This is a genomic window from Sphingobium sp. TKS, assembly GCF_001563265.1.
Classification (GTDB): domain Bacteria; phylum Pseudomonadota; class Alphaproteobacteria; order Sphingomonadales; family Sphingomonadaceae; genus Sphingobium.
Genome location: NZ_CP005085.1, coordinates 288,358 through 403,700, shown reverse-complemented (window position 1 = coordinate 403,700; position 115,343 = coordinate 288,358). Strand labels below are relative to the sequence as shown.

91 protein-coding genes, 5 pseudogenes, 1 riboswitch and 1 other annotated feature (2 of these 98 only partly in view) are annotated in these 115,343 nt (G+C 63.4%); of the genes and pseudogenes, 42 read left to right on the top strand and 54 right to left on the bottom strand.

The window, feature by feature from the left end; genetic code table 11:
- Positions 1-104: pseudogene (locus K426_RS26995) on the top strand (methyltransferase family protein) (its annotated part extends 568 nt beyond the left edge of the window); the annotation flags it as partial.
- 117 nt (positions 105-221) lie between these two features.
- On the opposite strand, the gene K426_RS26990 reads toward K426_RS26995, so the two are convergent.
- Positions 222-791 (bottom strand): hypothetical protein, encoded by a 570-nt coding sequence (locus tag K426_RS26990; RefSeq protein ID WP_013039076.1) that lies wholly within the window; start codon positions 789-791, stop codon positions 222-224.
- A gap of 221 nt (positions 792-1,012) precedes the next feature.
- Here K426_RS26990 and K426_RS26985 point away from each other — a divergent pair, with 221 nt between their 5' ends.
- The 4 genes from K426_RS26985 (at position 1,013) to K426_RS26970 (ending at position 4,336) form a co-directional block, all read left to right on the top strand.
- Positions 1,013-1,594 carry an autoinducer binding domain-containing protein gene (locus tag K426_RS26985; protein ID WP_237230192.1) on the top strand — a complete coding sequence of 194 codons (582 nt, stop codon included), beginning with the start codon at positions 1,013-1,015 and terminating at the stop codon, positions 1,592-1,594.
- 32 nt (positions 1,595-1,626) lie between these two features.
- Positions 1,627-2,391, top strand: coding sequence for an IS6-like element IS6100 family transposase (locus K426_RS26980; protein WP_001389365.1), 765 nt, complete (start codon positions 1,627-1,629; stop codon positions 2,389-2,391).
- A 66-nt stretch (positions 2,392-2,457) separates the two neighbouring features.
- On the top strand, positions 2,458-3,564 hold the full coding sequence (locus tag K426_RS26975; protein WP_007684583.1) for a relaxase/mobilization nuclease domain-containing protein: 1,107 nt from the start codon (positions 2,458-2,460) through the stop codon (positions 3,562-3,564).
- 139 nt (positions 3,565-3,703) lie between these two features.
- Entirely contained in the window at positions 3,704-4,336 is a 633-nt protein-coding gene (locus K426_RS26970) for a DUF6088 family protein (protein ID WP_007684585.1), read from the top strand.
- Here the strand turns inward: K426_RS26970 and K426_RS26965 are convergent.
- Complete coding sequence (locus tag K426_RS26965; protein WP_007684587.1) at positions 4,316-4,993, bottom strand: hypothetical protein; 678 nt, start codon at positions 4,991-4,993, stop codon at positions 4,316-4,318. The genes K426_RS26970 and K426_RS26965 overlap by 21 nt on opposite strands.
- 122 nt (positions 4,994-5,115) lie before the next feature.
- Between K426_RS26965 and K426_RS26960 the strand changes: the two genes are divergently transcribed.
- Positions 5,116-5,385: a hypothetical protein gene (locus K426_RS26960; RefSeq protein WP_233431813.1), complete on the top strand. Its 270-nt coding sequence runs from the start codon at positions 5,116-5,118 to the stop codon at positions 5,383-5,385.
- 120 nt (positions 5,386-5,505) lie between these two features.
- On the opposite strand, the pseudogene K426_RS26955 reads toward K426_RS26960, so the two are convergent.
- The 5 genes and pseudogenes from K426_RS26955 to K426_RS31945 form a co-directional block, all read right to left on the bottom strand.
- A pseudogene (locus tag K426_RS26955) lies at positions 5,506-7,263 on the bottom strand (restriction endonuclease); the annotation flags it as partial.
- A gap of 52 nt (positions 7,264-7,315) precedes the next feature.
- On the bottom strand, positions 7,316-8,080 hold the full coding sequence (locus K426_RS26950; protein ID WP_001389365.1) for an IS6-like element IS6100 family transposase: 765 nt from the start codon (positions 8,078-8,080) through the stop codon (positions 7,316-7,318).
- A gap of 62 nt (positions 8,081-8,142) precedes the next feature.
- A pseudogene (locus K426_RS26945) lies at positions 8,143-8,358 on the bottom strand (tyrosine-type recombinase/integrase); the annotation flags it as partial.
- Complete coding sequence (locus K426_RS26940) at positions 8,355-8,660, bottom strand: hypothetical protein (RefSeq protein ID WP_007681980.1); 306 nt, start codon at positions 8,658-8,660, stop codon at positions 8,355-8,357. The gene K426_RS26940 and the pseudogene K426_RS26945, both read right to left, overlap by 4 nt.
- Before the next feature lie 12 nt (positions 8,661-8,672).
- Complete coding sequence (locus tag K426_RS31945; protein WP_158511798.1) at positions 8,673-8,831, bottom strand: hypothetical protein; 159 nt, start codon at positions 8,829-8,831, stop codon at positions 8,673-8,675.
- Between the two features lie 184 nt (positions 8,832-9,015).
- On the opposite strand from K426_RS31945, the gene K426_RS30755 reads away from it, so the two are divergent.
- Positions 9,016-9,354: a hypothetical protein gene (locus tag K426_RS30755; RefSeq protein ID WP_062121909.1), complete on the top strand. Its 339-nt coding sequence runs from the start codon at positions 9,016-9,018 to the stop codon at positions 9,352-9,354.
- 38 nt (positions 9,355-9,392) lie between these two features.
- Here the strand turns inward: K426_RS30755 and K426_RS26935 are convergent, their stop codons facing one another.
- Positions 9,393-9,632, bottom strand: coding sequence for a hypothetical protein (locus K426_RS26935; protein ID WP_017503330.1), 240 nt, complete (start codon positions 9,630-9,632; stop codon positions 9,393-9,395).
- Between the two features lie 197 nt (positions 9,633-9,829).
- On the opposite strand from K426_RS26935, the gene K426_RS26930 reads away from it, so the two are divergent.
- Positions 9,830-10,078 carry a DUF4160 domain-containing protein gene (locus K426_RS26930; RefSeq protein WP_017503331.1) on the top strand — a complete coding sequence of 83 codons (249 nt, stop codon included), beginning with the start codon at positions 9,830-9,832 and terminating at the stop codon, positions 10,076-10,078.
- Entirely contained in the window at positions 10,065-10,478 is a 414-nt protein-coding gene (locus tag K426_RS26925) for a DUF2442 domain-containing protein (protein ID WP_017503332.1), read from the top strand. Before K426_RS26930 ends, K426_RS26925 begins: the two co-directional genes overlap by 14 nt.
- A 267-nt stretch (positions 10,479-10,745) precedes the next feature.
- Here K426_RS26925 and K426_RS26920 read toward each other — a convergent pair whose 3' ends face one another.
- The 3 genes from K426_RS26920 to K426_RS26905 all read right to left on the bottom strand — a co-directional run bounded on the left by K426_RS26920 (position 10,746) and on the right by K426_RS26905 (position 12,574).
- Positions 10,746-11,129, bottom strand: a complete 384-nt coding sequence (locus K426_RS26920; protein WP_038293089.1) for a response regulator — start codon at positions 11,127-11,129, stop codon at positions 10,746-10,748.
- Entirely contained in the window at positions 11,126-11,431 is a 306-nt protein-coding gene (locus K426_RS26915; RefSeq protein WP_017503334.1) for a hypothetical protein, read from the bottom strand. Before K426_RS26915 ends, K426_RS26920 begins: the two co-directional genes overlap by 4 nt.
- Positions 11,432-11,656: 225 nt before the next feature.
- Positions 11,657-12,574 carry a GGDEF domain-containing protein gene (locus tag K426_RS26905; protein ID WP_017503336.1) on the bottom strand — a complete coding sequence of 306 codons (918 nt, stop codon included), beginning with the start codon at positions 12,572-12,574 and terminating at the stop codon, positions 11,657-11,659.
- A gap of 259 nt (positions 12,575-12,833) precedes the next feature.
- On the opposite strand from K426_RS26905, the gene K426_RS26900 reads away from it, so the two are divergent.
- Positions 12,834-13,082 carry a helix-turn-helix domain-containing protein gene (locus tag K426_RS26900; protein WP_066564288.1) on the top strand — a complete coding sequence of 83 codons (249 nt, stop codon included), beginning with the start codon at positions 12,834-12,836 and terminating at the stop codon, positions 13,080-13,082.
- A gap of 46 nt (positions 13,083-13,128) precedes the next feature.
- Here the strand turns inward: K426_RS26900 and K426_RS26895 are convergent, their stop codons facing one another.
- Complete coding sequence (locus K426_RS26895) at positions 13,129-13,863, bottom strand: DUF6118 family protein (protein ID WP_017503338.1); 735 nt, start codon at positions 13,861-13,863, stop codon at positions 13,129-13,131.
- Positions 13,864-14,023: 160 nt separating this feature from the next.
- Positions 14,024-17,182 (bottom strand): Ti-type conjugative transfer relaxase TraA, encoded by a 3,159-nt coding sequence (gene traA / locus K426_RS26890; protein ID WP_017503339.1) that lies wholly within the window; start codon positions 17,180-17,182, stop codon positions 14,024-14,026.
- A gap of 173 nt (positions 17,183-17,355) precedes the next feature.
- Between traA and K426_RS26885 the strand changes: the two genes are divergently transcribed.
- From K426_RS26885 to K426_RS26865, 6 genes are read left to right on the top strand one after another with little or no spacing between them, the layout of a single operon-like run.
- The gene (locus tag K426_RS26885; protein WP_066564286.1) at positions 17,356-17,661 is read left to right on the top strand and encodes a conjugal transfer protein TraD; all 306 of its coding nucleotides are present in this window, start codon (positions 17,356-17,358) and stop codon (positions 17,659-17,661) included.
- A 37-nt stretch (positions 17,662-17,698) separates the two neighbouring features.
- Positions 17,699-17,926 carry a conjugal transfer protein TraD gene (locus tag K426_RS26880; RefSeq protein ID WP_026109654.1) on the top strand — a complete coding sequence of 76 codons (228 nt, stop codon included), beginning with the start codon at positions 17,699-17,701 and terminating at the stop codon, positions 17,924-17,926.
- Positions 17,923-18,099 carry a hypothetical protein gene (locus tag K426_RS31940; protein WP_017503342.1) on the top strand — a complete coding sequence of 59 codons (177 nt, stop codon included), beginning with the start codon at positions 17,923-17,925 and terminating at the stop codon, positions 18,097-18,099. Before K426_RS26880 ends, K426_RS31940 begins: the two co-directional genes overlap by 4 nt.
- Positions 18,096-18,407: a hypothetical protein gene (locus K426_RS26875; protein ID WP_017503343.1), complete on the top strand. Its 312-nt coding sequence runs from the start codon at positions 18,096-18,098 to the stop codon at positions 18,405-18,407. Before K426_RS31940 ends, K426_RS26875 begins: the two co-directional genes overlap by 4 nt.
- A complete protein-coding gene (locus K426_RS26870) occupies positions 18,404-19,147 on the top strand; it encodes a hypothetical protein (RefSeq protein ID WP_066564284.1) in 744 nt (247 codons plus the stop codon). Before K426_RS26875 ends, K426_RS26870 begins: the two co-directional genes overlap by 4 nt.
- Complete coding sequence (locus tag K426_RS26865; protein ID WP_066564280.1) at positions 19,144-20,706, top strand: type IV secretory system conjugative DNA transfer family protein; 1,563 nt, start codon at positions 19,144-19,146, stop codon at positions 20,704-20,706. Before K426_RS26870 ends, K426_RS26865 begins: the two co-directional genes overlap by 4 nt.
- Before the next feature lie 318 nt (positions 20,707-21,024).
- Here the strand turns inward: K426_RS26865 and K426_RS26860 are convergent.
- Positions 21,025-21,366: pseudogene (locus K426_RS26860) on the bottom strand (recombinase family protein); the annotation flags it as partial.
- A gap of 55 nt (positions 21,367-21,421) precedes the next feature.
- Here K426_RS26860 and K426_RS26855 point away from each other — a divergent pair.
- Entirely contained in the window at positions 21,422-22,186 is a 765-nt protein-coding gene (locus K426_RS26855) for an IS6-like element IS6100 family transposase (protein WP_001389365.1), read from the top strand.
- A 1,813-nt stretch (positions 22,187-23,999) separates the two neighbouring features.
- Here K426_RS26855 and K426_RS26845 read toward each other — a convergent pair.
- The 4 genes from K426_RS26845 to K426_RS26830 form a co-directional block, all read right to left on the bottom strand.
- Positions 24,000-24,398, bottom strand: a complete 399-nt coding sequence (locus K426_RS26845; protein WP_059140382.1) for a Csu type fimbrial protein — start codon at positions 24,396-24,398, stop codon at positions 24,000-24,002.
- Positions 24,399-24,466: 68 nt separating this feature from the next.
- On the bottom strand, positions 24,467-26,737 hold the full coding sequence (locus K426_RS26840) for a fimbria/pilus outer membrane usher protein (protein ID WP_059140381.1): 2,271 nt from the start codon (positions 26,735-26,737) through the stop codon (positions 24,467-24,469).
- Between the two features lie 79 nt (positions 26,738-26,816).
- On the bottom strand, positions 26,817-27,545 hold the full coding sequence (locus K426_RS26835) for a fimbrial biogenesis chaperone (protein ID WP_021244699.1): 729 nt from the start codon (positions 27,543-27,545) through the stop codon (positions 26,817-26,819).
- A gap of 4 nt (positions 27,546-27,549) precedes the next feature.
- A complete protein-coding gene (locus K426_RS26830) occupies positions 27,550-28,023 on the bottom strand; it encodes a Csu type fimbrial protein (protein ID WP_021244700.1) in 474 nt (157 codons plus the stop codon).
- A gap of 533 nt (positions 28,024-28,556) precedes the next feature.
- On the opposite strand from K426_RS26830, the gene K426_RS26825 reads away from it, so the two are divergent.
- Positions 28,557-28,889 (top strand): hypothetical protein, encoded by a 333-nt coding sequence (locus tag K426_RS26825; RefSeq protein WP_145907803.1) that lies wholly within the window; start codon positions 28,557-28,559, stop codon positions 28,887-28,889.
- 185 nt (positions 28,890-29,074) lie between these two features.
- On the opposite strand, the gene K426_RS26820 is transcribed toward K426_RS26825, so the two are convergent.
- Positions 29,075-29,464 (bottom strand): response regulator, encoded by a 390-nt coding sequence (locus tag K426_RS26820; RefSeq protein WP_021244702.1) that lies wholly within the window; start codon positions 29,462-29,464, stop codon positions 29,075-29,077.
- Between the two features lie 133 nt (positions 29,465-29,597).
- The gene (locus K426_RS31575; RefSeq protein ID WP_021244703.1) at positions 29,598-29,801 is read right to left on the bottom strand and encodes a hypothetical protein; all 204 of its coding nucleotides are present in this window, start codon (positions 29,799-29,801) and stop codon (positions 29,598-29,600) included.
- A gap of 251 nt (positions 29,802-30,052) precedes the next feature.
- Here K426_RS31575 and K426_RS26810 point away from each other — a divergent pair, with 251 nt between their 5' ends.
- On the top strand, positions 30,053-30,724 hold the full coding sequence (locus tag K426_RS26810) for a TetR/AcrR family transcriptional regulator (protein ID WP_158511797.1): 672 nt from the start codon (positions 30,053-30,055) through the stop codon (positions 30,722-30,724).
- A gap of 292 nt (positions 30,725-31,016) precedes the next feature.
- Here K426_RS26810 and hmpA read toward each other — a convergent pair whose 3' ends face one another.
- The 3 genes from hmpA to K426_RS26795 are packed head-to-tail and all read right to left on the bottom strand — an operon-like array spanning position 31,017 to position 32,989.
- Positions 31,017-32,228 carry an NO-inducible flavohemoprotein gene (gene hmpA / locus K426_RS26805; RefSeq protein ID WP_066564274.1) on the bottom strand — a complete coding sequence of 404 codons (1,212 nt, stop codon included), beginning with the start codon at positions 32,226-32,228 and terminating at the stop codon, positions 31,017-31,019.
- Between the two features lie 42 nt (positions 32,229-32,270).
- Positions 32,271-32,543, bottom strand: a complete 273-nt coding sequence (locus tag K426_RS26800) for a DUF1971 domain-containing protein (RefSeq protein WP_066564271.1) — start codon at positions 32,541-32,543, stop codon at positions 32,271-32,273.
- Positions 32,543-32,989, bottom strand: coding sequence for a group III truncated hemoglobin (locus K426_RS26795; RefSeq protein WP_066564268.1), 447 nt, complete (start codon positions 32,987-32,989; stop codon positions 32,543-32,545). The genes K426_RS26800 and K426_RS26795 overlap by 1 nt, the downstream gene beginning before the upstream one ends.
- A 108-nt stretch (positions 32,990-33,097) precedes the next feature.
- On the opposite strand from K426_RS26795, the gene K426_RS26790 reads away from it, so the two are divergent.
- Entirely contained in the window at positions 33,098-33,553 is a 456-nt protein-coding gene (locus K426_RS26790; RefSeq protein ID WP_021244708.1) for an Rrf2 family transcriptional regulator, read from the top strand.
- Positions 33,554-33,777: 224 nt separating this feature from the next.
- Here K426_RS26790 and K426_RS31935 read toward each other — a convergent pair whose 3' ends face one another.
- Entirely contained in the window at positions 33,778-33,948 is a 171-nt protein-coding gene (locus K426_RS31935) for a hypothetical protein (protein WP_158511796.1), read from the bottom strand.
- 196 nt (positions 33,949-34,144) lie between these two features.
- Between K426_RS31935 and K426_RS26780 the strand changes: the two genes are divergently transcribed.
- From K426_RS26780 to K426_RS26770, 3 genes are read left to right on the top strand one after another with little or no spacing between them, the layout of a single operon-like run.
- Entirely contained in the window at positions 34,145-34,462 is a 318-nt protein-coding gene (locus K426_RS26780; protein ID WP_031290952.1) for a helix-turn-helix domain-containing protein, read from the top strand.
- Entirely contained in the window at positions 34,452-36,155 is a 1,704-nt protein-coding gene (locus K426_RS26775) for a SulP family inorganic anion transporter (RefSeq protein WP_066564264.1), read from the top strand. Before K426_RS26780 ends, K426_RS26775 begins: the two co-directional genes overlap by 11 nt.
- Positions 36,156-36,178: 23 nt before the next feature.
- The gene (locus K426_RS26770; RefSeq protein WP_066564261.1) at positions 36,179-36,487 is read left to right on the top strand and encodes an alkylphosphonate utilization protein; all 309 of its coding nucleotides are present in this window, start codon (positions 36,179-36,181) and stop codon (positions 36,485-36,487) included.
- 196 nt (positions 36,488-36,683) lie between these two features.
- Here K426_RS26770 and K426_RS26765 read toward each other — a convergent pair whose 3' ends face one another.
- Complete coding sequence (locus tag K426_RS26765; RefSeq protein WP_066564259.1) at positions 36,684-37,463, bottom strand: Crp/Fnr family transcriptional regulator; 780 nt, start codon at positions 37,461-37,463, stop codon at positions 36,684-36,686.
- A 385-nt stretch (positions 37,464-37,848) separates the two neighbouring features.
- Here K426_RS26765 and K426_RS26760 point away from each other — a divergent pair, with 385 nt between their 5' ends.
- On the top strand, positions 37,849-38,430 hold the full coding sequence (locus tag K426_RS26760) for a DUF308 domain-containing protein (protein ID WP_081659700.1): 582 nt from the start codon (positions 37,849-37,851) through the stop codon (positions 38,428-38,430).
- Between the two features lie 36 nt (positions 38,431-38,466).
- Here the strand turns inward: K426_RS26760 and K426_RS26755 are convergent, their stop codons facing one another.
- Both K426_RS26755 and ppsA read right to left on the bottom strand, forming a co-directional pair.
- Positions 38,467-40,998, bottom strand: a complete 2,532-nt coding sequence (locus K426_RS26755) for a cation-translocating P-type ATPase (protein WP_066564257.1) — start codon at positions 40,996-40,998, stop codon at positions 38,467-38,469.
- A 72-nt stretch (positions 40,999-41,070) separates the two neighbouring features.
- A complete protein-coding gene (ppsA, locus tag K426_RS26750) occupies positions 41,071-43,473 on the bottom strand; it encodes a phosphoenolpyruvate synthase (RefSeq protein ID WP_066564345.1) in 2,403 nt (800 codons plus the stop codon).
- A 227-nt stretch (positions 43,474-43,700) separates the two neighbouring features.
- Here ppsA and K426_RS26745 point away from each other — a divergent pair, with 227 nt between their 5' ends.
- The 4 genes from K426_RS26745 (at position 43,701) to K426_RS26730 (ending at position 48,391) form a co-directional block, all read left to right on the top strand.
- A complete protein-coding gene (locus K426_RS26745) occupies positions 43,701-45,227 on the top strand; it encodes an MBL fold metallo-hydrolase (RefSeq protein WP_066564254.1) in 1,527 nt (508 codons plus the stop codon).
- Between the two features lie 20 nt (positions 45,228-45,247).
- The gene (locus K426_RS26740) at positions 45,248-45,919 is read left to right on the top strand and encodes an NAD(P)H-dependent oxidoreductase (protein ID WP_066564252.1); all 672 of its coding nucleotides are present in this window, start codon (positions 45,248-45,250) and stop codon (positions 45,917-45,919) included.
- Between the two features lie 103 nt (positions 45,920-46,022).
- Positions 46,023-47,510: a thymidine phosphorylase family protein gene (locus tag K426_RS26735; protein ID WP_066564250.1), complete on the top strand. Its 1,488-nt coding sequence runs from the start codon at positions 46,023-46,025 to the stop codon at positions 47,508-47,510.
- On the top strand, positions 47,507-48,391 hold the full coding sequence (locus K426_RS26730; protein WP_066564247.1) for a ribose-phosphate diphosphokinase: 885 nt from the start codon (positions 47,507-47,509) through the stop codon (positions 48,389-48,391). The genes K426_RS26735 and K426_RS26730 overlap by 4 nt, the downstream gene beginning before the upstream one ends.
- Here the strand turns inward: K426_RS26730 and K426_RS26725 are convergent.
- The gene (locus K426_RS26725) at positions 48,388-48,807 is read right to left on the bottom strand and encodes a CBS domain-containing protein (RefSeq protein ID WP_158511795.1); all 420 of its coding nucleotides are present in this window, start codon (positions 48,805-48,807) and stop codon (positions 48,388-48,390) included. The genes K426_RS26730 and K426_RS26725 overlap by 4 nt on opposite strands.
- Positions 48,808-48,856: 49 nt before the next feature.
- Complete coding sequence (locus K426_RS26720; RefSeq protein WP_066564243.1) at positions 48,857-49,807, bottom strand: 1-phosphofructokinase family hexose kinase; 951 nt, start codon at positions 49,805-49,807, stop codon at positions 48,857-48,859.
- A gap of 112 nt (positions 49,808-49,919) precedes the next feature.
- On the opposite strand from K426_RS26720, the gene K426_RS26715 reads away from it, so the two are divergent.
- Entirely contained in the window at positions 49,920-50,252 is a 333-nt protein-coding gene (locus K426_RS26715) for a hypothetical protein (RefSeq protein WP_145907800.1), read from the top strand.
- A 38-nt stretch (positions 50,253-50,290) separates the two neighbouring features.
- On the top strand, positions 50,291-50,440 hold the full coding sequence (locus K426_RS31930) for a hypothetical protein (RefSeq protein ID WP_158511794.1): 150 nt from the start codon (positions 50,291-50,293) through the stop codon (positions 50,438-50,440).
- Between the two features lie 31 nt (positions 50,441-50,471).
- Here the strand turns inward: K426_RS31930 and K426_RS26710 are convergent, their stop codons facing one another.
- The 7 genes from K426_RS26710 to K426_RS26685 form a co-directional block, all read right to left on the bottom strand.
- The gene (locus K426_RS26710; RefSeq protein WP_066564238.1) at positions 50,472-51,149 is read right to left on the bottom strand and encodes a phosphoribosyltransferase; all 678 of its coding nucleotides are present in this window, start codon (positions 51,147-51,149) and stop codon (positions 50,472-50,474) included.
- Positions 51,146-51,802: a dienelactone hydrolase family protein gene (locus tag K426_RS26705; RefSeq protein ID WP_066564236.1), complete on the bottom strand. Its 657-nt coding sequence runs from the start codon at positions 51,800-51,802 to the stop codon at positions 51,146-51,148. Before K426_RS26705 ends, K426_RS26710 begins: the two co-directional genes overlap by 4 nt.
- Before the next feature lie 2 nt (positions 51,803-51,804).
- Entirely contained in the window at positions 51,805-53,148 is a 1,344-nt protein-coding gene (locus K426_RS26700; protein ID WP_066564343.1) for an erythromycin esterase family protein, read from the bottom strand.
- A gap of 425 nt (positions 53,149-53,573) precedes the next feature.
- Positions 53,574-53,807 carry a LuxR C-terminal-related transcriptional regulator gene (locus tag K426_RS30745; protein WP_257721830.1) on the bottom strand — a complete coding sequence of 78 codons (234 nt, stop codon included), beginning with the start codon at positions 53,805-53,807 and terminating at the stop codon, positions 53,574-53,576.
- Between the two features lie 67 nt (positions 53,808-53,874).
- Positions 53,875-54,258: a response regulator transcription factor gene (locus tag K426_RS26695; protein ID WP_031290964.1), complete on the bottom strand. Its 384-nt coding sequence runs from the start codon at positions 54,256-54,258 to the stop codon at positions 53,875-53,877.
- Between the two features lie 70 nt (positions 54,259-54,328).
- Complete coding sequence (locus tag K426_RS26690) at positions 54,329-54,967, bottom strand: response regulator transcription factor (protein WP_021244730.1); 639 nt, start codon at positions 54,965-54,967, stop codon at positions 54,329-54,331.
- Positions 54,936-56,831, bottom strand: coding sequence for a PAS domain S-box protein (locus K426_RS26685; RefSeq protein ID WP_021244731.1), 1,896 nt, complete (start codon positions 56,829-56,831; stop codon positions 54,936-54,938). The genes K426_RS26690 and K426_RS26685 overlap by 32 nt, the downstream gene beginning before the upstream one ends.
- Before the next feature lie 621 nt (positions 56,832-57,452).
- On the opposite strand from K426_RS26685, the gene K426_RS26675 reads away from it, so the two are divergent.
- The gene (locus K426_RS26675; RefSeq protein ID WP_021244733.1) at positions 57,453-59,006 is read left to right on the top strand and encodes a bifunctional aminoglycoside phosphotransferase/ATP-binding protein; all 1,554 of its coding nucleotides are present in this window, start codon (positions 57,453-57,455) and stop codon (positions 59,004-59,006) included.
- A gap of 13 nt (positions 59,007-59,019) precedes the next feature.
- On the opposite strand, the gene K426_RS26670 is transcribed toward K426_RS26675, so the two are convergent.
- From K426_RS26670 to K426_RS26660, 4 genes are all read right to left on the bottom strand, one after another.
- Complete coding sequence (locus tag K426_RS26670) at positions 59,020-59,820, bottom strand: universal stress protein (RefSeq protein ID WP_021244734.1); 801 nt, start codon at positions 59,818-59,820, stop codon at positions 59,020-59,022.
- 102 nt (positions 59,821-59,922) lie between these two features.
- A complete protein-coding gene (locus K426_RS31925) occupies positions 59,923-60,060 on the bottom strand; it encodes a hypothetical protein (RefSeq protein ID WP_021244735.1) in 138 nt (45 codons plus the stop codon).
- Positions 60,061-60,131: 71 nt separating this feature from the next.
- A complete protein-coding gene (locus K426_RS26665; RefSeq protein ID WP_021244736.1) occupies positions 60,132-60,785 on the bottom strand; it encodes a BON domain-containing protein in 654 nt (217 codons plus the stop codon).
- Positions 60,757-61,512, bottom strand: coding sequence for an ATP-binding protein (locus K426_RS26660; protein WP_021244737.1), 756 nt, complete (start codon positions 61,510-61,512; stop codon positions 60,757-60,759). The genes K426_RS26665 and K426_RS26660 overlap by 29 nt, the downstream gene beginning before the upstream one ends.
- Before the next feature lie 202 nt (positions 61,513-61,714).
- On the opposite strand from K426_RS26660, the gene K426_RS26655 reads away from it, so the two are divergent.
- Positions 61,715-64,396 (top strand): bifunctional acetate--CoA ligase family protein/GNAT family N-acetyltransferase, encoded by a 2,682-nt coding sequence (locus K426_RS26655; RefSeq protein ID WP_066564233.1) that lies wholly within the window; start codon positions 61,715-61,717, stop codon positions 64,394-64,396.
- 14 nt (positions 64,397-64,410) lie between these two features.
- On the opposite strand, the gene K426_RS26650 is transcribed toward K426_RS26655, so the two are convergent.
- Positions 64,411-65,391 carry a lysylphosphatidylglycerol synthase transmembrane domain-containing protein gene (locus tag K426_RS26650; RefSeq protein ID WP_021244739.1) on the bottom strand — a complete coding sequence of 327 codons (981 nt, stop codon included), beginning with the start codon at positions 65,389-65,391 and terminating at the stop codon, positions 64,411-64,413.
- A gap of 189 nt (positions 65,392-65,580) precedes the next feature.
- Between K426_RS26650 and mgtA the strand changes: the two genes are divergently transcribed.
- Positions 65,581-68,187, top strand: coding sequence for a magnesium-translocating P-type ATPase (gene mgtA, locus K426_RS26645; protein WP_081659693.1), 2,607 nt, complete (start codon positions 65,581-65,583; stop codon positions 68,185-68,187).
- A gap of 12 nt (positions 68,188-68,199) precedes the next feature.
- On the opposite strand, the gene K426_RS26640 is transcribed toward mgtA, so the two are convergent.
- Positions 68,200-69,237 (bottom strand): zinc-dependent alcohol dehydrogenase family protein, encoded by a 1,038-nt coding sequence (locus K426_RS26640; RefSeq protein ID WP_021244741.1) that lies wholly within the window; start codon positions 69,235-69,237, stop codon positions 68,200-68,202.
- A gap of 154 nt (positions 69,238-69,391) precedes the next feature.
- On the opposite strand from K426_RS26640, the gene K426_RS26635 reads away from it, so the two are divergent.
- From K426_RS26635 to K426_RS26625, 3 genes are all read left to right on the top strand, one after another.
- The gene (locus K426_RS26635; protein ID WP_031290972.1) at positions 69,392-70,372 is read left to right on the top strand and encodes a zinc-dependent alcohol dehydrogenase family protein; all 981 of its coding nucleotides are present in this window, start codon (positions 69,392-69,394) and stop codon (positions 70,370-70,372) included.
- 431 nt (positions 70,373-70,803) lie between these two features.
- On the top strand, positions 70,804-71,298 hold the full coding sequence (locus K426_RS26630) for an Hsp20/alpha crystallin family protein (RefSeq protein WP_021244744.1): 495 nt from the start codon (positions 70,804-70,806) through the stop codon (positions 71,296-71,298).
- A 60-nt stretch (positions 71,299-71,358) separates the two neighbouring features.
- Positions 71,359-71,832 (top strand): biotin/lipoyl-binding protein, encoded by a 474-nt coding sequence (locus tag K426_RS26625; protein ID WP_145907798.1) that lies wholly within the window; start codon positions 71,359-71,361, stop codon positions 71,830-71,832.
- Here the strand turns inward: K426_RS26625 and K426_RS26620 are convergent.
- Positions 71,777-73,140, bottom strand: a protein-coding gene (locus tag K426_RS26620) for an IS3 family transposase (RefSeq protein ID WP_145907759.1) whose coding sequence is annotated in 2 segments (ribosomal slippage) — positions 71,777-72,792 and positions 72,792-73,140 — 1,365 coding nt in all. Because the reading frame shifts where the segments join, the coding sequence is not laid out codon by codon here. The genes K426_RS26625 and K426_RS26620 overlap by 56 nt on opposite strands.
- A gap of 100 nt (positions 73,141-73,240) precedes the next feature.
- Here K426_RS26620 and K426_RS33190 point away from each other — a divergent pair.
- Positions 73,241-73,591 carry a CBS domain-containing protein gene (locus K426_RS33190; RefSeq protein WP_082749214.1) on the top strand — a complete coding sequence of 117 codons (351 nt, stop codon included), beginning with the start codon at positions 73,241-73,243 and terminating at the stop codon, positions 73,589-73,591.
- Between the two features lie 100 nt (positions 73,592-73,691).
- Here the strand turns inward: K426_RS33190 and K426_RS26605 are convergent, their stop codons facing one another.
- Positions 73,692-74,489, bottom strand: coding sequence for a universal stress protein (locus K426_RS26605; protein WP_021244766.1), 798 nt, complete (start codon positions 74,487-74,489; stop codon positions 73,692-73,694).
- Positions 74,490-74,728: 239 nt separating this feature from the next.
- Here K426_RS26605 and lgt point away from each other — a divergent pair.
- Together lgt and K426_RS26595 are read left to right on the top strand one after the other, a co-directional pair.
- A pseudogene (lgt, locus tag K426_RS26600) lies at positions 74,729-75,646 on the top strand (prolipoprotein diacylglyceryl transferase).
- Complete coding sequence (locus tag K426_RS26595) at positions 75,594-78,200, top strand: PAS domain-containing protein (protein WP_237230188.1); 2,607 nt, start codon at positions 75,594-75,596, stop codon at positions 78,198-78,200. Before lgt ends, K426_RS26595 begins: the two are co-directional and overlap by 53 nt.
- A gap of 145 nt (positions 78,201-78,345) precedes the next feature.
- Here K426_RS26595 and K426_RS26590 read toward each other — a convergent pair whose 3' ends face one another.
- From K426_RS26590 to K426_RS31920, 6 genes are all read right to left on the bottom strand, one after another.
- Positions 78,346-80,100, bottom strand: a complete 1,755-nt coding sequence (locus K426_RS26590; protein WP_021244769.1) for a chloride channel protein — start codon at positions 80,098-80,100, stop codon at positions 78,346-78,348.
- Between the two features lie 100 nt (positions 80,101-80,200).
- The gene (locus K426_RS26585; RefSeq protein ID WP_237230187.1) at positions 80,201-80,989 is read right to left on the bottom strand and encodes a hypothetical protein; all 789 of its coding nucleotides are present in this window, start codon (positions 80,987-80,989) and stop codon (positions 80,201-80,203) included.
- Positions 80,990-81,293: 304 nt separating this feature from the next.
- Positions 81,294-82,505, bottom strand: a complete 1,212-nt coding sequence (locus K426_RS26580; protein WP_066564227.1) for a hypothetical protein — start codon at positions 82,503-82,505, stop codon at positions 81,294-81,296.
- A 199-nt stretch (positions 82,506-82,704) separates the two neighbouring features.
- A complete protein-coding gene (locus K426_RS26575; protein ID WP_031290985.1) occupies positions 82,705-84,276 on the bottom strand; it encodes a DUF389 domain-containing protein in 1,572 nt (523 codons plus the stop codon).
- A 188-nt stretch (positions 84,277-84,464) separates the two neighbouring features.
- Positions 84,465-85,961: a SulP family inorganic anion transporter gene (locus K426_RS26570; protein WP_031290986.1), complete on the bottom strand. Its 1,497-nt coding sequence runs from the start codon at positions 85,959-85,961 to the stop codon at positions 84,465-84,467.
- 44 nt (positions 85,962-86,005) lie between these two features.
- Positions 86,006-86,182, bottom strand: a complete 177-nt coding sequence (locus K426_RS31920) for a hypothetical protein (protein WP_021244774.1) — start codon at positions 86,180-86,182, stop codon at positions 86,006-86,008.
- Positions 86,026-86,081: a sequence feature (sul1 is cis-regulatory element that is thought to sense ions involved in sulfur or methionine metabolism; They are found in Alphaproteobacteria), on the bottom strand. (Overlaps the previous gene by 56 nt.)
- Before the next feature lie 99 nt (positions 86,183-86,281).
- Here K426_RS31920 and K426_RS26565 point away from each other — a divergent pair.
- Positions 86,282-86,740 carry a hypothetical protein gene (locus tag K426_RS26565; protein ID WP_066564226.1) on the top strand — a complete coding sequence of 153 codons (459 nt, stop codon included), beginning with the start codon at positions 86,282-86,284 and terminating at the stop codon, positions 86,738-86,740.
- 188 nt (positions 86,741-86,928) lie between these two features.
- Here the strand turns inward: K426_RS26565 and K426_RS30735 are convergent, their stop codons facing one another.
- From K426_RS30735 to K426_RS26545, 4 genes are all read right to left on the bottom strand, one after another.
- Positions 86,929-87,636: an acyl-homoserine-lactone synthase gene (locus K426_RS30735; protein ID WP_158511793.1), complete on the bottom strand. Its 708-nt coding sequence runs from the start codon at positions 87,634-87,636 to the stop codon at positions 86,929-86,931.
- Positions 87,637-90,161: 2,525 nt separating this feature from the next.
- Positions 90,162-91,442 carry a replication initiator protein A gene (locus K426_RS26555; protein ID WP_031290988.1) on the bottom strand — a complete coding sequence of 427 codons (1,281 nt, stop codon included), beginning with the start codon at positions 91,440-91,442 and terminating at the stop codon, positions 90,162-90,164.
- A 124-nt stretch (positions 91,443-91,566) separates the two neighbouring features.
- Positions 91,567-92,601, bottom strand: a complete 1,035-nt coding sequence (locus K426_RS26550) for a ParB/RepB/Spo0J family partition protein (protein ID WP_066564220.1) — start codon at positions 92,599-92,601, stop codon at positions 91,567-91,569.
- A complete protein-coding gene (locus K426_RS26545; protein WP_237230186.1) occupies positions 92,598-94,208 on the bottom strand; it encodes an AAA family ATPase in 1,611 nt (536 codons plus the stop codon). The genes K426_RS26550 and K426_RS26545 overlap by 4 nt, the downstream gene beginning before the upstream one ends.
- A gap of 101 nt (positions 94,209-94,309) precedes the next feature.
- On the opposite strand from K426_RS26545, the gene K426_RS26540 reads away from it, so the two are divergent.
- Both K426_RS26540 and K426_RS26535 read left to right on the top strand, forming a co-directional pair.
- The gene (locus tag K426_RS26540; protein WP_066564215.1) at positions 94,310-95,116 is read left to right on the top strand and encodes a SapC family protein; all 807 of its coding nucleotides are present in this window, start codon (positions 94,310-94,312) and stop codon (positions 95,114-95,116) included.
- 400 nt (positions 95,117-95,516) lie between these two features.
- A riboswitch (cyclic di-GMP riboswitch) is annotated at positions 95,517-95,593 on the top strand.
- A gap of 230 nt (positions 95,594-95,823) precedes the next feature.
- A protein-coding gene (locus tag K426_RS26535) for an autotransporter outer membrane beta-barrel domain-containing protein (protein WP_145907795.1) crosses the window boundary here: on the top strand, positions 95,824-115,343 show its 5' portion. Its footprint extends 2,005 nt past the window's final position; the window shows 19,520 of its 21,525 coding nt (coding positions 1-19,520); it begins with the start codon at positions 95,824-95,826; the stop codon falls past the right edge of the window.

Genomic DNA, 115,343 nt, shown 5'->3' with positions numbered 1-115,343 from the left:
ACTTCGGCGAGGTTTACCGCGATTATATGGCTCGCGTGCCCGGCTTCATTCCGAATCTGACAATCCATTCGCGTCGAAGAAGGCCATGGCGATCCTTGACGGGAATGGCTGATGTAATTGCCGGCAAGGTCAATGCTGACGTTCTGACTGGCCTTATTATTCGGACATCGTTACCCGACCTCACAGCACACTACTGCAGCAATCCCGGTTCGACTGCGCAATCATCTTGGGAGGGCAAGTTCGCCTTGCACGGGCAGATTCGGTGTGGAGCTGATGCCCGGCACTAGACGCAGAGCATCGCCGATCAAGGTATAGACGGCGTGGCGCTGGCCGCCACGGTTCCGATGGTCGACGCGATAGCCCTGATAATGTCGGCGGAGCAGGCCTGCATTCACCAGTTCGGAAACGGCGCGACTGAGATTACTCTTGCCGGCTGTGCGAATGCGTGCCCGCATTTCCTCCGCGATCACGCCGCGCCTTTTCTCCGGATCGCCGGGGAGCAGTCCGTTTCTAGCGAGGTCGCTCTCGACCCGCTCGGCCAGCGTAATGCTGCGCGGACCACGCTGGGCCATCGGGGTCAATGCGTCGCATAGCCAATCGCGCAGGGAAACGAGCCCATCGTTCCGCCTGACCCAGGGACCGGCGCTTCCATCTGGCCCCGCCACCTGGGCGATCAGGTTGAGCAGCATGAAGGCATAACGGGGCCGGCTCGATACGGTCGCCAGCGTCTCGAGCACGGCCGCGACATCACAGCCAATGGAGGGTTCAAGAGGCTTGCCTGCATGAAACATAACATGATGGAATCAAGCACAAAGCAGGATCAATGTGAATCCCAAATCGGCGGCCACAGACGGGTTGTCAGCTATGACACTTTGCCGGCGGATAAAGTGTCATAGGCGATCCATTCTAATCGTAGATTGTTGCGAATCGTTCTCAACTCATCCTGATAATCATGGCGCTCGCCGCTTAGGTGTGGACGAGCCGTCTCCTCGCGAACGAGCTTCCGTCGCCTATGGCGAACAGGATAAAAGACTGCGGCCGCCTTGATGATCTCACGCGCTTTGCGACGGACTGTCAGCGTGCTGAAACCCTTGGCGATCTGCATGGCACGATCGATGCCGCCGTGCGCGATCTTGGCTTCCGCTGGTTCACGCTGCTTCACAATATCGACCTTCGGCGCGGCGACGAGCAAAGCCTGTTCCTCACAACCTATCCGTCGGCCTGGCTCGAGGAAGTGCTCGAAGAGCGCCATTATCTCGAAGATCCCATCCATGCGGCCTGCGCACGTACGCCCTCTGGACTGGCCTGGGACCGTGTCGGCGACGTGCTGGAGCTCACGCCGCGCCAGCGAGGCATCCTTGACCGCGCCCGGGATCATGACCTTGCATCGGGCTACAGTTTGCCGATCCGGACCCCGGGCGAGCCCGAGGCGATCTTCACTGCGGCCCGATCACGCGACGAGCCGCTGAGTGCAGAAGAGGTTCTGACCGCCCGTCTGCTCGGCTCGGTCGCTTATGATCGGGCGCGCGAGCTGCTTGGCGAAAGGGCAGGGCCATTGGCCTGCGGGCTCTGTTGCAAAAATCGTGAAGCTTGAGCATGCTTGGCGGAGATTGGACGGACGGAACGATGACGGATTTCAAGTGGCGCCATTTCCAGGGTGATGTGATCCTGTGGGCGGTGCGCTGGTATTGTCGCTATCCGATCAGCTATCGCGACCTTGAGGAAATGCTGGCGGAACGCGGCATTTCGGTCGACCATACGACGATCTATCGCTGGGTCCAGTGCTACGCCCCGGAGATGGAGAAGCGGCTGCGCTGGTTCTGGCGGCGTGGCTTTGATCCGAGCTGGCGCCTGGATGAAACCTACGTCAAGGTGCGGGGCAAGTGGACCTACCTGTACCGGGCAGTCGACAAGCGGGGCGACACGATCGATTTCTACCTGTCGCCGACCCGCAGCGCCAAGGCAGCGAAGCGGTTCCTGGGCAAGGCCCTGCGAGGCCTGAAGCACTGGGAAAAGCCTGCCACGCTCAATACCGACAAAGCGCCGAGCTATGGTGCAGCGATCACCGAATTGAAGCGCGAAGGAAAGCTGGACCGGGAGACGGCCCACCGGCAGGTGAAGTATCTCAATAACGTGATCGAGGCCGATCACGGAAAGCTCAAGATACTGATCAAGCCGGTGCGCGGTTTCAAATCGATCCCCACGGCCTATGCCACGATCAAGGGATTCGAAGTCATGCGAGCCCTGCGCAAAGGACAGGCTCGCCCCTGGTGCCTGCAGCCCGGCATCAGGGGCGAGGTGCGCCTTGTGGAGAGAGCTTTTGGCATTGGGCCCTCGGCGCTGACGGAGGCCATGGGCATGCTCAACCACCATTTCGCAGCAGCCGCCTGATCGGCGCAGAGCGACAGCCTACCTCTGACTGCCGCCAATCTTTGCAACAGAGCCGGGACAGCCTTGATGCTTGAGGAGGAGGGCATCCTGCCGCTGCCCAGCCTCATGGAGGCATGGCGGCCGCCCACCGGTGGGAAACGGATACTGCGGGGGGCTTATGTGCGCGTCGGACGGGGCGGATCGGGCCGGGGAGGGCAGGCGCGCGCCGCGCCGCTGAGCCAGTCCGAGGCTCGGGCCAAGCTCGAGCGGATCGTGCGCAAGGCCCCGGAGGTCATGGTCAAGGTCTCGGGCAAGCAATATGGCGCGCATCATCTATCCGAGCATTTCGACTATGTTGCTCGGCACGGGAAGCTCGCGGTGCGCTCGAGCGAGGGTGAGATCATTGACGATCCCAAGCGCCTGAAGGAGATTGCGCAGGACTGGACCATGCTCGACGAGGCGATGAACGAGCATGGCCGCGATCGGCCGACCTCGCTGTCGCTGGTCCTCTCCATGCCCGGCGGTTCGACCGATCCCGAGACGCTGCAGGACGCCGCCCAGGCGTTCGCCCGGATCCTGTTCGAGGACAATCACGCCTATATGCTGGCGCTCCATACAGATACCGATCATCCGCATGTCCATCTGACGGTGGCCACCGAAGGTGCGGACGGCACGCGGTTCAATCCGCGCAAGGCCGACCTCCATCATATGCGAGAGACATTCGCGCATGAGCTACGGGTGCGCGGCATCGCGGCTGAGGCGACGCCCAGACGCGCACGCGGTCACGTTCAAAAGCGTGTGCGCTCAGCAGCGCTGCATCTCGATGCTCGGATCGGTCAGGAGGGGCGCCGGCTCAATATGGATGAACTCAACGTGCTGCGCGCTCGGGCCTTTGCGCGCGCGCGCGATGAGGAACGGCGGCCGCAAGACGTGATGGCGCTGGTTCGCCAGAAGCAGATACGCGGTGCTTATGCGGAGGCGGCAGTGGCGCTTGCACGCACCGGCGAGGCCGACGACCAGGCGCTTTCCGACGAAATTGCGGGTTTCCTGGCGGCTATGCCGCCGGCGGTCTCCCGACGTCTGGCCCTGGCCCGCGAGATGATGCAGGGGCGGCAAGCGACAGAGCCGGCGCGCGAGCTGGAGGGTGGAGCTGGTCCCGAGCGGCCAGCGCCGGAGCGTGGGCGGGAGCGTTGATTTGCATGGGGCGGTTGATCTTGCGAAGGGATGCTCCCACTACCATGTGCTGGAATGTCTTGGAAAATCGAGAGAACTGGCGCTTTCTGTGGCCATGGCTTGTTAGAAAAAACCATGCTACTATCTAACAGACAGGAGCATGGACATGTCTGCGGTGGCTGACCGGATTATGAAGCGTGTGCGCGGCAAGGGCTGTGGCTGGGTGTTTACGCCCAAGCAGTTCGTCGACTTCGGTACGCGCGGCTCGGTCGACATGGCGCTGTCGCGTCTCGCGCATGCCGGTGACATCCGTCGGATCGGCCGCGGTCTCTACGACTATCCCCGCCAGCATGACAAGCTTGGTGCCCTGAGCCCGGATCCCGGGCAGCTGGCCCAGGCGCTCTCCGCGCAGAGCGGCGATGCGCTCGCGCCGTCGGGAGCGGCGGCGGCCAATAGCCTTGGTATCTCGACGCAGGTGCCCGCCCGGGTGAGCTACGCCACCAGCGGCCGCACCCGCACCGCCAAGGCTGGCGGCCGCAGCGTTACCTTGAAGCACAGCCGCGCGCCGGTGCTCGACGCGCCGGAGTCTGTGAATGCGATCGTCCAGGCGCTCGCGCATCTAGGGAAGGGCAATATCGACGCGGATGTGATCGGGCGCTTCGCCGCGCGCCTCGACGATGCCGGTACGCGCGCGCTGGTCGCGGCCCGCTCGGCCATGCCGGGCTGGATGGGCGACATTGTCCTCAAGATCCAGGCGTCGCGGAGAGATAGGTCATGCAGGGAGAAAGGGTAGCGCCGCTGGCGCCACCAGCAAATCTCCAGATGCAGGGTCGGGCACAAGGATGGGTACGGCCGGATAAAGTGTCGGCCATGTCGAATACTTGGCGATCCATGTCGCGGCGCTTGGAGACAGCCAGCCCGTCAAGGTCGTGATACTCGCATAGCGCTGCGCGAGCGGAAGCGCGATGATGGGTTCATAGTGGGCGACGCGGTTGCGCAATATACGCAGGTCGCGCAAGTCCCGCGCGATCACACCGCGCTGTACGCCTTTGGCCTGAAAGATGGGTCGCAGGCTTTGCCAGAGGTGGTGTGACTTGGGGCCGAAGAGTGACGCCCAGAAGCCGAAGTTCAACTCCGCTACGATCTGCGGACGGGTCGCTGCCTTCCCGTCTTTCTGCAGCGTTTGCCGTGCTTTTGCGATTGCGCCCGTCTGATAGTTCGTCACAAGGATCGCAGGATCGTCGATCCAGGCGGCGCCATGTTGGGCCGCAAGCCGCGCGTCCGCCATGTTACGCAGCACGACCTCGAGCATGTGTAGAGGGCCATAGAGGGCTGCGGAAAGCTGCACATTATAGGTGTACAGGCGCTCTGCGAGCGTCTGATCGGCTCCGGCCCACTTCAGATAAGTGTCGAAGCGGTCAGCGGACAAGGCATGAACGAATGTTGGCACGGGAACCTTTTCACTTGATTTTTAGGCACCCTTGCGCCATATGAGCTGGGTATCCCCCGGCGGTCCCTGCTTTGCAAACCGTCGGGGCACTTTATTTCTAGACATCGTCGATTCGATCTTCAATGCCGTTGCTGGAGCAGCGCAGCGTGAATGAACTCGCGCGCCGCCGGCATGCGAGGAGATTTTGCGTGATCACAGCGAAATACATCCCGTGGGACCCGATTGGCGCGATGCCCGACGACCGAAAAGACGGTCGCCTCATGCTGCTCTGGGAAGGAGATCGTCCCGTAATCGGCCGGTGGGATGACGGGCGTAAGGGATGGGAAGATCCGGAAGGCATGCACCTTTTCGAGGAGATCACCTATTGGGCGGATATCAATTCACCGGAATGACCCTTGCTCGTCGGATGATAAATGATTGATATAAAACGATAAAAGGTTGATAATGTTACTTATGTTAAGCTTCGCGAATTTGGCCTCGAGAAGACGCTGTCGTTCGCGAGGCCAATAAGTTCAGCTATGTTCCATGAGGTCATTTATCCTGGTGGCCTTGACGTAACGGGCCGGATTTTGGTTGATCGCCAGAGCTTTGAAATGTGCCTCTCCGCAAGCGATCTTTGCCGCTTCGTTGTCCCGCAGATCATCCGCGAACAGGCTGCCCTTAGTTTCGACGACGAAATAAAGGCGTTCCTCGCCATCCATCTGCACGAGAACCGCCCAATCGGGATTGTAGGTTCCAAGCGGCGTCGGCACTTTGAACCAGCCGGGGAGCTTGGCGTAAACCTTCACGGCCTCGTTCTTTTCGAGCTGTTCGGCGAAAGTGCGCTCGACGCCGCCCGAGTCATAGACAACATGCTCGAACACGGATTTCTGTGTGTCCTTGAGCATGTTCTTAAGGTAGCCGGTCAGCTCCTCCTGCTCGAACAGCTCCTGCGCATAGAAGGTATCGACGCCGACGCGCTGATATTTGATGCCATCGACGAGAGCCAACCGCTTGGTGCGGTTGATAACCTCGGCGGCCAGCTCGATGAAGGCTTGCGGATTGCGCTTGAAATCCGACAGCCTGCCGCTCTCGGTCAGGATGGTGACGAGACTGCGCCGCGTGAGCTGGGTGCGATCCTGAAGATCAGTCAGCACGTCGGGCAGGACGATATCGCCCTCCTCGATGGTCACGGGGCCGGACGTGGAGGTTTCGGTTGCGAGCACGCCGCCCTGCCCGATGGCCAGGTCGGCCTTGCGGATGGTGACGCGCGCTTTGGCAATCGGCGGCGCACCGGCAATGGCCTTGACGCAATCGTCGATCAGCTTCGCGTTGTCGAAATGCACCCGATAGGTCGTCTTGTGCTTGATGCGCTCCCACAGCGCCTGGAATTCGGCGCTTTGCAGGACGGCCTGACGGGTTTTGACCGTGACGCGCTCGTCGGCATTCTTGATGTCGAGCTTGCCAGCGACCTTGCGCAGGACTTCTTTCACCTGCGGCAAATGCGCGGCGTATTCAGGCGGGAGGGTCAGAGTCCCCTCCTTCAGTGCCTGCCGCAGCTTGTCCTGCACCTTGCCTCTGGCGTCGATCATCTGCTCGGCCTTGAGGAAGTCAAAGATCGACGTCGATTCCTCGAAGCCCAGCATCGTGAGCGTACCGTCGTCCTTCTGGATCGGGATCGCCGCGAACTGGTGCTGCTCGACGATACCGAAGCGAATGCCGGTGTCGGCCTCGATTTCCTTCTGGAGGTTGTCGGCGAAGGTCTCATAGCTCTCGGTCGCGACCACCGTGAGCGTGTTGATCTCGAAGCCACGCAGCCGTTCACCCTGCTGGTTGACGCACAGGCGCAGGCCGCGACCGATGGTCTGGCGGCGTTCCCGCTCCGTGCCGATTTCACGCAGAGCGCAAATCTGGAACACGTTGGGATTGTCCCAGCCCTCTTTCAGGGCGGAGTGGGAAAAGATGAACTTGAGCTTCGTCTCGAAGCCCAAGAGCTTTTCCTTGTCCTTCATGATGAGGTTATAGGCGCGCTCGGCGCTGTCGCGGTTCGCCTGATTGTTGTCGGCGGTGTCCGTCCAGCGCTTGTTCTTGTCGATGGAGAAATAGCCGTCATGCACGTCCTCGGCTTCGGACGTGAGGTCGACTTCCTTGAACAGGCTGGAAAATTCGGGAAGCTTGGCGGCGCGGCGATATTCTTCCTCGAACATCGTCGCATATTTGCCTTTCACGGCATTTCCGTCCTCATCGTATGAGCGGTAGTGATCCACGGCGTCGATGAAGAACAGGCTCGGCTCTGTTGCAAAGATTGGCGGCAGTCAGAGGTAGGCTGTCGCTCTGCGCCGATCAGGCGGCTGCTGCGAAATGGTGGTTGAGCATGCCCATGGCCTCCGTCAGCGCCGAGGGCCCAATGCCAAAAGCTCTCTCCACAAGGCGCACCTCGCCCCTGATGCCGGGCTGCAGGCACCAGGGGCGAGCCTGTCCTTTGCGCAGGGCTCGCATGACTTCGAATCCCTTGATCGTGGCATAGGCCGTGGGGATCGATTTGAAACCGCGCACCGGCTTGATCAGTATCTTGAGCTTTCCGTGATCGGCCTCGATCACGTTATTGAGATACTTCACCTGCCGGTGGGCCGTCTCCCGGTCCAGCTTTCCTTCGCGCTTCAATTCGGTGATCGCTGCACCATAGCTCGGCGCTTTGTCGGTATTGAGCGTGGCAGGCTTTTCCCAGTGCTTCAGGCCTCGCAGGGCCTTGCCCAGGAACCGCTTCGCTGCCTTGGCGCTGCGGGTCGGCGACAGGTAGAAATCGATCGTGTCGCCCCGCTTGTCGACTGCCCGGTACAGGTAGGTCCACTTGCCCCGCACCTTGACGTAGGTTTCATCCAGGCGCCAGCTCGGATCAAAGCCACGCCGCCAGAACCAGCGCAGCCGCTTCTCCATCTCCGGGGCGTAGCACTGGACCCAGCGATAGATCGTCGTATGGTCGACCGAAATGCCGCGTTCCGCCAGCATTTCCTCAAGGTCGCGATAGCTGATCGGATAGCGACAATACCAGCGCACCGCCCACAGGATCACATCACCCTGGAAATGGCGCCACTTGAAATCCGTCATCGTTCCGTCCGTCCAATCTCCGCCAAGCATGCTCAAGCTTCACGATTTTTGCAACAGAGCCCATGAAGCGGCTGCAAGCCGGCGAGCGATGTGATGCCGCGCGCCGCTACCCAAGCCAAAAACTCGCCCGCTGCGCGCGCATAGGCACGGCGCGTATGGGGATTGCGGATGGTGACGGCGAAGAACTCGAGGAAGCGCAGCCGCGCCCGCTCATCGGCCGACGCGATGAGCGCGGGCAGCGCTAAGCTGGGTGACGGGAGAGGGGCGAGCTGGTTCATCGCCGACCGCGAACATGGGCGGCGGTGTCGATGACCGTTACGGCGTCCGGGGAAAGGTCTTCGACGCCATCAACAAAGCCGAATATCTCGGCTCGCCCGCCCTCGTTGCAAATACGCCCGGCGACTGTGCCGTGGATGATGGCGCGCGCTCCTGGCTCAAGGATCAGGTCGCCGGCGATTGTGCCATGCAGGATCAGCTTGATGCCGCTGCGCAGCGTCGCACTGCCGATCACCATGCCGTACAGAGCTAGATCCTCCTCGATCGCGAATGGGCCTTCTATCTTGTCGTGAACCGCCTTCATGTCCGCCCCGCATTAGTATGTGATAAAGGACATTATCACATATAGAGAGCCAAAGGAATCGACTTTGAGGATGAACGGGTAGCTCGTTGGTGCAACGGTCGCTGCGAACGATGGGCTTGCCAGGGCAAGCGTCGCCAATGCGACAAGCATGGCGCGAACCGCCATTTTCATGGATCTCTCCTTTTCAGGTCGTGGGGCCGGTCCTCACGGTTATCCGGCTCCCGTTAGCGGGGTCATTGCCCGCCCCTGAAAAGTAGCCCCAAGGATGGGGACGACGCCAATCAACTTGTCGTGGTCGCTCGGTTGCGGTCGCTGGCGCTCAAGCTCATATTCTGGCGATTGGTGAGGAAAACGTATGGGTATACTGGCAAATTCAGTGAAGATAGGCGTGCTGCTCTCAGCAGCAGGGCCGGTTGCCGCGCAGTCTGCGAGAGAACAGCCGCGTGTCGTCACCATGCCAGATGGCCGAACCGTGTATGTCGTGCCAGCGCAGCGAGGAGATACCCGCACGAAGCAGCCGCCGGTGCGTACCGTGGTCGCGCCGGATGGTCGCACCATTTACGTGGTAGAAGAGCAGCCCAAGGACACGCGCACGCAAAGGCAGCGCTGTCTGGATGAGGAAGTAGCGGCCGAAGGCGGATCGCCTTCACAACTAGCAATGGGCGCGATCGACCTAAAATGCAGCCAGCGTTGAAAAGTAGTAGGTGATGAGCATGGCCATGCTCCTGGACCTCAGGCGTCGTTCGCTAGCTCGTCCTGCCCCTGATAGTCATCCGGGTCGAACCCGAGCTTCTCGCGCATCAACTCTGCAGCCTTCTCGACTGGATCGAAACCAAGGCGATCTATCGCGCGCTGTCGGGCCTCGGGGTCTCTCATGAGATGCAGGAGGTACTTTGCAGCTGCCAAGCGGCGCGCGGTGGCATTGCCTTCAAGGCTTCCATCGTCATCATTGGAAGGCGGCGGGCGGTCCATCCCGTCACGCTATCGCATATCTCATCTGCTGGCAAAGGCCAGAGGCTGCGAGCAAAGAGCCGAAACCTTTAAGCGGCACGCCGTAGACCGCACCGAGATCATTGGTCTTTGCCAACGGGCGACAGGCCCTAGCGCCAGAGCGCAGCAAAGCGGCGGAACTATTCCCTAGCGCTTGGGTTTTTGATATAGGTTCGGCAATGCCGACTGTCCTGCGCATAGATGGCCTGCGGGTCGTGATCTATCCGAACGATCATCGTCCCGCTCATGTCCATGTTAAAGGGGCGGACGGCGAGGCGGTTTTCATCCTGCATTGCACCGATGGTCCGCCGGAGTTGCGGGAGAGCTACGGTTTCAAACTGCCGGCGCTAGGCGGCATCAAGGATGCCCTACAGGCGGCGCTGGCAGCCCTGTGCGCGGAATGGAGTGCTATTCATGGCAGTTACTGAACAGGAGTTCGATCAGGCCGAAAAGCGCATGACTGAACTGCGCGCCGCTGGCCATGCCGTCTCGGCGCGCTACGATCGCCGCCGCGCGCGCGTAGTGGTGGCGCTGAATACGGGTGTCGAGCTGACATTTCCGGCGCGGCTCGCCGAAGGCTTGGCCGACGCTCCCCCCGATGCGCTGACCGACATTGAGGTTAGCGCTGCCGGGTTGGGCCTGCATTGGCCCAAGCTCGACACCGATCTCTACGTACCCGCACTGTTGCAAGGCGTTTTCGGCTCGAAGCAATGGATGGCGCAGCAGCTAGGCGCGCAAGGCGGCCGATCGCGCACTGCGGCCAAGGTCGCGGCTGCGCGGGCGAACGGCCGCAAGGGCGGCCGCCCGAAGAAGTCGGCCAACGGCTGACGGAATCACCCGTGCGGCCGCGCGGACCCTGGGACGCGCCGCCGCTTTCGCCCTTGTCAGACCCTCCAAACAACATCGGCCCCGCCTGTCAGGGCGGGGCCGTCGATTCGGGATCAGAAGACAAAGGCCCGCTGTCGGCCAAGCTGTGACCATTGCAAATGGCCGGAACGGTCATGGCTAAACCATCCGTCCTCGATGCCGATAATCATGCCCTGAGTCTCGTCATCGGCGCACATCCGCTTCAAAACTTGATTGCCGTTGCGAGCTTCAGCGCGCCACCAGCTCGGCAAGCTGACCTATCAACGCGTCGGCTTTGTAGGGTTTGGCGATGAAAGCAGCGCCAGCAGGCAGCGTGCCGGGATCGGGCTGAATCCGTCCGGAGGTTACGAGAATGGCGATCTCCGGCCAACCCTCGGTGATCACGCCCGCGAGCGCCAGGCCGGTCATTCCCGACATCTCGATATCGGTGAATACCGTTCCAATGTCGTCACGGCCTTCAAGAATGGTGAGCGCGTCGGCCGCTTCGCACGCCTCGAACACGCGATAGCCCGCGTCCATGAGAATATCGGCCGCAAAGGCTCGCACAAGCGGTCCGTCCTCGACTATCAGAACGGCCGCCTCATGGCTGACCCTCGTGCCCGGTGATGTCATTGCGCTTGATCTCCCTGCTGATCCCCTCCCTTGTTGGTCGACTCGACACTTATCCCTTCCGCCGCGTCACGCAGCATTCCGGCCCAGCAGCCGAGTATGAGCGCCTCGTCAGGCGCGATTTCGTCAGTCAATACCGCATAAATGCCAAGAAGGTTGGCGGTTTCCTCAAGGGACTCGATCCCCTTTCGCGCCATCAACGTAGCGAACACCGTCAACGCGCCGCCGATTGCCCGCACAAGGGCGGGGTCGGCCGTTATGCGAAGGGGATCGGGATCGCTGCCATGTGTCGCGCTCTGCTCCATTTCAGGCACCCCATGCACTGTCAGGAAGTGGGACAACCATAAGGGCGAGGGGCGGCCTACCGGCCTCGTTGCCCCTCACCCGCCCCGCCAGCGCCATCTTGTCGTATAGCTGGCGGAGACCGGACCGGCCTGACGCTTCGTGAGGGCAAGTGTCGTCAAGCCACATCCGGCTTTGACCCGGAATCCATTTGGTTTCTTCATCCCGGCCGATGAGGGCGAGATCGATCATGCAACCCCCTCCCGGCGCTGCATGGCAATGGGGAGGATTGCGGCCCCCTGAGGCTCGGTGCCATCATCGATTTCGACCGCATTCTTGCCGCCGCGCTTGGCGCGATACATGGCCTGGTCGGCCGCGTGGATCAGCTCGCTTATGGTGCGCGGCACTTCGGGCGGAATCAGCAACGCGCCCATGCTACATGTCACCGGATAGCGCGATTGCGCCAGCACGGCCGACAGGCGGGCGTGAATATCGCGGGCAATGCCCTGGCCCTCCGCGATCGACGGCACGCGCACCAGCAATGCAAATTCATCGCCGCCAATACGGCCGATCAAATCTTCGCGGCGCATGATCGCGGATACCCCCTTGGCGAAAGCACGCAGGATTTCGTCGCCGGCAAGGTGGCCGGCACGGTCGTTCGCCGCCTTGAAATCATCGAGGTCGAGAAGCACGAGCAGGAGCGTTCGGCGTGTATGCCTCGCATCCTCGATCGCCTGCGCGCAGCGGCGGTGAAAAACCTCCTTATTGAGCGTGCCGGTCATGCGGTCGCGGTGCGCGTTGAACAATTCGCGGTCATAGGATCGCCGGAAACTGGTGACAGCGGCGGCGATGAACAGGAAGGCGGCGACGGGGACCGCGACGCGCAGCGCCAGCAGCGCGGGCGGAAGCTCGGGCGGGGCGTGCAGCGCCGGAACGGCTGTCAGGAACGCCGTGACGGTCGCCACGAAATAGCCCTCGCGCGCACCCAGCGCCCAGCAGGCTCCACAAATGACCGGCATGTAAAGCGGGGCAAAACCGATCGCCGGGAAGGAGAAATTCGCGGCAGCAACCCCTGTCGTCGCAGCGACGATCGCGAACCAGGCGCGTTCTCTCGACAGGGATTCAAGATGCTCGGCCAGTCGGCCGACAGGGAGGTGGCTGTTCATGCGCTGCGACCGCGCTTTAGCTTATGCAAGCGACGAATAATGAAGATGTGTGATTTCTGTGGCTTATCGACATAGATGGTATCCCTTCCATGTGGATCAGCCGCATGATGTGCCATTATGGCTGAACCGGTTCCCTCTCACGGCCCCGGACCGCGCTTCATGACACGTCATCATGTCCATGAATGTCGTCCGCTCCGCCGCACGATCCGCGTATTATAGTGCGTAGCGCGTTAATACGCGAATCCTGTCTAAGCTGCGGATGGACATCCGCAATCTTCTTGGTGCGAACCTCCGCCATCATCGTCTCGTAGCTCGGTTAAGCCAGGAAGCGGTGGCTGGCCGCATGGGCGTGGATCGTGCTTACATCAGCGCGGTTGAACGCGGCGTGCAGAACGTCACCCTCCTCATGCTGTGGGAGATCGCCCAGGCGCTTGACGTGCGACCATGCGACCTTCTGAATGAAAGCATCGTGCAACCTCAATCACCTCATGATCGCGGTGAAAAATGATCCAGCAAGCATGTGAAGTCCGGCCATAATATAGCCAAGACCCTCATCATTTGCCGGCCTTCACCTCAATCGTGCAGCGCACCGGCTTTTCTGCCTTTTCCGCCTGCTCGCGGCATTTCTGCACCGTCTCGCGATTGGCATCCGTCAGCGGCGAGGCCGCGACAATCAGCGCCCAGCTCTCCGGATCGGCCGCCTGCATCAACCGCTGCCCCGCCGCCCACGGGCCAGACTCATCGAGCACGCGGACCGCCATGCGCTCGGGCCAGCGCCAGCTATCGGGCGTCCACCGCGCGATCGGGCCGGCGAGCAGGGCGTAGAGGAACAGCCCCAGCGCCACACCACAAACACCGGCGACATACAGCCAGCGGTTTTGCTCGTCGCCGCGCCGCGCCGATGCAAGCCGGTTGCCAATCTCGCGCGCGGCCTGGTCCAGCCCCGCGCGCGCTTCGGCGACAAGACGCGCGTCCTCGCGGCGCGCACCGCTCGCCGCCGTCGCGATCTGGCCCGCCATGGCATCGGGCGTCATCGACAGGAGCGGGCTTTTGGCGATGGGGTCGATCCGCTGGGTGAGCGCGATCAATATCTTTTCGGTGCGTTCCAGCGTCGGCTCATAGTCGGGAATCTCGATATTCTCGCGCGCGGCGGTCAGGCCCTCGATCGCGGCGCGCAGCAACGCCACCTCGCCATGCACCGATGCCAACCGATCCTCGACCCGCGCAAACGCAGCCGCCGGATCGCCGTCTGCCTCCGAATTGTTGAAACCATCATCCTCTTTCTGCATTCGCGCTTCCTCCCGGCGATATTTGACAATTTTTCACAACGTCGCGCGAAATCAAATGCTAAGGAAAAATGCGACCCGAAGGGCTCGACTGCGAATGCGAGTCCATAAGCCAGGCCTGCCGGTCTATTGGACCGGCAGGCCATTTTTAACTACTGCCGCTCTAGCGGCTCATTCCCCGGTCACGGTCTATGCCAAGCTCCTGCGTCAACTGGCGGCCCAGCTCGCCGCCGCCCATATCACGGCCCCGGCTCATGCCGATCTCAAGCCCCAGCTCGCGGGTGCGATTACGCAGGATCGATTCCACCTGGGGATCGCGCTCAAGGCTTTTCGCCATGCCCGCCATCTCCTTGCCAGCCTTCTCGCGGCCCGTCATGTCACCGGCGCGATAAAGCCGGTCGCGGTCCTGAGAGAGCTGTTGCCAGCGTTCCACGAACCGATCAGCGCGCAAATGGGGATCGGCGCGCACGCGGGCCTCCTGCGCCATCGCCTCGATCATCGGCCCGCTGCGGCCCGCCGCCGCCTCGCGGAGCAATGCCGGATCGCGCTGCATCGCCGATGCGAGGTCGCGCGAGGCTCCCGCCCTGAGCTGGTCCAGCGCTTGCCCTGCGCGCTCGAGCGCGACCTTCTGATGTTCCAGCACCGGCCCGCCTGATGCGTGCGCCTGCAACACCGCCTCGGCCGATCGCGAGGCCCGCTCGACCGCGCGGCGAAAATCATGGGTATGGCCCTGCTCGGCACGCGCTGGCGTTTCTTTCGCCGGCGTCGGCGCCGGCGTGCGCGATGGGAGTTTCAGCCCGTCGAACATGCCGCGCTTGGGAGCCGCCTTTTCCTTCGCGCCCTGCACCGGCTCGGCCGTCCGCTCGCCAGTCCGTTCGGGCGGGCGCGGCCGAAAACCGTCGAACATTCCCCGCCGCGGTTGTCGCTCGACCGCGGCCTTCGCCTCGCCAGCGCCGCGGCCGTCGCCAATATCACGCGGGCGCGAATCCTCGCCCATCTGGCGTGAGGTTCCCGCGCGGGGCGCGAGGATTTCCACGCCCTTCCGCTCGGGCGCATCCGCAACGCGGATCTCGCCCGACAATCCCCGCCGATCGGCGAACGACTGTGCCTCGGCGTCCCGGTCCCGATACATCGGATAATCCGACGCCATATCCTTCGCCCGCTCGCGCCCCAGCGTGCGGACAAGCCGGCGATCGTCGGCGAAGTCGTCACGGCCGTAATGGAGCTGCACCCCGTCACGGTGCCGCGACAGCGCCACATAGGCCGAATGACGGTCCATCCCCGGCGTCGCTAGCACATGCCCCTGATCGACCGTCACGCCCTGCGATTTGTGGATGGTCGCGGCATAGCCATGATCGACATGGGCATAATCTTTCAGGTCGAACGCCACCTGTCGGCCATCGTCAAGGCGAACGGCCATGCTGTCGGGCGACACGCGCTCGACTTTCCCCAGCGTGCCGTTCTTCACGCCCATGCCGCGCTCGTTCTTGAGGAACATGATGCGGTCGCCGCTGGCGAAGTCGCGCGCGCCCCGCTCCGCCGATATACGCACGTCCTGCCCCAACTCGCCGGCGTCGCGCAGCCGATCGCGCGCGGCCTGGTTCAAATCGCGCACCTCGGCATTGGTGTGGGTGAGGATGATCCGGGTCTTGTCCGGATCGGCGCGGCGCTGCGCGTCCCATGTGTCGATCAGCTCGGCCCGCGCAGCCTCGCGCGTCTCGGCCGCGTGGACCATGCCGTGCTGCTCATAGGCATGGATCGCCTCGCCGGTGCGGCCCGTCGCCAGCGCCCGCGTGGCGTCGCGCTGCCAGTCCTCATGCTGCCGGCGAACCTCGTTGATCTCGGCCGCGCCGTGACGCTCGGCGAGCGCGCGGAACGCCGCGCCGGCCTCGATCGCCTGCAACTGCTCGGCGTCGCCGACTAGAACGACCTTGGCCCCTGCCCGCTCGGCCTCGCTAAGCACGCGCTCCATCTGGCGCGTGCCGATCATGCCGGCCTCGTCGATCACCAGCACGTCGCGCGGGCCTAGCAGCTCGCGGCCCTGGCCCCATTGATATTCCATGCTGGCGATCGTGCGCGACTGGATGCCGGAGCCACCTTCCAAACCCTCGGCCGCGATCCCCGACAGCGCCGCGCCGCGCACCTGATAGCCGGCGCGCTCCCATTCGTCGCGCGCCACGCCCAACATGGTCGATTTGCCGGTGCCGGCATAGCCGACGACGATTGCCAGGTCGTTCTTGCCGGTGATATGCGCCAGCGCGTCCCGTTGCTGGTCCCCCAACATCAGGCCATCACTCCCGGCAGCGTCCCGCCCCCCATTTTGCAGCGACGTTGCCGGGAGACCATGCCTGCCCCGATCGGCAAGCCGATCGCCGGCGCGCTCCAACCGCTGCTCCGTCTCGATCATCTCGCGCGACGTGAACCGATCCTCGCCGCGCCCGTCCTTCCCCAGCGCCACCAGCTCGGGCGAGGTCCGCACCGCGCTCATCACCTGGTCGAACTGGTCCTTGCCGTCGCTATGCCGGAACGCGAACTGCGCCAGGTCGCGCCGCGTGAACGTCGCCTGTTGCCGGGTGATCGCATCGAGCGCGATTTGCGGATTGGCGATGATCTTCTCGCCATTCTCGCGCGCGATCCGGGCATGGTCCTCGACCCGCTCGGCCTCAAGCCCCTGTTCGGACATCCGCGACGCCGCCGGCCCGATCTTGTGTTGCGGCTCAAGGTCGATCCCCTGCGCCTCCAACGTGCGATGATCTATGCGGGCATCAATATCCAGCTCGGCCAGGCGCTCGTTGACGTGATCGGCCCACGCCTCGCGCCATTCCTGCAAGAGCGCCGTGCTGTTCCACTCGCGCACCTTTTGGCCGAAGCCCTCCGGCCCTACCTCGCGCATCGACAGCATGACATGCGCGTGCGGCTTTGGTTGCCCGTCCTGCCCCATGTCCCAATGCACATTCATGTCCGCGACCATGCCGCGTTCCACGAACTGCTTTTCGACAAACTCGCGGGCGAGCTGGATGCCCTGTTGCTGGTTCAGCTCGCGCGGAATCGAGAACTCCACCTCGCGCGCCAACTGCGCGTCCTTGCGTTTCTCAGCCCCTTCGACCTCGTTCCACAAGGTCGCGCGATCGTTTAAACGCTCTGGCGCACCATCGGGCAGCATGATTTCCGAATGGACGACGCCGGCCTTGTTCGAGAAATCATGGTCGCGCCCGAGTCGGTCATCGTGCAGTCGTTCCGCCGCACGATAGGCCGCGCTCGCAACGGCACTCGATCCGTTGGCGCGGCTGATGACCTTGGCCGAGAAATGGTAGATCGCCATAACAGCCCCTATACTGCCTTTCTGAGCGCACGTCGGCAACGACGTATAAGCGCGCACTTACACTCTCTGCCGTTCGCGTGATTGACTTGGCCGCATTTTTGTTCGGAACCGCTGTCCTGTGCCTGCGATCGTGCTACGCTGCGGCTCCCGATCATGGGCGCGAGGGAGAGAATATGCGCAAGGTCCGCGACTATGACGCCGAGTTGAAGGCGCTGGGCGACAAGGCCCGCGCGCTCAAGGCGAAGAAGGTGCAGCAACTAGGCGAGCTGGTCACGTCCACCGGGGCAGATGCGCTCGATCCCGACATGCTGGCGGGCGTGCTGCTCGCCGCCGTGGGATCGGCTAACGCGGAAGAAAAGGAGGCGTGGCGCTCGCGGGGCGCGGCCTTCTTTCAGGGGCGCGGGCGCAAGGCTTGGCGACGCACTGGCTGCGACGGCGAAGGCGGCAAGCAAACTGGCGCAAGCGAGGAACAGGCTTGAAGACGCCGCGCGTCGCGCTGATACGAGAGGATGGGTCATGGCCCGACGCGAGCGCACGCGCCATCTCATAGAGTTGGGCGGCCTCGTCCAGAAAGCCGGCCTCGTCGAACTGGCCGACGACGATCGCGCCACCCTCTATGGCGCGATGCTCGAACTGGCTGGACGTGTGCGGGAGGATAAAGCCGGCGATCTGCTGGTGCTCTGGAAGCGGCGTGGGCGTCGCGCATTCGACGCGGAAGCGGAGGAGCAGGAGGACTCGCAATGAGGCTGGACGATTACCGCGTCATGAAACGCCCCGACAAGAAACTCGAAAGCGCATGGGGCCTCTGGTCAGAAAAAAGCCAGAGCTGGCTCGATCTTCTCTTTCCGAGCGAACAGTCCGCCCGCGAAGCCCTCGATTATCTGCACCGCCATAGCACCGGGAAGGACCATCAATGAACAGCCTCGATATCGAAACGATCCGCAACCAGGTCCGCACGCTCGATTATGTGCGCGGCACCCCCGCCGAAGTCGCAATGTGGCGCGAAGCCGATGCCGAGGCCCGCGCCAATCTCACGATCGAAGGCATGGACCTCACCATCGGCGAACAGGCCCTGTTCGAAATGCTGCGCGCCGAAGCCGTGCCCCCTCCCCTCGCCACGGCCATCGTCCTCAAGCTGCTCGATCATCCTGACGCCGACCCGGCGCTGCCGATCACGCCGCTCGCTCGCCTGAAGAACCTCGAACGTGGACGGGAGGAACAATGAGCCTGACCCTATCCTTGCGCCGCTCCGGCGCGATCCTGTTGGCTGGTGCCGCCGCTTGTCTGGTCGCTGGTCCCGCCAGCGCCGCCGACACGCCCCCCGCCTGTCCGGTGACGGATGCACCCTCCAACGCTGTCGCCATTACCTCCACGCCCCTGCCCGTCGAGGCACTGGGCGGCCATTACCGCACGGACACCGGATGGCCTGCCCCCGGAGAGGGGCGCATTGGACAATTGCGCTACGGTTGGGGGCTGATGCTCCAATCGGACGATCCGCGCTTTGCCGACTTCGATCAATCCCCCGGCCCGGTGCATTCCCGCTCGTCGGGATGCTGGATCACCTGGGATCGCCAATATGGCAAAAGCGGAATCGTCGCCGTCTCCAATGGGCGTATCGGCAAGAGCGGCTATGTCGAGGGCTATGTCCCGCCCCGCCCCGATCGCACCCCTACGATCGCCGGATTTCGTTTCGTCACCGCGCAAAAGGTTAGCCGCAAGAATTATGACTGGGTTGGCCTGTGGGTCGCGGAAGGCAACGACCAGCGCACCCAGATCATCGGTTTCAACGACACTGCACACACCGTCCTAGCGAACCTCCCTTTCCGGTTCGGGGGCATGGCCTCCCTGCCTGATCTACATGGCGTGGCCAGTCATATGACTCTGATCGGGGAAGGCCGCCCCGGCCAGCCCGTCCCTTGGCTGCGCCTCATCTGGTTCACCCGCCCTCTGGACCCGCAAAAATGAGTGGGCCGGTTGTCGGAGAAGAGGGCAACGCAGGCTGTATCCTTGCTGCCGGCGGAGCCTTTGCCGTCCTGTTCGGCACGGCCTGGCTGCTCGAAAAGGTGATGCCGACCTCGATCGCCAGCACCATCGCCTGGGTGGCGCTCGTTGTCTTCCTCGTGCTGGTCTGGAAATATGGTTTCAAGGGTCGCCGCAACGCGCTGCTCGGCTCGGCCGCCTTCGGTGGAATCGATGACGTGCGCGCCCTTGCGAGCAACAAGGGCGATCTCCTGATTGGTCGATCCTTCAGAACCGGCAAGCTGCTGCGCTATGACGGCCCCGCCCATCTCCTGACCATGGCCCCTACGCGCAGCGGCAAGGGCGTAGGCACCATCATTCCCAATCTGCTGACCATCGACCGCTCGGTGATCTGCATCGACCCTAAGGGCGAGAACGCCCGCGTCACCGCCCGCACCCGCGCCACCAAGGGCAAGGTCTGGTGCCTCGATCCCTTCGGCGTCTCCGGGCAACCCGCCGCCCGCTATAATCCGCTCGACCGGCTAGACCCGGAAAGCCTCGATCTGGCTGAAGACGCCATGACGCTGGCCGATGCTCTGGTCCACGATTCCGCAGGGCAAGGCGGCGAGGCGCATTGGAACGAGGAAGCCAAGGCGCTGATCGCGGGCCTGATCCTCTATGGCGTGGTCCACGAGGATCGCGAGCGCCGCACCCTGGCGACGGTGCGCGACTATCTCACGCTCGCACCCAAGGATTTTGCCGATCTGCTCGCCCGCATGCAGGACAGCCACGGCGCCGGCGGCCTCATAGCCCGCGCCGCCAACCGCCACCTCGGCAAGTCCGATCGCGAAGCCGCAGGGGTGTTGTCCTCGGCCCAGCGCCATACCCATTTTCTCGACAGCCCCCGCATCGTCGCCAGCACATCGGCCTCTGACTTCACCTTTGCAGGGTTGAAAGAGGGGGTTTCCACGGTGTTTCTCTGTCTGCCCCCCGATCGTCTCGATGCCTATTCGCGCTGGCTGCGCCTGCTGATCGCTCAGGCACTGACCGACATGGCCCGCTCGGCAGTCAAACCGGCGCGGCCCGTCCTTTTCCTGCTCGATGAGTTCGCCGCCCTGGGCAGGCTCGAACCCGTCGAGCGCGCCATGGGGCTGATGGCCGGATACGGGCTGCAGCTCTGGCCCATCCTGCAGGATATGCACCAGTTGCGCGCCCTCTATGGCGAGCGCGCGGGCACCTTCCTGTCGAATGCCGGGGTGTTGCAGGCGTTCGGGGTGAACGACCACGCGACCGCCGAGCTGCTGTCCAAGTCGATGGGACAGGAAACCCTCGAATTTCGCACGGCGGGGTATTCCGAGACGCATGGCAGCATTTTTGAGCGGGCCAAGCATACCCGCTCGATCAGCACCCAGGTCAGCGCGCGCAACCTCATGAACCCTGACGAAATCATGCGGATGGGGCCGGACGAGCAGTTGCTATTGATCCAGGGCAAGGACCCTCTCCGGGTCCAGAAAATCCGATATTACGACCAGCGCGAGTTCGCGGGCAGCTTCGATCAGGCGTAAAATGACGGCGTAGAATATATCCGAATATATTCTGGATATATTCTGGCGACAGGCGCGCGAGATCAGTAAAATGACCTCCGGTCGCCAGGGTCTTGGAACGCCTTATGCACTTAGGGCGACCCAAGCGCCCGCTGCGTCGTGGAAGCGCGGCGGGCGCTTGTTGCCTTTCCTTCCCGCTACCAAGATCAATTTGGAGTAAGTGGGTCCACCGGTTAACAGCCCGGCGGACCCGGTGCATGTGATGACCACATACGAAGCCTCATTATCATAGCTGATCGAAGGCCCGTATGGGGGTCATTTGCGGGAGGGGGCGAAATCCTACGCTAAGCCGAGGACGCGCTTGCCATAATCCCTGAGTTCACCTTTGGGGCCGACGTATCGGTAGAGCGTGACGCGCTCGATCCCGAGTTCCTTGCATAGATCGGAGACGGAGGTGTCGCGCTGGGCCATGGCGGCCTGTGCGAGACGCACCTGCGCCTTGGAGAGCGCAAATTTTCGACCTCCCTTGCGTCCCCGCACGCGGGCAGCGGCGAGGCCCGCCATGGTGCGCTCGCGGATCATATCCCGCTCGAATTCCGCCAGGGTGGCGAAAATGCCGAACACCATGCGGCCTGATGGTGTGGTGGTGTCGATCTGCGCGCCCTTGCCGGTGAGGGCTCTGTTGCAAAAATCGTGAAGCTTGAGCATGCTTGGCGGAGATTGGACGGACGGAACGATGACGGATTTCAAGTGGCGCCATTTCCAGGGTGATGTGATCCTGTGGGCGGTGCGCTGGTATTGTCGCTATCCGATCAGCTATCGCGACCTTGAGGAAATGCTGGCGGAACGCGGCATTTCGGTCGACCATACGACGATCTATCGCTGGGTCCAGTGCTACGCCCCGGAGATGGAGAAGCGGCTGCGCTGGTTCTGGCGGCGTGGCTTTGATCCGAGCTGGCGCCTGGATGAAACCTACGTCAAGGTGCGGGGCAAGTGGACCTACCTGTACCGGGCAGTCGACAAGCGGGGCGACACGATCGATTTCTACCTGTCGCCGACCCGCAGCGCCAAGGCAGCGAAGCGGTTCCTGGGCAAGGCCCTGCGAGGCCTGAAGCACTGGGAAAAGCCTGCCACGCTCAATACCGACAAAGCGCCGAGCTATGGTGCAGCGATCACCGAATTGAAGCGCGAAGGAAAGCTGGACCGGGAGACGGCCCACCGGCAGGTGAAGTATCTCAATAACGTGATCGAGGCCGATCACGGAAAGCTCAAGATACTGATCAAGCCGGTGCGCGGTTTCAAATCGATCCCCACGGCCTATGCCACGATCAAGGGATTCGAAGTCATGCGAGCCCTGCGCAAAGGACAGGCTCGCCCCTGGTGCCTGCAGCCCGGCATCAGGGGCGAGGTGCGCCTTGTGGAGAGAGCTTTTGGCATTGGGCCCTCGGCGCTGACGGAGGCCATGGGCATGCTCAACCACCATTTCGCAGCAGCCGCCTGATCGGCGCAGAGCGACAGCCTACCTCTGACTGCCGCCAATCTTTGCAACAGAGCCGGATTTCGCCCCCTCCCGCAAATGACCCCAGATAGGCCTCGGCCTGCGCCCAAAGGCAGTGACTGCCAAGCGCCCCTCCAAGCGCGAGGTACCGGTTGAACTCGCAGCAGAGAAGCCCAAGAGGGGGGGATCGCGGCGTCGGCTGGATGGCACTGCCAAGATGTGATTTCAGGTCTGCCCCAAGCACCTGATCGGGCAACGGCCTGTATTGCCGGCAGTGCGATGCAGGAGGGCTGTGCCACTACCTGCGCATCATGATCGCTACCGGTCATGAGGGGAACGCCCAGCGCCGGCATGGCAATATCGTGCGATCGTAAAAAGTCCCGGCGCCATGTCATGTCGCGCCGCCTCAGGCGGCAGGCGCCGGGACAGAAGAGCCAGCCAAAAGGGTCATGGCCGGACTTTTAAAAACCCAGTCGCGCCTTCGTTGGGACGATGCGGCTGGGTTGCGCGTGCCTTAACCAGCATTCGTACCGGAGTCCAATGGTTTGTCGAGGAATCGATAGATAATGCGAAGGAATCGGATCCCGCAATTCGGTGATTCGGGGATGGACTCCTTTCCGAACTCTCCATAGCCGTTGCATCGACCCGCAGCGCTCAATCCTTCGGCAGTGTGCCTCTATGTGACACAGACTGCATCATCGCGGCGTGGCCCGTTTCCGGCCTGTCAAGAAAAGGTCTGTCGCCCATGCCACAAACCTGACGAAAAATATGGGTTGAAGGAGACCAATCTGGCCGATACCGATCCAGCGGCAAGAGCCATCAGCTGCGATCACAAATAGGCATCTGCTCATTGTAGCGCGGCCACAGGGCGGTCGTCCCGCTTTGGACCATGGCGCAATTGATCTCGACCCCGCTCTCATTGCGACAGATCGCTGTGACCCGATTATAGCTCCTGCCCGTTGCACGGCATTGAAGCCGCTGTCCCGCGGCAAGTTCGGTCAGCTCAGCCGTTGCGGCGGCGCCTGATGCTGCCGGACAGGGATGGCCTGGTGAACAGCTTTCATCCTTCTCACGCGCGGCGACCGCGTGGAGCCTGATGCGAGTGCCGTCCGCACATCGCAGGGTATCGCCATCGGTGATCGCGCTCACCTGGCAAGCGAACCCCCCAGCGCTGTCCGGCATGGCCGCGGCAGCCTCGGACTTCCGCCCGGCGGAGGGCCAGTACAAGCCCAGAAGCGCAGCCAGGCATATGATGAAGGCGCCGGCAAGGACCGTCCGGAGATCCATCCGGGCGGACCGCTTTTGACGCCGGCGTTTCATGGCTCGCCACTGTTGTTGCTGTCGCCGCGTTTCGCGATCGAATTGCCTCCGTCTCATGGGACGGCCCTTAGCACGCCGTGGTCCCCTCGCCAGCATTATGTCCCATCGGCCGGAACGGTACAGCGCTACAGGGCGCCGTTTCGTTTACCCCAGGCCAGGATGGCAGCGTCGCTGATTGCTTGACCTCCAGCCTGAGGCCATCCGTTCGCTCGAAATCCCACCCGACGTCGTGGGCACCGCACCAGATCCATGCCAGCTTCATTTCAAGCGCAATACTCGCCTCGACCACATGCCCCTGTCAGGACGTACGGGGACCAACGGTTTGCCACTGTCCCCTGTGCACCTTGGCGATCACGTCGCCGATGCCCAAATTCATTTTCCCCGTCTGCAGCATTTCGTGTTGATCCCGCCTCCTGGGCGCCAATCTCTGCGTGGAGCGGCGGCTGAAGCCGGAATTCATCTGGCCTTTTTGATCCGTTCGAACTCAAACCAAGCTTTAGAATTCCATCTGGATCGTCAGATCGTCGGAATATTGTCCTGGACTGACCGCCTGCCCGGCCAGGATCCTGCCATAGATGGTGAAAACGGCCCGGCTCGGCGAGTGGGCGCTTGCCGCTGTCATCGCTTCGCTTCCTCCGCTTCCATCCCCGATGACGCGAAGATGGCTTGGTCCAAGATAAAGATTATAGCGCAGACTCTCTTTGCCAGACGTCATCTGCCGCTCGGCAAAACGGCCTGAACCTCCCGGCGAGAGTGAAATACGCGGATTGGATGGTTCCACATCAGGCGGGCAATCGATCTGGATCGTGCCAATGGCGCTGCTGCGGCCATGTGCCGCCCCATCATAGGGCGGAAACACAAGCGAGGAAACCACGACATGGCAGGAAGCGGTCATCCCTTCAGAAGCGCCTGCCTGGGCCGGTGCCTCGAGTGGAAGGCACGCAAGGCCCAGAACGACTGACTTCAAGGCGCGCATATCAAGGGTCCAATCTGGGGTATCTTGTCACGCGATCGAGGAGGCGCATCGAAGATCGCCACGCAGGCGCCCTCCGGCCATGCGACCTTCAACCGGTTTTGTCCTGGACCGATACCCCGGACATAGGCCTTGCCATCATAACCCAGCACCATGGCGTTCTCATGGTTTTCCAGAGTTACACTCGACCCTGCCGGCGGATGCACGCCTTGCCCAGTCACCAGTGTCACCAGAGCGGATCGTTCTTCCCTGACGGCAAAGCGCGTCACCAGCCCCCCGCCCGCGCGGGGCGCGACAAGCTGCTCGGTTTGCCTGATCTCGGCATTGGCCGGCAGGTCCAGTGGGTTAACGGCGATCCGGTTCCCCACATAGGGCTGCAATCCCGGCACAAGAAGGCGGCCGGTCGCATCGGTTTGCCCCACCAGACGGTTCTCGAGCGACACACGCACCCCTTGCTGGCCAGATACATCAACGACCGTGAAGCCGTTATCCACTATCCGGCTCACAAAGAGACGATCGTCCATGACGATCAGCGATTGCCGCAAATCGCCCTGAACACCGGTCATTCCACCGATATGATCGATCCGCCCATAGAGCCCCAGCGCAGACCCGCGCCAGTTTCCCTGCAAGGCCAGAGCGTCGCTGCGGCCCCGGCTGCCTTCTATCTGCCAGTTGAACCGCTGGTCGCCACTCTGGCCATTGACCTGGACGCTGCTCTCCAGCCGCCCCTCGCGCCAGCTCTGCTGACTATAGACCTGGCCATGGCGCCCGAAGCGGAAGGAGAGGGACAGAAGCGCGCCCCACCCTTTTTGGCGGGTGTCAGCGTAGCCCGACAGGGACAGGCCGATCCCATGCCGGCGTCCCACCTCGACACGGTAGGTCGCTGACGCGATGCCGCTCGCGGCTTCGCCGGTCCTGCGGGTCCAGACATAAGCAAGGTTGAGGTTGCCCGCATCGCCCAGGCCAAGCCCCATCGATGCCCTCGCCTGATCCACAAAGGCGGGAGCGTCGAACGTCTGGGCCAGGTCCCGATAGCGCCTGCCGCCATGCGTATAGCCACCCGACAGGCTGAAGCTGCGTCCCACATGCTCAATCCCGATATGATAGCCCAGGCCGGTGCCCGCGTGCCCCCCACTCGCGAGCAACGCCCCATCGACAAGACCCAGGACGCCGACCTGCACCGTCGCGCCTACGCCTCCGCCGCCATATCCGCGCGCGCCGGCCGCATAGGCGCGCAGGGTCAGGCGATCGCTCATTCCCCTGCTGACCGAACCCGACGCGAAGAACCGCCCATAATCGTTGCTCCTGTCCCCGTAGGACAGTCTTGGAAAGCCCGCCTCGATATTGAAATCGGTCATGCCCGCGGCGAGGAGCCGGCTGGAGGAGTAGAAGGGGAGCGAGACCTCGGTTCGCCTTCCAGACTCGTCGGTCAGGATCATCTGGACCCTGTTCGAACCGGTTGCGACAGGCAGGTCGTCCAGTCGCACGGTGCCCGGGTTCACCCCACGCGAATAGCTGCGTATCCCGTTGACGAACAGATCGAGTGTTGAGGGCACCGCCACTTCCCGGCTCAGCCGGGCAACCGGTGCGGTCACGATATCAGGACGAAGGCTGAAGTTGCGCGCCCACTGGATGCCTCCAAAGCGAAGCGTGCGTACCCATCCCGGACCGGCCGTGTAGCCATCGCCCAGCCGCAGGCTCTCGCTACTGTTCACCTTGTCGAACACGATGCTGCTATCCAGGCGGACATAACGGCCCCTGTCTCGCAGGTTCAAAAGACCCGAGCTTGCGGCGGTGAAATGCGGAGAGAAGATCCTGGCGTCGAGATTGGCCGAGAGCCCGGGGGCATAAAGACCGCTCGATCCTGGCGACCATTGGCCATAGAGATCGTAGGACAGCATGGCGCCCCAGTCTGACCGGCTCTGCACCGGACGTCGGGTATCAAGGCTATATGCAGCTTCCCTCAGCAGCGAGGGAGGCGCAGTAATCTCGATGCTCTGCGCATGGGCGTCGACCACCCAGGAAACACCAGCCAGGCGATCAAGCCAGATCCACTCCCCGTCGCCTATCGTTGAGATCATCGCCCCGTTGCGGCGAAAGCCTGAGTCCTCGAACTGGTCCGCGCGTATCGCCAGCCGCGCACCCTGCTGGCGGAAATGCCCGATCACCGGCGCGGTCCAGCCATTCACCCGGATCTCCAGCAGAAGGGAAATCATGTCACCCGACCGAGCCGTGGCGGATAAGGGCGGACCTTTCGGCATTGCGAGGGCTCCTGCCGCGGTGACGCCGACGCCCATGAAGGACAAAAGCAACAAACCCCAACGGGAATATCGCCGATGATCAAGGCACGATCGGCACATCGGCGCTGATCCCGCCGAACTCGCCATCGCCGGAAATCCTCAAGGACCGGATGCCTGCAAGAGCCGTACGCACTGTCCAGCTCTGGCTTCCACCGCTCAGGACGTAGCCTGTGTTGGTCGAAGGAATCGCGATCGGGACACCGGCACCGGTCGTGACCTTCAGATTGAGCAGACGGTCATGCCGGGCGCCGTCATTCACGACAGTCAGGATCAAACTCTCCCCCTCCCGTCTCGCGCTCCAGTGCAGCATCGGACGAAGATTGCCCTTGGGCAGCACGAATACCGGGACGAGAACCCGCAACTGAATGCGCATGCCCGCGCCCTCAAGCGGCGCGACCGACGGAATCTGGTCGAGCACGAGGCGAAAGGCTTTTTCAACGGCGGTCGGCGGCAGCCCATCAGCCACCAGGCGGACGACCTGTGTTTCGCCTGGGCCAAGGGAAGTGATGGGCGGGCTCGCCATCAGCATCTCGGTGGGCTTGAAACGCTCGGCCCCCTCGACCTGCTGCCAGTCCATCGCCCGAACCTGCAGGTTGACCGGCGCATCACTGGTATTGCGGACCGTTAGCGTCGCCGCGCGCGCGTCGCCCATCATCTCGACGCGGACCGGGCTGATGCCCAGTTCCTGAGCCCGTGCCGGCATGGCAGCCACCATGCCGGCGACTACCATGCCCAGGAGCGAAAGCCGCTTAACGCTCTGCTCCTGCATAGCCTTAGAAAGTCGCCGTGACCGTTACCGTATCGACATAGCTGTCGGCCGGCACATTCTGGCCTCCTGCGACCTTCGCATAGACGGCCATGGTCTGGGCAGTGCTTCCATCGCTCGTTTGCAGCGTTGTGTTCTGGCCGACCAGATTGGTGCTGTGGTTGCTGTCGGAATAAAGATTGTAGCTCAGCTTGCTGCTGGTTGACGTGCCGACCATATATTGGGTCTGGCCCTGTCCGTTGGCGCCATCATAGGAAAGGATGGGCGTCGTCCCCTTGGTGCACATGACGCTCACGACGCCGCTTCCCGACAAAGCTTCCTCGCTGGTCGGATCGTAGCTGCCAAGATTGATGTCCTGCGGCGTCAGCTTGCAGGACGCAACCACGTTGGTCTGAACCTTGAAGGTGCCTGTGGCGGTGCCGGCATAGGCTGAAGTAGGAAGAACAGCGGCAGCGATCAGGGCAGCGGCAAGCATGCGCATATTGAAGGACTCCTTATTTTGGACGCGACAAGGCTCCTTCCCGAAAGGGTCAGGAGCACTACGCTAGGGGATGACGGCCATTTAGAGGGCCTTTTCCATGAATTCAACACCCAGCATCGCCGTTAACAAGCATTCAGAAGGTAGGAATATCGATTCTTTCTCTTTCACAAGGTTTGCGGACATCGAATGCTTACGGCTCGCATTATTATTTCAAATGGCATGTTCCATTCGGAATTTTCATTCCGTAGGTGCGGAACGCCGCTGGGCGATTGCAAATTTTGCAACAAAGAAGCACTCCACGTTAACTTCATGTAATTGGAACCTCGAAGAGGCGAACCTCATTGCTTTGCCACGGGGGCCATGACATCCTCTAATCCGGCAAAGGACAACAGGGGGCAAAAGTGATGCAGTCGGCAGGTGCAGCTCCTTCTGCCCCTCGAAGCATCCATCGGGTTCTGAGCGGCATAGTCATGCTCACAGCCGTCTTGGTCATGGAACCCGCGTCAGGGGAACAGGCAAACGGCGTCCTGGGCGTGCGTACGACGGTCCCGATCATCTGCCGGGCGAAGACCGAGGCCTCCTTTTCAGCGCCGCTGCGCGTCGGCAATAACGATCTTGGTCATGCCGACGCCTATTGCAACGCCTATCGCGGGTATAGGCTGATGTTGGAACATGGAACCGTTCCGGCCGGAACCCGGATGTATGTCGACAGCAGACCGGTCATATTGACAGCCGGTGCAACCGAGACACTGCTGGAAGAAGGCGACGGACCATTATACCATGTGAGGCGGCACATTGAACTGGTACTGCCCAAGAATGCGTCCCCTCATCTCGGCTTGCAGCTGGTAATGCAACCGCGCAATTAGTGCGTGTCCCAAGGACACCCGCTGGCCGGGAGACAGGCAAATCCCAGGCACAGAGAGCATGGTCATTGGACATGACCGGATCACGCTCCAACGGCGCCTGTGCGCCTTCCGCTGCGTCAGCTTGAGAATGCACGCGCCCTGCCGACCGCACCTCTTCTCGCGCCGCCAATGGGAAATTTGCCGGCCTACCCCCGCGAAGATTGCGCCAGGAGCCGGCGAACCTCGTTCACCAACATATCCTTGTGATAAGGCTTGTCGAGCACCGACTGGAAAAGATCGGGATGGCCGCGCCCGATTGCCGCCTGCGCGCCGCTCACAAGTATGATGGGAATCTCCTGAAGAATCCCATCGGCGCGGATGGAAAGGGCAAGGTCGAGCCCGGTCATGACCGGCATCATGAAGTCCGTGATGATGAGCGCTGGCCGACACAAGCGCGCCCGCTCCAGAGCTTCATCGCCATTCGACGCCATATCGACGTCAAATCCTTCATCTTCCAATATATCGGCGAGCAACATGAGAAGCAGGCGTTCATCATCGACGAGAAGGATGCGCGGCATGTCTGTTTCGAATTCCAACGGGCCAGGGTCCAGATATCAGGCGCATGCGCCGCGTTGCCATGGAAAACGGCTTCGAGGCAAAGCACTTTACCCCCGCTGTATGCGAACTGCTGACCATGCCATGCGTTCCAGCCTGCGTTTGAGAGGCCGGCTATTCCGGCACCGGCCGCGCCCGGCAAAGCCGGGCCGCGATTTCCGCCATGATCCGATCATGCGGAATGGCATCGCAATTTCCTGTCGCGCGAATCTCGTCCTGCGAAATGTCGATCATTTGCTGAGCAGCCTTCTCACCATGAACCGCGATCAAGGCTTCGGCGGCTTCAGCTATCTTCTCATCTGTCCATGCAACGCTCATCGCATGATCTCTCAAGCGGCTCGTTGCCGCCTGCGGCACGAGATCGGGGCCTCGTTCCCCTGCAAGTTGCTCAATCCAGCCTCCCTTTTGACCACTTCCCAATGGGAAGCGGCCGTTTTCTAGGTAATAATACCAGTTTATTCAAGAGCGGTTCTGTTGCGATCGGCGTGAACCCGTTATGCCCGGATTAAGGGGCGGAGTGCCAGACAGCGAACCACCAGATACATCCGAACAGAGGTGACCGCTTGCGCGTGAGGCAGAACAGGGCCGGCAATCAAACCCGTTCCACGATCGTGGAAAGCGCGGTCGCCGTGATCGTCGATCACGGCATTGCCGGGATGACGTTGCAGGAGGTCGCACGCCGCGCCGGCGTCAAATATGGCAATCTCACGCATCACTATCCTAACCGGGCTACCCTTGTAGCGGCCGTCCTTGATATGCTCGAAAGCCGGTATCTCGATCGGTTCAGGACATTTGCAGCGTCCCTCTCGGACAATCCCGGTTCACCGATCGAGCCCCTTCTTGACTGGTTGCTGGACGATGCAGTCGCGGCGCAGACCGCAGGCCTCTTCCTGGAACTGTGGGCCTCATCCACCCGCGATCCGCAGATCGCCGATCGGGTGACCCGGCTCTATGACGAAGCCGTCGAAGCCTGCATCCTCGCCCTGGGCGTGTCACCTGACGCGCGGGCCGCCGGCCCCCTTCGCAATGCCCTGTATCTTCTCGGCACCGTCGTGGAGGGCAGTTCGGCACTTTTTGCGGCGGGAACACGAAATCCGGCAGTCTACCAGGCCTTCCGCAGCGATGCCCTCCTGCTCTTGAAGCCGTTGCTTGAACACCGCCTGGAAGAGGCACGTTCTGCGACGTCGTCGTCAAGGGGACGAACTGTTCGCAATCGCCCGCAAAAGATCATCCCTCGCTGAAGGGGCCGATGCAATGGCGCTCGACGCCCCCTGTCATCTTTGATTTTCTGCAAAGCCTTTATCGTCTTGAACGGATCCGAAATGAATGTCACACCATGGGCAATGCAGCGTCCCAACTGGTGACGAGTTCGCCGAGCGGGCGGGGACGGAGAGGACAGGATCCTCTCCGTCTCGTTCCTGACTTCACCCTGCCCCTTGCAGAGGCCTTGCTTCACACATTGTGCTGGCACCCCTTTCCCTCGCAGGGGTTACCGGGCTCCGCCAACCGCGATGCAGGCGCATGCTTCGTCCATCAGGCCGCCAGCAGCTCATCGGCCGGGCCGAAGAATTCATAATGGATGCGGCTGGCAGGAACGCCTGCCAGCGACAATGTCGATACAGCGTGGCGCAGGAACGGCCGTGGACCGCAGATATAGTAATCAGCTTCTGCCACCGGCGTGTTCGCAACGAGCCATTCATCGGTGATGATGCCCGCCGCGTCATAATCCTGGCCCTCGATTTCACCGGCAAGCGGGGTCTGATGGAAGTCGGTCACGTAAACGGCCTTGCCCTTGGCGCCGAGCGCGCGGACATGATCGCGCATGGCATGCGTTTCCTTGTCGTGCGTGCCATGGATATAATGGACAGGCGCGTCGGTGCCGTTGGCTACCAACGCCTCCAGCATCGCGACCATCGGCGTGAGGCCCACGCCGCCCGATAGCAGCACCACCGGCCGCTCGACATGAGCGCTCAGATAGAATTCGCCAGCGGGAGCGGCGACCTTGAGCACCGTGCCGGCCTTCGCCTCGTCATGGAGCCAGCCCGATGCAAGGCCATGGGGCTCGCGCTTTACCGAGATACGATAGGTCGCGCCGTTGGGCGCCGACGAAATCGAATAGTTGCGCTTGACCGGCGGATGACCCGGAATTTCGAGCCAGAAGGTGAGATACTGACCCGGCCGATGCGCCATCACGGGCCTGCCATCGATGGGCCGCAGGATGAAGGAACTGATGACGCTGCTTTCGCGGATGACTTCGTCCACCTGAAAGTCGCGCCATCCGTTCCAGCCGCCGGCGGTGTCCTTCTGATCGGTGTAGATGCGATCTTCACGGGCGATGAGGATATGGGCAAGGAACCAATAGGCTTCGCCCCATGCAGCAAGGATCTCCTCGGTCGCGGCATCGCCCAGGACAGCCTTGATCGCGCCTAGCAGCGCCTCGGCGACATGCGGATAATGCGCAGGCTGGATCTGAAGCCCGACATGCTTCTGCGCGATCCGTTCAACCGCTGGCGCCAGGGCGGCCAGATTGTCGATGTTGCTCGCATAAGCGAGGATCGCGCCGGTCAGCGCGCGGGGCTGCGAGCCGGCGTCGCCATGATGGGACTGGTTGAAGAGATCGCGGATTTCCGGGTTCTGGAACATTCGCGCATACATTTCATGGACGATGTCGAGCCCATGGGCCTCCAGCGCGGGAACGGTAGCCTTGACGAGCGCGATGGTCTGGTCACTAAGCGGCTGCGTCATCTACATCTCCTGTACAATCGTAACGGAAGGGTGGGTCAAAGCTCAATCGGCAGGTGGCCGGTCGTAAAAGTCGATCTGCATCTTCATCGCCCCAATCGGGGTCACGAAGTGAGGCTGTTGCGGCCGGACCAGGCCGGGCGTCCCCGGCGTCAACAGGCTCGTGGAAGGCGGATCGAGAAAAGTGAGTTCAAGCTCCCCCTCGATCACGCGGATTACTCCCCACACGCCCGCCTTGGTATCATGGCGGGCACGCAGGGCCGCCGGCAACGTGTCCTCGTCGAACACGGGGGTCGATCGATAGGGTGAGACACTCATCACGGCCGCATGCTCCCCTCAATTTCTTTACCACTCAAGCGGCCTGCGCGCGACGCCGGCCGACGCTCGGATGCCTCGAGGCGGAAATATATCGCAAGCTGCAAGCTCTCGGCAATGCGCGCCGCCTTGGCCTGAAGCGCGGCGGCGGCTCCAGGCTCCATCACCGCCCCGGTCGTCTCGTTCCATAGACCAAGCCAGCGATCAAAAAGGGCGGGGGTAATGCGATCCTTATGCTTGAGGTGCGCGGGAACCGGTTGCCCCTTGTAGCGGCCGCTCCCCAGCATAACGGATGACCAGAAGGCCGTCAGCTTGTCCAGATGATCTGGCCAGTCGCGAACCGCTTCGTTGAAGATGGGCCCAAGTTCCGCGTCTTCGCGCACGCGGGCGTAAAATTCATGCACCAGCTTCTTGAGACCCGCTTCGTCGATTCTCGAGGCATCGTCCACGACTCATGCTCCAATCATGCATTACAAATACATCTATATCGCTTGTTTGAAAGATGCAATGCGATTGCCTAGTATTAGCGCAAGCCGATCACGGCTTTCGGAATGGGTATGAAGCTCACGCTGTTTACGGATTATTCTATGCGCGTGCTGCTCTATCTCGCGGCGCGGCCCGATCATCTGTGTTCGATCGCGGAGGTCGCGAAGGCCTATCGCATCTCGCAAAATCACCTGATGAAGGTGGTCAATGACCTGGCTCGCGCGGGATATGTCGAAAGCGTTCGCGGGCGGGGCGGCGGCATTCGCCTTGGCAAGGCGCCTCAGGAAATCAATATCGGCACGCTTGTGCGCCATACCGAGGGTGGATTTGACCTTGTTGATTGCGCAAGCTGCGTGATCGCGCCCGCCTGCAGCATGACGGGCGTACTGAAGGAGGCTCTTTGCGCCTTCCTTAGCGTGCTGGATCGCTACTCGCTCGGCGACCTGATGGACAAACGGCGCGATATCGGGCTGTTGTTGGCAGGAACCGCCTCCCGCGCCAAAACCCCCGATGACGCCCCGGCCTGAGCGCCGAGCGGCACCCGACTTTCCACCGGCCGGGCCAGGTCGAGGAACCTATAGCCCGGCCAACCTGGCCCGCCATGTTGCCATATTCCGATGATTGGCCCGGCTTATACGATCGAAAAGCGCTTCCTCCTCCCGGGTCAACGAGCGACGAACCCTTTCCCGGGAGCAAAATTCAGCAAATCGGCGCTGCTGCGTTTCCAGAAACTCGATACAGGGATGGACTTTCATGTCTCGCCTTTTACGTGGAGCGCCGCGTTCATCCCCACCAGGGCATCTTGGGCGCGCTCCCCACGCGCCAGGTCCAGGGCATCGAGATCACCGCGCAACCATTGCGCAAGCCCCTGCACCATGTCGCGCAAGGCCACCTCGGCAAGCGCGTGCTTTTCTTTCCCCATTCCTCCGCCCCTGTTCCCCGCGCATTTCCTGATCGGTTCTCCCGGGTCACCCGTGCGGCACTCTGGCCACCCGGCCTCTTTCAGCATTGCCATTCAGGCCTGTATGAAGATCAATGATGAACTAGTATCTGTATATCACATCGAACATATGGTGTTGAAGATTGTAATTTGATGTCTTATACATCATATATCGATCATGATCACGTCCCAACAAATGCGAGCTGCGCGGGCCCTGCTCGGCATCGATCAACGCCAGCTCGCCGCGCTGGCGGGTGTCTCCCTGCCGACGATCCAGCGGATGGAAGCGTCAGACGGGCAAGTGCGAAGCGTGGTCGATACCCTGGTCAAGGTCATCAACGCGATTGAATCGGCAGGGATCGAGATCATAGGAGAGAATGCGCAGAGCAGCGGCGCAGGACGCGGCGTGCGGCTGAAGGAAACAGCTGCCGGCGGACAGACCAGGCACATACCCTCGGTTCTGTTCGATCAAACGGCGCAAGACGATGCGTGCTGATGAGCGGCTCATCGCTTTTACACCAAAGCTCGTCACAGTCCTGCACGAGGGCTATTCGGTAGACCGGCTGCGGCGCGACTCCATTGCCGGCCTCACCGTTGCGATCGTCGCCCTCCCCCTGGCCATGGCGCTGGCGATCGCAAGCGGCGCATCGCCCGACAAGGGGCTTGTCACGGCTGTCATTGCCGGTTTCCTGATCTCGGCGCTGGGTGGCTCACGGGTTCAGGTCGGAGGACCAACCGGCGCCTTCGTCGTCGTTATCTTCAGCGTCATCGCGCAACATGGCTATGACGGTCTGCTGCTCGCGACACTGATGGCGGGGGTGATGCTGATCATCGCCGGCTATGCAGGCCTGGGCAGCCTCGTGCGCTTCATCCCGCAGCCGGTGGTGACGGGCTTCACCGCGGGCATCGCTGTCATCATCGCATCGAGCCAGGTCAAGGATTTCCTTGGCCTGTCGATGGAAAGCGTTCCCGCCGATTTCCTGCCGAAATGGGGAGCCTATTTCGCTGCGCGCGACAGCCTCCAGGTCCTCACCGTGACGATGGGTGCGGCGTCGCTCGCGCTGATCATAGCCCTTCGAAAATGGGCGCCGCGTTTACCCGGCTTCCTCATCGCCGTTATACTCGCCGCAGCAGCCGTCGCGCTTCTCCATCTGCCCGTGGAGACAATCGGCTCGCGCTTTCCGGACCTGTCAGCGGGGCTCCCCGCTCCCGGGTTGCCCGACTTTTCTCTGGCCAAGGTCCGGGCGGTCCTGCCGTCGGCTTTCACCATCGCCTTTCTCGCCGGGATCGAGGCTCTCCTCTCGGCGGTTGTGGCCGATGGGATGATCGGCTCACGCCATCGGCCCAATCAGGAACTGGTGGGTCAGGGGATGGCGAACATCGCGTCGGCATTGTTCGGCGGCCTGCCCGCGACGGGCGCCATTGCCCGGACGGCCACCAACATAAAGGCTGGCGCCATCACGCCTGTGTCCGGCATGATGCATGCGCTGTTCCTGCTCCTGTTCATCCTGTTCGCGTCAGATCTGATGGCCTATGTGCCCCTGGCCGCGCTCGCCGCCATCCTGTTCATGGTCGCATGGGGCATGAGCGAACATCATCGCTTCATCCAGTTGCTGCGCATGCCCAATGGCGATCGCGCCTTGCTGCTGCTGACTTTTGGGCTCACGGTCCTTGTGGATCTCACCGTCGCAATCGGGGTGGGCGTCACGCTCGCCTCGCTCCTTTTCATGATGCGCATGAGCCAGGCTGTGGAGATCGCGAACGACAGCAGCGAAATGGCGACGCCGTCGGAGGATGGGGAAGACATCCATCAGCGCGACGCACTCCCTGCGGGCGTCGAGGTATTCCGTATCGACGGTCCCCTTTTCTTCGGCGTCGCCAATGAACTGCTCGATACGCTGCGGCGGGTCGGGCCGCCGCCCAAGATCATCATTCTTCGCATGCGGCGGGTGCCGCTGCTCGATGCCAGTGGCGTAGCGACGATCGAGGACATCGTGCGGCAGGCAGCGTCAGCCGGCACGCAGATCATCGTTTCAGGTATCCAGGCACAGCCCCTGGCGATGCTCGAGCGGATTTCACTGGGTCCAGCGGGCCAGCATATCCTCTTCAGCGATGATTTCTCCGACGCCCTGCGCGTTGCAACAGCAATCGCCACGGCACCCTCAGCCGCGGCCGAGCGCCTCAACTGACCGGCAAACAGGATTTTTTGAAGATGACGCCAACGAACGACGACTATGTCTATGATGAAGCTTCAGGCGAATGGATCTCCGCTGGCGAGGCTGCCGCCAAGGCCCAGCATGCCGACCGCGTCGAGGTCCGCGATTCCGCCGGAAACCTTCTGGCCAACGGCGACAGCGTCATCACGATCAAGGATCTGAAGGTCAAGGGCGCCGGGCAGACGCTGCGCAAGGGAACCGTGATCAAATCCATCAGGCTCACTGGCGACGCGCAGGAGATCGACTGCCGCTTCGAAGGCATCAAGGGACTGGTTCTGAGGGCCGAGTTCGTGCGCAGGCATTGACCCTGACCATCAGGGCAGAGGCCGCCTTGCGCTTCAACGATAGGCAGGGGAGACCGATCCCAGGCACGCGCGGCGCTGTTCAATTATGGCCCTATCCGCTTGAACGAGAGCGCTCCTGCGGTCCCCAAGGGATAGGCACGGGAAAGAATCCGCCACGCTTGCTCCTTCGACAGCTACTCGCCGGTGCCCTTCCCGTTCAGGTCACGGCATGTGAGGACTGCACGATCCGCAATCTCTCATGCGGCTTGATGTCCGCCTGTAGATAGTTCGGGTTGAATTCGCCCGCAGCCCGTAGCCTGTCCCAGTCGCGCACGGTGACCTCAAGCCGGCCAACCTCGGCCAGGCCGCCTTCACGCAGGCTCTTGAGGACGCGGTTCACATGGACGCTGGTCAGCCCCGTGGCGTCGGCAAGCTGCATCTGGGTTACCTGGAACGGAAACGAGAATGAGCCATGGCCTACAGGCGCCCCAAGCCTGAAGGCCAGCTCGCAAAGCAGATGTGCGATGCGCGCCTTTGCGTCACGCCTGCCGACGTTCACGATCCACTGTGAGAGTATCGCTGCATCAGCCATACAGTCCCGCCACAAAATCTCAGCGATGGCGGGATATCGCGCAGTCGCCGATCGCAAAGCGGCGTGTGGTATCTGCAAAATCGTCGCGACAGAAAGAGCCTGGAGAGCGGATGTTGCCCGCGGTTGCACCACTGAATGAAGATCAGCCATATCACCGGGCACATGGATCGCAGTGATCTGGCGCGCGCCCTCGCCATTTTGTTCAAACCTTCCGACCAGCCCCGCGACGATCAAGCTGACATGATCGACCCTCTCTCCCAAAGCGACAAAGTCGTGATTGGCCCGCACCTGCCTGGCTCGGCCAGGCAGCCCCAGAATAGCCCGCCGCTCCTGATCCGTCAGCACCGAACGGAGACTGAGCCTTTCCAGAAAAGGCTGGAGGTTCGTAGAAGCCGTGGCAGCCATGTCGAAGTCCCTCCTTCTGCCATCGGGAGCACTGAGCGCCCCGCATCACCAAAACGGCCATTTTTCGATCGGGGATAATGGCCTCCAAATTTGAACCCCATCGACGAAAAAGCTGAAAATGCATGGAAAGGCTGGCCTTTTTTCCTTCATTCGACAAGTCTTGCCTGGCGCGACACACCATCAGCCCAGCGACAAATCCCTGAAAGCGGACCTGAGCTTTTGTCCGATGGGCGAGCGCGCCGCCGCTCCGGAAAGCGCAAGCCGACCCAGCAATGCATCCGTCAGCAGGCCGGACCCGAACGGCTTGCGGTTCAACCGAAACGCACTCAAACTGGGTCGCCATGAACATCTGCTTTCGTGGGTCGCGCTTTATCGAGGTCAGGCCATGCACCGTCCTTTCCATGTTTCTCCCTGGCAGTTGACGATTCCATGTGGACTGTTCAAGATTCTGCTCGCCGCAGTTGCGCTTGCCCTGCCCCTGACCCATGTCCATGTGCTGCCCCGCCTGGTTGGCTGGATGCTGCTGGCCGGCGGCCTGTCGGAACTGCTGCTCTCCTGGACGGGGCGCCATAGCTGGACGGGGCGCCTCGCCTTCGCGTCTGGCGCTCTTACAATCGCGCTGGCGGCGCTGTTCATCAGTGCCCCCTGGAGCGGTCTCCATCCGCTCGCTCCTTTCGTCATGATCTGGTTTCTTTTGCGCGGAATCCTGTCGCTCGACACAGGGTTTCAGTCGCGCTTCGGCCCGACAGCCAACTGGACATGGCTCCTGGTCCGGGGCTTTGTTGACCTTGGATTGGGCCTGGCGCTGATGGCAGGCGCACCGCTGGCGATGTTCGCCATTCTGATCTTCGGTGAAGTAAGGGAATTCGTGACCGTCTTCTCAGCTGCCCTCGCAGCGAGCTTCGCGGTGGCGGGAGTGGGTCTTGTAGCCATCGGCCTCTCGCAGCGGCGGCAGACGCTCGCTTAAGGGCGCGGCCCAAGCGGGTCGGATGATTGATCGCCATCAAGCGAGCCTGCCGCCTCGCGCCTTGACCAGTTCGCACAGCCCCAGGACGACGAGAGGGACAAAAACCAGCAAGGGCAGGTCCACCGGCTCGAGAGCGGCGAAATCGAGAATGCGGCGCAGCGGCGCCAGCGTCAAAATAAACCCGCAGGCGATCAGCACGGCAGCCGCGACATAGCGCAGCGAGGGATTGTTCCGCCAGAGGGCGCCCATGAAGGACGTGCTGAAGGACCGGTTGACCAGTACCAGCGCCATGATCGATGCGACCAGCGTGAAGAAAAGGAGCGCCCTCACCCGATCGGGCGCAAAACCCCAATAGGTCGTGAAGATGTGAAGCGCCAGCAGCAGCGCGAAAGCAATTCCGCCATAAAGGATACTGGGCAAGACCAGTCTCCCGGCAAAGAGGCGTTCCGCCGGATCGCGCGGCGGCCGCTCCATGATGCGGCGTTCCTCCCGCTCGGCTTCGAAGACGAGCGCGCAGACCGGATCGATGATCATTTCAAGCAAGGCAATCTGGATCGGCCCGAGCACCAGCGGCAGGCCCAGCAGCAGCGGCGAAACGGCAAGCCCCGCAATCGGCACATGAACGGCGAAGATGAACCCGATGGCCTTGCGGATATTGTCATAGATGCGGCGGCCGAGGCGAATGGCAACGACAATGGCGCCAAAATCATCCTCTACCAGGACAATCGCCGCTGCCTCCCGCGCCACATCCGTGCCGCGCCTGCCCATGGCGATGCCGATATGGGCCGCCTTGAGGGCCGGCGCATCGTTGACCCCGTCTCCCGTCATCGCGACCACTTCGCCCGCAGCCTTGAGCGCGGAGACGATCCGCAGCTTTTGTTCCGGCATGGTGCGGGCAAATATCGTGACATCCTTCACCCGCGCGCGAAGTTCAGCATCGGAGAGCGCCCGCACTTCATCGCCCGTCATGATATCGCGCGACCCGATCCCCGCCTGCTCCGCGATCGCCCGGGCAGTGACGGGATAATCGCCGGTGATCATCACGACCCGGATCCCGGCCGAACCGCATTGGGCGATCGCCTCGGGAACGCCTGCCCGCAGTGGATCGGACAGGCCGACCAGCCCCAGAAGCGTGAAGTCATGCCCTTCATGGCCCTTGTGCAGATCATCGCCGGCCGTCTGCGCCGTGGCTACGCCAAGCACGCGGATCCCGCGCGCCGCCATCGCCTCTACGGCTTGTTCAAGCGCCTGCCGAGCCTCTCCATCCAGCCGGCATAGGCGCGCTATCGCTTCCGGAGCGCCTTTGGCGGCCACCGTCAACGGCTCTCCCCTCGTTTCTGACCGCCAAACATTGGACATCGCCAACAAGTCAGGCCTGAGTCCATATGTGTGGACCAGCTCCCAATCGGCGCGCGCAGGAACCCGGACATCCCTTGCGATATTGTGGAACGCAACCTCCATCGGGTCGACCGGAACGGGCGCGCTCGCTAGGGCCGCCGCGCCAATCAACTCATGAAATTCGCGCTGCGGCAATCTCTCGGTCAGGTCAGTCACCGTACCTGAGGGAAGCCAAAGCTCGGTCACCGTCATCCGGTTCAAGGTGAGCGTCCCGGTCTTGTCGGTACACAGGACCGTTGCAGCGCCCAGAGCCTCTATGGCGGACGCGCGCCGGGTCAGCACTCCTGTCTGCGCGATGCGCCAGGCCCCCATGGCCAGGAAGATGGTGAGAACCACCGGGAATTCTTCGGGCAACAACGACATGGCCGTGGCGATCCCAGCGAGCAGCGCGGCCATCCAGTCGCCACGCAGGGAGCCATAAAGCAGGACCACCAGCAGCGCGACGGCCACGCCACCGACCGCGCACAGGCTGACCATCCGGGCGGTTTCCTTCTGAAGATGCGGGGCCTGCGTCTCCAATGTTTCGAGAAATCGCCCTATCTGACCGATGCGGCTGCGCATGCCGGTTGCGCTCACCCGGGCAATGCCGCTGCCGCGCGTGATGACGGCGCCTGAAAAGAGATGAGGCTTATCGTCACCGCCCGGTTCCGCCTCGTCCAGATCGCTTGCCAGTGCCGCGCGCTTTCGGACGGGAACCGCTTCCCCGGTCAGCAGGGATTCGTCCGCCTCCAGTTCCCGCGCCTCGACGAGAAGGGCATCGGCCGCGATGCGGTCCCCCGCTTCCAGCACCAACATATCGCCAATGACCACCTCGCGGCCTGGTATGCGGACGGTTTCACCATCGCGTATCACCAGCGCGCGCGGCGCCGACAGGTCACGCAGCGCTTCGAGCGTGCGCTCCGTGCGGGCCTCCTGCACGATCGTGATGAGGATGGACAGGCCCGCAAAGCCGAGGAGGACAAGCGCCTCGGTCCTGTCGCCGAGCAGCAGATAGATGATCCCGGCCGCCAGCAGCATGGCGAACATGGGCTCGCGCAATACTTCGAGCGTAATCCGCAGCGGGGTTCGCCCGTTCGGGCGGGGCAGCTCGTTAGGTCCCCCTTCAGCCAGCCGCTCGCGCGCCTGCGAAGCGGAGAGACCGACATGATCAAGCTGGCTGCCCACCCTCACCCCGCTTTGTCCCCATCTGGATATGATATAACGCCGTGGTCAGATCGCGCCATCTCTTCGGCTGAGCCCAAGTTAAGCAGGCAGGGAAGCTTCCGCCGTTGCAACGGTTTTCAGTGTCGCCACGAAACTGTCGGGATTAAGCGAGATGCTGTCGATGCCCTGCGCCACGAGGAACTCGGCGAAATCGGGGTAGTTGCTGGGGGCCTGACCGCATATCCCGACCTTGACGCCCGCCTTTCTGGCCCGGGCGATCAGGTCGCCGACCATCTGCATCACCGCAGGGTCGCGCTCATCGAACAGCGGTGCCAGCAGATCAGAATCACGATCGACGCCTAGAACCAGTTGCGTCAAATCATTGGAGCCGATCGAAAAGCCGTCAAAGCGGGCGGCAAACTGCTCGGCGAGCACCACATTCGCAGGGATTTCCGCCATCATGTAAAGCTGCAAGCCTCGCTCGCCGCGCATCAGTCCATGGCGCGACATTTCGGTGATGACCTTGCCGGCTTCAGCGAGGGTCCGACAAAATGGTATCATGACGATGACATTCTCAAAGCCAATTACTTCGCGCACGAACCTGATGGCCCGGCATTCCAATGCGAACCCGTCCCGATAGCGTTCATGATAATAGCGCGAGGCGCCCCGGAAGCCGAGCATGGGATTTTGCTCACGCGGCTCGAACGCGCCGCCGCCGAGCAAATGCGCATATTCGTTGGTCTTGAAGTCGGACAGGCGGACGATCACCGGGTGGGGAGAATGCGCGGCGGCGATCTTCGCGATGCCGCGTCCCAATGTCTGGATGAAATAATCTCTCGGATGCTCGTATCCGCGGGTGAGGTTTTCGATTTCACGCCGCTCCCCAGCATCCGCGATCCGGTCAGGATGGGCAAGCGCCATGGGATGCACGCGGATCAGATTGCTGATGATGAACTCCATTCGCGCGAGGCCCACGCCCTTGGACGGCAGACGCCACCAACGGAACGCACTGGCAGGGCTGGCAACGTTCAGCATCAGCTGCGTCCGCGAGGTCGGCAAGCCTGCGATGTCCACTTCCTCGACTGCGAACGGCAGGCGGCCGGGATAGACGTGGCCCCGGTCGCCTTCGGCGCAGGAAAGCGTGATGTCCTGTCCCGGAGTGATGCAGCCGGTTGCGTCCCCCGTGCCGATGACGGCAGGCACACCCAGTTCGCGGCTTACGATGGCGGCATGACTGGTCGGTCCGCCGTGGTCGGTGATGATGCCGGCGGCTCTTCGCATGATCGGGACCCAGTCGGGATCGGTGTTGTCCGTGACGAGGATCGCGCCATCAACAAAGTTGGCAATGTCGTCGGTGGCGCGAATGATGCAAGCCGTTCCGCAAGCGATCGCGTCCCCCACGGCTGCGCCGGTGGCGATCGGCTTGGGAGGCTTTACCGCCAGTCGCCAGTTCTTCATCGCTGTGGCCGAACGCGCGCCGTGCACAGTTTCAGGACGGGCCTGCACGATGAAGAGCTTGCCGCTTTCCCCATCCTTCGCCCATTCCATGTCCATCGGGCATCCATAATGCCGCTCGATCAGCACGGCCCAGCGCGCCAGCTCCAAAATCTCCTCATCTTCAAGGACAAGATGCTCACGCTCATGACGGCTGCATTCGACCAGTTCGGTGCGCGCGCTGCCGCCCGACGCATAGATGAGCTTCTGCGTCTTCGCTCCCAGCCGCTTTTCGACGATCGGCTTTAGCCGCGCGTCCGACAGAAAGGGCTTGAACACCAGATAGCTGTCAGGATCGACGCGCCCCTGGACCACCGTTTCGCCAAGGCCCCAGGCGGCGCTGATGACCGCCACGCGAGGAAATCCGGTCTCCGTGTCTATCGAGAACATCACGCCTGAGCCGGCCAGGTCCGACCGCACCATGATCTGTACGCCAACGGACAGCGCAATGCGCAGATGGTCGAAGCCCTTGGCCTCGCGATAGGCGATTGCCCGATCGGTAAAGAGCGAGGCGAAGCAGCGCCGGCATGCGTCGAGCAGCGCTCGCTCTCCCACGACGTTGAGAAAGCTCTCCTGCTGCCCGGCGAAACTTGCGTCAGGCAAGTCTTCCGCAGTTGCGCTTGACCGCACCGCGACCGCCACTTCTTGCTTGCCCGCCCTGCGCGACAAATCTCGATAGGCTCCTAGCAGGGGATCGGAAATGTGCACCGGCATTTCGGCGTCGAGAAACAGGCGCCGTGCCGATTCACCTGCCTCGTGCAACGGCATCGTCCCTTCGCGATACTGGGTGATGATCGCCGCGAGCCGATCGCCGATCCCATTATGCTCCACCAGCGCCCAGTAGGCCCACGCCGTGGTCGCAAAGCCTGCCGGCACTTGGACGCCTGCCTCGCCAAGCACCGCTACCATCTCACCGAGCGACGCATTCTTGCCCCCCACGCGCGGCACGTCAGCGCGCCCCAGCGTGTCAAACCAGACGATCGCGTCATCCCTGGAGGGCAAAGGCATGGGGTGGGTTTCGGTCGCCATGGCGCCACAATGGTCGCGCTCTGTAATCTTCGACATTGGGGATTTTACGGATGAAGGAAGCCGCCGGTATCAGGATAACTACGGACAGCCTCGGACGTGCTATCCTACCGAAAAAGTTGCGAGGCCATCAAGGGAGAAGTTCAGTGGAGAGATCGTCACCCACGCTGACATTTCACGGCTCGGCAGGTACAGTCACGGGCTCGTGCATGGAATTGCGGCTGGGTGACCGAGCCATCCTCATCGACTGCGGTCTGTTCCAGGGATCGCGTACGCTCGAGACGCTGAACCATGGCGCGTTCAGCTTCGATCCGCGCAAGATCGAAGCGGTCGTGCTGACCCACGCCCATATCGACCATTGCGGGCTGCTACCCAAGCTGGCAGCGCAGGGCTTTGAGGGACCGATATGGTGCACCCCTGCCACCTCCGACCTGCTGGAATATATGCTGGCTGATGCGGGGCGTATCCAGGAGAGCGAAGCGGACCGTCGAAACCGCCGGCGCGACCGGGCGGGAGAGAGCCGGTTCGAGCCGCTGTACACCGAAGAGGATGCGTTGCGGGCATGGCGGCTCAGTCGGCCCGTCGGACTGTCGGAATGGTTCGATCCGGCATCGGGTTTCCGCGCCCGATTCTGGAACGCGGGGCACATATTGGGGGCAGCATCCGCCGAAATCGAAGCAGCAGGCGTGCATATGCTGTTTTCCGGCGACCTTGGTCCCGAAAACAAGGCTTTCCACGCTGATCCGCAAGCGCCGTCGGGCCTCGACCACATCGTCTGTGAAGCCACCTATGGCGACCGAACGCGCGAAAAATTCACCATCGATCAGCGGCGCAGCCAGCTGGAAGGCGAAATCAAGGACGCGCTGGTGCGCGGCGGCAATCTCATCATTCCCAGCTTCGCGCTGGAGCGGACGCAAGAGCTGCTGCTCGATCTGGCGCACCTCGCCGATGCTAATCGCATCCCCAACGTCCCGATCTTCGTGGACTCGCCGCTCGCCAGCCGCGCGACCAAGGTGTTCGCGGCCCATGCTGCGGAACTCGAGGACACCGAAGGCAAGGACATCTTCCGCCACCCTTCGATCCATTATGTCGAGGATGTCGCCGAATCGATCCGGCTTAACACTCTGTCAGGGGCGATCATCATGGCGGCCTCGGGCATGTGCGAAGCAGGGCGCATCCGTCATCATCTGAAGCATAACCTCTTCCGCAGGGACTCGACCGTCCTCTTCGTCGGGTTCCAGGCCAAGGGCACGCTTGGACGAGTTCTTCTGGACGGAGCGCAGCGGGTGCGCATCTCAGGCGAGGACATTAATGTTCGCGCGCGGATACGGCGCATCGAAAGCTATTCTGCTCATGCCGACCGCGAAGAGCTGCACGACTGGATCACTGCGCGCCGTCCCATAGCCGGCAGCCTGTTCCTGGACCATGGCGAGCGGGAAGCCGTCGCATCCTTGCGCGAGCTGGTCCAGGCGGACGACCGCGCAACCAGCATCATCGCGCCGCAAATCGGCGAGGCCTACGCTCTCGAACCAGGGGCGCCTGCCCGAAGGATCCAGACCGGCCGTGTCGATATGGATCAGCTCGCAGGACCGGACTGGCAGAATGACTATGCCGATTTCATCACCCATCTCAAACAGCATCTCGGCCGCATCAGAAATGAGAAGGCACGCCGCGATGCGCTTGCCCAAATGCGACGCATCCTCGACGAATATGAGGAGGCGAAGCATCGCCGTTAAGCTGATTACGGAGGGACCCCATGAGCAGTGCCGCCCCTGGACGCATTCGCCACGCCGTGGTGCTCGCCCATCCTGACCCGAACAGTTTCAACGCGACGATCGCCCGCACTTATTGCGACACCGTACAAGGCGCAGGACAGGAGGTGATCCTGCGCGACCTTTACGCCATGAACTTCGATCCGGTGCTGAGGAATGAGGAACGGCCCGATCGCAAGGAAGTCATGCTGGCTCCTGACGTGCAAACGGAATTGGACATGCTGAGCGGTACGAATGTCGTGACGTTCGTCTTTCCGATCTGGTTCGGCATGCCTCCCGCGATGCTGGTCGGCTATATCGATCGCGTGCTGGGAGCAGGAACGACCGTGCGCCAGGTTCAGGATAGATCGGCAGAGGGACCGCTCGGCAAGGGCCGCCTCTGCGCCATCACGACCTCCGGCGCGCCGGCGGACTGGCTCGAGGCCCAGGGCCAGACCGGGGCGCTCCGCGAGCTTGCCGGCACCTATCTGTTCCGCGCCTTCTCGATGCGGTCGAATGAGGTGTTACACATCGGTGACGTGGTGGAAGGTGCAAGCAGCGCGTTCATCGAAGACAATCTCCAGCGCGTCCGCACGCGCGCGGCGAGCATCTGTGCGCGGGTCCGGCAAGAACTGTATGGAACGCCGCTGCCCCCGCAACTAGGCGACGGGAGTTGACGGAAAGACAGCGGCGCCGGCATTCGGGCAATTACGTATCGCGCCACCACTCATTGCCTATAGCCTGGCGCGCCAAAGAAAACGCAAGGCGGAAAGCCATCCCATGCTGACGATCAGGCGCCTCGCGATTGACACATATCCGGAAAATACCGCCTTCCTGCTGCGCGAAAGCAATGGCTATTCCGCCGAGCAGTTTCAGGCCCTGCGCAAGATCCGTATCAGTGGCGAGAATGCCGAGATCCTGGCGACGCTGGCGCTGGTGGACGAACCGGCAATGCTTAAACCTGGGGAGATCGGCCTTGGCGAACAAGCCTTCCGGCGACTGGGCCTGCCGGAAGGTGCGACAGTCGCCATCGAGCAGGCGATGCCGCCGACCAGCCTTGAATTTGTTCGTCGCAAGATCGACGGCGACACGCTTCAGGATGACGAGATTTCCGCTATCATCCGGGACATAGCCACCCACCGTTACTCGCCCATGGAAATCGGCGCCTTTCTGGTCGCCTGCGCCAGCTTCATGAGCACGCAGGAAACGCTGGCGGTCACGCGCGCGATGGCTGATGTTGGCCACCGCTTCGACTGGAAAGCGCGGCTCGTCGTCGACAAGCACTGTATCGGGGGGATACCCGGCAACCGCACATCGATGATTGTCGTGCCCATCGTGGCGGCGCACGGCCTCATCATGCCCAAGACCTCATCCCGCGCGATCACCTCGCCGTCGGGCACCGCCGACACGATGGAAGTTCTGGCCAATGTCGATCTGTGCGAAGAGAATATGCGCGCCATCGTTGCCCGGGAGAAGGCCGTGCTGGCCTGGGGCGGCAGGGTGAACCTGTCGCCGGCGGACGATGTCCTGATCTCGGTGGAGCGGCCGCTGCGGATCGACACCTTCGACCAGATGGTGGCTTCCATCCTGTCGAAGAAGCTTGCGGCCGGCTCGACGCATCTGGTGCTCGACATTCCCGTCGGCCCGACAGCCAAGGTCCGCACTCAGGACGATGCGGTGCGGCTGCGCAAGCTGTTCGAACATATCGCGGACAAGATCGGTCTTGTGATCGACATCGTGATTACGGACGGATCGCAACCGGTCGGGCGTGGGGTCGGCCCCGTGCTGGAGGCGCGCGATGTCATGGCCGTGCTCCGCAACGATGCCGACGCGCCGCAGGATCTTCGTGAGCACGCCTTGTTTCTCGCCGGACGCGTGCTGGACTTTGATCCGGCGTTGCGCGGCGGGCGAGGCTATGCGCGGGCCATGGAACTGCTGGCCTCCGGAGAGGCGCTTGCCGCGATGGACCGGCTGATCGAGGCGCAGGGCCGACAGACGACCAAATTTGCTCTGGGCGAGCATGTCCATGAGGTGCATGCGCTTCATGGAGGCCGCGTGAGCACTATCGATTGCCACCGGATAGCACGGATCGCCCGTCTGGCCGGCGCACCTATGGACAAGGGGGCCGGAATCGACCTTCTGCACAAGGTCGGCGCCGAGGTACGCAAGGGGCAGACCCTCTACCGCATTCATGCCCAGTCCCGCACCGGGCTCGGCTTTGCGCGCGATCTCGCAACGGAAGATTCAGGCTATGAGGTGACGCAGTGAGCACGATCATCCTCAGCTTTTCCGACGGCATGGCTGCCGCGCAGAGGCTGGCCACACTGTTGCACGTCCCAGTTCATGAGGTGGAGACCCACCGCTTTCCCGACAGGGAATGTCTGGTGCGTGTCCCGGCATCGGCCCGAACCGTCATCCTCTGCCGTTCGCTTGACGACCCCGACCGCAAGATGATCGAACTGCTGCTTGCGGCATCAGCCGCGCGGGATCAGGGCGCTGAGCGCGTCGTCCTTGTTGCGCCCTATCTCGCCTATATGCGCCAGGACAAAGCCTTTCATTCAGGCGAAGCGATCAGCCAAAAGGTGATCGGCGGTCTCATCGCCGCCCATTTCGACGGCCTGGTGACGGTGGACCCGCATCTCCACCGAATAGCGGCCCTGAGCAAGATCGTCCCGGGGATCCCTGCGATTGCCCTGTCCGCCGCGCCGGTATTGGCCACACTCATTGACGCTCATGATAATCCACTCGTCATCGGTCCGGACAGCGAATCTTGTCAGTGGACAGGGACGATCGCCGCGCCTCTGGGCCTGCAGACGCTCATTGCGTCAAAGCAGCGGCTCGGCGACCGGCAGGTCAGCCTTGCCATCGCGGACATCGAACGGGTGAAGGAGCGCCGCGCCATATTGGTGGATGACATGATCTCGAGCGGTCGCACACTCGTCGAGGCGGCCAGGCTGCTTTACGGCGCCGGCGCAACCTCGGTCGAAGCCATCGTGACCCATTGTCTGGCCAACGCTGATGATATGGCACTCATAGAGCAGAACGGGATCGCGCCGGTCGCCAGCAGCGACAGCATCGATGGCCCCACAAGCAAGGCCCAGTTGGCGCCTCTGATCTGCCGCGCGCTTTATGAGCACGGCCTCGTTTAATCAGCTATCAACGCGCGCAAAATATCGGCTCGGCTGAGGAGGCCGACCAGCTTGCCATCTGATGTGACGGGCAAACGCTTCACCCTCCGTCCTTCCATGATGGCGATCGCTTCCTGCAGCGATTCACCCCCATCGACGGTGATCGGCTGCCTCGACATGATCTCCGCGACCGTCATGGATGCCAATGAACGCTCTCGCTCTTCGGCTCCGATCCCTACCAGTGCATCAAGCCGAAAAGGCCCAAGGTCTTGCCGGAAGAAATCGCCTTCCGTGACGATACCCTGCAGATGCCCCTCCTCGTCAAGGACGGGGAGCGCGCTGATCCGGTGATCGGACATACACTTGATTGCAGCTGCCAGGGAAGTGGTGGCGGTGGTGGTGGCCGCCCCCAAGGTCATGATGTCGCTGGCCTTCATGAGACTGATCCTTCTTTCTCTGGCCTGGCGTTCGATGACAGCCGCCTGGTCACGCGCCATCGAACGCTGCGGCCATGGATGGCACGAGGGAGAGCAGCCGCTCGACATCCTCGCGATGACAAAGGTCCGTGCCGGGCGTCAGTACAGCCGCCGCGCCCGCCGCGATTGCGTAGCGGAAGGCCTCCAGGGGATCCCGCTCGCAACCGAGCGCGAATACCATGGCCGCGAGGAAACTGTCTCCTGCGCCCACGGCGCTCCTGGTCTCTACCGCGACCGCTGGCAACCGCCATGTCCCCGCACCGCTCGCAAGGATGGCGCCATCGCGTCCCATCGTCACGGCTACATATTGCGACTTTCCGCTGTCGACGATCTCCTGGGCGGCCGCCGCGATATCGCGCTCCTGGGTGAGAGCCCGATCGACCAGTTGCCGCAACTCGCCGATGCTCGGCTTGATGAGATAAAGCCCGCCGCCCGTCACGGCTTCGAAGAGCGCCTTGCCCGAGGTGTCGAGGATAAGCCGCATGTCGTGACGCTGCGCAAGCTGCTGGACGCGGCTGTAGAAATCGTCCGGCACGCCGGGCGGCAGCGATCCGCTAGCCACGAGGAAGTCCGAACGCGCGCTCTCCAGATGGGTAAGCGCCGCGTGCCACTCGTCCGCGGTCAGCTCCGGTCCTCGCGGCACCACGCGGTATTCCTTACCGGTTTCGCGTTCATAAATGGACGTGCTGACCCGCGTATCGCCCTTGATCGGAATGCGGCTACGGACCAGCACATGCTGATCCAGCAGGCCATCGAGCGCGCATCCGGTCGCGCCGCCCGAAAGATAATAGGCTCGGGCCGTGCCGCCCAGCCGCGCGATCACGCGAGCCACATTGATGCCGCCGCCGCCTGGATCATAATGTTCCTGGCGCGCCCGGATCTTGCGGGTGTGAAAGACCCGATCCGCCTCATAGGCGACATCGATAGCCGGATTCATCGTGAGGGTGACGATCCTCTTCATGAGACAAGGCTATCCAGACGCGCACATCTGTAAAATAAGTATATGTCCCAATGGGAGACGCGCGCAGGCCGTGGGAAAAGTCTGTGACGACACCGGTCGAAGGAGAAGCGCGATGCGAATATTCACCTTTTTGGCGGTGATGCTGGTCATGAGCGCGTGCAAACCGGCGGAAGATGCACAAGCCCCCGCGCCCAGCACTGGCGAGCCGTCAAGGAACTATGCCGACGAGATCGCGAAATTGCCAAGGCAGGCCCGCGATGCCGCCCTCTTCCGCGCCATACGGGACGCAGGGCTTCCATGCCAGAAGATCATCGATAGCGGGCCCATGCCTGGCGCCGCTGCGCCGGCCGCAAGCTGGAGAGCGCAATGCGAGGACAAGGCCTACCATCTCATCCACATCCAGCCCGACGGTTCAGCCGTCGTCGCGAGCAGGACCACGCCTTGAGACTGGGCTCATATCCCCGCAGGGACTGGAGGATCGGCATGAAAAATGAGCGCGGAAGGACGCGCATCTGGATTCTGCTCGGCACGGCGACGGCCGTTCTGGCGCTTCTTGTCCTTGCCTGGCGCCTCCTCGGCGGCGAATGGCTATGGGTTGTCCTCAATGGCATCATGCAGGGCGAATTGCGCTGAACAATTATCCACGCTGGTAATTCCTCGCCGCTCATGCCGACTGGCTGCTGCGCTCCTGGCGCGCGGCGTCGAGCAACCGCACCACTTCAGCATCGCTCGTCTGGTCAAAAACGACATAATGCGCGCCCACCGCGTAGAAGGGGTAAGGTTCATAGAGGCATATGACCTCGTCACATTCGTCCCGCAGGCTTGCCAGGGCCTCGGCAGGCGCTACCGGCACCGCCAGTATGAGACGCGCAGGATGCGCCTTGCCGATCCCTTTGAGCGCGGCCTTGATCGTGCCGCCGGTCGCTATCCCGTCATCCACCACGATAACGGTACGGCCCGCGACCGGGAGCGGGTCCCTGTCTCCAAGATAGGCCTTGCGCCGCCGGTCAATTTCAGCAAGCTGCCTGCGCATCTCGGCGCGGATATATTCAGGCGTCGGTCCCAGCTGCCGCACGACGTCCTCGTTGAGCACGAGCTGCGGATCGGCGCCATCAACCACGGCGCCAATCCCGAGCTCCTCATAGCCTGGCGCGCCAAGCTTGCGCACGAACAGCAGGTCAAGGTCGGCCTGCAGAGCGCGCGCCACCTCGAAGGCGACCGGGACGCCGCCGCGCGGCAGCGCAAGGATCAAGGGCCGGCTGGAGACATGATGGGCCAGCGTCTTTGCCAGGTGAATGCCGGCATCGCGACGGTCATGAAACAGCATGGGCTTGGGCTTCATGGGGTCTTCCCTTTGAGGTGAGAGCTGAACCAGCGCGTCGCAAGAGCGATCACCTGGTCGAGCGTTCCGGGTTCCTCGAACAAATGGCTGGCGCCAGGCACGACCACCAGTTCCGCCGGAGCGCTCATGGAGGACTGTGCATCTCGGTTGAGGCCCAACACATCATGGTCCAGGCTGCCGACGATCAAGAGCGTCGGCGCGTGTACCCGGCCCAGCGCGGCTTCACCTGCAAGGTCGGGCCTGCCGCCACGGGAAACGACGGCGGCAGCCCGGTCGTCTGGCATGGAGGCGGCAATGAGCGCTGCGGCCGCTCCCGTGCTCGCGCCAAAATAGCCGAGCGGAAGCTTCGCCAGCGGCTTGATGGTTTGTGTCCAATCGGCCGCCTCGCGCAATCGTCCGGCCAGCAACCGGACGTCAAAGACGTTGCGCCGGTCCAGTTCTTCGCGCGGCGTGAGGAGGTCAATCAGCAAAGTCGCGAAATGTGCGCGATGCAGGCCTTCCGCCACATAGTGATTGCGCGGGCTGTGCCGCCCACTCCCACTGCCATGGGCGAAGATCACCAGCCCCGCCGCACCCTCCGGCACATCGAGAAATGCGCGAAGGGCGTGCCTGCCGATGATCACATCCTGCCGGTTCACAAGCCGCCGCGCCATGGTCAAAGTCCAAATGGCCAGGTCTCAGGGGCGCCCTGCGGCTTCTCCGGGCCGAGCGGGGTCACGGCGCGAGTCTGCTCGAACCAGACCCAGGCGTCGAACTGCTCGGCCAGCACAGCCTCGAAATAGTGGCTCAGCCGTTCGGTTTCGGGCCGATAGACAACACCAATGGCCCGCTCCAGCAGGCGGTGGCCGAGGGCCTCTCTCAGCGACGCCTTGTCCTTCCCCCGCCAGTCGGTCAGGCTGCGCACGACGCCCGTGCGCCGGAAGGCATGTTCATAGCTGTCGGGCCGCGCGGGCCGGACGGACTTGATCTCCATCTCCGCGCCCCAATCACTTGCCGCCGCCACCAGGCCTGTATCCGTCCCGAAGCCGATCGAAACAGCGTCATCCCCATAGGCCAGCCGGCAGAGCTGACCGATATTGAACTCGCCCTGCCAGCCCATGGCCGTGGCGGCTGCATTGCCGACATGGCTGTTATGGGCCCAGATGACCGCCTTCGCCCCGCTCCCGCGATGGGCCATCAATGCCTGAAGCGTCTCGAACATGTGCCGGTCGCGCAGATTCCAGCTTTCGGTCGAGCTGCGGTACATGGCGCGATAATAGCGTTCCGCCGCGCGAACGATGCGCGCGTTCTGATAGGCGTCGAACCATGCCGCGCCGTCATGCTTCAGAAGGTCAAGGCGCTGATCGAGAAGGCTGCGAAGCTGGGCCACAACGCCGTCTTCGCAACCCTTGCCGCCCCCCAGCATGACCCGTCGTCCATACTCCGCTGGCTCATCCTGCCACGGCGTCAGGCACCCGTAGCGGCGCCGGGCCTCCGCCGCCTCGTCGGGATCGGCCTTGTCGAGATAGGCAAGGACGGCATGGATGGATTCGCTTAAGCTATAGACATCGAGACCGTGGAACGAGGCCTGGCGCTCCTCCGGCAAGGCCTGATTATGTCTCCGAAGCCAGTCTGCGAAGGCGAGAACCTCCTGGTTGCGCCACATCCAGGTCGGGAAGCGCACGAAGACATCACCCCTCCGGGGGCGCGATGCCTGATGCCGCACATAATCATCTATGCGCGCGGCATCCGGCCAATCCGCCTCCACTGCCACCACGGTGAAACCGTGGCGCTCGACTAACCGGCGGGTGATCGCGGCGCGCGCGCGGTAGAATTCGGAGCTGCCGTGCGTCGCCTCCCCCAGCAGGATGACCCTGGCATCCGCGAACCGATCGAAGCAGGCGCCGAAATCCTCGACCTTGTCAGGCGATGGCAATGGCTCGGCATGACGCCTCAGAGCCTCGACAAGTTCATCGGGCGCCGCGATTGTCGAGCGACCAGAGAGGCTAGCCTGGGTCATCTTCATCCTCACATCGTCGTTGGCACTCATATGCCGCGATCGCATCGAAATGGGCGGGCCCCGGCCAAGGTCCTGCCGGGAGGCCCGGTTCAGGCTGCCTTTACGGGACAGGCCTGGCGCCACCTGTCTCTTTGCCTCGTGCTGCAATTTCCTGTCCGCCAACAATCGCGCGCGTCGCCAGCTGAACGCACGGCGTGCTGCACATAGTCCATCATGCCTCCAGTCCATCTCGCGGTCATTTTGGACTCGGCTACAATGATCACGATATTGTCGGCCGCCGAAATTGGGGAATCTACGAATGGGTCCATGGCGAACGACCGGTGAAGCTGCCTTCATGCCGACCAATGCCCGCGGAGCATCGTGCCGGTTATCAAGGTTCCTGTGAGACCAGCCGCTGATCGCGCAAGCACGCCCCGCCTGGCCCCTTATTGCGGGTCCGATCGGCGGCGAGGCTGATATCTGCCGGACTTGGGCCGCGGTTGCCCCTTCAGGACATAGAGCGCGACCAGCTGCGCCATGGATTGCACGTCCAGTTTGCGCATCAACCTGGCGCGATGGACTTCGACGGTCCTGTGACTGATCCCCAGCAATTCACCTGTCTGCCTGTTGGTGAGCCCATCTGCTACCGCAGCAAGCACTTCCCGTTCGCGGGATGTCAGCAGGTCAAGGGGGCGGCGGAAGAAGGCGAGCCCTCATGCTTTTTCCCAATCCCCGTCATGAGCGCACCTAAGGGTCCCTCTCGCGCCTCGTCGCCGCGATCACGGCATTGACCAGCGCGGATTCCTTGCAGGGCTTGTCGAGCACCGCTTGAAATCCCTGGGCGATCGCCTTCTGCATCAACTCGGGCGAGCCATAGGCCGTAACGAGGATCGCCGCGCCCCTCCACCCGGCGGCACGGAGCGCGTCCAGCACCTGCAGCCCGTCATGTCCCGCCATCCGGTAATCGGTGACCAGACAAGCCGGAGCGCTGACCTTCACATCGGCTATCAGCAGTTCAGGGCTGGCGAAGGATCGGACATCAAAGCCCCGGCCCTGCAGGAGCAGCTGCATCGAACGCCTCGATCCTGAATCGTCGTCCAGGATGACGATGGGGATCTTCGGGACGACCATGCTCTTTGCGCCTTGCGCCGCAGGACTCAGCAACATGCCCAAGAAGTGGCACGGGGCGGCTGTCAGGTCATTACGTATTGGTCCCAGTCAGGTCCCTCGCGCCCATCCCGGCGGCAAAGGCGATACGCAGTGCGTCCGAGAGGCTATGGACGTGCAGTTTCGTCATGAGATTGGCCCGGTGGACCTCTACCGTCCGGGAGGATATACCCAGATCATAGGCGATCGTCTTGTTGGGCAAGCCCTGCGCCAGCCCTTCCAGCACCTCCCTCTCGCGGGTCGTGAGAGCGCCGATGATGATGTCGGCGCTGGCTGCCCGCGTCACCACATCCTGGGCGGAACGGATCCGGTCGAAAGCGCGCTCGATGGCATTGAGCAGAATGGTCTTTTCAAACGGCTTCTCGATGAAATCCACCGCCCCCGCCTTCATCGCCTGCACGGCGATCGACACATCGCCATGGCCGGTCATGATGACGATGGGCAGTGTGACCCCGCGTTCCGCCATGATCCGCTGCACTTCAAGACCATCGACTTCGGGCATGCGAATATCCAGGAGGACACAGCCGCCCTGCGCTGATGCCGCATTCTTAAGAAAGGCGGCTCCCGAATCCCAAGCCTCGACCGCATAGCCCGACGTCTTGAGCATATAGCCCACCGATCGCCGGACGGAATCCTCGTCATCAACGATGTGAATAAGCTTCCTGTCGGTCATATGCCTCCTCCGCCTGCGCTCGAACGAGGGTGAAGTGAAAATCGGTGCCCTTGCCCTTGCGCGTGTCCATCCAGATCTTGCCACCATTGGCCTCCACGATCGTACGGCATATCGAAAGACCAAGACCCATGCCCTCGGGCTTGGTGCTCACGAACGCGCAGAAGAGCTGCCTGGCAACGCCCGGGGGGATGCCGCAGCCCGTGTCGGACACTGTCACCTCTACAAGGCCATCGCTTGGGGCGCGGCTGGATATCGTCAGCTGCTTGAGAGGGCTGTTGCCCATGGCATCGCATGCGTTGCGTATGAGATTGATCAGCACTTGCTGGATCTGAACCTTATCGACCAGCACGGGGCTGGCGCCCGGGTCCAGATCAAAGCGCACGCCGATGCCCCTCTCGCGCGCGCCGGCCAGGCCCAGAGCCGCGGCTTCATTGACGAGATCGGAAACGCTTTCGATCGTCTTTTCCACCTCGCCTCGTGAAACGAATTCACGCAGGCGACGCACGATCTGCCCCGCTCTCAGTGCCTCGCTCGCCGCCTCGCCGAGCGCTTCGCGCATCATCGGAAACTCGCGTTCATCAGGCTGCCTCAGCTGATCGCGAACGGCTTCGACATAGTTGGTGACGGCCGCGATCGGCTGATTGAGTTCATGGGCAAGCGTCGATGCCATCGTGCCCATCGCGCTCACCCGCGTGACATGGATGAGTTCAGCCTGCAGCGTCGCCATCTGCTGCTCGACCATGCGCCGTTCGGTGAGATCGCGGATGAAGCCGGTGAATATCCCCTCATTCCCTCGCACCGCCTCACCGATGAAAAGCTCCATCGGAAAGAGCGAGCCGTCCTTGCGCTGGCCAAAGACCACCCGACCCTTGCCGATGATCCGCTTCTCGCCCGTTGCCAGATAGCGCTGGATATAGCTGTCATGGCGTTCGCGATCGGGTGAAGGCATGAGCATGCGCACATTCTTCCCCAGCACCTTGGCCTCGTCGTAGCCGAACAGAGCCTCGGCAGCCGCACTGAACGAAATGATCTTGCCGCTTTCATCAATCACCACCATCGCGTCGGGCACCGTCGAGAGGATGGCGCTCAACTGGCTTTCATGGGCCCTGAGCCGATCTTCGGCGGAGCGCTTTTCGGTGATGTCCGCGATGACCTTGGCAAAGCCGCGCAGCTCCCCGTCATCGCCGTAAAGAGCCGTCCAGCTGACAGACGCCAGAAATTCCGATCCATCCTTGCGAAGGCGCCAGTCCTCCTCTTCAAGTCTCCCGTCCCTCCGGGCGCGCTCGATGTCGGCCTCGGGCTTGCCCGCCAGAACAGCGTCGCTGGGATAGAAGAGCGAACTGGGCTTGCCGAGCGCCTCCTTCTCGGTCCAGCCCTTGAGGCGTTCAGCGCCGCGGTTCCAGATGGTGACGCGGCCGTCGGGGTCGAGCATGTAGATGGCGAGGCCTTGTGCTCCATCGATCAGCAGGTTCAGCTCCTCGGCGGTCTGCTCGCTCGCCGCGCCGCGCTGTGCCGCCGCCGCTTGCGCCATTTCCAGGCGCCGGTTCGACCTGCGAATGAGACTGCTCATGAGGATGATGCCCGCTGCCGTGGCGCCGAACATGGCGAGCTCGAACAGATCCCTGTGCTCGGTCGCAGGCTGGCGCACAAAGATGAAACCGGTCACGAGGCCAGACAGCGTGGCGAGGATCGCCGGCCCTTCGCCTCCCCACAGCGCGACCGCCATGATGACGATAACAAAGATCATGTAGGCTGATCGATCGCCAAGCCAGGGGTCGAGCAAGATCCGCACCGCCAAAGCGATCGCAACAGCAAGACCAGCCGCGCCAAACCGAAGCCATGGAGCGGTCTTCCGTTTCAACATATCTCACCCTTGCTGAAACGATCCCGCTTCAGCTCCGCGATTGGATGGCTTGATGGTCTTAACTTTTTCGGCCGGAGTGAGAAATACAGGTCAACTTTAGCCGATCTAATCTTCGGATAATCAACAGGAATATTTTTCACCCTTCTGCGCCTGTTCTTCTCAAGCTGCGGCCGGCGGATGACATCGCTGCGAATCACTGCGCAGGTTTCCGAGCGCCCGGCACTGCTAGGTATAGTTCCCAATGGTGCTCCACCGGGCTTTCCATAATCTGGGTCCGCGGCACGCGAACATCATTGCTGCCTCGCTCGAAGCGACCCCGGGGATGCAGGCCGCGGTTTCCAAAGCCATCCACGATTCACATGAAGGAGACACATGCGCGCCTTGACGATGGAGCTTGCGGCATGAACGAACTTTCCAAAGTGGCGGCTTGCCTCATTTTCCGCGCCTCTGCTCGGGAGGGCGAACCCCTCGGCTGGCCTGGTTCGCAGATCGGCCGGCTGTTCCGCGCATTCGCGCGTTCGGCCTGCAGGCTTTTCCGTTTCAGCGCCCATCACAGGGTCGAGGTGGAAACGCGTCCCAGGATGGCGTCTTGACCCATGATGATCGACAAGGGCTGATGCAATGAAGGCAACCTCTACCGGGGAGAAGCGCTCCCTCGACACCCAGTCGGAGGTCACCGCCTTTCTCATGGGCATCGGCGGGCCCGGCATGCGAAGGATCGACACCCACGCGGCCAGCATATTTCTGGGCGCCGATCGCGCCTGGAAGCTCAAGCGGGCCGTGCGCTTTGCTTATCTCGATTTCACCACGCCGGAGCGGCGCAGGGCGGCGCTCGAGGCGGAATTGACCCTCAATCGGCGGACAGCACCGACCCTCTACATCGCGGTCCATCCTGTCACCCGCGACAGCGCAGGCGCGCTATCCCTCAACGGCAGCGGCTCGGTGGCCGACTGGGTGCTGGAGATGCGCCGCTTTCCCGACGGCGCGCTTCTGAGCGACCAAGCGGATGCGGGCAAACTTGACGCATCGAGGCTGATGCGGCTCGCGGCGCGCATCGAGGCCTTTCACCAGGACGCGCAGGTCGCGATGCCCATGGATGCTGCGGCCTCCTTCAGAAAGGTGATCGAGGACAATGCGGCCAGCATGGCCGCCTTACCAGAACTGCTCGAGCCGCAGCAGAGGAACGCCCTCACCGTGCGGCAACTGTCGCTGTGCGACAGTCTGGCAGGCCTCATCCGAACCCGCAGCCAGGAAGGCAGGGTTCGGCAGGGGCATGGCGACCTGCATCTGGGCAACATCGCCCTGGTCGATGGCGAACCAACCCTCTTCGATTGTCTCGAATTCAGTGACGAGCTTGCCCAGGTAGATGTCCTCTACGACCTTTCCTTCCTGATCATGGACCTGTGGCACAGAGGTCTGCGCCACGGCGCGAACATCGTCTTCAACCATTATCTCGACCATTCCGCCGTGGACGAGACGGGGATCGAACTCCTGCCTCTCTTCCTCTCGGTCCGCGCTGCCATCCGGGCGCATGTCCATGCGGCACAAAGCATGCGATGCGGCAGAAATCTCCAGATCGCTGCCCAGGCGCGAGACTATCTGGCCTTTGCGCAGGCGATACTGGCCCCGGCGCCGCCGCGCCTTCTCGCCATGGGAGGCCTTTCAGGCTCGGGCAAGTCGACACTCGCGCGCCGCATCGGCCATCTGCTGGGACGTCTGCCGGGCGCGCGCATCCTGCGCAGCGACGTGGTGCGCAAGCAGCTGGTGGGCATCGCGCCCGAGACCCGGTTGCCTCGCCATCATTATTCACCAGAAGCCGCCGGGAAGGTCTATCGGCGGCTCAACGAATTGGCGGATGACGCGATCAGGCAAGGCAGCGCGGTGATTGTCGATGCGGTATTTGCTGATGAAGGGGAGCGAGCGCGCGTCGAAGGCGTCGCGCAGACTGCACCGGTTGCCTTCGATGGGATCTGGCTGAATGCCAGCGAGGCAAAACGATCCGCGCGCATCGCGTCGCGTGCTCCCGACGCATCCGACGCCGATGTAACGGTCGCCCGCGCCCAGGCCGGCTACGCTGTCGGCAACCTTGGGAGATGGCGCCAGATCGATGCGGGCGGCACTATCGAGAATTCTCTTGCCTTGATACGAGACGCATTGGGCCTGCCGGTCGACTGAGGGCGGGCCAGGATCAATGCGCAAGGAATAGCGGAACCGGAGCGTCGGCGAGCAACCTGCGTGTTATCCCGCCAAACAGGCTTTCGCGCAGGCGAGAATGTCCATAGGCGCCCAGGATGCAATAAGCCGGCCCACGCTGTACCATGATCGCCAACAGCGTTCCGGCTACCCCTGGCTCAAGTTCATCCAGCCGCTCGATACGCGCGTGGATCGCATGTCTGGAGAGATAGGATGCTGCCTCTTCGGCAGGGTCGCCGGTAATGGCACCGATCTCGACGATCGTGACGCCCGTCGCCTGTTCCAGCATTGGCGCAGCCGCACGCAGAGCCTCGGCGGCGGGAGGCGATCCATCCCAGGCGATGAGCACATGACCACTCAGATCGATGCCTCGCATTCTCTCGGGGACCGCCAGGATGGGCTTACCCGATTTTAGCACCACGTCCGAAACGATCGACGGCATTTCGGGAACCATATGGCCCGCAAGCGACGTGTTGAGGACGATGACATCCGCCAGGGTGGCCGCGTCCTCGAGCAGCGGAGCGATATACCCCGTCTGATCGGTCCAGCTCCAGGCGATATCCTCCGACTCGAGGCGGGCTCTGACATGTTGCGCATTGACCGCTTCCCGGCCGCGCGCCTCAGCAAGCAGCATCAACTCCGCGTCGGGATAATATTCTGTTCCGGCCAGTACGGGAATCTGGACGATGTCGAGGCACGTCAAATGGCCCGAGATCGATCGCGTCAAATCGAGTGCGGCCTGGAGCCGCGCTTCCTGACCTGTGTCATCATGGATGAGCAACAGCACATTCTTCATGTCGATTTCCTCATGATTGCGCGGGTCACATCGAACTGCGCTTGCGTGCGAATGAGGCCGCAGTTGAAGCGGATGAAGAAGGTGGCGCCCTCCTCCGCTGGCTCATCCCGGCAGCTTCGCCAGGATCATGGCGACGATTGCGGCCATCAGGCCAAATGACAGTGCCGCGAGGAATATGACGTCCAGGGACTGCCGCACGCGATCAACAATGGGCATGTCGCCCTCCACAAAATCGGTCATGGCCGCGCTGCACGAGGCCCCCGATGAATGACGGCCGTCATCCGATCGGCTTTCACCGGGGGCCGCTATGGTCAGAAGCTGACTATGATATTGTCTTCCACCTTGGTCACACCCGGAGCCGCCCAGGCCGCGCGCTCGGCGACGCCGCGTTCGTGCCAGGCCTTCACCCGGCCGCCCAGTCGAACCGTGTTGCCCTCGGTGTAAATGGTGACGCCTGCGGCATCCAGGTCCGCCTGGCGCTTGAAGGCGGCCACGATCCGCTCGCGAACATCGGAGGTAACCGGCAGCTTCTTCACCTCAATGAGGTTGCTGACCCCTGTGACACCCGAGATCCTCGCCGCCGACTTCCTGGCCTCGGCGCTCTGATGATAATAGTCCACCGTGCCCGAAAGCGTGACCCAGCCCTTCTCCACCTTCACATTGATCTTCTCGTGCGGGATAGAGACATTCCACGAGAAGATATCGAGGATACGCTTGGCGATTTCATGGTCGGCCGTGTGTGGCTCGGACTTGAAGCGCACCTGGATTTCCTCGGCGATCGCTTTGACGCCGCTCACCCGCCTCGTGGCCTTTTCGGCGGCCATCTTCTCGACATAATTGGTCACATAGCCGGAAAGGGTTACGACCCCGTCCTTGACGGCTACGCCGATATCCGCATGGTCGACGCTGGGGTCCCATTCGAGCTCGTCCATCACGTCACGCTGCAACTGTCCGTCGGTCTTCATCACAACTCTCCTTGTGCAGGGGGAATGCACGCCACTCTCGGGCGCGTGATTTGCTGGCGGCGGGAGGCGCCACCGGCAAAAGCAGGGCGACAACCGTGCCGACACCTGCGCCGGCGCTGCCGCGAATGCGTATTTTGCCATCCATCTCCTGTATCGCGCGCCGAACCCGGTTGAGGCCAATGCCATGGCCCGAGGCCATTGCCGGGCGCTGCCATTGGGTGGCGCCATTGGGCAGGAGACCCGGTCCGTCATCGGCGATCACCAGCCAGATCCAGCTTGCGACCCTGCGGCAACGGAGCATGATCCGGCGCGCACCGGCAGCGGTGGCATTGGCGACAAGCTCCAGCATCACCGCTTCCAACTCAGCCGGATCGGCACGCACAAGCGCGGCCGGGATGGCTACCTGCGTGTCGATCTCCAACGAAGCTGGAGATCGGACGATCGCCTGGAGCATGGGAGCGGCCTCAGCCACTTGTGCGCCCACGTCCAACAGGTGACGCTCTCCCCGGGTTTCTTTCGACAGCAGCCTCAAGGTCAATTCGCCGCCGCGCACGGCCGCTTCCTCCAGGCCCCGCAACAGCTTCGCGCGTTCCGGTCCGGCGATATTCTTGGCCAACAGATGCTGAGTGGAGGCGATAACCGTAAACAGGTTACGAAGATCGTGGATGATCTCCCGCGCAGGGTCTTCGCTTGAAAGCTCGCTTTTCGCCTGGCTTGAGTGCTGCACGCTCGCCTCCTCGCTGTTTGAGGCGATTGTAGGAAATACGTGGCGCGACCCTATTCGCAACATCCCGTAAGTAGCTTTCCGCTCCGCCCGGTTCGAACAAGACCTGCGGCATTTACGAATATCGGCTGGGGCAGGGCATCCCATAGGATCAGGCCGGCTAGCGTCGGCAGGCGCATTTTTTGGCGACAAGGCGAGAAGATCCATGACGATCCGCAACCTCTCCCCCCTTCTGCATGCCAGAAGCATAGTCCTGGTCGGCGGATCGGACCGCGAGGGAACCGTCGGCGCCCTCGTCCTCGACAATCTCCTTGCCGGCGGATTCGATGGCGAGGTCTATGTCGTCAATCCGCATCCTGTCGCCAGGTCAGGGGCGATCTGGTTCGACGCAATCGCGGACCTTCCCCAAGCCGCTGAGCTTGCAATCATCATGACACCCGCGCCAACGGTTGGGACGATCATCGACCAGTTGGGAGCCTTGGGAACGCGTTGCGCTGTCATCCTCTCGGCCGGCCTGACAGACGCCGATGGACTGCGCCGAGAGACGATCGAGGCAGCTCGACGGCATGACCTGCGGATCGTCGGGCCCAATTGCCTCGGGCTCATGGTGCCCCACGCCAGGATCGACGCGACCTTCGCGCGAACTCCGGCGCGGCCGGGACATCTTGGCCTCATATCCCAGAGCGGCGCGCTCATCACCGCCGTGCTGGATTGGGCGCAGACCCGCAGCGTCGGTTTTTCCGCCGTGATCTCGGCGGGAGACATGGCCGACGCGGACTTGGGCGACCTTGTGGATCTTCTGGCGGCCGATCCGCACACCCATGCCATTCTTCTCTATATCGAGGGCGTGACGCAGGCGGCCGAGTTCCTGGCGGCCGCCCGGGCAGCGGCGCTCACCAAGCCCGTCATCGCGATCAAGGCGGGCAAAAGTGAACTCGCCGCGAAGGCCGCGCTCTCCCATACAGGAGCGATGATCGGCTCCTATGATGTCTACCAGGCGGCATTCGCCCGGGCCGGGATCCTCCTGGTCGACAGCCTCACCGAACTGTTCGACGCCGCCGAGATCCTCTGTACCTGCGAACCGATCCCGGACAACCGGCTGGCGATCCTCACCAATGGCGGTGGAGCAGGCATATTGGCCGTCGACGCACTCGCGCGGACCGGCGGCCAATTGAGCAGCCTGGCCCCGGAAACACTGGCCCTGATCGGAAACGACATGCCCGCCGGCTGGTCGCACAACAACCCTGTCGATATATTGGGAGACGCCGACGCGGGCAGATACGGCGTCGCATTGCGGTCCCTTTTGCGGGACGAGGCAAGCGACGCCGTGCTGGTGATGAACTGCCCGACCGCACGCAGCCAGGCCGGCGAGACAGCCCATGCCATATGCGAGGAAGTCGCAGCGGCGGTACAGGAGCGCATTTGCAAGCCTGTCCTGGCCTGTTGGCTTGGCGATGCCAATGCGCAGGCCGTCCGATCGATCTTCACGGCGGCAGGCATTCCCGTCTTTTCCACCCCCGACGACGCGGTGCGCGCTTTTGGCTATCTGGCGCAGGCGCGTCGCCTGCGCTGGAACCTGACCGATGCACCCGCGCAAACGCGGGCGGTCAAGGCCGATCGCATTGCTGCCCGGGCGATCATCGCCAGTGCACAGGCGGAAGGGTGCACTCTGCTTTCCGAAATCAAGGTGAAGAAGCTGCTGGAGGCCTATGGCATCCCGGTCGCGGCGACACGCTTTGCAGCCTCGGCGCAGGCGGTGGAGGAAGCTTGCTGCTGGCTGAGCGCTCCCTTTGCCGTCAAGATCGTCTCGCGCGATCTTGCGCACAAATCGGATGTGGGCGGCGTGGCGCTCAACCTCCCCGATGCGCGCGCCGCGGTCGCGGCGGCACAGGAGATGGAACGACGCATCCGTCGCGATCACCCGCAGGCGCATATCCAGGGATTTGCGGTAGAAGACATGGTCGAGGTTGACGGCACCGAGATGATTGTCGGCATCACGACCGATCCGGCTTTCGGGCCGATCCTCATGGCAGGCGCCGGCGGCACCGCCACGCAGATCCTGAACGACAGGGCCATCGACCTGGTCCCCGTCGATCATGCCCAAGCGCGCGCCCTGATCGCCCAAACACGCATCTCGGGGATGCTGGCGGGCTACCGCAACGTGCCAGCCGCCGATGTGGAGGGCCTGGCCGATGTGGTTGACGCCGTATCAGCAATGGCGGTCGATCTCCCCGACCTCCTTGAACTCGACATCAATCCTCTTGTGGTGAGCGCCGCAGGGGTCATCGCCCTTGACGCGCGTGCACGGATCACGCCCGAGCCAGCCACGGCCTCGCGCCTCACCATCCGCGCCGCGCCTGAGGGCTGGGCATCGGACCTCGTGACGGAGCATGGTTTTCGCTTCCATGTCCGGCCGGTACGCCCGGATGACGAGCCGGCTGTGGCAAGTTTCTTCGATCAGGTGTCGGCCGAAGACCTGCGCTTCCGCTTCATGTCCGGCGTCCCCAAGGTGCATCATGATCAGATCACCATGATGACGCGGGTCGATTATCTGCGCACGATCAGCTTCCTTGCCTTCGATGAAGAGGATGGAGGGATCATTGCGCTCGCCATGCTGGCGACCGATCCGGACCGCAGCCGGGCCGAGATCGCACTCACCACACGCGCCGACATGAAGGGCAAGGGGATAAGCTGGACGCTGCTTGAACATGTGCTGCGCTACGCGAAGGCGGAAGGCATCGAGACTGTCGAGTCCATAGAATGTGCCGACCATGACGCGGCCCTGCGCATGGAGCGCGAACTTGGTTTTGTCACCATCGCCGATCCGGACGATCCGACCGTCCGGATCGCCAGGAAAAACATGGCTGGAATGAGGCCAGCCAGCTGATAAGCGCATCGCCGCTATTGCAGCCGCCTGCTGTCTGCGGGCTCCTTTTTCGCGATGCCCCGCATCATCACCATGCCAGGTACAAGCGGCAGCCAGAGCGTGAAGAGACGCAGCAGCATGGTCGCGGCAAAGGCCGCCTCCAGCGCCACGCCCAGGAGATGCAGCATCGCGACCGATGTCGCTTCAAAACTGCCAAGACCAAGCGGGATCGGGCCCAGCGTCGCAATGACCGACGCCATGATGAGGGCAATGAAGGCCGTTCCGAACGCCGCCTGCTCACCCAGGCTATGCAGGCAGGCGTAGAGGGTCCCGGCATCGGCCAGAAAGATCATGGCATTGCATCCCGTGACGGCAAGGATCAGCGGCCTGTCCCGCAAAAGCACCGTTGGCGCCTGCGCCACCGTCTCCAATAGCCTGCGCACCAAGCCTATCTGCTCGATCCAGTGAGGTAACGGCCCGCTTGCGCGACGGCGCAGCCACAGCGCGAGAGACGGAATGGCGAGCGCCACGAGCAGGAAGACCGTGACCGTGCCAGCCATCAGCGGCGTGGCGCGGTCATGGACCCAGAGCAGCATCAGCATCACAAGAGCGAAGAGGGCATAGGCCGCATAGAAACCGATCATGGACAGCAAAAGCGCGGCCACGGCCGTTCCTTTCGGGACGCCCAGCGATCTCAGCTGGTCGACAAGGAGGACGTTACCGCCCATGCCTGCGCTGGGCAGAACCTGATCGGCGAAAAGCTTGGTGAGGGCTATTCGCATCAGGGGCCGCAAAGGCTGGGGCGTGCGCGCGCGATGCAACACTGCCGCCCATCCGCCTGCCACACTCGCGTAGGTTGTCAGTTGAAGCACAAGCGCGAGGCCGATCCAGCCCGGCTCGGCTTCACGCAGCAGGGCCGCGAACCCCCTCACCTCTCCCCAGTGAGCGACGGCGGCGATCAGGCCCGCGGCGGCAAGGATCGCAAGAAACCAGCTTCGCCATCGAGCAGACGCCATACCCTCCTCCGGTCCCGAGGACACGCCCGCGCGCTCCTGACAACAAACAGCGTGGCTCGGAAGACCCACCGACTTTACGAGTGTCTTCAACGAGGCGAACCTCGGACAGCTACGTAGCTTAACGGATTAGAGCCGGGTTCAGCATGGGTCATTTCATCCTGCTCGATCCCATGGGTTTTTGGAGCTGCGATGGCTTTCCCCATTCCCTTGCCGTTCCGACAAGCGGTTCCTCAAAAAGCGGGCAGCGATCCTTCTTCCACCGCCGTCAGTCCTGACAGCGCAGTGAACTCCGTCCCCGCCGAATATTGGCGAACGCCCGTTGCTCAAACGCTTGTCGCGCTCGCCGCGAACGAAGGGGGGCTCTCTTGCGTGGAAGCCGACCGCAGGTTGGCGGTTGTTGGTCCTAACACCCTGTTCGAGAGATCCCGGCGTCGCGTTGCCGCAGATCTGGCGCGAAGGCTTGGCAATCCGCTGGTGCTGATGCTGCTTGCCGCCGCTGCCGTCGCGGGCGTCATGGGCGATATGCCGAGCTTCCTGCTGATCCTCGCCATGGTCCTGCTGTCGACAATCCTCGACACGGTGCAGGAACGACATGCCGAAGCTACCGCCGCAGCGCTCCGGGAAGTAATTGCCCTCACCGCACGAACGCTGCGGGATGGGGCCGCTGCCACTCTGCCCGTGCGCAATCTGGTGCCCGGGGACGTCGTCATGCTCACGGCGGGGGATCTGATACCCGCCGATGGACTCGTGCTGTCGGCCAACTCGGCTCAGGTCAATCAGGCTGCACTGACAGGAGAGCCCTTCCCGGTTGAAAAGTCACCCAGCATCAAACCCGATGCTTCCCTGGCTGAGGCAAGAAACCTGCTGCTGCACGGTAGTTCGATGATCGGCGGCAGCGCGACCATGCTTGTGGTCCAAACGGGCGATCGCACCCATTTCGGCGGCATCGCAAAGTCGCTGGCCGATGAACAGCCACCCACTCCGTTCGAGCGAGGCATCCACAGGCTGGGGCTGCTGATCGTGCGGATGACGATCTTCCTCGTCCTCTTCGTGATCCTGGCGCATCTGGCGCTCGGCCGCCCGCCGGTCGAGTCCTTCCTGTTCGCCATGGCGCTGGCGGTTGGTCTTACGCCCGAACTTCTGCCTATGATCATGACAATCGGTCTGGCGCGTGGAGCGCAGCGCATGGCCGCGGCCAAGGTGGTGGTGAAACGGCTTTCGGCCATCCACGACCTGGGCGAGATGGACATATTATGTACCGACAAGACCGGGACGCTGACCGAGGCCCGGATCATGATGACCGGCCATCCGGGCATCGAGGGTATCGACAGCGAACGCGTCTTTGAACTGGCCGCGGTCAATGCCCGGTTCGAAAGCGGCCTGCGCAGCCCGCTCGACGACGCATTGCTGGCGCACACAGGGCATCATCCGCTCACCGGCTGGCGCAAGCTTGACGAGCGTCCCTTCGATTTCGAGCGGCGGCGGGTCTCGGTACTGGCCCAATGGCAGGGCGAAAGGCTCGAAATCGTCAAGGGCGCGCCGGAGACAATCCTGGCCCTATGCGATCAGGCCGAAGCGTCCGATGGAAGGATCGTACCGCTTGACGAGGCACTGAAGGCGCGGATGAACCGGCTGCATGACGACCATGCTGGCCAGGGCCTCCGCCTGCTGGGCATCGCCTGGAAAGCGGCGACCGGCCGCGAACGCATCGAAACGGACGATGATGACCATCTGATATTTGCCGGTTTCTGCCTTTTCCTCGATCCACCCAAAAGCTCGGCCGCGCTCGCCATCGGGCGGCTGAAGGCGGCAGGCGTGGGCACCAAGGTCATTTCGGGGGACTCTGCCGCGGCCGTGCGGCATCTCATGACCGCACTGGGCCAGCCATCCTCGAGCCTTCTTACAGGAGAGGAGATCGCCGCGCTCGACGAGCCGGCGCTGGCGGTTCGGGTGGGGGAAACAGACCTGTTCGCCCGCGTCACCCCTGACCAAAAGCTGAGGATCGTTCGCGCCCTTCAGGCGCGCGGTCATGTCGTGGGCTTTCTTGGCGACGGCATCAATGACGCGCCGGCCATCCGCGCGGCCGATGTCGGCCTCTCTGTCGATAGCGCAACCGATGTCGCGCGCGAGGCCGCTGACATGATCCTGCTCGCGCCCGACATTGCGGTGCTGGCAGATGGCGTCGCGGAAGGACGCCGCACCTATGCCAACATCCTCAAATATATCCGCATGGGGACCAGCTCGAATTTCGGCAATATGCTGACGATGGCGCTGGCCTCGCTGTTCCTCCCTTTTCTGCCGCTGACCCCCGTGCAGATCCTGCTCAACAACATGCTCTACGATCTGTCGCAGACCGGCATTCCCTTCGACAGCGCCGAGAGCGGCGATCTTGCATCGCCCCGCGGCTGGGACATGCGCGGGCTTGTCCGCTTCACCCTCATCATGGGGCCCCTCTCGTCGCTGTTCGACATCGCAACCTTCGCCGCGCTCATCGCTGTCTTCCACGTCGATGTCCCGACCTTTCGCACCGCCTGGTTCATCGAGTCGATGGCAACGCAGATACTGGTGGTCTTTGTCATCCGCACATCGGCCCCGATGTGGCGGCAGCATCCCCACCGCCTTCTGGTGGCGAGCGCAGGCCTTTGCCTATCGGCTGCGGCCGCCCTCCCCTTCCTGCCGATCGCCACCACATTGGGCCTTTCTGCTCCGACCCCTTCGATCCTGGCCGTCACGGCAGCGCTGGTGGCCGCATATCTGCTGTCGGCCGAGGGACTCAAGCGCGTGGCCTTGGGATGAGCGCAAAACCGTTCAGGGCGTGATCAGAACCTTGAGCGCCTGCGTCTCGGCCGCCCGCCCGAACACATCATAAGCCTCGATGACCGCATCGAGCGTGAACCGGTGGGTGACGAGCTTTTGCGCATCGATCTTCCCGCTCGAAACCGTCTTGAGCAGCATGGGCGTGGTCGCTGTGTCCACCAGCCGGGTGGTGATGGTGATATTGTGCGACCAAAGTCGTTCAAGGTGCAGATCCACCTTTGTCCCGTGCACGCCGATATTGGCGATGACCCCGCCGGGTGCAACCAGATCCTGGCACAGCTCGAAAGTGGCTGGAACGCCCACCGCTTCGATCGCTGTATCGACGCCCTGCCCTCCGGTCAGCGCTTTGACCAGGGCCACCGCATCGTCCGTCCGGCTGTCGATCGTGCGGGTCGCCCCGAACTGTTCAGCCACTTCGAGCCGGTTCGCGTCGATGTCGATCATGATGATCTGGGCCGGCGAATAGAATTGGGCCGTCAGCAAGGCGGCAAGGCCGATCGGTCCCGCGCCCACGATCGCGATGCTGCTGCCCGGCGCGACCCGGCCGTTGAGCACGCCGCACTCAAACCCGGTCGGCAGGATGTCGCTCAACATTACCAATGCTTCTTCGTCCGCCTCTGAAGGGATCGGATAGAGACTGGTATCGGCATGGGGTATCCGGACATATTCGGCCTGCGTTCCATCAATGGCGTTGCCCAAGATCCAGCCGCCGCTCGTGCAGTGGGAGTAAATTCCCCGGCGGCAATAGTCGCAGCGGCCGCAGGCTGTAATGCAGGAAATCAGGACATGGTCGCCCGGGGTGAAGTTGGCCACCGCGGCGCCCACCGTCTCCACCACGCCCACACCCTCATGCCCGAGGATGCGGTCGGGCGAACAGCTTGGCACATCGCCTTTGAGGATATGAAGATCGGTGCCGCAGATCGTCGTGTGCGTCACGCGGACGATCGCGTCGCCAACGTCCACGATCCTGGGCGCTTCCCGCTGCCCGAGATGCTTTTGGCCCGGCCCATCGTAGATCAAAGCTTTCATGCCAGCGCGCTCCTGCTGGGGTCGCTCAGTGATCGCAAATTATCGGATCATCATGGGCCGCATCCTATGCGTAGATTCACGAACATCGCCCGCCGGCGCCATCGAATAGACTGACAGCCCTTGTCGGACGGAAGGAACCCCGCGCATGAGCGGAATGGTTGCGATGCAGATCAGCACCCCCCGGCAACCCCTGGCTTGGATCGAGCGCGCTGTGCCCAGGCCGAGTGCCGGCGAATTGCTGATCGAGGTTTCGGCCTGCGGCGTCTGCCGCACCGATCTGCACGTGCTCGATGGCGAAATCCCCGCGCACTACCCTGTCATACCGGGCCATGAGATCGTCGGCCGCATCGCGGCGATCGGGGACGGGGCGGCGGGTTTCGCTGTGGGCCAGCGGGTGGGTGTCCCGTGGCTGGGGCATACATGCGGCCGATGCCCCTATTGCCGCGCGGGAAAGGAAAATCTCTGCGACGCACCCCTCTTCACCGGCGCCACGCGAGATGGCGGCTACGCCAGCCATGTGATCGCCGACGCCCATTATTGCTTCGACCTGCCCGAACGATTTTCCGACGTGGAAGCCGCGCCGCTCCTTTGTGCAGGCCTGATCGGCTGGAGAGCGCTGCGGCTGGCGGGCCCAGCGCCGGTCATCGGTCTGTATGGATTTGGCGCCGCGGCGCACATTCTCGCACAGGTCGCCCGGCATCAGGGACGCACCGTCTATGCCTTTACCAGGGATGGCGACCAGGATGGACAGGCGTTCGCGCGTTCGCTGGGCTGCGCCTGGGCGGGCGGCTCATCGGCCGATCCGCCCGTGGCGCTGGATGCGGCGCTTATCTTCGCGCCTCCAGGCGAGTTGGTGCCTCGCGCGTTGCGGGCGATAAGGAAAGGCGGGCGCGTCGTCTGTGCCGGTATCCACATGAGCGACATCCCCTCATTCCCCTACGCCGACCTGTGGGAGGAAAGGCAAATCCTCTCGGTCGCCAATCTGACGCGAAAAGACGGCACTTCCTTTTTCGAACTGGTGCGCAACATCGATATCAAAACCGTTACGCAAAGCTTCCGGCTCGAAGATGCCAATGACGCACTGGAAAGTTTGCGCACAGGAAAGGTGAAGGGCGCCGCAGTGCTTGTGCCCTGATCTTGCAGGTGCGTGACTCTACTTATGGCGTCCCTTCGCGCGCAGCGCGAAACTCCGACCCAGAGTCTTGTTACGGAGGACTGTTCATGCGCCGCTTTTTCATCGCCGGTGCCGGTCTCTTGACGGTCATCACTGGCGCATCGGCCCAGAATGCACCGCCACACGCCGGGCACCATCCGGCAGAAGCACCGAAAACCGCTCCCGCTACGACAACGGACGCCAGGCATGATTGCCCCATGATGAAGGATGACGGCAGTCACAGGATGGGTTCCGCCATGCACTCGCCATCGCCGCAAATGGGGCAAGCGCACCAGATGCCCGACGGCATGAAGCATTGCAGCGAGATGCATGGCCCCGCCGTTCCCGAAAAGCCGCAACAGCCCCGACAGTGATGGGTCAAGCAGCCAACCGCAAAAAGAAGGAGAAGGACAATGACTGACTTTCGTTCACTGATTCCCTTTGGACGCACCGGCATGTTTCGCAGCGGATTTGATCCGTTCGCCGACCTGCGCAAGGAAATGGATCGCCTGACCGATGATTTCGGTAAAGGTTGGCTCACCAGCGGCAATGGCGACAGCAGGGGCTTTCTCCTGCCCAGGGTCGATATCGCCGAGACAGACAAAGGCCTGGAACTGACCGCCGAACTGCCGGGCTTCGATGAGAAGGATGTGTCGCTCGACGTTCACGACGGCATTCTCACCATCAAGGCCGAGCATAAGGAAGAGCGCGAAGAGAAGGACGAAAAGAAGCATTATCACCTGGTCGAACGCAGCCGGGGAAGCTTTTTGCGGCGGGTCGCCCTGCCCTTTGAAGCGGATGCCGACAAGGCGAGCGCGCAACTCGAGAAAGGGCTGCTGAAGGTCGTCGTTCCGCGTCTCGCCACAGAGGCAAGCAAGCCGCGCCAAATCCCGATCGGACCGAAATGACCGGCGATGGCCGACCGATACGGGCAAGCAATGATTTCCACGTGATGCTATAAGCGGGGAATGAAACGCATCGCGCTCTGGCTGTTGCCGCTGGCGCTGCTGGCGGCGGCAGCCTGGTGGCTGCTCGATGGGAGGGCACGCGAGGTGAAACTGGCCGCCGCGCGCGTCGGTGAGGCGGTTGAACTGGCCTACGCCACCGGATTTGTGGAGGCCGAGCAGCCCGTCACCGTGTCTGCTCGCATCACCGCACCTGTCCGTCAGGTGCTCGTCGAAGAAGCAGAGCGCGTCGTCCGGGGGCAGCCGCTCATCCTCCTGGATGACGAGGAGCAGCGCCATGCGCTGCAGCAAATTGCCGCGCAACGTCGCCTTGCCCTGCAGGATGAGCGGCGCATCCTGGCGCTGTTTGTCCGTCGTCAGAACATTTGGCACAACTCGCGGCGTAGATTAGCGGAGTGCGGGCTTCGTCTGGGGGTTGATGTTAGGCGGCGAGTTTGCGGTGTTGCAAGCGCCGATGTTCGATGGTCTGTCGCTTGATCCTTTCACGCTGTTTGATGATGGCTGGTGCCCTGCCGAAGTAGGCGTCGGCGGGCGTCACGTTGTTCAGGCTCTCGTGGTAACGCTGGTTGTTGTAGTGCTCGACGAATGCCTCGATCTGGGTTTCGAGGTCGCCGGGCAGGAAGTAGTTCTCCAGCAGGATGCGGTTTTTGAGGGTCTGGTGCCAGCGTTCGATCTTGCCCTGGGTTTGCGGGTGCAGCGGGGCACCGCGAACATGGCTCATCTTCCGGGCCTCGATGTATTCCGCCAGTTCGCCCGCGATGTAGCTGGGGCCATTGTCCGACAGCAGCCTTGGCTTGTGCAGCACCGTGGCGCTGTCGCAGCCCGATGCGGCCAGTGCCATGTCCAGCGTGTCGGTCACGTCCTCGGCGCGCATGTTGGTGCACAGCTTCCAGGCGATGATGTAGCGTGAGAAGTCGTCGAGCACGGTCGACAGGTACATCCAGCCCCACCCGATAATCTTGAAGTAGGTGAAGTCGGTCTGCCACATCTCGTTCACCCGCGTGGTCTTGGTGTGGAACTGATCGGCGGCCTTGATCACCACATAGGCCGGGCTGGTGATCAGGTCATGGGCCTTCAGAAGGCGGTAAACCGTGGCTTCCGACACGAAGTAACGCCTTTCGTCGGTAAAGCGCACCGCCAGCTCCCGTGGGCTCAGCTCGGACTGCTCCAGCGCCAGTTCGATGATCTGATCATGGATGTCAGGCGGGATCCGGTTCCACACGCGGCTCGGTGCCGATGACCGATCTTCCAACGCCTCCGGTCCGCCTGCAAGGAACCGGTCGTACCAGCGGTAGAACGTCCGGCGTGCGATCCCCAGCTTGTCGAGAGTGAGCTTCGCCGGCAGATGCGACTGCTCGACGATCCGGATGATCTCGAGCTTCTCGGATGCGGGATACCTCATTCGTCGTCGCCCCCATCCGCGATCATGCTTTTTTTGAGCAGACGGTTTTCGAGCGTCAGGTCGGCCACGCATTCCTTCAGGGCACGGGCTTCGCGGCGCAGGTCCTGCACCTCGCCGCTGGTCGCGGCACGAGCCGTGTCACCCGCCAGGCGCCGCTTGCCCGCTTCCATAAACTCCTTCGACCAGGTGTAATACAGGCTCTGTGCAATGCCTTCCTTGCGGCATAGTTCGGCAATGCTGTCTTCGCCGCGCAGCCCATCGAGCACGATGCGGATCTTGTCTTCGGCCGAGAAGTGCCGCCGGGTCTGCCGCCGGATGTCCTTCACCACCCGCTCAGCAGGGGCCTTGGCAGACGATTTTTTCAAGGAGTGTTGGGGCTTCATCTTCGTTCCTTCGTCACTACGACGAAGCCCCAACACTCCTTAAATCACAACCTCAAATCTGTGCCATTGGTGCTGACGGCGGACAATCGGCGCGCTGCCGGTGGTCGAGGGCAAGCGCATAGTCGGCATGCTGACCGACCGGGATATCGCCGTTCGCGCCGCTGCTGTCGCGCTCGGGAGCGACACGCCGGTGAGCGAGATCATGACGCGCGATGTCCAGTGCTGTCAGTCCGTCGAGGAACTCGACCACGCCCTGGACGAAATGGGCGAGCAGAAGGTCCGCAGGATGCCCGTCCTTTCCAAAGAGGGAGAAATGGTAGGAATGCTCTCGCTGGCAGACATCGTCTGTATCGACGATGATTTCCGCTCGATCGGCCGCGCTCTTCGCGACATATGCACGCCTCACGGCGTCCATTCGCAGGCTGCGCGCACAAGACCTGACATTGACTGAAGATGGCCCGACACCCCCTGCCCCTGTCTCTTATCGATCGCGAGGCCAGCTGCCGCTCAGTCAGTTGGCCCGCGGTCCTTGTTCATCGGCGACAATGCGTTCAATGCCCCAGCACCAGGGGCAATTTGCCATGCGTCAACAAGCGCCTCGTAACGCCGCCAAATGTCTCCATGATCCTGCCGCGGCCATAGGCGCCCATGATGACATAATCCGCCTTCCACTGGCTTGCCTCCTCCTCGATGATGGCATCTGCGGGGTGGAGGCGATCGTTGAGGACCCGGATGCTCGCATTCACCTTGTGACGCGAGAGATAGCGGGCCGCATCGCTCGGTTCTGCCTGTATCGAACCATCCTTGATCGTCAGTATTTCAACTTCCTCCGCCAACGAGAGCAAGGGGGTACAGGCTCGCATGGTGGCGATGCAGGAGGGGTGACCGTCCCACGCCAGCAATGCCCTCTTCATGGCGAAGCCATTGACCTGCTGTGGAACGGCCAGCACCGGTACCCTGGCGTGCATCAGGACCTGGCCCGCAATTGTCCGCATGTCGGGCAGAGGATAGTTGTCGAGCTGGCGATTGAGGACCACGATGTCGGCAAGCGCCGCCTCCTTCAGGAGACAGCTTGCGATTTCCCCGGTGGTATCCACCCAGTCCCAGCTTACATCCTCCTTGGCGAGGTGAGCGCTGATCCGCTTCTTGTTGCGAGCTTCACTGTCGCGTTCATCAAGCATGAGGGCGGTTTCGCCAAAGCCTGCATAAAGATCACCGGCGATGACCGGAAAGGGCGTCACATCGATGCACTGGAGGTGGCCGCCGAGCGCCCGGGTCAGGTCGAGAGCCGCCTGGAGCCGGGCTTCCTGGCCTTCGTCATCATGTACCAGGAGAAGAATATTCTTCATGAACGCCTCCTTACGGAAAGGCATCAGATTAAGGCGCGCCGGCTCCGCCAGGTATGAGGAAACATACTTAGGAACAGCGCCCTGCGGGCCATGGCCCTGGGGCAGGTGCGCGACTTGCCATTTCTGAGCTCCCTTTCAGCCATGATAATCAGGCAAGCCTGGCAGACATCGTTGCAATAGAAATTGAGCGCGCGCGCGGAAAATGCGATTGGCAGGTTTTGCCCTGATCGGATCCTTGTATGAATCTGGCGGCCCACGCCCATGGCGCGATCAGTTTTTCGTCGCTCCATCTCAATCCTGTTTTGCTTCACATTGGACCCTTTGCGCTGCGTTGGTACAGTCTGGCCTATATCGCGGGCATTCTCCTGGGCTGGTTCTATCTGACCCGCCTGCTCGCCCAGGATGGAGCTCCAATGACCCGCGATCAGGCCGACGACCTGATCGCCTGGGTGACGGCAGGCATCATTCTGGGCGGCCGGATCGCCTATGTCATCTTTTACGATCCGCTGACCTACCTGGCCCAACCTCTCAAAGTGTTTCAGATCTGGACGGGCGGCATGTCCTTTCATGGGGGCGCATTCGGCGTCGCCCTGGCCATTTTCCTGTTCGCTCATCGAAGGCGGCTCCAATGACTCAGCCTGCTCGACTATGTCGCCATTTGTGCACCGATCGGCCTGTTCCTGGGCCGCCTGGCGAATTTTGTGAACGGTGAGCTCTGGGGGAGGCCGACGGATGTGCCATGGGGAGTCGTCTTTCCCGGTGCCGGCCCCCTTCCCCGCCATCCCAGCCAGATCTACGAAACGGCGCTCGAAGGCCCTGCCCTCTTCCTTCTGCTCTGGGGCCTGTTCCGTTATACCGAGGCGCGTCGGCGGCCAGGTCTGCTCACCGGCGCCTTTGTGCTGGGCTACGGCACATTCCGTTTCCTGGTCGAATTTGTGCGGGAACCCGATCGGCAGCTCGTCCGCTTTGCAGCGGAAACCGGATTGCACATGGGACAATGGTTATGCGTGCCGATGATCGCCGCTGGCGGAGGCTTGATCCTGAGAGGCCTTTTGAGGTCTAGTGTCGAAACCCGCGTCCCACATATCCTCCAGGAAAGCCCTGTTGTCCGATCAGAAGCAAATCAGCCATCGTTCCTGGAAAAGCATCGCGGATGACCAGAGGATCGAAAACGAGCTAAGCGGCCTCGACCCCTTCACGGACCCGTTCGTGGCTGCGGTGCATGCCACCCGGATGCCGATGATCATCACCAATCCGAGGCTCGCGGACAATCCGGTGGTATTCGCCAATGATGCATTTTGTCGCCTGACGGGCTATGAACGTGATGAGATCCTTGGCCGTAACTGCCGCTTTTTACAGGGTGAGGCTACCGACCAGGAAACGCGGCGGCAACTCCATCAGGCGGTAGAACACGCACATCCAGTCGAAGTCGACATCAGGAATTACCGGAAGAATGGCGAGCCGTTCTGGAACCGCCTCCTTATGGCGCCCGTGTTCGACGCCGACAAGAAACTCTCCTATTTCTTTGCCAGCCAGGTAGACGTGACCCTGGAACGAGAGCGGTTGTCGGGCCTGGAACGCGACAATGCCGCGCTCGTGGCCGAGGTGAGCAACCGGTTGCGCACCCAGGAGGAACGGGAGCGGGAGTTGGCGCTCGCACTGCGGGCAGGTGGCTTTGGCACCTGGAGTTTCGAGCTTCAATCCCGGACGCTGACGGCCTCGGAGGACTGCAAGGCGCTCTTCGGCCGCGCACTGGACCAGCCTTTCACCTTCGAAGACAGGATAGCCGCGGTTCATGACGATGACCGCCGGCGGGCAATCGACAATATGATCGAGGCCGGTACGCAGGGCCGGGAGCATCAGGAGGAATATCGCATCATCTGGCCCGACGGCAGCACGCGCTGGATATCGTCACGCGGCCAGCCTTTCTTCGATGTCGCTGGCAGGCCGGTTCGGGTTGCCGGGGTGTCGATGGACATCACCCATGCGAAGCGGGCGGAGTTGAAACGCCAGGCACTGGTCCGGCTGAACGATCTTTTTCGCGATCTCGACCAGAGCGCAGACATTTCCCACGCCGCGGCCGAAATTCTCGGCCAGACGCTCGATGTGAGCCGGGCCGGCTATGGCATGGTCGATCGCATCAACGAAACGATCATGATCGAGCGGGACTGGAATGCGCCGGGCGTCACCACGATCGCAGGCACATTGCAGTTCCGCGCGTACGGCAGCTACATCGAAGATCTCAAGCAGGGCGAGACCGTGTGCGTCGATGACTCCCGCCTGGACCCGAGAACCGCCGACACATCCGCCGTGCTGGAAGCGATCAGCGCTCGCGCGTTCATCAACATGCCCTTGCATGAGCAGGGCGGGTTTGTCGCCCTCATCTTCGTCAACAACGACACCCCGCGGCATTGGTCCGATGACGATGTCGCCTTTGTTCGCGAAGTGGCTGAGAGAACCCGTGACGCGGTGGAGCGGCGCCGCGCCGAGCATGAACTTGCCGAGTTGGCTGCCTCGCTTGAACGCCAGGTGGCCGAGCGAACCGCTGAATTGCTGAGGGCCGAGGATGCCTTGCGGCAATCGCAGAAGATGGAGGCGGTCGGGCAATTAACAGGTGGCCTCGCGCACGATTTCAATAATCTGCTCACCGGTATCGGGGGCGGTCTTGAACTGATCCAGCTTCGCCTTGCTCAGGGACGCGCCGCCGAAATCGGCCGCTACATGGACGCCGCCCAGGATGCGGTGAAGCGCGCGGCAGCGTTGACGCACCGTCTTCTCGCCTTCAGCCGCCGGCAGACGCTTGATCCTAGACCTACCGACGCAAACGCGCTGGTCTCTGGCCTGGAGGATCTCGTTCGCCGTACCGTCGGTCCAGCCATCCTTGTCGAGACGAGATTGGCAGCTGATCTGGAATCAATCCTGGTAGACCCAAGCCAGCTCGAGAATGCGCTGCTCAACCTGTGCATCAACGCACGCGATGCGATGCCAGATGGGGGGCGGCTCATGATCGAAACACAAGATCGGCTGATCGATGACCAGGCGGGGCGCGCGTACGATATTACGCCGGGAAATTATATCTGCCTCTCGGTCAGCGACACTGGCACGGGCATGGATGCCGAAACCATGTCCAGGGCGTTCGAGCCTTTTTTCACAACGAAGCCCATAGGCAGCGGCACAGGTCTTGGCCTGTCCATGGTTTATGGATTTGCAAGGCAATCGGGCGGCCATGTGCATATCCATTCGACGCCGGGCATGGGCACGACTGTTGCGGTCTATTTGCCTCGTAACGGCCGGGCCGTCATGGCCGAGGCTTCACCAGCCCTCCTGTCTGCCGCGCCATACGCACAGGGGAGCGAAACCGTTCTTGTCGTGGATGATGAAGCATCCATCCGGATGCTCATCATCGAAGCCCTGGCCGATCTGGGATATGACGTCCTTGAAGCGCCTGACGGGCCAACGGCGATGGAGCTGCTGGCACAAGGGCGGATGATCGACCTGCTGGTGACGGACGTCGGCCTGCCGGGGATGAACGGACGCCAGCTTGCGGACGCGTTGCGAACAACCCGGCCTGGCCTCAAGGTTGTGTTCATAACCGGCTATGCCGAAAATGCAGTCCTCAATCACGACCATCTGGAAGCAGGCATGCAGATCATCACCAAGCCTTTCACGATGGAAGTGCTGGCGTCCCGCATCAAGGCGCTTCTGTCCTGAATGCACGCCTGCGTTGCACCCGGCGCGGAACGCTCGCGCTCAGTTTTGCTGTTTTCCTCTTTCTCCATGATGCTCTGGCCGCCAGACGAGCCCATATGCGGCCGATCCGGAGGCGGGTGCGGCGCCCCAAGGGTGGTGCAACGCATCAGCTCTCTCCGAACAATGCCCGTTGCGAAGACTCAATTTCCTCGAAATAGCGCCGTCTTGCGTGTTTCTCGGTCAGTACCCCCATCACCAGGCCAGTCCCCCCGACCACCGCAAGCTCGTCGGCGGCCCACCGATCGAACAGGGGCAGGATCGTCTGGATATTGGCATCCGGCTTCAGTGTCGCATCGCGGAGTACCGCAAGTGGCGCCAAGCGCGCATCGCCATCCAGATCCGGCGCATAGGCGGCCGCCGTCGGGATGACCCCGCGATAATGTCCGGCCGCATCGGTCATGATCGCCTTGCTCGCCGATCCCAGCGGCACCTTGTTGCGAAATTGGGCCACCGTGCAATCCTCCTCCACCCGGACCCAGTCGCGCCGCATCATGCGTCCGGCCGTCAGGTTCAGTACCCAGCCGATGTCGCGCGGACTGCGGATGCTCGAACCTCGCAGGTGCAGCCGCCATGTCGAGAAGGAATAACCGAACATCTCCCTGGTCACCGCACTTGAGAGCAAGGATGCGGTCAACACAACAGCCATAAGCCCAAAATCGCGCGTCGTCTCCAGCATCAGCAGAGCCAGCGTCATCGGGCCGCCGACGATCGATACGCTCAGACCTGCCATCCCGACGAGCGCTGCATCCCCGGGATCGAGGGAGATCCCGGTTCCAGATGCGTTGACAAGGCCAGCGAAAATCTGCCCCGCCAGCGCACCGAGGAAAAGCGACGCGAAAAACAGGCCCCCTCGAAAGCCGAAGCTCAAGGAAATTACCGATGCCGCGATCTTGAGCACCAAGATAAGCAGCAGCAGTGCAACGGCCGGCTGCAGAACGAGGTTGAGATGCAAGGCTCCATGCCCCGCCGAGAGGGTCTGCGGCGAGGCCAGCGCCAGGGGTATCAACAGCAGACCGCCGATCAGCGGCTTCCATCGTCCCAATCTCGTCCAGCCCTGCACCTGAACCTCTGCGAAGGTGACCAGCCGCATGATCATGATGCCAAGCACCGCACAGAGCAGACCGAGCAGGGCAAATAGCAGATAATCGGTAGTGGTGATCGCCCGGTCCGCCGTGGTTGCAATCAGCCAGGGCTCCACACCCATCGCTCGCGTCACGAAAACGCCCGCGAGAGCAGCCGCGATCACCGGCGCGATAGCCGAGGGTGTGTAGTGGCCGATCACGATTTCGAAAGCATAAAAGGCGCCGGTGAGCGGAGCGCCGAAGGCCGCGCCGATCGCTGCGCCCGCGCCGGCTCCTACCAACGTGCGAAGATCGTTGCGCCGCAGCTTCAACCATTGGCCGAGCAGCGACGCGACGCCGCCACCCATCTGGGCATAGGCTGCCTCCAGACCGACCGAAGCACCCATCCCGTTGGAAATGACTGTCTGCGTCGCGATGACAAGATTGTCGGTCATGGGAATGCGTCCCCCATGGAGGGCATTGGCCTCGACAACGTCAATCGGGGACCTCTTGCGTCCCTTCAGCAGGAGCGCAAAGAGCACCAGCATCGCGCCGCCAACCGGAAGCGCCAGCAAGCGCCAGGGATGGTGGATCGCCCCCAGCGCGCTTAGCCGGTTGACGGTCACGCCGTAGAATAGGTGCTGGAGGCCATGTGCCAGCCATTGCTGCACATTCGTCATCAGTCCGGCCGCCAGCCCGGCAAGCACGGCGAGCAGGATGAAGGCCGCCTCGCTTTCGCGCAGACGTCGCCGTTGTCGGATAGCAAACGGCCTGACCACCGATTTCCAGCTTCGCTGCATTTTTCCTCAAAAGCCCCCCACCGCCTTGGTCGAGGCTTGCGCGGCCTCTTGCGTATTCAGAATGAAGATGAGCCCGCCCAGGCTGACAGCGCCATCACGTTCAAGCCTGGTCAGGGGCAAGAAATGACTGAGCTGTCATCTGCGGTCGGAAATGCAGGTTTCGTTTGCATGGGCCCAGAGCGTCAAGCACGAGACGGTAATCGGCCTCTGCCTGCGAACGCGCGGCCCTGGTCGGCGAAATGTCGGCGCCAGGAGGCGGCGTGCCGGGAAGCGAGCAAGCCAGCCGATACCATTCGAGGCTCTCTGCTTCAGGCGGTCCTCCCGCGTCGGCGATAAGCTCGGAGAAGGAAGCGTGCCAGCTCGGTTGAACGCCGGGCCGATGCAATATGGTGATGGACGCAAAGGAGCCATCCTGTGTGTCGAGGAATATCTGCGTTCTTCCCTGCCCCAATAATGCGCCTGGCACATGCAATAATGCACGAACGCCCGTTATGGTCGGAGGCGCATCGGGCGAAACGGCCGCGCGCAAGAGGCCACGTAGGCGCGCTTCGCGCGCGGGGCTCCAGCGCAACTGTGCTGTAGGCGTGACTAGCTGCAGTTCACCCGGTTTCCCAGGGACGCGGCGGGCGAAGACAAAAACCTCCTGTCCTTCCAGATCATCGGACCAACCACGGCCGTTGAGCGGCAGGTCAACCAGATACCGGACATTGCGCCCCAGAGGCTTCCTGCTCACGAGCAGGGACTTGGCCTCGCCTTCGATGTAGAAGCGGCCATATCCCGGGCGAACCGCTGTTGAACGTGATGGATCGATCGCAATCACCGTGTCGATCCGCACCAATGCCACCAACCCTGCGGCATAGGAGAGGTCTGCAATATCTGCATAGGTCACCGCCCGTCCGGCAGCGATGGGTTGTGCGTTCGCCCGCAGGGGCTGGGCAAACGCTGTCGCCGCGCAAATGGCTGCGATAAGACTCCGCCAAGTGACTGGCATCCGGCATTCTCCTGAATGTTTTTGCGAGTAGCTCCATTCCGAGCAATCGCAAGACGGCGTGAGGCGGATCCTACCTGTTTGAGCAATCAGGCTGCAACCCTTTCCGCTCCTTGGAAAAGGCACGCGGCAGACTGTTCCCTGCCTTGCGCCGTTCTGGCCCCCTCCCCTTCCTGTCACGATGCCGGCGGTGAACGGTTCCCAACTATCCTTCCGCTGGCGCGCCGACGAGCGCTGCAATGAGGCAGATCATGCCGATGAGACAAAAGCCCATCTGCCTTGGCCAGCCCGCTGCCGCGGTGCGCCTCGCGACGACGAAGGCCAGGCTGCACTGCAGCGCGTAGAACAGGGCGAAGGCGCGCGAGGATATGGCGACCACCTCGAAAGGATTGGTAAACCAGACGATCGCAACGGCCAGCGTCCCGGCCAGGGCGAAAGCCGCCTGAATGCTCAGCCGCCGCTGCGTTACTTCGCTCATGAGCCCGCCCGAACCAATCGAATCGGCGACAGCCGCGCTAAGCTGGCTGGACACGGCCCCTACCAGCACGAAAATCGCCATGGCGGGCGCAACGATCGTCATGATGTCAAGGATGCCTGCGACCCCCTCCGCCTGGGCCGCACGCCCCAGGAAGGGCGTGAGGAGCGCCAGAAAGGCAAGGTAGATGGCCGACGCGATCCATTGCGCGTGCCGCATCGTCCGGATCCGCAGTGCCTGATCATAGGCATGGCCCAGATAGCGCGAGGTCTCAAATCCCTGAACGGTGATAACAAGGCCGAGGAGCAGCGATATGCTGCCCCAGTTCACGCGTACAGGAGGCAGCGGATCGGCCGCGGCATTTGTCAGCCACCAGCAGGCAAGCGCCACCAAAAGTCCGGCGATGATGCCGATCTTGAGAGCCACCGTCCCGTGAGCAAGATGTTCGACCCGCCGTAGCCCGTTCCCGAAAGCAAGCGCCACGATCGCGACGATGATCGTGGTCACGATCGCGTTGGAGGCGGGCGTGTGCCAGGCGGGATCCATGTCCAATGGCTTGAGCAGGAACTCGGCGAGCAATTTTAGATAATAGGCCACGGAAACCGCATAGGCGATGGCAAGGACGCCTTGGGTCACCCGCGCGAGCCAGGCGACCGGATCATTGGACCGCGCAGCGCCAAGATAATTTTCGACATGGACAATATTGAACCGGATGACGGCGCCTGCAGCATAGGCGATCAAGAGCAGGATTGCTTCGGCGATGATGGCTGCCCGGCCGAATTCGCGCGCCAGGATGGGACCGCAGATGAGAAAGCCGCTGCCAATGATGGAGGCGAGAGGCGTGACCGTGGCGCGCCAGCTGTCAGTACGCGCAAAGCGCCCGAAGGCCAGAAATGCGGTCACAGCCGCAGCGCAGGCCAGTGCGATGAAGGTGATGATCAAAGGCTTGGCTCCAGTGCGGATTCTACCGACAGGACGCACTGCCAGGGGCCAGGGGACCCTGACACGCCCGGCCGCGTCAGGGAAGACGTGCTCGCCATCATAGCTTCGATGCGGCTCTCTGAATTATATTTGAAACCCTGTGGCATCATCCCCGGCCCGCCGGGCAAGGTCGGGCAATGGGTCGGGCCAGGCACCCTCCTCATCTTGCGAGCACGGAATTTCCGGCCGGGGCCAGCCTGAAGGCCGCTCCCGCGTCAGGGGCGGGCACTGCTTCAACGCCTTGCGCGCGCACTATCGCCGCGACAGCCATGGCCCTGCGCTCGGCAAGCGTTGGTGTCTCGGGGTTGTCCTGGGTCAGACCCGGCACGGCAAGCACCGGGATGTTCCAGCGACGGGCAGCCCAGGCCGAGGTCAGCGCCGCGTCGCGCGCCGCGGCATCGAGAGCGTCCGAACCATCGGCAAAGACGATCTGCGGCAACTCCGCACGGGGCGGAACGATCGCGATGTTCCAGTCAACAGCCTGGCCGCGCGCGCGCAGTTCAAGAGCGCGGTAGGTCGATAGGGCGGCGCCAGGCAACGGCGCCGCGGCGGCGATGGCGCGGCGATGGTCGCGATCGATGGTGATAGCATCGTCGGGGACGCCCGCAGCAAGCGAGATCAGCCGCGCAAGGGCCGCGATCCGAGCCGTTTCCGCCGCCGCCGGGGAGCTGGCCTGCCGCAATTCCTCCCGCTGCGCCTCCAGGGCGCCCGCGCCCGGCTCCAGCAACACCTGGTCCAGTTGGAGCCGCAAGGGCTCATCCAGTTGCCGCGCAAGCTCCGATTGAAGCACTGGCGTCCTTTGCATCCGCTCGCGCGGTGTGATGATGACGGAGCGGATGGTGATGGGCCTTGCATCGAAATCTACATCCAGCTGCGTGACGCGCGCGCTGCTGCCGAACCGGTCCGAGAGGAAGGAGCGGACCTGGGTGACCGTCACAGCCTCGGTTGCGATGCGCTTGAGCGAGAAGGCAAGCGGAATCGCCATCGCCACGAAGACCATCATGAGAACGATCGTCTGGGTCCAGCTTTGCTGGCTCGAAAGAAAATGGCCAAAGCCGTAGAACCGCGCCATGACGGTCGCCGACAAGGCTATCGTGACGAAATTTGTAACGAACAGCGCAAGCGCGCCTCCCAGCACGGGCAGGTTCCAGGTTGCAAGGCCATATCCCACCACCGCCAGAGGCGGCATCAATGCGGTCGCGATCGCCACCCCTACAATGGTGCCGCCCCGGCCCCTGATGATGGCGAAGGTGCCGGCCAGCGCCGCGAAGAGCGCGACCCCCAGATCGAAGAGATTGGGGCGCGTTCGCGCAATGATCTCGGATGTCGGCGCCTGAAGGGGCGAGAGCGCCACGATCGTGGCGGTGAAGGCTATCGCACATACCGACCCTGCGCCAAGTGCAATCAGGGCACGGCGCATTTCGCGGAAATCGAACAAAGCCAGACTGAACCCCAGACCCAGGATCGGGTTCATCAGGGGTGAAATCAGCATGGCGCCGATGACTACCGCAGGAGAAGACAGCAGAAGACCAAGAACCGCGATCCCGGCCGACATGATCGTCATGAACAGATAGCGCGGCGACCAGCCACTTTCTTCCGCAATCGTCGCAATGACCTTTTCATGCTCGACGCTGCCAACGAGCCTCAGGCGCCACCAGCGATAGAGCGCCATGCGGTCTAACCGTGTCCGCAAGGACGCTCCGATCGCTCTGTCACGGCCTGTCAGCGGCATCTGTCCTCGCATTCCTCTCAATCGATTCGTATCGCATCACGATACTTCCTCTTGCCCGCACTACATCGAAGCGCCGGGAGACGCTACCTGGCCCTCGAAAACCGGAGGCCAATCTGTCCTGCGCCGTTGCCGTGTCAGGCCCGACCGGCCAGCTGCTCCTTCCATTTTTCCCGTGTCGTCCGGCAGGTTCAATGCGGCACCGCGCCGGTCTGGACCCCGATCTTGTCATGAAGCGCGAAGCGATCGAGAAGATCCGCGCTTGCCTTGTTGTAACCGATGATCTCTGTCACACGCCCGTCGCGCCGCAGCCGCGCCACGACCCGGTCAAGGGCGGCAACAGCCGAAATGTCCCAGAAGTGGGCGCCCGACACGTCGATCGTGACATGATCCGCGATCTGCTGGCCCTGAAAGGCGCGCGTGAAGCGATCGACCGAGGCGAAGAATATCTGGCCACTCACCCGGTATGTCGCGTGAGTGGCGTCCTGGGACAGGCCTCGTTCGACCGTGAACATTCGTTGGACCTTGCCAGCGAAGAATATGCCCGAAAGAAGCACGCCTGACAGGACGCCCAGCGACAGGTCGCGTGTCGCTACCACCACCGAGACCGTCACCAGCATGACCACCGAGGAGGTTGGCGGATGCCGCAGGATGTTGGGGACCGAATTCCAGCTGAACGTGCCGATTGACACCATGATCATCACCGCGACGAGCGCGGGCATCGGCACCTGTCCCACCCAGGGTCCAAGCACGGAAAGCAGGAACAGCAGGAAGGCGCCTGCCACGAACGTCGACAACCGCCCGCGTCCGCCTGATGCCACGTTTATGACTGACTGGCCGATCATCGCGCAGCCACCCATGCCGCCCAGGAGAGCCGAAGCGATATTGGCGCCCCCCTGCCCCAGGCATTCACGCTGCTTGTTGCTGTCCGTGTCCGTCATGTCGTCGACGATCTGCGCCGTCAGCAGCGATTCAAGCAGGCCTACCGCGGCCATCGTCACCGAATAGGGCAGGATGATGCGGAGCGTTTCAAGCGTCAGCGGCACGTGCGGCAAGCCGAAGCTCGGCAATCCCTCGGGAAGCTTTCCCATGTCTGCGACCGTATGCACCGGCAGGCCCAGACCGATGCTGGTCGCCGTCAGGAGCAGAATAGCCACCAGCGGTGATGGCACTGCCCTGGTGATGCGCGGGAGCAGATAGATGATGGCAAGGCCTGCCGCGACCATCGCATAGGTCTGCCACCCGACATCCGTCAGCTGCGGCAACTGCGCCAGAAAGATGAGGATAGCGAGCGCATTGACGAAGCCGGTGATCACCGAGCGCGACACGAACTGCATCAAGAGATCCATCCGCAGCATTCCGGCAACGGCCTGAATGAGACCCATGAAAATGGTTGCCGCGAAAAGATACTGCACCCCATGTTCGCGCACGAGCGGCGTCACCAGCACTGCAACCGCCGCCGTCGCCGCGGAAATCATGCCTGGGCGGCCCCCAAGGAAGGCGATCACCATGGCAATCGCCACCGATGCGTAGAGACCTACCCGCGGATCGACGCCGGCGATAACCGAAAAGCCGATGGCTTCGGGAATGAGTGCGAGCGCAACGACAATGCCCGCAAGCAAATCGCGCCGCATGGAGGCGCCGTCGCGCCACCATTGACCGCGAGGAGAGACGGAATTGGGAGTCATTCGAAAAGTCCACAACAAGGCACATGGCGCTCAGGCAGCGCAGATCAATTCAGGTCATGTGTGATGTTGTCCGGCGGATCGGCGGCCGGAATAGCCACCCGGAATTTCACCGGGTCCTTGCGAATGCGGTCGCTTAGCTCACGCGGCCTGGGCTTGGCAAGGCCATCCGCCGCCAGGAAGACACTGTTCAGGATAGCGAAACACCCATGCCCCCGCGCCATGTTTCCCTTACGTTCAGAACAGGCTGGCGAGAAATAGGGATCGCTCTTTGCATTGCATCCTCCCGGGGATAGCCTGTGCTGAGTGACAGGAGAGTTGCCATGCGTCTGTTGATTTTGCCTTTGCTCGCCGGGCTGGCGTCCTGCGGATCGGGCGGTAATGACGTAGCGCACAGCCTTGGCGAAGGGCAACGAAACGAGACCGCGGCGCTTGTTCCCGAAGAGCCTGTACCGGCCCGTCCGGAACCTGAAACGCCCGTGTCAGGCGCTTCCATGCCCGAGTTCGCACCGCAATATCCCGGTTCGATCATCAAGTCGGTCAGCACCGCTCAGAGCGGGTCGGATCTGCATGAAGTTTCCCTGGAGACCAGTGACGATGCTGCGGCGATCATGGCATTCTATCGCGAAAAGTTTCTGGCGGGTGGTTTGCGGAAAACGGCCGACTTCATGTCCGGCGGCACTGGCATGCTGTCCGCTGCCGCGCGGGACAAAAAGGCGTCGATCGCCATTTCCAAAAATGGCGCGCGCAATGTGATCATCGTCACCTTCTCAGGCGGGTGATCCTTCGGGACCATCGGCAATGCGGCAGGTAGATGTGGTTGAACAATCCGCGATCTGTCGCCGGCCAGAGAAAATGCCACCGGATCGTCCCCTGCCCTGTCCCGATCGGCGCGCGATGCTGCGTGATCCCGTTCCTGGCCTACCCTGTTTCTGCCTGACGCGTGTGAGCAAGCCGGATTTCCTTTCGATTATCTCCGTGCGCCGCCGTGCAAGGCCATGAAGTCAAGACCCGGCGCGGATCCACCAGGCGCGACTATCGCCAGGTCGCTTGCAATATATGCCCCTGCCGAACGCAGACTGTTGATCGTGCTTGGGGCAATGCTGATCTTGAATGCACCGATCAGGGCCTCTCCGACCTTTTTCCCAAGCCCCAGAGGTTCAAGCGTCCAACCCATGCTCCGGGCATAGCCTGTCCATGCCAGTTCCATGACGATGGTGTAGGCTGTGATACCGCTGAGCAAGCCATATTCGACCAAGGCTGTTGCCAGTTGCCGGCTCACAAGATGGCGTTCTCGGGTCGCAAGATGGGCGCCAAGAAATAACTGGGTGATCTCGCGGATAGCCGGCCCTGCTGGTACCTTGGGTGCGCAAAGGTCGGGAAAGACGGCACCGAGCGGGTGAGGCCTGTCGGTCCTCAACAACCTTAGCGATGCCATGCGCTCGCCGGTCAGGGGGTCATTGGCAACTAGATGTTCAGCATAGCTGCCATCATAATGGTCACGATCGAACGGCACCTGGACGGCGTGATCAGCCCGATTTGCCTCAAGCGGGAGATCTTGGTCGCTGGCGCGCTTGAACTGCTGATCGCTCCGTCTTTTTGATCTCCATGCTGTTGGGCAGTTGCGAGTACGCACTGAAGAGATGGTCAGCCCGGCTTTGCTGTCAGGTTCCATCATCAAGCCGCCCCATGGTCCATTGCCGCGCTGAAGGTTGCTTTTGGCCGCGGTCCGCATTCTCACGGTTCAACACATGCGAACGGAAAAGCGCTGGCGTCCCCTGCCCCATCGACTTCAGACTATCGTGGCTCAACCAAAGCGAGGCGTGTGTGAGAATTGGAGGAACGACCCATTTTTGCCGGTGCAGGACGCACGGCGGCCGGGATGCACGTTTCTCCTGGATCATGAGCTGGCTCCTGTTGCTCCCCACCGGCGCCCTATTGGCTATCCTCCCGGGAGATACAAGCTCAGCATTTCCTTCCCTGAACAAGCTAGGACGCGGGCATTGAGAAAAACGGGTAAGCCTTGAGCTCCTGAAGAGGCGTCTGACGTGTTCCCTTTATGTTCCTTATTGTCCCTGCGCTGCATGATCATCTTCTCATAATCCAAATTCAAAAAATCCAGGCGCCAGCAGCGCCCCGGGTTATGGATTTATGAATAGGTTAGAAGGTTAGAAGGGCGACCGCTCTCCCCGACTCGTGCTCGTTCCACGATTCGGGACCGAAGGCCCAGCCGCGATAGCACGATCCATGATCCCTGATCGCACGTAACATGGCACTGCGATAGCACGAGGATCTATCCGTGATAGCACGACAGGCGTGATTTTGATGCGCATTGGGCTGCCCGATAGCACGATCAAGCGGGCATATCCGCACCTTACTCGTCATGGCGATCGCCTCTTTACCAGCGCGAATGGACTCACCGAGACCCAATAACGCGGCCCCTCCCCGCAACCGTACCAGCTTGATCGTGCTATCGCAGCACCATGCAGGGGAGGCACGGCCATCTCTCCAGCGCGTTCGTCGTGCTATCGCGGACGGAATTCTCATGCAACTTGGACCGCTATGGTTTTCGGAGCGCTCACCTGCGGGAAGGCGATCCGGAGGGGCATGATGAAACAGGAGGCCGACTGATCGCATGCTTCTCCAATGTTGCGCAGGATACTTGGTCCAGGCGAGGACGTGAGCCTCTTCGAAGCAGATGGCATCATTTTCTGGCCGGGAACAGGCGGATGACAAGAGACAAGTAGAGCGGGGTTCGATGCAATTTGATTGGATCATAGACACGCCGTTCGGCGCAGTCCCGCAGCCGAGCAGTCTTTGGATTTAAGGCGCGCGCAAATCCCAAGATCCCGGCGGTGAAGGCACGTTGTGCGGTCGGTTCCCCCCCCTCCCCCTCCCCTCCCCTTCTTCTCATCTCGCGGCTTCCTTAGTTCGGACCTGGCTGACGCGCCATTACGCAGCCCAACCAGCCTGCCTCAGGGTGCTTACCTCGCAATCTTCTCCCGCCACGCGTTCATCGACGCGCGATGCCGACTTGACCTGGCTGGCAGATACGCACCTTATCTGGCAATGCCTCTCGGCTCGTTGAATCCGGTCGCCTATCCATGCAGGGTGTCGCCTTGCTGAGCTACTGCCTGGCCGTTCGGCCGGCGCATGCAAGCTTCTGCACGGCCGGGCAGAACAGCCAAGGGGGACCAGGGAAAGCGTAGGAACCGTGCGTCATAAAGATGGACGCGGCGATAATTTCATTGTCGCATTCTCGCTGCAGGATGCAATCGTGTCCCAAGCGTCACGATGCCGCGCAGGTGGATGCTCGGTCATAACGCAGGTGAGGGGGGCATATTTGGGAGATGCCGTTGTCGGGCCGGGCGTCTCCCAAATCGGGGCGGGGGAGGGCCCATGGCGCTCAACCATTGATGTTGCCTTCGGCAACATCCAGATAAACCATTGTGATATAACGTTATTATTGGATTTTTGGCATCTTGTGACACGCTGCTCGCATTTGCCGCAATCCCGTAGCCCGGAACCCTTCCCATGGGAAAGTCCTATGGCGACAACATCGGCTGCGCGCAGTCTTCATGACGCCGGCTTTTGCTCGCCTCGGACGCGCGAATGATCCGCATCACCCTTGCCGCGCCGGGAGGCTTGAGCTCGCAATGATGCGTGCGCTGGAGCGAGCTTCGGCTGCTCCTTAGAAGCCGGTTGCGACGGGGCATGATCCCAGCGTGCCTTCTGAATTCAAGCGGCAATCGTGCTATCGGGCATCGCCTTTGCAAGACCTTTGTTCAAGGGGCAAATCGCAGGAAAACAAGGAGATTGCGAGTGCGCGCGACCGGAAGAGACTGGCTCATCTCCAATCCGCGATAGCACGTTGAGTCCCCATTTTCGTTATCGGAGCGCGAGTATGGGGTGAAGACCTGCCGCCTGCTACTATCCACATTCAGCGGTTGAGAGCATTTCGGGCATGGCTCGGCCGTAATGGGTCGCACGTGAGTGCGGAGCGAGAATGCCCGAAGCGGGGAGGGCGCAGGCTGGATGCGTGGTCGAGCTGGCGACGAGCCCCGAAGCCACCGCGACCATGGCTTTGGGGGGGCAGCTTTAGACGCCAGGCCCGTCATCACGTCACGGTGACGCGCATGTCCTCATGAATAATGTGAGCATAGGCCCCGAGGCGACATCGTCGCGGATTGAGGAAGAGATGCCTCAGCTTTGGGGAAGATTATGCTTATTGCGCTGATGGTGGCTCTTCATGAAAAAATAGAAGCGCTTTGAATAGTTAGCCGGCAGTTCGGAAAGATTGGTGGCGATATAATTGTCGAACCTCGCCATGAGGACATCAAGGTCCCATCCCGGGAAATCCCGGCGTATTGCCTGATAGGTTTCCGGATCGATGACGTCCCGCGCCTTATTGCTCTGGCGCCGGGCAGAAACGCGCGTCGATGGATTGGCGGGTGCCTCTGCTACGCGAAAACCACGTGCCGTATTCGCAACGAGAGCGGCCATCTCTTCGGCCGATACCAGATCGGTTTCCTCGATCTTTGCTGGAGGCGTGAACGGCACCGGCCCGCGCCGCGTTCTGCCTTGTCCTGACGGGACTGGGGCAGGGGCAGGGGCAGGGGAGGGCGTCTTCCCCTGCCAGTCCTTACGCATGACCATCCAGAGCTTCGGGTTGGATGATTTCTCATCGCGGACTTCGATGTGGAGTTCAGGGAGGGCGTCTGCGCGAGCGATCGCCATCAGCGAGGCCTTGAACTTGGCCGAACTCTGCTCGCTGCCGCTCTTCTGGAGGAGCGTGTCGAATCCGATGGTAAATCCATCCGGGCCGTTTCCGCCGGCATGTTTTCGTGCTGCGCGATAAAGCCAGCGTTCAATCCCGCCCTTCAAATCGAAATAGGCCGGATCGACCGAAAGGACCGATTTCTGGTCGAGAACGCCATCGAAGAACCACTTGGCGAGCGTCACTTCGATGCAAAGCACCTTGTTACGTCGTTCATCGATCAATTGCGTCCAACTGTCGATCCACGAAAATGTAACCTCTCGCGATTTGCCCTTGGCACAGATATTCGTCTTGATGGTCGTCGCCTGCAGGCGATCGAGCGCATCACGCAATCGCTCATAAGCCCTGCCGGACGTGTCACGGCGGATGAGCTTCATGATGTCGGCGGGATGAACCCTGATGGTCGGAGAGAGATCGTTGGAGCGTTGCCTCTGTTCGTTGAGATAGGAGGCGAAGAAGATCATGATATCAGCATCCCATATCGTGGCCATCCCGTAATGAGGGTTGGCCGAGACATGGACGCTGACCTGGCCGTTGGGGCTCAGATAATGGATTGGCTTGACGCGTTTCTTGGCCAGCGAAAAAAACGGCCGCTGCATCGTCTCCTGATAGTCGCGCAGCGACATGTCCCCAAAATCCGGCAAGGGGGTGAACATCTCGAAACTGAGCTGTACCTGCCGGCCAAGTGACGGAGGAGATGCGGCCATTTCTATCGTCCGAAGATCAGGTCAGAGAAGGGAAGTTGCCGAAGGCAACATATCAAGTAAGTTGCTGTTTCATAACCAGAAAATGCCGAATTGACGGTTTGGCGGAACTCGGCGGCTGGCACATTCATGCCCGTGTCTTTGTCCATATCCGCGACCGCTCGATCGCTGCCCGGAGACCCTCGATCAACTCGTCAATCGAACTGTCGGTGGGCACGATCTTGACGATCAGCTCGGTAGCCCGGTCCCGCTCGACCTGACCGAACTCCCGCCCGAAGGATGTGCACAAAGCCTGCTTCTGCCGCCTCGCCCGAGCCTGCGTGTCGTTCGCTGCCGACAATAGGCGCGCAACCACTTCGCCAGCAGGAATGACCGCTTCATCGAAGCTTTGCTTGAGGCTCTGCTCCTCCGAAAGCGCGCTTGCGGCTTGTTCCATGCGAGCAAGCTTCTCGCGGTCGTCCATCAGGGGCAGGAGGGGCTTGGCAAAATGGAGCGTCAGGTCGCGGGGTGACCCGAATGCCGCCACGATGGTTCTGGGCATTTCGGACAGCGCGATATAGCGCGACAATGTTCCAGGACTGAGCTTTAGCCGTTCCGACATCCGTCGCTGTACGCCGCCATAATGGGCATGCAACGCTTCCTTGTAATTGATCGCGCGCTCATAGTCAGAAATGTCCTCGCGCTCGCGGTTTTCGATGTCGGCGACCCGGAAAGCGGCCTCATCGGTCAAATCCTCGATCGAGGCGTAAAGGCTGATCTCGGGATGGTCATTGGCGTTCAGCCAGGCCACCGCCCAGTGGCGCCGGGTGCCGGTCACCAGCTCGTAGCGCTTCTCGCCATTGGGTGTCGGACGCACGATCACCGGTATCCGGTTCCCGTTTTCGGCAACGAGCGAGTCAATCAGGGTTCTGACCCGCTCTTCGGTGAGAGCCGCGTAATCCCGGGCGTTGCCTGGCCAGATGGAAACCTCGTCCGGCTTGAGCGAAATGGCCGGCTTCTTGAGGAGTTTCGCTGCTTCTTCAAAAGTGTCCAGCCGACGCGCCGCAAAGTTCATCGGTTTGCGCGCGCGTGATGCAACAGCGCCTTCCTGGTCGCCCCCGCCATCAGCCTGATCGGCCGTGGCGTTAGCGATGACCTCGTCGAAGATCGAGCGCTTGCTCATGCGGCTTCCCCGTCAAGCAGGTGCCTGTCATCGAACCCCGTCAAGCTGGTCGAGGGCCATTGCTGGCGGATCACGTGCAGAATTTCGGCAAAGACCAGATCCAGGTTATCGCGACAACGTGTAAAAGTCTTGTGCGATGAAATCGGCTTGTCCGACTCGTATACCGAACGAAATTCCTGCACCGAGTTCTTTATCTCTTCAGAAGCAAGAATGGGATTGGTCAGCATGTTCGTGCCGCACATCTGCTGTAATATTCTGAGCATGCCGGTCTCGCCGTCCGCCGAGCGCGAATAGTTCGAGGCTACGACTCGAATGAAATCATAGTTGACGCCCATATCGTAGCCCTGGAGCGACTCAAGCGTGTCGGCGATGTTGGTCATGAAGTGTATCGTCGAGAGGAAGTCGAGCTGACGAGCCGGCACCGGTATGACAAGGCCGGTCGCAGCTGCCATCACATTCATCCCCAAAAAGCCCATCGCTGGCGGGGGGTCGAGAAGAATGACGTCGAATTCCCGGCGGACCTGGCTTATGCCCGACCGCAAGAGGCCAAAGCGCCGCATGATCTCCTGTCGGCCCTCAGCTCCGGCCACCATATGCCATTCGATCTCTCCCAGCCCCAGGCTTGAGGGAACAATTTTGGTCGTAGGCCAGGCCGTGTCCTGGATAGTCAGCCGAAAATCGTTCAGCGGAGCGGTCGGCGCAAGGAAATGCGCCAGCGTCTCCTCGCTTGCCCATAGCGCCTCCTGGTCCACGTCGAACAGTGAGCTGGTCGAGGCCTGGGGATCGCAGTCGACCACCAGCACCCGCAATCCCTGAAGGGAAAGATAATCCGCCAGATGTTTGGTAATGGTGCTCTTGCCGACGCCGCCCTTGAAATTCTGGACGGCCAGGACGACGGCGGGTTCATGGGACTGTTTCCCAGGAATGATCCCAAGCGCCTGCCGGATCAGCGTCAGATCTTCCAGCGTGTAATAGCGCCGTCCGTTTGAGCCGATCTTGGGCTGGGGCAGGCGCCCCTTGGCCTCGGCCTTTGCAATAGCTTCGGGGGTGCGACCGATGAGGTCTGCGGCCCGCCCGGGACCAAAGGTCAGTTCAAGCTTCTTTCGCGCACGAGGGCGAAAGGCGACCTTCTTGAGCTGAGAACTCAGGGCTTCACCATTGTCGACCATGGCCCTGAGGTTGGATATTGTATCGATCATGGAACCCCCGCCGAATCGCTGTGGTGATACGGTTGCCAATAAACTATGTGTCTGAGGCGTGGTTGTCAATAAATCGCCATTTTTGCAAGAATTTTCCGAACCGAGTTGCGTGTCGGTCGGGTTGAACCTCACTTTGCTCCGAACCAGATCAGTTTCTGGGTGCAGGTCACGAAATGCATCGATCGCGCAGCGTGAACGCATGCTGCGCCATTGCCGGAGATAGAGCGATAGACGACTTTGTAGGCCGCGACGCTTCCAGCGCGTTACCTGAATGGAGATCGCCAGCGGGCGATCGCGGTCGCTCCTGCCGGATGGTCCATCGGGCAGCCTCAGGCTCCCGGCGCAATTCTTTTCTTGCTCATGGCAGGACGGCAAGCGTTCTACGGTGCGAATATTGTTGCAATCCATGCAATGAACGACAAATGCTTGCGGATGCAGGCATTGACGCTACAAGAAGGCGCTGGGTGAAATAACCATGTCGCCCAAAGCTACAATCCAGACGGGGAATTATGTCGGAAACCAGGCCAAAGGCGAAGAAGGGGAGCGCGTCGACCACAGGTGCGAAGGTCCGGGGCAGCTTGCCACTCTATCATGATCCCCGAGCTGTCCATAGCGTCACACACCGCGACGTGGCGGTGCATGTAGGGCCAAGCGACTTCTCCTTCGCCCGGAAGGCGCCGATGGTGCAGATCGCCGTCGATGAGTTTGAGCGCGCCGCGCTCGATTATCCCATTGTGTTCTTCGGTGAGGATCATCAGCCCTATGTCGTGACCGGCCTGGACGCCGAGCGGAACCTCTTCGTCGCCGAGGGCGACTATCGTCCGGATGCCTATGTGCCTGCCTATCTCCGGCGCTATCCGTTCGTTTTTGCGCGTGACGACGATAGCGACGCGCTGATCCTCTGCCTGGATCATGGCTCGAACCGTGTAGCCAAGGTCGGCGATGAGGGCGCAGTCGCACTGTTCGACGGCGACGAGCCGACGGTGCTGACGCGCCAGGCGCTGGAGTTTTGCGAGCATTACGAGGCCGCCCAAGCCCGCACCCGGACGCTTGTGCGACTGCTCCTGGAGCTTGAACTGTTCGAGGCCAAGCAGGCTCGTTACACGCCTCCTGGAGAGGCAGCGGCTAACCTCCTACTCGAATATCGGACAATCGACCGAGCCAGACTGGACGCCCTTGCTCCGGACGACTTCCTGCGGCTGCGTGAGGCAGGGGCCCTGCCGTCTGTTTTCGCCCAGATCGCCTCGCAGGCGAACTGGGATATTCTCGCCGTCAGCCGGCGCGGGGTCGAGGACCAGATAGTCAAGGCGGCTTAGGCGGCGGGTTGACCTTCAATCCGGGCCGCGGCTCCTGTCGGCAGTATCGATATTGAAGGTGAAGGGCGGTTTCAAGTTAGAGCAGATGATCCGATTGCATCGGATCATCTGCTCTACGTTTTGTGTGACCGGTTCTTCCGCGTCCGCAGACGGTCCCATCTGCCGAGAAGCCGCTCTCGCCGCAATGCTCCAACCAGACGGCGCTGCACATAGGTAGTCCCCGTATGATGGCCGCTCCGAATTCTGAGAAGCGGCCGTAGAGGAACCGTGCATGGAATCGTCTAAGGGTGGTAAAGATAACACATGCATTCGTAAGTTAAAAAACACTTGCCTGCGAAGCATTCATTAACCATTATTCATGGTTGAGCGAAGGGTGGAGGTCTAACCGCCGGTTCCCTTCCTGAAAAAATGGCAAACCGCCGGTGACGGCGGGACGCAAAACCTCCGGTCTCCCAGGGAGATAGCGGGGTTGCTGAAGGAAGGTTGGATGTCTCAGATGCCTCCGGACGACAAGGCTCGCTTCATGTCGAGCCGACATGCTGATGATCGCGCCAGCGACAAGGTCTGGCTGGAACGTGTCTCGCCAATGCCGCGGTCATGGCGGGCCGCGCACCGCCAGGGGGCAATTCTTCAACGATAACTTCGAGGGCGCGCGCCTGCCTCACGGGCGGCGCGCAACGGCACAGGCGTGCACGCAGGGGGCAAATTTGCGTATTTCGGGTATGAAGGACCGCCAGCTGGGCGGCCGTGGACGTTCGATCGCAGCTGTCAGGATCTGGCGGACGAGCGTGTCGATCGTTGCGCTTTCGATGATCAGCGCGCCTGGCGGACCGATTGTCTCTGCCGCCTATGCAGCCGATCCCACGCCCACGCCCACGCCCACGCCCACGCCTCCGCCTCCGCCCATCGTGGTCCCTCCGGTCGGTGGCCAGATCCTCAATCCGATCACTGGCACGTTCGAGACGGTGACCGAGGTCCAGCCGCCAATGATGGTGACCACGGACCAAAACAACGTGATCCTGCTGGCGACCCAGGTGGGCCAGACCTTCACTGTTACCACCGGCGATAGTTCCACCACCTATACGGTAAGTGCGGTCACCCTAAACGGCGAGGGTAAGCCGACGTCGGTATCGCTCACGGATGCAGACAGCAATGTCAGCGAAACAGAGGTGGTGACATCAGTCGCGCCGGCGACGAACGCCACCTCCGCCGGTCAGGTGAGCTTCCCCGCAGCCGGCACGGGTGAACATCTCTACCGCAACGTATCGCGCGGCGGTAACGGCGGTAATGGTCACGCCGGCGCCCTTTTCATCAAGGCGGGGAACGGCGGCGCCGGGGCGAATGGCGGCACGTTCAACGATACGCTCGACGCCTCCTATGGCCAGATTATCTCGAACAGCTTCAACACCGCGGGTGTGATCGTGCAGAGCATCGGAGGCGATGGCGGTCGGGGCGGCAACGGGTATCTGTTCGCCAATGGAGGGCGAGGGGGGGATGCCGGCGTCGGCGGCGATGTCACCTTCTCCAATTCAAACAAGGTCACGACCACCGGGTCAAGCAGCTACGGCATCCTGGTCACCAGTTCGAGCGGCAAGGGCGGCGATGGCGGCAGCGGGTTCCTGTCGAGCGGCGGCAGCGGCGGCGGCTCGCCCGGCATCGGGGGCGACGCGACGGTCACCAACAGCGGTGAGGTAGCGACCAGCGGCGCAGGATCGATCGGCATCTACGCACAGAGCCTTGGCGGATCGGCGGGCGATGGCGGTGGCAGCTATGGCCTTGTAGCGTCCGCGGGCGGCGGAAGCTATGGCGGCATCGGGGGCGATGCACGGGTCAACCAGAACGGGACGGTTCAGACTGCGGGCGCCGGCGCTCATGGCGTTTATGCCCAGTCGGTCGGCGGCAGCGGCGGGGACGGCGGCAGCGGCGGCGGGCTCTTTGCCAGCGGCAGCAATGGCGGCGCCGGCGGCGCCGGCGGCAATGCCGCGATAACCGCCGGAGCGAATTCATCGACAAGCACGAATGGCGACTATGCCCACGGCCTGTTCGCCCAGTCGATCGGCGGCGGCGGCGGCAATGGTGGCGTGACCGCAGGCGCGATCGCGCTTGGCAGCACCGGGAGCCAGGGCAGCGACGGCGGTAATGCAAGCGTCTCGGTAGCGCAGGGCGCGACTATCGCGACCGCCGGCCTGGGCTCCTATGGCATCATGGCCCAGTCCGTGGGCGGCGGCGGCGGAAGCGCAGGCGTGACTGCGGGCCTTGCAAGCCTTGGCGGCGGCGGCGAGGGTGGGGGCGACGGCGGCAATGTGACGGTTGTCACCGCTGCGACGATCACAACGGCAGGTGTGGATGGAAAGGGCGTATTTGCCCAGTCTGTCGGCGGCGGCGGCGGTTCGGCCTCCGGTTCGGGCGGTCTTGTTTCGCTAGGAGGATCCGGCGCGGGGGGCGGCGATGGCGGGACGGTTTCCGTCACCCAGGGCCTGGCCGGGTCGGTTACTACCGATGGCCATTGGGCGGACGCGATTTTCGCGCAATCCGTAGGCGGGGGCGGCGGTTCGGGCTCAGGCTCGGTCGGCCTGGTGGGGCTTGGCGGTTCGGGCGCGAGCGGCGGGCGCGGCGGCACCGTGATCGTCAACAACGCGGGCACGCTCAGAACGCGCGGTGACAATGCACGTGGCATATTCGCGCAGTCGGTCGGCGGCGGCGGCGGCGCAGGCGGCAATTCCGCGGGCCTGGTCGGCATTGGTGGCAGCGGAGCAGGAACCAGCCCTGGCGGCAGTGTGTCCGTTACCAATTCGGGTGCGATTTTCACCCGCGGCCTTGGTTCGACAGGCATTGTCGCCCAGTCAGTCGGCGGCGGCGGCGGTGATGGCGGATCCTCGGCCGGCCTGATTTCCATTGGCGGCGGCGGCGGCGGCGGCGGCGACGGGGGAAATGTCGGGGTTGCCAACAGCGGCACCATCACGACCCAGGGCGCAAAGGCGCTGGGTATCATAGCACAGTCCATTGGCGGCGGCGGCGGCAATGGCGGCGCGACGGGCGGCGTCCTCTCAATCGGCGGCGATGGCGGCGACGGTGGTGATGGTGGGCAGGTAACGCTCGGACAGACTGGTCTGGTGTCCACCTCGGGGGATGATGCGACCGCGATCTTCGCGCAATCGATCGGTGGTGGCGGCGGCAATGGCGGCTCGGCTGTGTCCGCTGGCGCATTCGTAAGCGCAGCATTTGGCGGTTCGGGCGGCGGCGGCGGCGCAGGCGGCGCGGTCTGCGTCAACACCAACCTCAATTGCACCGTTGCACAATCCGATTCTGGCGCAGCCTATATCGAAACCTTCGGCGATCGCTCTGCAGCGCTGTTCGCGCAATCGATCGGCGGCGGCGGCGGCAATGGCGGCTTTGCTATTTCAGCGGCTGCCGGCATCGGGGGCTCTGCTGCTATGGCGTTCGGCGGATCGGGCGGAAGCGGCGGCGACGGCGACAAGGTGCTCGTCGGCTTCCAGGGGACGATTTCCACCCAAGGCGTCCTCTCCGATGGCATTTTTGCGAGCTCGGTTGGCGGCGGTGGTGGCAATGGCGGCTTCACCGTCGCTGCCGGGGCGTCGCTCGGCGGATCGATGGCCATGAGCTATGGCGGCGCTGGCGGTGTGGGCGGCCGGGGCGGTGCGGTGACCGTCAACAGCGCGGCCGACATCAGCACGGATGATGACCAGTCGCGCGGCATCCTCGCGCAATCGATCGGCGGCGGCGGCGGGAACGGCGGCTTTGCGGCGAGCGGGGTGATTGGCGTGGGCGCCATCACCGGAACCTTCGGCGGAGCGGGCGGTGCTGGCTCCAACGGTTCAACGGTCGATGTCATATCAGTCGGCAATATTTCGACGAAGGGAATCCAGTCTGACGCAATCTTCGCGGAAAGCGTTGGCGGCGGTGGCGGCAACGGCGGCTTTGCCGTCGGCCTGGCGGGTGGAGCCGCAGGAGCGGTCAGCCTTACGTTCGGCGGTGCGGCCGGCAATGGAGGATCGGCCGGGTCGGTCAGCGTCTCCTCGACCGGGAGACTCCAGACCGATGGTCTCAGCTCGAACGGCATCTTTGCCCAGTCGGTAGGCGGGGGCGGCGGCAATGGCGGTTTTGCCGTTTCCGGATCAGCAGGAGGTACTGGCGCTGTGTCGGCCTCCTTTGGCGGTCAGGGCGGCAATGGCGGTCACGGCGCAGCTGTCACGGTCGAAAATGATGGCGACATTGTCACTGATGGCGATCTCTCAAATGGCATCCTCGCGCAGTCCGTAGGTGGGGGCGGCGGCAATGGCGGCTTTGCCGCGAGCGTTTCTGGCGGCGGCATCGGAGCGGCCGGTCTTTCAATGGGTGGGCAGGGCGCCAACGGGGGCAGGGGGGACATTGTCCGCGTCGATTCCATTGGCAGCATCACGACCAATGGCGTTGCGGCGGCTGCAATCCTCGCACAATCGGTAGGCGGGGGCGGCGGCAATGGCGGAATGGCGCTCTCGGCCAGCGGGGGCTGGGCTGGCGGCGCTTCGCTCGCATTCGGGGGCGGGGGCGGCAATGGCGGATCTGCCGCCGCCGTCACGCTCAACAGTCAGGGTGACATCTCCACGCACGGTGCCAGTTCGCAAGGCCTGTTCGCGCAGTCGCTGGGCGGCGGCGGCGGTAATGGCGGCGGCACGATCTCGGTAGCCGGCGGTCAGGGCGGCGGGGCTTCGCTGAGCTTCGGGGGTTCAGGCGGCAATGGCGGCTCGGCTGGAGCAGTTGGGCTCGAGAGCATCGGTAATATCACGACCAACGGAGCGAACGCGGATGCCATCTTTGCGCAATCGCTGGGCGGTGGCGGCGGCAATGGCGGCTTTGCCATATCGGTCGCCGGGGGTCAATTTGGCGCGCTGAGCGCTGCCATGGGCGGCACTGGCGGCGCCGGCGGCACGGCGTCCAACGTCACTCTCAGTTCCGAAGGCACGTTAATCACCGAGGGCGATTTCGCCGCGGGCGCGCGGGCGCAATCGATCGGTGGTGGTGGCGGCAATGGGGGCTTTGCCATCAGTGCTGCGGGCGCACAATTCGGTGCGGTCTCGCTGGCCTTTGGCGGAGAAGGCGGTAGCGGCGGCACCGCGGGTAATGTGACTCTGACGTCCATCGGCGACGTCATGACCGATGGTGCCAATGCGCAAGGTCTGTTCGCGCAAACGGTGGGCGGCGGCGGCGGCAATGGCGGCTTTGCTGTAAGCGCGTCGGGCGCGCAATATGGCGCGGCGTCGATCAGTTTCGGCGGCAGCGGCGGTAACGGCGCCGTGGCGGGCAATGCGAGCCTTTCCAATACCGGCAGCATCCTGACGCTCGGCGATTTCAGCGCGGGCGCACAAGTCCAGTCGATCGGCGGCGGCGGTGGTAATGGTGGCTGGTCGGCCAGCGCTGCAGGCGGCCAATATGGCGCTGTCGGCCTTTCTTTCGGCGGGGCGGGCGGCACGGGCGGCGCCGCGGGCGATGTGACCCTCACGTCGACCGGCGATATCGGCACGGCAGGCACCCAGTCGAACGGGCTCTTCGCGCAGTCCGTCGGTGGCGGCGGGGGCAATGGCGGCTTCGCCGCCAGTGCGGCTGGTGCGCAATATGGGGCAGCTTCGCTTTCATTCGGCGGTGGCGCAGGCAGCGGCAGCGACGCCGGAACGGTCACGCTTTCGAACGATGGCATGATCGTCACCGAGGGCGCGATGTCTAATGGCATCCTTGCGCAGTCGGTTGGCGGGGGCGGCGGCAACGGCGGGTTCTCGGTTGCTGTCTCGGGCGCGCAATATGCCGCGCCCGCGCTCGCGCTTGGCGGCGCGGGTGGCAATGGCGGCAAGGGCGATGATGTCTCGGTCGATTCCACCGGCGACATCAGCACGGGCGGCGAACTTGCCTATGGCATTCTCGCGCAGTCACTGGGCGGCGGCGGCGGCAACGGCGGCTTTGCCCTGTCTGGTTCGATCGCCCTCAACGCCAATGGCCTGGGCGCATCGATCGCGGTAGGCGGACAGGGTGGTATTGGCGCAACCGCAGGCGACGTGCGTCTGGCGAGTGCCGGCGACATCTACACAACGGGCGCGGGGTCGGTCGGCCTGTTCGCGCAATCCGTTGGCGGTGGCGGTGGCAATGGCGGCTTTGCGGGCGCCTTGTCGCTATCGCAGGGCAATGCCGTTGGCGTCGGCATCGGCGGTAATGGCGGGACCGGCAATCGCGCAGGCGACGTCGATCTCAGCTCGGTCGGCAATGTGTCGACGCTCGGCGACAATGCCGCCGGTATCCAGGCGCAGTCGATTGGCGGTGGCGGCGGTAACGGCGGCTTCAGCCTCACCGCGACTGCGACCGTAAAGGGCCAGTCGATCGGCCGCAACGAAGGAGGATCCGGCGGGTCGGGTGGTGTTGCGGGCACCGTCGATGTGGCGAGCACCGGCACGGTCGAGACCAGCGGCAATCTCTCCAACGCTATCTTCGCCCAATCGGTAGGCGGCGGCGGCGGCAACGGCGGCTTCTCGGTGTCGGCCGGACTTTCCGCGGAAGGCAGCGCGGACACCCAAGGCATTGGCGGCAATGGCGGCACGGGCAATGATGCCGACGCCGTTACAGTCACGGCCGAAGCTGGCGCCGACGCCGCGATCCAAGGCTATTCGGTCGTCACGCGCGGGACGGGTTCAAACGGCATCTTCGCACAGTCTGTCGGTGGCGGTGGCGGCTCGGGCGGCTTCGCCGTTGGCGGCGCTTTCTCGGCCGAGGATGATGCAACCTCCAACCAGGTCGGCGGCGGCGGCGGAGCGGCGGGTAACGCCTCAACCGTGTCCGTCGTCAATGTCGGCCAGATCGCAACGCTCGGCGCGACGTCCAACGGCATCTTCGCCCAATCGGTCGGCGGCGGTGGTGGTTCCGGCGGTTTCGCCGTTGGGGCAGGCATCGCGGTCAAGAAGGATGCGGAGTCGAGCGTCGGCGGCGGTGAAGGCGGCGCAGCGGGCGATGCGGATAATGTCAGCGTCGATACGACCGGCCTTGTCTATACCGAAGGCGCGAATTCGAACGGCATCCTGGCACAGTCGGTCGGCGGCGGCGGGGGCGTCGGCGGCTTCACTGTCGGCGCAAGCTTCAGCGCGGAAGGCGATTCGACCAGCGACAGTGTTGGCGGCGCCGGCGGGTCCGGCGGCAATGCCGGCAGTGTCGATGTCGTCGCTCGCGAAGGGATTACGACCAAGGGCGCCGGCTCGAACGGCGTCTTTGCTCAGTCGGTGGGCGGGGGCGGTGGTTCCGGCGGATTTGCCGTCGGAGCCACCATTGCGCTTGAAGGCGAGGCGAAGTCCAATGTCGGCGGCGGAGAAGGCTCGCTCGGCGGCACGGCCGGCGACGTTAGCGTTGGCACCAGCGGCACGATCTGGACCGAAGGCGCGGCCGCGAACGGTATCTTCGCGCAATCGATTGGAGGCGGTGGCGGCAATGGCGGCTTCTCCGCCGGGCTAGGCTTCTCGACCAAGGGTGAAACGACTTCGGCGACTGTCGGCGGTGCTGGCGGCGGAGGCTCCATTTCCGGCGACGTGCTGGTCGATGCGGACAGCGATATTCGGACCATGGGCCAGGCGGCCAATGGCATCCTCGCCCAGTCGATTGGCGGCGGCGGCGGCACGGGGGGTTTCAGCGTCGGCGGGGCGATCTCGCTTGAGGGCAAGGCCGAGTCCTCCGTCGGTGGCGGTGGGGGGGGCACCGGGTCGGATGCGGGCGATGTGACCGTCCGCGGGTCGGGGGTTATCCAGACCGATGGCGACGATGCCAACGGCGTCTTTGCACAGTCGGTAGGCGGTGGCGGTGGCGCCGGGGGCTTCTCGGTCGGCCTGGGCCTGTCGATGAAGAACGAGGCTGCGAGCGACAGCGTCGGCGGCACCGGTGGTGGTGCTGGCAATTCCGGCGATGTGACTGTCGAGCGCAGCGGTGATATCCTCACCGGCGGCGCCAACGCGGCCGGAATCCTCGCCCAGGCGATCGGGGGCGGTGGTGGCCGCGGCGGATTCGCGGTCGGGCTCGGGGCGTCGCTGGAAGGCGACGCGTCGTCCTCGGTTGGCGGTGGTGGCGGTGGCTCGGCTGGCAATGCTGGCGCGGTCACCCTTTCCCAGACGGGCACGATCATTACGCAAGGCGACAATTCGGCCGGCGTGTTCGCGCAGTCCGTTGGCGGCGGCGGCGGCTCAGGCGGGTTCAGCGTCGGGGCAGGCTTCAGCCTGGACGGCGGCAGCGCTTCGACCAGTGTTGGCGGTTCGGGTGCGGGCGGCGGCTCGGCCGGCGATGTATCGGTGACTGTCGATGGCGATATCGGCACCGATGGCCGACTTTCGCACGGCATCTTTGCGCAGTCCGTTGGCGGCGGCGGCGGCTCGGGCGGATTCAGTGTCGGCGGCAGCTTCAGTCTCGATGGCGACACCAGCTCCACCGTCGGCGGTGGCGGCGGTGGCACCGGCGGCGATGCAGGCAATGTCCAGGTGGCCGGCAACGGCATCATCGTCACCAAGGGCACCTCCGCGAACGGCATTTTCGCGCAATCGGTCGGTGGCGGTGGCGGATCGGGCGGCTTTGCCGTCGGCCTCGACTTCAGCGCCAGCGGATCGGCGGCGAATGAAACGACCGGCGGCAGTGGCGGGGCGGGCGGTAGCGGCGGCGCCGTCACGATCGACCGCGAAGGCGCGATCGGCACCGAAGGCGATGGTGCGAATGGCATTCTCGCCCAATCGATAGGCGGCGGTGGCGGCCAGGGCGGATTTGTCGTGGGTCTCGGCTTATCGCTCGACAAGGACGCCAACTCTAAAGTTGGCGGCGGTGGCGGTGGTGTCGGCAACACGGCAGGCGACGTTTCCGTCGCGCAGGTCGGCAGCATATCCACCGCAGGCGTCAGCGCGAATGGTGTTTTTGCGCAGTCCGTGGGCGGCGGAGGTGGCTCCGGCGGGTTCGCCGTGGGCGCGGCCTTCTCGTCAAAGGGCAATGCATCGAGCAGCAGTGTCGGCGGCAATGGCGGCGTGGGCGGTACGTCCGGGAATGTAACGGTTTCGCAGACGGGCGACATCGGCACGGTCGGTGCGCTCTCCAATGCCATTCTCGCCCAGTCGATCGGCGGTGGCGGCGGTTCGGGCGGCTTCTCCGTCGGGGCCGGTGCATCGATCAGCGGCAAGGCAGAATCGGACGTCGGCGGCGGCGGTGGCGGCACAGGCGGGGACGCCGGATCGGTTTCCGTCACCAGTGAGGGTATCTTCACCACCGAAGGCTTCAACGCGTCCGGCATCTTTGCCCAATCCGTCGGCGGCGGCGGCGGCATTGGCGGCTTCAGCGTCGGAGCGGGCCTTGCTTCCGACGGCGGCGCGGCCAGCTCGAACGTTGGTGGCGGTGGCGGCGCAGGCGGCAACGCGTCGGCCGTCACCATCAGTCACAGCGGTGGCATCGCCACACAGGGTGTACAGGCAAACGGCATTTTCGCTCAGTCGGTCGGCGGCGGCGGTGGCGTCGGTGGATTCGCAGTCGGCGCTGGCGCGTCCCTCAAGGACGACGCGAATTCCAGTGTCGGTGGCGGCGCAGGTGGCGCCGCCGGTTCCGCCTCGGACGTCAGCGTGGCCCAGACGGGGCTCGTCATCACCAAGGGCGATGCGGCGAATGGCGTGCTGGCGCAATCCATCGGCGGCGGCGGCGGCGTGGGCGGTTTTTCCGTCTCGGCGGCACTCTCGTCAGAAGGTGGCGCGGCTTCGGAGGCCACGGGCGGCGCGGGCGGCTCGTCGGGCAATGCTGGCAAGGTCGATGTAACGGTCGATGGCGACATCCAGACCGACGGCGCGCATGCGCGCGGCGTGTTTGCGCAATCGGTCGGTGGCGGTGGCGGAGCCGGTGGCTTTGCCGTCGGTGCCGGCGCATCGATTGCAGGCGATGCCGGCTCGGCGACCGGCGGCGGCCTTGGCGGGGCCTCGGGGAATGCGGACGCGGTGACCGTCGATGTCACCGGCAACATAATTACCAACGGCCTCGGCTCGAGTGCGATCATCGCCCAGTCGGTGGGCGGCGGCGGCGGAGCCGGCGGGTTTGCCGTGGGTGCAGGTCTGTCGTCGGATGGAGGCTCCTCGGCTGAGACAACCGGTGGCGGTGGCGGTTCCGCCGGACATGCCGGTGCGGTCAAGGTCACGCATACTGGCGGCATCGAAACCTTCGGCGATCAGTCGGGCGCGGTCCTAGCGCAGTCGATCGGCGGCGGTGGCGGCTCGGGCGGCTTTGGCGTCGGCGGCGCCCTGAGCGTCAGTGGCGCGGCATCCTCCGAGGTCGGCGGTGGCGAGGGCGGTGCGGCGGGTGATGCCGATACGGTCGATGTCGCCAACTTCGGCGACATCTATACGCACGGCACCAATTCGGCCGCTATTACAGCGCAGTCGATTGGCGGCGGCGGCGGTCAGGGCGGCTTCTCTGTCTCTGCAGGCGCCGCGCTCGCCGGCGCGGACGCAGTATCCAGCTCGACGGGCGGCGCGGGCGGATCGGCAGGGACCGGCTCGGACGTCACGGTAACATCGGTCGGCAACATCAACCTGTTCGGTGATCACAGCCGCGGCATTGTCGCCCAGTCGATCGGCGGGGGCGGTGGCGCGGGTGGTTTCTCGGTCACTGGTGCCATCGCGACCCAGGGCTCGGGTGCATCAGACAGCGTCGGCGGCGCCGGCGGGGCTGGTAACTCCGCAGGATCCGTCACGGTCAATTCGAACGGTCAGATCCTGACGCGCGGTGACGGATCCAACGCCGTCCTGGCGCAGTCCATTGGTGGCGGCGGCGGCGCCGGCGGCTTCTCCGGCAGCCTCGCCGCGGCGGCGGGCGGCGGCTCGGCTAACAGTTCCGTTGGCGGCAACGGTGGCATTGGATCGGACGCAGGCGACGTGTCGCTCACGCTGAGTGGCGCCGTCGGGACGCTCGGGAATAATTCCGCAGCGATCGTCGCCCAGTCGATCGGCGGCGGTGGTGGCGTCGGGGGCTTCTCCATCGGCGCGTCCTTTGCCTCCGATGGCGAGGGCGCCTCCGATGTCACAGGCGGTTCGGGCGGCGATGGCGGTGTGGGCGCAGACGTCCTCGTCAACAACAGCGCGCTGGTCCAGACCCATGGCAGCCTCTCGGCCGGTATCCTGGCCCAATCGATCGGCGGCGGCGGCGGCGCTGGCGGCTTCGCCGCGTCCGCGACGCTCGCATTGGGCGAAGGTGCGGCTTCCACCGCTACCGGCGGCCAGGGCGGCGGCGGCCAGAATGCCGGAAAGGTCACCGTCCAGAACTCGGGCGACATCTATACCTTTGCGTCCGCTTCCAATGGCATCGTCGCGCAATCGATCGGCGGCGGCGGCGGCCAGGGCGGCTTTGCCGGCTCCTTCACCATCTCCTCGACCTCCGAAGCCGTGAACAACAGCCTGGGTGGGGCGGGCGGAGCCGGTGGCGACGCGGACGCGGTGAAGGTCGTCAACACCGGTGACATTCTGGTGAATGGCGATCGCTCCGTTGCGATCATGGCGCAGTCGATCGGCGGCGGCGGCGGCTCGGGCGGCTTCTCGCTTGGCCTTGGCGCATCGCAGGCGACCGCCGCGAACGACGCCGTGGGCGGTTCGGGCGGCGCGGGCGGCAATGCCGGTGCTGTCGAAGTCGGCAACGGCTCAGACGGTTCAATCATCACAACCGGTCGGTTCGGCTATGCGGTCTTTGCGCAGTCGATCGGCGGCGGTGGCGGCGCCGGTGGTTTCGCGACCGGCGGAGCGCTGTCGGTCAGTGAAGGCGCGGCCTCCAGGATCGGCGGCGGTGAGGGCGGAGCGGCAGGCGATGGCAGCGACGTCGCGGTCAATAATTACAGCCTCATCCAGACGAGCGGTGTCGGCGCAACGGCGGTCTTCGCGCAATCCATCGGCGGTGGTGGCGGGGCCGGCGGCTTTGCAGCCGGCGCTGGCCTTGCGGGGGGCTCGGATAGCGCGCTGTCGAACACGATCGGCGGCGGCGCGGGGACCGGCGGTTCCGCTGGCAATGTCAGGTTGTTCAACGATGGCTCGATCCTCACCGAAGGCGCGAGCGCGACAGCGGTGCTGCTGCAGTCGATCGGCGGCGGCGGCGGCAAGGGCGCCTTTGCCGTGGGCGGCGCGCTCTCCATGGGCGGTGCCGCGAGCGACAATGTCGGCGGGGAGGGCGGCGCGGCGGGATCGGCGGGTGACGTCACACTGACGAACACCGCTGGTGCGACGATCGTGACCAAAGGTGCGATGTCGATCGCGATCCAGGCGCAGTCCATTGGCGGCGGCGGCGGCGCGGGCGGCTTCTCGGCCGGTGCCGGCCTCGCGCTCGATGGTGACGCGGAATCAAGCGTCGGGGCAGGATCGGGCGGCGCGGGCGGATCTGCCGGTGCCGTCACCATCACCAATGCAGGCAATGTCGGCACGATGGGTGACAATGCGCTGGCAGTGTTGGCGCAATCCATCGGCGGCGGTGGCGGCTCGGGTGGCTTTGCGGTCTCGGGCGGGCTGAGCGCGCAGGGCGGAGCGGTCAATAATTCCGTGGGCGGTCAAGGCGCAGGTGGCGGCAGTGGCGGCCTCGTGTCGATCTCCAACAGCGGTACGATCCAGACGCTGGGCACCAACGCAACGGCAGTGCTGGCGCAGTCGGTCGGCGGCGGTGGCGGCGTCGGGGGCTTCTCTGCTGGAGCGGCCGCGGCGAATGCGGATGCTGCATCGAACCTGGTCGGCGGCGACGGTGGTGTGGCAGGCGACGGTGGCGACGTAACCATCGTCAATGCCGAAACCGGCATTATCGAAACACTCGGAGCCTTCTCCAACGGCGTCTACGCGCAATCCATCGGCGGCGGTGGTGGATCCGGCGGCTTTGCCGCAGGCGGCGCGCTCGGAATAGAGGGCGATGTCACCTCGAAGGTGGGTGCGGGTTCGGGCGGGGCCGGCGGCGACGGCGGCGCGATCGGCATCGTCAATGGCGGCAGCGTGCTGACCGCCGGTGACAATGCCATCGCCATCTTCGCGCAATCGGTGGGCGGCGGCGGCGGCCAGGGCGGTTTTGCGGCTGGCGGCGGTCTCAGCGCGCAAGGCGGCGGCGCATCCGACAATGTCGGCGGTGCTGGTTCCGGGGCGGGCGATGGCGGCAGGGTCACGATCGAATCCACCGGTTCGGTGGGCACGCTCGGCCAGAACGCGACGGCTGTGTTTGCTCAATCGGTTGGTGGCGGCGGCGGGGCGGGCGGCTTCTCGGTCGGCGCGGCGGCGTCGCAAGCCGACAGTGCTTCGAGCAATATCGGCGGCAATGGCGGCGGTGGCGGCGCAGGCGGCGACGTCACGCTCGCCAACGGCTCGGGCACCATCACGACCCAAGGCGCGCTTTCCTACGGCGTCTATGCGCAGTCCATCGGCGGTGGTGGCGGTGCCGGTGGGTTCGCTGCAGGTGGTTCGATCGGCCTCGAAGGCAAGGCGGAATCGACCGTCGGCGGGGGAGCCGGCGGAGCGGGCGGGCAGGGTGGCCTCGTCACGCTCACCAATGACGGCCTAATTGCGACGAAGGGCGCAGGCTCGGTCGCGATGTTCGCTCAGTCGGTAGGCGGCGGGGGCGGAGCGGGCGGCTTCGCCGTGGGCGCGGGCCTTTCCGCGCAAGGCGGTGCGGCATCCGATGCCGTAGGCGGCAGTGGCGGCGCGGGAGGCGACGGCGGTCTCGTCAGCATCACCACAAATGGTCATGTCCAGACCGAAGGGGCCAATGCGGCAGCGATCTTCGCGCAATCCGTGGGCGGCGGCGGCGGCAAGGGCGGATTCTCCGTCGGGGCCAGCGCTTCGCAGGCCGACAGCGCTTCGAGCATAGTCGGCGGCAGCGGGGGCGATGGTGGCCTTGGCGGCGACGTCAACGTTGAAAATGGCGCGGACGGCTCGGTCGCGACACTGGGCGCGCTTTCCTATGCGGTCTTTGCACAGTCGGTCGGCGGTGGCGGCGGTGCCGGTGGATTCACCGCCGGCGGCGCTCTCAGCCTGGAAGGCAATGCGAGCTCGACCATCGGCGCAGGAGAGGGCGCGGGCGGTGGTGCCGGCGGGATCGTCAGTGTGAGCAATGCCGGCTCGATCGGCACGGCTGGCGACGGTTCGCTGGCCGTGTTCGCACAGTCCATCGGTGGCGGTGGTGGCGCAGGTGGTTTTGCCGCCGGTGGCGGCCTGTCGGCTCAGGGAGGGGCGGCCTCCAGTAATGTCGGCGGTGCGGGCGGCGACGGCGGCGCAGGCGGTACGGTTGCAATCACCAACGCAGGCGCCATCCAGACCGAAGGCGCGAATGCTACGGCCATCTTCGCACAGTCCGTCGGCGGCGGCGGCGGTCAGGGCGGATTCTCGGTCGGCGCCGCGGGCGCGCAGGCTGAAAGCGCATCCAATGTGGTCGGCGGCACAGGTGGCGCCGGCGGCGACGGCGGCGATGTCACGATCGCCTCCTCGCAAGGCGGCCAGATTGTCACGCTGGGCGATTTCTCCTACGCTGTCTTTGCGCAATCGGTTGGCGCGGGTGGCGGGTCCGGCGGGTTCGCCGCCGGGGGTGCGGTCGGTCTGGAAAGCGATGCCAACTCGACCATCGGTGCCGGATCCGGCGCGGGCGGCGGTCTCGGTGGCATCGTGTCGCTCAACAATGCGGGCACGATCGGCACGGCGGGCAACGGCTCGGTGGCCGTGTTCGCGCAATCCGTCGGTGGCGGTGGTGGCGCCGGCGGCTTCGCAGCCGGTGGCGGCCTGTCGGCGCAGGGCGGCGCGGCCTCCGAGGTCATCGGCGGTGCTGGCGGCGGCGGCGGTGCCGGCGGCACGGTCGATCTCATCAATAGCGGTCTCGTGCAGACTGAGGGCGCCAACGCGGCGGCTATCTATGCACAGTCCGTTGGTGGTGGCGGTGGCAAGGGCGGCTTCTCCGTTGGCGCCGCCGGAGCGCAGGCGGACTCCGCCTCCAATGTCGTTGGTGGCACCGGTGGCGCCGGTGGTGCTGGCGGTGATGTGACGCTCGCCAACAATGGCGTGGATGCGACGATCACTACGCTTGGCGATTTCTCCTATGCCGTGTTCGCCCAGTCGGTGGGCGCAGGCGGTGGCTCCGGCGGTTTCGCAGCCGGCGGAGCGATCAGTCTCGAGGGCGACACCCATTCGACGATCGGCGCGGGCGAAGGTGCCGCGGGCGGCGGCGGCGGCGTCGTGTCGCTGGTCAACGCGGGCCGGATTGGAACGGCCGGCAATGGTTCAGTCGCCATCTTCGCGCAGTCGATTGGCGGTGGCGGTGGTGCCGGCGGCTTTGCCGCAGGCGGCGGCCTGTCCGCGCAGGGCGGCGCGATGTCGAGCAACATCGGCGGAGCCGGCGGCGCTGGTGGCACCGGCGGCACGGTCGATATCCTCAGCTCCGGCATAGTCCAGACCGAAGGCGCCAATGCGACCGCGATCTTCGCGCAATCGATCGGCGGGGGTGGCGGCCAGGGCGGCTTCTCCGTTGGCGGCGCAGGCGCGCAAGGCAAGAGCGCGTCCAACGTCATTGGAGGCAGCGGCGGTGATGGTGGCGATGGCGGGGATGTAACCATCGGCAATGAGGCCGGCGGCATCGTCACGACCCTGGGCGACTTCTCTTACGGTGTGTTCGCGCAATCCGTGGGCGCTGGTGGCGGCTCCGGCGGTTTTTCGGCCGGCGGGGCCATCGGTCTCGAGGGCGACGCGGACTCCAGCATTGGCGCTGGCTCTGGCGCGGGCGGCGGTATTGGTGGCCAGGTTGCGGTGACCAATGCCGGCACAATCGGCACGGCTGGCGCCGGCTCGGTCGCGGTGTTCGCGCAGTCGATCGGCGGCGGCGGTGGCGCGGGTGGTTTTGCGGCCGGCGGCGGGTTGACGCTGCAGGGCGGCGCTGCGTCCAACACCATCGGCAGCGGCGGCGGCGCGGGTGGCACTGGCGGGGATGTGACCATCGCATCTTCGGGTGAAATCCTGACCGCGGGCGCCAATGCGACCGCCATTTTCGCCCAGTCGGTTGGCGGCGGTGGCGGCAAGGGCGGATTTGCGGTTGGCGCAGCAGGCGGCGATGCGGCGTCTGCCTCGACAGTCGTGGGCGGCGCAGGTGGTGACGGCGGTGACGGCGGCGTGGTGGCGATCAGCAATGATGTCACCGGCAAGGTCGTTACGCGCGGCGCACTTTCCTATGCGGTGTTCGCCCAGTCGGTTGGCGGCGGCGGTGGCCAGGGCGGCTTTGCGGCCGGTGGTGCTCTTTCCGTCAGCGATGATGCAACCTCCAGCGTTGGTGGTGGCTCTGGTGCGGGCGGCGGCATCGGCGGCGATGTTACGCTCACCAATCTCGGCGAGATCGGCACCACGGGCGACGGATCGCTTGGCGTGTTCGCGCAATCGGTGGGCGGTGGCGGTGGCGCAGGCGGCTTCGCGGTCGGCGGTGGGCTGTCGGCGCAAGGTGCCTCCGCATCGAATGCCATTGGCGGGCAAGGCGGTGTCGGCGGGGCCGGCGGTCTCATCGACCTCGAAAATGGCGGCGAGATCACCACGCTCGGCGCCAACGCGACGGGCCTGTTCGCGCAGTCGATCGGGGGCGGCGGCGGTGTCGCCGGCTTCGCGGCAGGTGGCTCTGCATCGCAGGCAGGCGCGGTTTCGCAGAATGTCGGCGGCGACGGCGGCTCGGCAGGCGCGGGTGGCGACATTGTCATCGGCAACCTGGCCGACGCCAGGATCGAGACTCACGGCGCGATTTCCTACGGCGTCTTCGCGCAATCGGTTGGCGGTGGTGGCGGCACTGGCGGCTTTGCCGCGGGCGGCGCGCTCGCTGTCAGCGACAATGTCGAGAACGTCATCGGCGGCGGTTCCGGTGGTGCGGCCGGCGCAGGTGGAACGATCAGCTTCGGCAATGCCGGGCAGGTGGTCACGCTGGGCGACGCGTCGATTGGTGTTTTCGCGCAATCGGTCGGCGGGGGCGGCGGCGCAGGCGCGTTCGCGGCGGGCGGTGGCCTCTCAGCCCAGGGCGCTGCGGCGAACACGGCTGTCGGTGGCGCGGGCGGTGACGGCGGCGCAGGCGGCCGCATCGATCTCGTCAACAGTGGGTTGGTGGCGACGGCGGGCGATTCCGCGGTGGCTATCCTCGCGCAGTCGGTTGGCGGCGGCGGCGGCGTCGGCGGCTTTGCCGTCGGCGGCACCGCATCACGTCTCAATGCGGCCTCGGACACCGTCGGCGGCTCCGGCGGCGCGGGTGGCGAAGGTGGCGACATCACGCTCACCAACGCATCGACCGGTGAAATCCTGACCGAAGGCGCGTTCGCCTATGGCGTGCAGGCCCAGTCCATTGGAGGTGGCGGCGGCAATGGCGGCTTTGCGGCGAGTGGCACGCTTGCGCTCGATGGCGATGCTGCCTCCTCCATCGGAGCGGGTAGCGGCGCCGGCGGTGGCCGGGGCGGCGCGATAACCCTGTCCAATGATGGCCTGATCCAGACCGGCGGCGCGGGGGCCATCGCTCTCTTCGCCCAGTCGGTCGGCGGCGGCGGCGGGGCCGGTGGCTTTGCCGGTGGCCTGACGGGATCGGGCGACAGCGCCTTCAGTTCAACTATTGGCGGTGCCGGCGGCGATGCGAGTGTCGGTGGTGACATCGTCGTCAGCAACACGGGCCAGATCCATGCGGCGGGCGACAATTCCGCGGGCATCTTCGCGCAATCCGTGGGCGGTGGCGGCGGCGCCGGTGGCTTCTCACTCGCCGCAAGCGGCGGGATGTCCAGCCTGTCCAACAGTCTTGGCGGTAGCGGCGGCGCGGGCGGCGACGGTGGCGCGATCAGGGTTACCAACGCGGCGGATGCGACGATCGTGGCCGACGGCCTCCTTTCCTACGGCGTGTTCGCACAGTCCGTGGGCGGCGGCGGCGGCAAAGGCGGCTTTGCCGTCGATGGCAGCCTGGCGGCTGCAGGTTCGGTCAGTTCGAACCTGGGCGCGGGATCCGGCGCCGGCGGTGGCAACGGCGGCCGGATCGATATCGACAATGGCGGCAATGTGCTGGCGAAGGGCGCGGGTTCGGTTGCGGTGTTCGCGCAATCGATCGGCGGCGGTGGCGGCGCAGGTGGCTTCGCAGGCGGCCTGTCGGTCGGTCAGGGCGGGGCGATCGCACAGAGCGTGGGTGGCGCGGGTGCCGGCGGCGGCATCGGCGGCGATATCACGCTGGCCAATAGCGGCATCATCCAGACCCTCGATGCCAATTCGATGGGCGTCTTTGCCCAATCGGTCGGCGGCGGCGGTGGTCTTGGCGGCTTCTCGATCGCGGGTTCGGCGACCTCGGGCAGCGGCACCTCGACCAGCCTCGGCGGGTCCGGAGGCGCGGGCGGCGACGGCGGCACGATCGCGATCTCCAACAGCGGTGTCGTCAATACCAAGGGCGACCTTTCCTACGGCGTCTTCGCGCAGTCGATTGGCGGCGGTGGCGGTGTCGCGGGCATGGCTGTCTCCGGCACGCTCAGCAGCGGCCTTGACGGCCTGACATCGGCCATTGGCGGCACTGGCGGAGCTGGCGGTGACGGCGGTGCCATCACGGTCACCAACAGCGGCGACATTATCGTCGAAGGCGCGGCGTCGGTGGGCATCCTTGCCCAATCGATCGGCGGTGGCGGCGGGGCCGGGGGCTTCTCCGGCGCGCTCAGCGTGTCGGGTGGAACGCTCGGCAATCAGGTCGGCGGCCAGGGCGGTGGCGGCGGTGATGGCGGCGACGTCACGGTCACGTCGACCGGCAGCATCGTCACGCTGCAGGATGACTCCGTCGCGGTGCTCGCCCAGTCGATTGCCGGGGGCGGGGGCCAGTCAGCGTTCGCCATTTCGGCTCAGGTCGGTGCGTTCGATTTCGTCAATCTTGGCCTGGGCGCCCACGGCGATGGCATCAGCGGCAAGCAAGGCAAGGTCGTCGTCAATCTCTCGGGCGGCACGATTCAGAGCGCAGGCGCGCTTTCCTATGGCGTGCTTGCGCAGGCGATCGGTGCGGGCGGCGGCAATGCCGCCATCTCGGTCCCCGATCCCCTCGAGGTTGGTGCAGGCGGCCTTGCGCTCCAGCTCGGCAGCACGGGCGGTGTCGCCGGCGACGGTAATGTCGTCGATGTCACCAATGCCAACGAGATACTGACGCTGGGCGCGGGAGCCGTGGGCTTCTCCGCACAGTCGATCGGCGGCGGCGGCGGCATGGAGGGCGTCACAGGTGACGTCCATCTCGGCGGCGGCGACGGCATCTGGTCGACCACGGTCGGCGGTAGCTCGACGTCTTCCGGATCGGGCCAAGCCATCACCATCGCCAATACAGCGGCGATCGTCACGCAGGGCGACAACGCCATCGGTCTCCTCGCCCAGTCGGTTGGCGGCGGCGGCGGCAACGGCAGCATGTCACTCGGCCTTACGGAGGGCTCGCTTTACGGCCTCAACCTCAATGTGGGCGGATCGCAGACGACCGCTAGCAATGGCGGTGACATTGAGTTCACGACGTCGACTGGCGGCATTGAAACCGCAGGCAACCTTGCATCTGGCCTTGTCGTGCAGTCGATCGGCGGGGGTGGCGGCGTCGCTGGCTTCACGTCGATTGACGGCGCGGACATCGGTGAGGGCGGTATCACGCTCTCTGCCGGCGCGACCGGCGGTGCGGGTGGCGATGGCGGCAATATCTCGCTCACCCAGAAGGCGAACATCGTCACGAGCGGCGCCGGCGCGAACGCGGTGTTGATCCAGTCGATCGGCGGTGGCGGCGGCTATGCCGGCATCGACAATAGTGGCCAAGCGGCGACCGTGAACGGACTCCGACTTGGCGGCGGTGCGAACGGCTCCGGCGGTGCAATCGACTTCACCCTTGATGCCGGTGTCCAGACGAGCGGTGCCGGCGCGGTCGGCGTCGCGGTCCAGTCGATCGGCGGCGGCGGCGGCATGCTCACCAGCATCGGCTCATCCGTCGATACACCGCTGGAGGTTGGGACCACGGGCGGCGCGACCGGCGACGGCGGCGCGGTCAAGGTTGCGACCAACGGTGTCATCCAGACCAGTGGCGCAGGATCGACCGCTCTCATCGTACAATCGATCGGCGGCGGCGGCGGTTCCGCGGTTGCCGTTGATGCGACCGGCGCGGTTCAGCAACCGGATGTCGTGCAGGCAAGTTCGGCTCCCGCCGCGCGCACCTTCTCGACCTTCAGCACGTTCGCGTCCCTGGCCTCGCCTGCTGG

What these genes read in the sequence shown, in the direction of transcription:
- K426_RS26990 (WP_013039076.1), bottom strand. Translation starts at nt 791, where the DNA reads ATGTTTCATGCAGGCAAGCCTCTTGAACCCTCCATTGGCTGTGATGTC.
- K426_RS26985 (WP_237230192.1), top strand. Translation starts at nt 1,013, where the DNA reads ATGGCGAACAGGATAAAAGACTGCGGCCGCCTTGATGATCTCACGCGC.
- K426_RS26980 (WP_001389365.1), top strand. Translation starts at nt 1,627, where the DNA reads ATGACGGATTTCAAGTGGCGCCATTTCCAGGGTGATGTGATCCTGTGG.
- K426_RS26975 (WP_007684583.1), top strand. Translation starts at nt 2,458, where the DNA reads ATGCTTGAGGAGGAGGGCATCCTGCCGCTGCCCAGCCTCATGGAGGCA.
- K426_RS26970 (WP_007684585.1), top strand. Translation starts at nt 3,704, where the DNA reads ATGGACATGTCTGCGGTGGCTGACCGGATTATGAAGCGTGTGCGCGGC.
- K426_RS26960 (WP_233431813.1), top strand. Translation starts at nt 5,116, where the DNA reads ATGCCGTTGCTGGAGCAGCGCAGCGTGAATGAACTCGCGCGCCGCCGG.
- K426_RS26950 (WP_001389365.1), bottom strand. Translation starts at nt 8,080, where the DNA reads ATGACGGATTTCAAGTGGCGCCATTTCCAGGGTGATGTGATCCTGTGG.
- K426_RS26940 (WP_007681980.1), bottom strand. Translation starts at nt 8,660, where the DNA reads ATGAAGGCGGTTCACGACAAGATAGAAGGCCCATTCGCGATCGAGGAG.
- K426_RS31945 (WP_158511798.1), bottom strand. Translation starts at nt 8,831, where the DNA reads ATGAAAATGGCGGTTCGCGCCATGCTTGTCGCATTGGCGACGCTTGCC.
- K426_RS30755 (WP_062121909.1), top strand. Translation starts at nt 9,016, where the DNA reads ATGGGTATACTGGCAAATTCAGTGAAGATAGGCGTGCTGCTCTCAGCA.
- K426_RS26935 (WP_017503330.1), bottom strand. Translation starts at nt 9,632, where the DNA reads ATGGACCGCCCGCCGCCTTCCAATGATGACGATGGAAGCCTTGAAGGC.
- K426_RS26930 (WP_017503331.1), top strand. Translation starts at nt 9,830, where the DNA reads ATGCCGACTGTCCTGCGCATAGATGGCCTGCGGGTCGTGATCTATCCG.
- K426_RS26925 (WP_017503332.1), top strand. Translation starts at nt 10,065, where the DNA reads ATGGCAGTTACTGAACAGGAGTTCGATCAGGCCGAAAAGCGCATGACT.
- K426_RS26920 (WP_038293089.1), bottom strand. Translation starts at nt 11,129, where the DNA reads ATGACATCACCGGGCACGAGGGTCAGCCATGAGGCGGCCGTTCTGATA.
- K426_RS26915 (WP_017503334.1), bottom strand. Translation starts at nt 11,431, where the DNA reads ATGGAGCAGAGCGCGACACATGGCAGCGATCCCGATCCCCTTCGCATA.
- K426_RS26905 (WP_017503336.1), bottom strand. Translation starts at nt 12,574, where the DNA reads ATGAACAGCCACCTCCCTGTCGGCCGACTGGCCGAGCATCTTGAATCC.
- K426_RS26900 (WP_066564288.1), top strand. Translation starts at nt 12,834, where the DNA reads ATGGACATCCGCAATCTTCTTGGTGCGAACCTCCGCCATCATCGTCTC.
- K426_RS26895 (WP_017503338.1), bottom strand. Translation starts at nt 13,863, where the DNA reads ATGCAGAAAGAGGATGATGGTTTCAACAATTCGGAGGCAGACGGCGAT.
- traA (WP_017503339.1), bottom strand. Translation starts at nt 17,182, where the DNA reads ATGGCGATCTACCATTTCTCGGCCAAGGTCATCAGCCGCGCCAACGGA.
- K426_RS26885 (WP_066564286.1), top strand. Translation starts at nt 17,356, where the DNA reads ATGCGCAAGGTCCGCGACTATGACGCCGAGTTGAAGGCGCTGGGCGAC.
- K426_RS26880 (WP_026109654.1), top strand. Translation starts at nt 17,699, where the DNA reads ATGGCCCGACGCGAGCGCACGCGCCATCTCATAGAGTTGGGCGGCCTC.
- K426_RS31940 (WP_017503342.1), top strand. Translation starts at nt 17,923, where the DNA reads ATGAGGCTGGACGATTACCGCGTCATGAAACGCCCCGACAAGAAACTC.
- K426_RS26875 (WP_017503343.1), top strand. Translation starts at nt 18,096, where the DNA reads ATGAACAGCCTCGATATCGAAACGATCCGCAACCAGGTCCGCACGCTC.
- K426_RS26870 (WP_066564284.1), top strand. Translation starts at nt 18,404, where the DNA reads ATGAGCCTGACCCTATCCTTGCGCCGCTCCGGCGCGATCCTGTTGGCT.
- K426_RS26865 (WP_066564280.1), top strand. Translation starts at nt 19,144, where the DNA reads ATGAGTGGGCCGGTTGTCGGAGAAGAGGGCAACGCAGGCTGTATCCTT.
- K426_RS26855 (WP_001389365.1), top strand. Translation starts at nt 21,422, where the DNA reads ATGACGGATTTCAAGTGGCGCCATTTCCAGGGTGATGTGATCCTGTGG.
- K426_RS26845 (WP_059140382.1), bottom strand. Translation starts at nt 24,398, where the DNA reads ATGACCGCTTCCTGCCATGTCGTGGTTTCCTCGCTTGTGTTTCCGCCC.
- K426_RS26840 (WP_059140381.1), bottom strand. Translation starts at nt 26,737, where the DNA reads ATGCCGAAAGGTCCGCCCTTATCCGCCACGGCTCGGTCGGGTGACATG.
- K426_RS26835 (WP_021244699.1), bottom strand. Translation starts at nt 27,545, where the DNA reads ATGCAGGAGCAGAGCGTTAAGCGGCTTTCGCTCCTGGGCATGGTAGTC.
- K426_RS26830 (WP_021244700.1), bottom strand. Translation starts at nt 28,023, where the DNA reads ATGCGCATGCTTGCCGCTGCCCTGATCGCTGCCGCTGTTCTTCCTACT.
- K426_RS31575 (WP_021244703.1), bottom strand. Translation starts at nt 29,801, where the DNA reads ATGAGCGTTGCATGGACAGATGAGAAGATAGCTGAAGCCGCCGAAGCC.
- hmpA (WP_066564274.1), bottom strand. Translation starts at nt 32,228, where the DNA reads ATGACGCAGCCGCTTAGTGACCAGACCATCGCGCTCGTCAAGGCTACC.
- K426_RS26800 (WP_066564271.1), bottom strand. Translation starts at nt 32,543, where the DNA reads ATGAGTGTCTCACCCTATCGATCGACCCCCGTGTTCGACGAGGACACG.
- K426_RS26790 (WP_021244708.1), top strand. Translation starts at nt 33,098, where the DNA reads ATGAAGCTCACGCTGTTTACGGATTATTCTATGCGCGTGCTGCTCTAT.
- K426_RS31935 (WP_158511796.1), bottom strand. Translation starts at nt 33,948, where the DNA reads ATGGGGAAAGAAAAGCACGCGCTTGCCGAGGTGGCCTTGCGCGACATG.
- K426_RS26780 (WP_031290952.1), top strand. Translation starts at nt 34,145, where the DNA reads ATGATCACGTCCCAACAAATGCGAGCTGCGCGGGCCCTGCTCGGCATC.
- K426_RS26775 (WP_066564264.1), top strand. Translation starts at nt 34,452, where the DNA reads ATGCGTGCTGATGAGCGGCTCATCGCTTTTACACCAAAGCTCGTCACA.
- K426_RS26770 (WP_066564261.1), top strand. Translation starts at nt 36,179, where the DNA reads ATGACGCCAACGAACGACGACTATGTCTATGATGAAGCTTCAGGCGAA.
- K426_RS26765 (WP_066564259.1), bottom strand. Translation starts at nt 37,463, where the DNA reads ATGGCTGCCACGGCTTCTACGAACCTCCAGCCTTTTCTGGAAAGGCTC.
- K426_RS26760 (WP_081659700.1), top strand. Translation starts at nt 37,849, where the DNA reads ATGCACCGTCCTTTCCATGTTTCTCCCTGGCAGTTGACGATTCCATGT.
- ppsA (WP_066564345.1), bottom strand. Translation starts at nt 43,473, where the DNA reads ATGCCTTTGCCCTCCAGGGATGACGCGATCGTCTGGTTTGACACGCTG.
- K426_RS26745 (WP_066564254.1), top strand. Translation starts at nt 43,701, where the DNA reads ATGGAATTGCGGCTGGGTGACCGAGCCATCCTCATCGACTGCGGTCTG.
- K426_RS26740 (WP_066564252.1), top strand. Translation starts at nt 45,248, where the DNA reads ATGAGCAGTGCCGCCCCTGGACGCATTCGCCACGCCGTGGTGCTCGCC.
- K426_RS26735 (WP_066564250.1), top strand. Translation starts at nt 46,023, where the DNA reads ATGCTGACGATCAGGCGCCTCGCGATTGACACATATCCGGAAAATACC.
- K426_RS26725 (WP_158511795.1), bottom strand. Translation starts at nt 48,807, where the DNA reads ATGAAGGCCAGCGACATCATGACCTTGGGGGCGGCCACCACCACCGCC.
- K426_RS26720 (WP_066564243.1), bottom strand. Translation starts at nt 49,807, where the DNA reads ATGAAGAGGATCGTCACCCTCACGATGAATCCGGCTATCGATGTCGCC.
- K426_RS26715 (WP_145907800.1), top strand. Translation starts at nt 49,920, where the DNA reads ATGCGAATATTCACCTTTTTGGCGGTGATGCTGGTCATGAGCGCGTGC.
- K426_RS31930 (WP_158511794.1), top strand. Translation starts at nt 50,291, where the DNA reads ATGAAAAATGAGCGCGGAAGGACGCGCATCTGGATTCTGCTCGGCACG.
- K426_RS26710 (WP_066564238.1), bottom strand. Translation starts at nt 51,149, where the DNA reads ATGAAGCCCAAGCCCATGCTGTTTCATGACCGTCGCGATGCCGGCATT.
- K426_RS26705 (WP_066564236.1), bottom strand. Translation starts at nt 51,802, where the DNA reads ATGGCGCGGCGGCTTGTGAACCGGCAGGATGTGATCATCGGCAGGCAC.
- K426_RS26700 (WP_066564343.1), bottom strand. Translation starts at nt 53,148, where the DNA reads ATGACCCAGGCTAGCCTCTCTGGTCGCTCGACAATCGCGGCGCCCGAT.
- K426_RS26695 (WP_031290964.1), bottom strand. Translation starts at nt 54,258, where the DNA reads ATGGTCGTCCCGAAGATCCCCATCGTCATCCTGGACGACGATTCAGGA.
- K426_RS26690 (WP_021244730.1), bottom strand. Translation starts at nt 54,967, where the DNA reads ATGACCGACAGGAAGCTTATTCACATCGTTGATGACGAGGATTCCGTC.
- K426_RS26685 (WP_021244731.1), bottom strand. Translation starts at nt 56,831, where the DNA reads ATGTTGAAACGGAAGACCGCTCCATGGCTTCGGTTTGGCGCGGCTGGT.
- K426_RS26675 (WP_021244733.1), top strand. Translation starts at nt 57,453, where the DNA reads ATGAAGGCAACCTCTACCGGGGAGAAGCGCTCCCTCGACACCCAGTCG.
- K426_RS26670 (WP_021244734.1), bottom strand. Translation starts at nt 59,820, where the DNA reads ATGAAGAATGTGCTGTTGCTCATCCATGATGACACAGGTCAGGAAGCG.
- K426_RS31925 (WP_021244735.1), bottom strand. Translation starts at nt 60,060, where the DNA reads ATGACCGATTTTGTGGAGGGCGACATGCCCATTGTTGATCGCGTGCGG.
- K426_RS26665 (WP_021244736.1), bottom strand. Translation starts at nt 60,785, where the DNA reads ATGAAGACCGACGGACAGTTGCAGCGTGACGTGATGGACGAGCTCGAA.
- K426_RS26655 (WP_066564233.1), top strand. Translation starts at nt 61,715, where the DNA reads ATGACGATCCGCAACCTCTCCCCCCTTCTGCATGCCAGAAGCATAGTC.
- K426_RS26650 (WP_021244739.1), bottom strand. Translation starts at nt 65,391, where the DNA reads ATGGCGTCTGCTCGATGGCGAAGCTGGTTTCTTGCGATCCTTGCCGCC.
- mgtA (WP_081659693.1), top strand. Translation starts at nt 65,581, where the DNA reads ATGGCTTTCCCCATTCCCTTGCCGTTCCGACAAGCGGTTCCTCAAAAA.
- K426_RS26640 (WP_021244741.1), bottom strand. Translation starts at nt 69,237, where the DNA reads ATGAAAGCTTTGATCTACGATGGGCCGGGCCAAAAGCATCTCGGGCAG.
- K426_RS26635 (WP_031290972.1), top strand. Translation starts at nt 69,392, where the DNA reads ATGGTTGCGATGCAGATCAGCACCCCCCGGCAACCCCTGGCTTGGATC.
- K426_RS26630 (WP_021244744.1), top strand. Translation starts at nt 70,804, where the DNA reads ATGACTGACTTTCGTTCACTGATTCCCTTTGGACGCACCGGCATGTTT.
- K426_RS26625 (WP_145907798.1), top strand. Translation starts at nt 71,359, where the DNA reads ATGAAACGCATCGCGCTCTGGCTGTTGCCGCTGGCGCTGCTGGCGGCG.
- K426_RS26605 (WP_021244766.1), bottom strand. Translation starts at nt 74,489, where the DNA reads ATGAAGAATATTCTTCTCCTGGTACATGATGACGAAGGCCAGGAAGCC.
- K426_RS26590 (WP_021244769.1), bottom strand. Translation starts at nt 80,100, where the DNA reads ATGCAGCGAAGCTGGAAATCGGTGGTCAGGCCGTTTGCTATCCGACAA.
- K426_RS26575 (WP_031290985.1), bottom strand. Translation starts at nt 84,276, where the DNA reads ATGCCGCTGACAGGCCGTGACAGAGCGATCGGAGCGTCCTTGCGGACA.
- K426_RS26570 (WP_031290986.1), bottom strand. Translation starts at nt 85,961, where the DNA reads ATGACTCCCAATTCCGTCTCTCCTCGCGGTCAATGGTGGCGCGACGGC.
- K426_RS31920 (WP_021244774.1), bottom strand. Translation starts at nt 86,182, where the DNA reads ATGGCGCGGGGGCATGGGTGTTTCGCTATCCTGAACAGTGTCTTCCTG.
- K426_RS26565 (WP_066564226.1), top strand. Translation starts at nt 86,282, where the DNA reads ATGCGTCTGTTGATTTTGCCTTTGCTCGCCGGGCTGGCGTCCTGCGGA.
- K426_RS30735 (WP_158511793.1), bottom strand. Translation starts at nt 87,636, where the DNA reads ATGATGGAACCTGACAGCAAAGCCGGGCTGACCATCTCTTCAGTGCGT.
- K426_RS26555 (WP_031290988.1), bottom strand. Translation starts at nt 91,442, where the DNA reads ATGGCCGCATCTCCTCCGTCACTTGGCCGGCAGGTACAGCTCAGTTTC.
- K426_RS26550 (WP_066564220.1), bottom strand. Translation starts at nt 92,601, where the DNA reads ATGAGCAAGCGCTCGATCTTCGACGAGGTCATCGCTAACGCCACGGCC.
- K426_RS26545 (WP_237230186.1), bottom strand. Translation starts at nt 94,208, where the DNA reads ATGGATTGCAACAATATTCGCACCGTAGAACGCTTGCCGTCCTGCCAT.
- K426_RS26540 (WP_066564215.1), top strand. Translation starts at nt 94,310, where the DNA reads ATGTCGGAAACCAGGCCAAAGGCGAAGAAGGGGAGCGCGTCGACCACA.